Here is a 112,816-nt window from a genome sequence, read left to right on the forward strand (position 1 = left end):
CAACGTCTCCTCCCCCAACACTCCGGGGCTGCGGGATCTGCAGGCCGTCGAATCGTTGCGCCCGATCCTGCGTTCGGTGCTCGATGTGGTGCGGGTACCGGTGCTGGTGAAGATCGCCCCGGACCTGTCCGACGAGGACATCGACGCCGTGGCCGATCTGGCCGTGGAGCTCGGGCTGGCGGGCATCGTCGCCACCAACACCACCATTCGCCGCACCGGGCTGGCGACGCCTGCGGCCGAGGTCGAGGCGATGGGAGCGGGCGGCCTGTCCGGCCCGCCGGTCGCGGACCGGTCCCTGGAAGTGCTGCGCCGCCTCTACCGGCGGGTCGGTGACCGGCTGGTGCTGGTGTCGGTCGGCGGTATCGAGACCGCCGACCAGGCCTGGGAACGGGTGCTGGCCGGTGCGAGCCTGCTGCAGGGGTTCACCGGTTTCATCTACGGCGGACCGTTCTGGGCCCGCCGGATCCATCGGGGCCTGGCCGATCGGTTGCGGGCCGGCGGCTATCGAACGCTGGCCGACGCGGTCGGCGCGGAACATCGGACCGCAGCCCGCTGAGCCGACTCGCCCTCGGTGCCGCTACCCCGAGACGCGGGGCACGCGGCGCATCCCGAAACCTGCGCTCCGCCGGTACCCCGGCCCGGGTTGTCGGGGCGGGGTTTCGGAGCCGGCCCGGTCCCCCTGCCGAGACAGTCGCTCCGCCATCCGCCGGGCGATCCGGATGAGGGCCTGCTGCCAGAGCATCCCGAGCCGATCGGCGCAGAGATCGATCCGAGCGTGCGTGAATCGATCGTGGATCAGGGCCGGATCGCTGAGCAGATCGTCGATCTCCACGCCGGCGCGGGCTTGTTCATGAGTGAGGACCCGGTCGGGTAGCCAGGTCAGTCGCCAGCTGTGCGGATCTCGGGAATCCCGGTGGGCGAATTCCGGGCTGCGGTCGGTGGTGATCGAGAGGCCGTCGTCAATGATCATGTCGGACTCGATTCGAGACGGTGCCGGATTGCGGCGGGTGCGGGTGGTGCGGGTGGGACCTCCTGATCGGTGACGGGATCGCGTCGGTGGCCGGGCTGTGGACCTCCGGCGCCCCGGCGGTCAGTTGACCCACCCTGAGTGTGGCAGTTGCCTTTTGTAGCGGTCAATTGCCATTGTGATGAGAGAATTGCCGGACCGGGATTCCGCTAAACCCGGCTGACGCATCGAAACCTGGCTGGGAGGCGCACCGTGCCGATGGTTCCGCAGGACGCTCGCATCACCGCGATCCGCAGCATCCTGATGCGGCTCGGAAAATATGCGGGCCTCAGCGCCGACCGCCTGCAACACACCGAGATCGATATCGCGCCGCTGCTGGAACTGCTGCCGGTGCGGCGGTACGCGCGCCGCGCCGCGGTACCCGCCGAGGAGGCGATCCTCCCGGTGGTGCGCGACGTCGCCCAGCGGCTGCCCGCGACCGATCGCCTGGTCGTGGACTCGGTGCTGTCGCTGGGACTACTCCGCAGCGCCGCGCCCGCCGACCTGGACCCGGACCGGCTCTACGCCGAGAACCTCGGTGACCGCCGCGAATACCTGGCGGCCCAGTGGACGGAGTTGCATGCGGCCGTTTCCGCCGACCACACTCCCCCGGCGCCCACCGTCAAACGACTGCGCACCACCGTCGAACAGCAGGCATTCACAGCACTGGCCGGGCTCCTGGCAGGCGACTCCGGGTATCCCGTCGAACACGCGACACACCCGCCGGCCCCGCCACGGCGCCGCGGCACCGTGGTGGTCTTCGGCGATGCGGTCATCGACCACATCTACCGGGTCGAAACCTTCCCGGCTGCTGAAACCGACGCCACCGGGACCTTCATCGGTCATCCCGGCGGCAAAGGCCTCAATCGGGCGGTTGCCGCGGCCCGGCTGGGGCTGGATGTCCACTTGGTCGCCGCCATCGGTGAGGACCACTACGGCAGGCAGATCCTCGAATACCTCGAGCGCGAGCGCGTGCGCACCGATCTGATGAAGGTGGTGCCGTTCGCATCGACCCCCGTCACCGCAGTCGTCATGAACTCGGGTGGCGAATCCCGGCTCATCGCCTGTCGCGACTCCCGGATCCAGCTGCAGAACGAGGATCTGCAGCGCCCCGGCCTGGGCGCCGCGGTGTCCGGAGCGGATGCGGTGGTGCTGACCTTCGAATCGCAATCCGCCGTCGTGGAGCAGGTGCTCGCCACCCTGGCCGATGCGGAACGGGTGGCACCCACGCCCCCGTTGCTGATGTGCCCGACGCCCGCCCTTGCGGTACCGCAACGCCTCTACCAATACCTGGGCACCGTCGACTACCTGATCGGCACCTCCGGCGAGCTGCGAGCCCTGCTGCCGGATGTGATCGATCGCGGCGACGGTACAGAACTCGAACGCATGCTGCACGGCCTCGGCGTGGGCACGGTATGCCTGGTCGAGGACTTCCGGGCCCGGGTATCGCGGGACGGCACGCAGATCGACATCGATCATTTCCCGCAGGTGCTGAAGGCCTCGGTCGGCGCCGCGGCGGCGTTCACCGGGGCGCTCATCGATCGGGTGGTGCGCTCCGAGAGCCCGCTCACCGCAGCCGATTTCACCTGGGCCACCGCCGCGATGCTTCCGACCCAGAACCTGGGCGCGGTGGCCACGTCGATGCCCACGACCGCCGATATCGACCGGATCGTCCGCCTGTACATGCCACGCTGACCCGGGCACCGCGGACACCGGACCGGGCTGCCGCGCGAGACCGGAGCACCGGGGGTAGAGTCGCGGCGAAATGTCGTTCGGACCGATTCGGCAGTGCGGTCGGCTGCCCCGGCAGGCTCGGAGGATCGTTGACCATTCTGGTGCCCCACGACGAGACGATGTCGACGGTGGAAACGGCGCCGACCGGGGCCGAAACGCGGCACCGGTTGAGCCGCAACGGTGCGGAACTGCCGATCCGGGTGCTCGAGATCGCCGACCGGGACAACGGCGGACACCTACTGATCTTCGGTGAACCCACCCAGCACTGTCTGGTGCGCGTGCACTCGCGATGCCTCTACGGCGATGTCCTCGGCTCCGACGACTGCGATTGCGGTGACGAACTGACCCGCTCGATGGACCTCATCCAGGACGAGGGTTGCGGCGTACTGGTGTACCTGGAGCAGGAGGGGCGTGGCGCCGGCCTGGTGGCCAAGGCACGGGGGTACCGGGAGAGCGAACTCCACGGCGCGGACACCTTCACCAGCTACGAGCGGCTCGGCCTGCCGGTGGACTCCCGCGACTACGGCCCGGCGGCGCGTGCGCTGCGCGACCTCGGGCTCCGGCAGATCCGGTTGCTCACCAACAACCCCGACAAGCAGTCGGCCCTGGCCGAGGCCGGGCTGGGCGTGGAGCGGGTGCCGTTGATCGTCGGTGCACGTAGTCAGCGGGGCCGCGACTACCTCGAAGCCAAACGGACCCGCCGACGGCATCTGCTTCCGGCTCCGGAGTAACAACCACCACAATCCCAAATGTCCGGTTACCATGAGTGACACACGCCACATGGCGGCACGCCGCTGCGGCGTGCATCTTGTACGGCAACCGGGACAGGGATATGACAGCAGACATCGGATTCGCGCACGCCTCCGGAACCACGGTGCACACCGTGCCCGCCGCATTCCAGCAGACCGCAGCGCTGCGGCCGGATCAGGTGGCCCTAAGGACGGTGGGTGGCACCACCGAGATCACCTGGCGCGAATACGCCGAACACGTGCGCACCCTCGCGGCCGGGCTGGCCGGGCTCGGTGTCGGGCACGGCGACACGGTCGGGATCATGCTGACCAACCGGCCCGAGTTCAACCTGATCGACACCGCCGTCCTGCACCTGGGCGCGACCCCGTTCTCGGTGTACAACACCAGCTCGCCGGAGCAGATCGCGCACGTCTTCGGCAACGCGGGCAACAAGGTCGTCGTCACCGAACAGGCGTTTCTGGATGCGGTGCGCTCCTCGGGCGCCGAGATCGAGCACCTGATCCTGGTCGACGGCCCGGCCGAAGGCACCCGCACCCTTGCCGACATCGAGGACAATCCGGCCGCGGACTTCGATTTCGATGCCGCCTGGCAGGCGGTGCAGCCGCAGGATCTGGCCACCCTCATCTACACCTCGGGCACCACCGGACCGTCCAAGGGCGTGGAACTGACCCACAGCAATGTGCTCGCCCAGGTCGACGGCCTCGTGCACGGACCGCTGCCGGTCGGTTTCGACGACCGCGCGGTGTCCTACCTGCCGGCGGCCCACGTTGCCGATCGGATCTCCGCGCACGCGATGAGCCTGCTGACCGGGATCCAGATCACCACGGTCCCGGATCCGCGCGAGATCGCGGCGGCCCTGCCCGATGCCCGGCCGACCGCGTTCTTCGGTGTGCCGCGGGTGTGGCAGAAGATCAAGGCGGGTATCGAGAACAAGCTGGCCGAAGAGCCCAGCCCGGTGAAGAAGGCCCTCGCCAACTGGGCGATCGGGGTCGGCGTGGCCCAGGCGCGGGCCCGGTTGTCCGACTCCGGCGGTTCACCGCTACTGGGCATCCAGCACAAGCTGGCCGAGGCTCTCGTGCTGTCCAAGCTGCGGGCGGCGCTCGGGTTCGACGAACTGAAGGTCGCCGCATCCGGCGCGGCACCGATCCCGCCGGAGACCCTGGAGTACTACCTGGGCCTCGGCTTCTCCGTCAGTGAGGTGTGGGGCATGTCGGAGACCTCCGGCGTCGGCACCTACACCGAACTCGACAAGCCCCGGCCCGGGTCGGTCGGCCGGGCCATGACGGGTATGGAGCTGCGGCTCGGCGAGGACGGCGAAGTCCTGGTGCGGGGTCCGATCATCACCCACGGCTACCGCAACATGCCGGAGAAGACCGCCGAGGCGATCGACGACGAGGGCTGGCTGCACACCGGCGACGTCGGCACCCTCGATGCCGACGGCTATCTGCGGATCGTGGACCGCAAGAAGGAACTGATCATCACCGAGGCGGGCAAGAACATCCCGCCGTCCAATATCGAGAACGCCGTGAAGGCGGTGTCCTCGCTGGTGGCGCAGGTGGTCGCGATCGGCGAGGCGAAGCCCTACATCACCGCGCTGATCACCCTCGACCCGGATGTGATCGCGGTGCGGGCCAAGGAACTCGGCGCCACCGACGCCGATATCGCCACCCTGGTGCAGCGCTCGGAGATCGTCGACGAGGTGCAGGCTGCGGTCGCCGCCGGCAACCGCAAGCTGGCCCGGGTGGAGCAGATCAAGCGCTTCCGCATCATCCCCGCGGTATGGGAGCCGGGCGGCGACGAGCTGACCCCGAAACTCTCGCTCAAGCGCGTACCGATCGCGAACAAGTACGCCGACCGGATCGAGGAGCTGTACGCGTCGACACCGCCCGAGGGTGTCATCGACGTGAAATAAGCCGAACGGCGCGGTACACAGCACTGTGGGTGGCTCCCGGACAGGTCCGGGAGCCACCCACAGGCGTCTGCGGTTACTTCACCTCGTAGGTGCCGACCAGGGTGGCGCGCCCCAGCGTGTGCGAGAAGAGGTTGAAACCGAGGAATGCGGGCGTTGCGTCCGGGCCGACCTCGAGGATGTCCACGTCGACGGCGTGCACCACGACGAAGTAGCGGTGCGGGCCGTGCCCGGCCGGCGGGGCGCAGCCGACGTATCCGGCGAAGCCGCCGTCGTTGCGCAGCATCACTGCCCCCTCGGGCAGCGTGCCGCCTTCACTACCGGCACCGGAATCGAGTTCGGTGACCGAGGCCGGGATGTTCGCGACCGCCCAGTGCCAGAATCCCGAGGCGGTCGGTGCGTCCGGGTCGTACACGGTGACCGCGAAGCTGCGGGTGCCCTCCGGGAACCCGGACCAGGACAACTGCGGCGAGATGTCCTTGCCACCGGCGCCGAACACGCCGGAGACCTGGTCGTTGTGCACCGGCTGGCCGTCGGTGATGTCGGCCGAGGTGACCGTGAAGGACGGCACCTCCGGGAGCGCGTCGTAGGGGTTGTAGCTCATCTGTGCTCCATCGGTTGACGGGTCGGTCGGGCTGTCGTGATCAGCTGTTCAGCAGGAAGTGTTCCATCACCCGGGTGCCGAACTCGAGCGAGGTCACCGGCACCCGCTCGTCGACTCCGTGGAACAGGGCGGTGAAGTCCAACTCCGGCGGCAGCTGCAGCGGTGCGAAACCGAAGCAGCGAATCCCCAAGCGGGCGAACGCCTTCGCATCGGTTCCGCCGGAGAGCATATAGGGGACCGTCCGCCCGTCGGGGTCGTGGGCGAGTACGGCGGCGTTCATCGCGTCGACGAGGTCGCCGTCGAAGGTGGTCTCGTAGGAATCCAGCTTGGTGATCCATTCCCGTTCGACATCGGGGCCGATGAGGGCATCGACCTCGCGTTCGAACTCCGCCTGCCGGCCGGGCACGATCCGGCAGTCCACCACGGCCTCCGCGGTCTGCGGGATGACATTGGCTTTGTAACCGGCCTGCAGCATCGTGGGATTGGCGGTATCGCGGAGGGTGGCACCGATGATCCGCGAGATCGTGCCCAGTTTGGCCAGCTGACCCTCGATATCGGGACCGTCCGGATCGAACTGCAGGCCGCTCTCCTCGGTGACGGCGGCCAGGAACTCGGCCACCGAATCGGACAGCACCAGGGGAAAGGTGTGCCGCCCCAGCCGCGCTACCGCCTCCGCGAGAATGGTCACGGCATTGTCCTCGTGCAGGAAGGAGCCGTGCCCGGCGCGGGCCTTGGCACGCAACCGCATCCAGCCCAGCCCCTTCTCCGCCGTTTCGACCAGGTAGAGGCGGCGTTCACCGCCGTCGGGCCGCGGCACCGTCAGCGAGAAGCCGCCCACCTCCCCGACCGCCTCGGTGACACCGTCGAACAGGTCGGGCCGGTTGTCCACCAGCCAGTGCGAGCCCCATTTGCCGCCGTTCTCCTCGTCGGCGAGGAAGGCGAAGACCAGATCGCGGGGCGGCACGATGCCCTCGGCCTTGAACTGCCGGGCGACGGCCAGGGTCATGCCGACCATGTCCTTCATGTCCACGGCGCCACGCCCCCAGACGTAGCCGTCGCGCACCGCACCGGAGAACGGATGCACACTCCAGTCGGCGGCCTCGGCCGGGACCACATCCAGGTGCCCGTGGATCATCAGGGCTCCACGGCTGCGGTCGGCCCCCGGCAGGCGGGCGAAGACGTTACCCCGGCCGTCCATCCCGGATTCGACGTACTCGGTGTGGTACCCGACTTCCTGCAGCTGGTCGGCTACCCATTGCGCACATTCGCGCTCACCGCAGGTGGTCGCCGGATCACCGGTATTGGACGTGTCGAACCGGATCAGTCTGCTGACCAGATCCACCACCTCGTCCACCGCACGTGACCGAGTATTCGAAGTTCCCGCACCGGATGTCGTCACGGTCTCTTTCCTACCACTCGCGGTGGTCCCGGTCCCACGGCCGACATGCGGCGGCTTGTCGACGCCTGCCGCTGCGCCGGTCGGGTACCGGAGGTCGGCGACCGGGTCACGAACCCGGCAGCAAATGTTGCCCATCGAATGCTATGTGCGGCACGGCGTGCGTCATCGCACCGTGTGCAGCACCGGTTCCGGTGTCGATTGTGTCGGAAAACAGCCGGACAACAGAGCTGACTCGCCGGAGAATCCGGCCGCAGTCCGACTCGCCACACCGCGAAATCCCAGATAACTGAGCAGTGGCGGGCTACTACTGAGAAGGACTCTCCACCTTCGAGGAGGCACGGTATGCACCTGTCGACCCGGCGGAAGGCCTCGATGGTCGTGGCGATGCTGGTCGCCTGCATCGCGGCGAGCAGCGGTTCGGCCGGATCCGCTCCCCCACCACCGCCGGCGCCGGTCGCAGATTCCGTCCCCGCCGCCCACTCGTTGCGGGTCGACTACGGCACGGATCCGGATCAGTACGGGCTGTTGCACCTCCCGGCCGCACCGGCACCGCATCCTGTGGTCGTGCTGGTGCACGGCGGCGGCTGGCGGCAGGCGCACGATCTGCACGAACTCGAGCCGATCGCCGAATCCCTCACCGCACGGGGTGTGGCGGTATGGAATATCGAATACCGGCGCGTCGGCGGCGCCGGCGGCTGGCCGGCCACACCCGAGGACGTGGCCGCCGCCACCGACGCCCTCGCCGGCGCCGTCCAGGCCGCTGCCGATGATCGCCTGGACCTGAACCGGGTACACATCGCCGGCCACTCCGCCGGTGGCCAGCTGGCGGCCTGGGCGGCGAGCCGGCACACCCTGCCGCCGGGCACGCCGGGCGCCGCGCCGGTGGTCGCCGTCCGCAGTGCGACGATCATGGCCGGCGTGCTCGACATGGCGCTTGCCGCCTCCGTCGGCGACCACTTCGTACGCGACTTCCTCGGTGGCCTCCCGATGGAACGCCCCGACCGCTACGCCCTCGCCTCCCCCACCGAGCGGCTCCCGATCGACATCCCCGTCACCGCGGTCCACGGCAGCAACGACCACGTCGTCGCCCCCGCCCAGGCGCACCTGTACACCACCGCCGCCACACTCGCCGGCGACCCGGCCACCGTCCGGATCCTGGACGGTGTCGGCCACAACGAATTCCGCGACCCCGCTTCCCCCGCCTGGCAGGCCACCCAGCAGATCATCCTCGACCACATCGCGGACGAACGCTGACCCTGCCGCAGTGCAACCGGGTCGGTCGGTGTCGGATACGACCGACCGCCGAGGGCCTGTCGCGACGCCGACAGTCCGTACCACGTTCGGCCCACCGGAGTCAGTCGTCGACGTCGACGCCGTAGCCGCGAGCCAGTTGGGCAAGCCCGGTCTCGTAACCCTGGCCGACGGCACGGATCCGCCAGGTATCGCCACGGAGATACATCTCCGCCAGCAGCATGGTGCGTTCTGCGGTAGCCGCGTCGAGCGTGGCACGCAGTGCGGTAGCGGCCTGCACACCCGGTGCGATCTCGATTTCGATGGCTCCGACGTCACCGAACGTCACTCCGGTTCCGTCGAGTGATGCAGCGAAGACGACCTTCCGGCAGTGCTCCGGCAGGTCGTCGAGAGCTGCTTCGATCGTCTGCTCGTTCGGCCCGTCCAGCGACAGCCGGATGCCGGACGCATCCGGCTGGTTGTAGAACACGAAGTCCGCACTGTCGGCGACCTGCTCACGTTCGTCCACCAGGAAAGCGACGACGTCGATCTCCCACTGTCCGGACTGAACCCAGGACGCACGCATCGCCCATGTCGCGCCTTCCGCCGTTTCGGGCAGGTCGACCACTTGGCCACGGGACAGCACGGTCGGATCGTCCGCGGGGATCGCATCGCCGCCGGGGACATCGGGGGCGGCGCTCCGGGCCTGGTCCAGCAGCTCCGGTCCGTGGATCGGCAGCCCGAGATCTCGTGCCTTGGCGACGCGGCGATCGTCGAGCGCCTCCGGGAACACAAGCAGGTCGCTCACCCGTGCCGACATGTTGATCGCAGCAGACCCGCCGAGGGCGGCGACCCGCTCGCGGGCACCGGCGGCTCGGTCGTGGTCGGTCGAGATCACCAGCACGCGACGCCCGGACAAGGGGCCCTGCAGTTGCTGACGCCGAGTACGCCGTACAGCCGCGGCTCCGGTCTTCGGAGCCCCGGACCGGACGGACTGCAACAGGGTGAGATAGCGCTGATGGCCCACGAGCGGCGTTCCGTACTCGGCGGCGTTGCGGGCCTTGTTGCTGCCGGAACCCGGGTCGTCGGTGACGAGCAGGCTGGTGCGCCGGCTGACCGAGCCGGTCACTTCCAGGCCCGCCGCCTCGGTACGGGCAGTCAGGTCGGCGCGGTCGTACCGGGATTCGCCGGTGAACGCGACCTTCATTCCCTGAACGAGAACACCATCCGCGGCGAGGCGCCCGGGATACACGAACGGACACGGCGATTTGTGGGTACGGCGGGCCGTCGGCCACCGGTTGCCGCGCCTGTTGTCGTCTTTCGGCGGGCACGCCAACAACGGTGGTGCGATACCCAGGCGGGCTGCATCCGCGACCAAGGCCGGCAGGACTCGGGCCAGCACGCGCGTGTCGTCCAGCGCATCGTGGGCGCGTACCGATTCCACGCCGTAGTGCCGGGCCAGAGTGGCCAGGCGGCAGTCCGGTGTCGGCGGTGCGACGCGGCGCGCCAACGCCAGTGTGCACATCCGCTGTGGAACCGGTAGAACGCCGCCATGGCGGTCGAACTCGCGGGCCAGGAACCCGTAGTCGAATCGCGCGTTGTGCGCGACCATCACCTGTCCGTCCAGCAGATCTGCCAGTTCTGCTCGGACATCTTCGAACCGCGGAGCGCCGCGAAGCCGGTCGGCGGTCAGGCCGTGGATGTGGACCGGACCGGGATCGCATCCGGGGTCGACCAAGGTGTGGAACTCACGTTCCACGTGCCCCGCGACGTCCAGGCGGAGTGCCGCGACGGACACGACACGATCGGTCGCGGCCTGTAGTCCCGTCGTCTCCACATCCACCACGGTGAACGCCCCGAAACCGATCCCATGGACTTCGTCGTCGACAGTTGGAGTGCTGTGCATGGTGATGCCATCGCTGAAATTGCCGATAGCGTTGCACGCGTGCCGAACTCGGGCGAAAAGTCGGGTTCTCGATGCTGTCCGACGGTCCGTGCCCCGGGGCGTATCAACGCCGGCTGCTGATCCGGGTGATCGTCGGTGGCATGTTCCGCAGGACCGGGGCGCGGTCGAACAGCGGCTTCAGGCGCGCCAGGGGGCCGCGTGGTGGGCCGTAGTGGCAGACCTGGACCGAGGCGATCCGGGGACTCCAGCTGTGGGTCGCCTTCGGCAGATCGTCGAAGGTGGCACCCCACGGCATCGGGGGCGCGGTGTAGTGGTCGGTTTTGCGGAAACCGGCGAGCGTCTTGCGGGAGAACCAGGGCGGGATCGCGTCGAACATCAGCTCGACCTCGTCGAATCGGTCGAATACGGCGGCCACCAGGGTGCGGACCTGTTCGGCGGCGAAGTACATGAACAGGCCCTGCGCGGTGACGAAGACCGGGCCGGCCGGGATTTCGTCCAGCCAGGCCGGGTCCAGGGCACTGCAGGCGAGGTGGCGGCACCGGCCGGTGGCGGGCAGCAGCCGGTCCCGGACCGCGATGGATTCGGGCACGTCGACACACACCCACTGCACGGTGCCGTTGTCGCAGCGCTGGAATTGGGTCTCCAGTCCGGCGCCGAGTTCCACGACGGTGCCCTGAGCATGATCGGCCAGCCACGGCCGCAGCGCATCGTCGAACAGCCGTGATCGCATGGCGTGGGTCCCGTCGGGTGGGCCGAAGCTGCGTTCGTAGTCGTAGTCGATCGCCTCGTAGAGGCGGATCGCGGCCGGGTCGTGCAGGATCGCGTCGGGGCGTTTCGCCTCGGTGGCGCGATTGTGCAGGGTCCACAGCATGGTTTCGGGGACGTCTGTCAGATGCACCGACTCGGCCATGCGGTAAGGCTACCCTGATAACGCGGTCGGGTGGCTGTTACGTCGAGCACCCACGACCTCCGGCCCGCGGGGGCGCGCCGGTGCGAATCGCGAGGTGCCGATCTACGGGTGCGGTGCGGGCTCGATCACCGTATCGGGGCCGGGAAACATCAGCGATTCGTGGCCGTCGTCGAACCGCACGAGGTAGGGCGGGTGCCCCTCCGGTCCGTGCACCTCGATGATCCGGCCGTGCTGATCCCCCTGCCCCACCACGTGTCCGTGCACGAGCAGTCGGTCTCCGACATGGGCCATCATGCCCTCATTATCGTCGGCCCGTCCGGTCCGCGACAAGACATCGACCCGACACCCGCCGGTCCACTCACCGTCCGGGGGCCAGTACCGCCGCGGCATGTGCGGCCATCGCCCGGCCGGCCGAATGCAGTGGCTCCGCCGAGCGCAGGGTGCGCCCCAGGATGAATGCGCCCTCCAGGGCGCAGAGCACGGCCGTGAACAGGTCGGCGCGGTGCTGCTCGGGCACTCCCCGGCGGGCGAGGTAGTCGCTGCCCTGCCGGATCCAGTCGGCGATCACCTCGGCGGCCACCTCGCGCAGGGCGGGCTCGCTGTCGGCGATCTCACCGGCCACGGTGCCGACCGGGCACATGTTCATCCAGCCGGTCTGCTCCAGGGTTTCGGCCGCCTCGGCGAACGCGGCGGCAATCGCTGTCGGCAGGTCCTGGTGCGGATCCATCAGCAACGGCAGCAGCTGGATGTAGGCCGCCCCGCTCCGGCGTAGTGCCTCGGCCGCCAGTTGCGGCTTCCCGCCGGGAAAGTGGTGGTAGAGCGAGCCCATCGGGGCGTCGGCGGCCACGGTGATCTCTTTGACGGTGACGGCGCTGTACCCGCGGGTGCGCATCAGCTCGGCGACCGCGGTCACCAGGCGGTCGCGGGTGGGTGTTGACAGTCGGTCGGCCACCACTCGATACTAGAGCAAACGCACTAGAGCAAACGCTCTAACGGAGGGATGGTGCCGTGCCGACCGTCGAATTGCCCGCCGGGCGCATCCACTACGCCGAACGCGGACACGGGCCGGCAGTGGTGCTGCTGCACGGCCTGTTCATGAACCACACCGTCTGGGATCGGGTGCTGGACCGGCTACCCGACGGCTTTCACTACGTGCTGCCCGATCTGCCGCTCGGTTCCCACCCCGAACCGATGCGGCCGGGCACCGACCTGAGCCTGGCGGGCCTGAACCGGCTCGTTGCCGACTTCCTGACGGCCCTGGATCTGGAGAATGTGACACTGGTGCATTCCGATTGGGGTGGCGCCCTGTTTCTCACCTCGTACGGTCTGGACGAGCGCATCGCCCGGCTGATCGTGCTGCCGAGCGAAGCGTTCGACAATTTCCCACCGGGCCTGCCCGGCCGGATGGCGAAACTCGCGACCCGGCTGCCGGGCGGTATCGCCCTCGCTCTGCGCCAGCTGCGCATCGGATGGCTGCGCCGCACGCCGTTGCTGTTCGGCTGGATGGCCCGCCGTCCGCTCCCGGGCGATCTGGTCCGCGGCTGGACCGAACCCGGACTGCGCGACCCTGCGATCCGTGCCGACGTGCGCGCCTACGGTCGATCCCGATTCGATGCCGGCGAGTTGATCGCGCGCACCGAGCGGCTCGCCGACTTCCCCGGCCCCGCCCTGATCCTGTGGTCCTCGGACGGCAAGGTGATGCCGCGGGCACATGGACGCCGACTTGCCGATCTGCTCCCGGCCGGGCGGCTGGTGGAGATCGACGACGCGTATGTGCTGTCGATGCTGGACCGGCCCGACGCCGTCGCGGCCGCGATGACACGGTTCCTCACCGGACACCACGCCTGTGAATCATCTTCGCGCCACGGGTGACGCGGTCGGACAGCGCATTTCGAACGTGGCTGCGATCTGCCCGGTACCCTCGCGAGGGTATACCGCACGCCGAACCGAGGGGGAACGATGGGTGAGGACGCCGTATCGCCGGCCGACCGGGCCATGCTGGCACTGTCCGAGCCGGCCGCACGAATCGACCCGTACCCCGTCTACGAACAGTTGCGTGCCGCGGGTCCGGCTGTTCCCGCCTCCGACGGCACGATGCTGGTCACCGGTTATCACCAGGTTTCGGCGCTGGCCCGGGACAACCGGCTGCGGAAGCGACCGGAGAAATCCCTTGCCGCGGCCGGCCACCAGCGGTGGCGGGAACGCCCGAGCCTGCGGTTGATCTTCGGCAGCATGCTGGTCGCCAATCCGCCCCGGCACACCCGGTTGCGCCGTCCGGTTGCGGGTGCCTTCAACAGTCGCCGGGTGGCGCAGCTGAAACCGGCGATCGAACGGATCGTCGACCGGCTGCTCGACGAGATGGCGGCAGCAGGCGACACCGACTTCGTCGATGCGTTCGCCTTCCCGCTCCCGGTGACCGTCATCGGTGAACTGCTCGGCATCCCCGAACCGGACCGTAAACAGTTCCAGCCGCTGGTCCGGGACTGGACGATGGTGCTGGACCGGCTGGACGAAAACCACCGTCTCCGCGGCCGACGCGGCCGCGGAGACGATCACCGCCTACCTCGCCGATCTGCTCGAGCGGCGGCGCCGGGATCCACGCACCGACCTGCTGTCCGCGCTGGCCACCGGGGACGACGAACTGACCGACGACGAACTGGTCACCACAGCTGCGCTGCTGTTCGCCGCCGGCTTCGAAACCACCACCGGCCTGCTGTCGAACGGCCTCGTCGCACTGCTCGATCACCCCGAACAGGCGGACCGCCTCCGGGATCGGCCTGAGCTCGCCCGATCCGCCGTCGAGGAACTGCTGCGCTTCGACTCCCCTGTCCAGATCCTCACCTCCCGTACCGCACCAGAAGCGATGGAGGTCGCCGGCCTGCGGCTCGCCGCCGACCAACGGGTGATCATGCTGTTGGGCGCCGCCAACCGCGACCCCGAGGCGTTCACCGACCCCGACCATCTGAATCTCGACCGCAACGAAGCCGCCCCGCTGTCGTTCGGCGGCGGAATCCACTACTGCCTCGGCGCCGCCCTGGCCCGCCTCGAAGCCCAAGTCGCCTTCCCGGCACTGCTGCGCCGATTCCCCGACCTCACCCGAACGGCACCACCGACACCCCGCGACGGCCTCGCCCTACACGGCCTGGCCTCCCTCCCGGTCGTGATCGAACCCGCCGCCCCGCGACCGGCCTAACCGCGCAAGCGCCGGACGTACAGCGTCTGCTCGGCTCGGGCGACCACCGTGCCGTCCGCAGCACGGATCTCGGTGGCATGTTCGGTGATCGACTTCTGCCCGGCGTCCGCGACCGCGCGGATGGCAGCGGCCCGTTCTCGCGGCAGTTCCAGCACGGCGCCGAGGGCACCTCGTCCCGGAGCGAGGAACTCGATACTCGCGGTGGTGTTCCACACCCGGTACCCGGGTCCCAGCTGCCCCATCGCCATGATCCCGAAGAACGGGTCGGTCATCGACGACAGCGTGCCACCGAACGCGGCTCGGTTCGGATTGCTGTTCCACCAACGGACTCGATGCACCACCCGCACCGACGTCCAGTCCGCCGCGATATGCCGTACGCGCACCCCGGCGAAGAGGTAGGGCGGAAACACGTTGAACAGGTATCGGTAGCCGCGAGGTGACCTGCCCGGAGAGGTGATCGCACGCGGTGGCCGGTCGTCCGTGGTCCGTTTCGGTGCGGGAACAATTTCGTCGTTCAACCTGCGAATCCTCCTGTGCGGCACCAGCCCGGCCGACATTACCCGTGCCGGTCGAAGCGAGCCGCTCGCGGATACCTCCGACGGGGTTCCGGCGGGAGGCGGTGGCGGCGGATGCGCTGCTGCTGTGCAGCGTCTGCTTTCCCGGGCCAGGGGCCGGCCGGGCAGCGGCGGTTCCCGGGCGATCGCGCTCGGCCTGATCGATCCCCCCGCTGACCCGCCGGCCGGTGCGAGGAGGGTATGACCGGCTGGTCACTACAGCTCGAGCACCTGGTCGACGGGCAGACGCGGGGCCACCGGCGCATCGTCACCGGGACCGCCGGGCGCGGTACCGACTCGGACGACGACCTGCGGCACCGCCGGGTACCCGAGCAGCCCGGCGAGGAGGGTCCGGCAGCTGGGCAGTTCGGTGATGTGGGTGAGCGGGCAGGTGGCGAGTCCGGCCGCGGTCCACGCGAGCAGCGCCTCCGACAGCGCTTCCCCGGTGCGCAACCAGTCGAGCACGGTGTCGCCGACGCTGGACAGGGCGTACAGCTGCGCCCGGTCGGTGAGATCCCCCCGCTGCGGTGCGTGCGTGACGGCCGGGAAGTCCCGGGCGACCGATACCCGCGCGCTCTCCGATTCCGAGACCAGCGCCGCGCGGGGCACACCCGAGGCCGGCCGGTCGTGGCCGGTCCACCAGTGCAGTTCGGTCTGATACTCCATGTCGTACCGGCGCAGCGCGGTGGCCCGCTCGGAGGCGGCGGCCAGGCGCGGCGCGGTCTCGGCGGGCAGCAGATCGATCCCGATCCCGGCGGGAGCCACGGCGGCCCGTAGCGCCTCGAGTACTCCGGGGGTGGCCGGCGGCGCGAGCATCGGCAGCCGATCGGTGCGCCGATGTTCGATCGCGTCCGCATACCGCAGCAACCGGTTCGGCGGGTCCGGCCAGGGCCGGAAGCTCAGTTCCGCCAGCAGGTCGGCGTGCTGCCGGTCCGGTAGCCGGGTGATGTCGGCACGCCACCGGCGCGCCGCGAAGGCCACGTACAGGTGATGGATCAGCGTGCCGCAGCTGACCACCAGTTGCCGGCCGGTCGGGTCGGTGGTCGGCAGTTCCCGGCGATCGTCCCGGCGGACCTGCATCCGCTGCCCGTCGAACACCAGCCGCCACGGCTGGGTGTTGTGGATCGAGGGCGCCCGCGTCGCCTGCCCTACTGCCGACCGGACGAGTGGGCGGGCCGGGCCGTCGCTGTCGAAGCTGCTCATGGCTCCGAGTGTGGATTCCGCGGTGACCCCGCGATACGTCCGGACGTCGCAGGCGTTCGGGCCGAAGGTCCCGTCACACCCGGGTGAGCAGCGCCTCGGTAGCGAGATGGGCGGGCGCCTGCAGTATCGTCGCGGTGGTGCCGGATTCCACGATGCGGCCGCCGTCGAGCACCATCAGGTAGGGGCAGTACTCGGCAACGAGATCCATATCGTGGGTGATGAACACGATGGCGGTGCCCTGTTCGGCGCGGATCCGCGCCAGCAGGTGCATGATCGTGGCGGCGGTGGCCCGGTCGAGGGCCGAGGTGATCTCGTCGCAGACGAGAACGGCAGGTTCGGCTGCCAGGGCTCGCGCCAGTGCAACCCGCTGCCGCTGTCCGCCGGACAGTTCCCCGGGACGTTTCCCGGCCGTCTCCGGTGCGAGCTCCACCGCGGTCAGCAGCGCAGCCGTCCGGGCGGGCACCTCGCGAGGAGGAACACGGCCGATCCGCCGCAACGGGCGTCCCAGCGTCCGGGCCACTGTGTGCCGGGGGTTGAGTGCCGATGCCGGGTTCTGGGTCACCAGCTGGATATCGGTGCAGTCGCGCCGGCGACGCCGCCGGGCGAGGTCCACGGCCACCCCCGCCACATCCAGTGTGCCCCCGGCCGGATGCAATCCGGCGAGGATTCGCGCGAGAGTCGTCTTCCCGGCTCCCGATTCGCCGGCGACGGCGACGATCGCACCCGAGCGGACGGTGAGGTCGACCCCGGCCAGCACCGGTCGGTCGCCTATCGACGCTTCGACAGCACGCGCCTGCAACGCGATGCGACCGGCCGGAGGCGGTGCGGCGTCGGTTGCCGCACGATCCGGTCCCGACGCAGGGCCGGTTTCAGTGGCGATTCGGGGTATCAGAGGGCGAAGGCTGTGCCGAACGTCCAGAACTCGCTTCCGCGGCCGGTCCGGTGGTCCTGCCGGACCCGCGCCGCCGCCGGCCATGCTGTTGTTGTCGAGCGAGGCAACCCCGGGTGCGCTGCCTGCCTCGGCACCGGTCGGCGGATGCGGCGGCAACTCGATGAGGTCGTCGGCGACCGCCCGGACGGTGGCGATATCGTGCCCGGACAGCAGAACCGCGCACTGTCGACGGTCGGCGATCTCGGCGAGCAACTCGGCGATACCGGACCGGAGGCTGCCGTGCAGTCCCGCCAACGGCTCGTCCAGCACGAGAACCCCGGTGTGCCGCACCAATGCTCGTGCCAGCGCGACTCTGCGTTGCTGGCCGCCCGAAAGTTCGCCGGGACGCCGGCGCAGGTATTCCGGTCCCAGACCGACCAGGTCCAGGGTGGCCACCAGCTCCGGCTCGGTGGGGTCCGGGGCCACCTCGGAAAGCACTGTCCGTACCCGCATCATGGGGTTCAGCGCCGCCCCGGGATCCTGGCCGACGAAGGCGATTTCGGACCGGCGCAAGGTCCGCAACCGCGCCGCCGGCAAGGCGAAGACATCGCGACCCGCCACGGTCACCGAACCGGTAGAACTCGTACCGGGTGGCAGGTGGCCGAGCAGGGCGCGCATCACGGTGGTCTTGCCGGAGCCGGACGCCCCGATCAGTCCGGTGACGCGGCCCGGACGCAGCTCGAAATCGACCGGTCCGGCCAGCACCCGGCCGGATCCGGCCACGACGACCAGGTTTCGTACCTGCACACTCACCGTGGCTCCTCTCGGCCGAACTCGGTCACCGCCACGTTCACGCAGACCGCGACGACCGCGAGGGCGATGCTGGGTGCCAGCACCGACCACGGGTTGAGCAGCACCCCGGATCCGTTCTCCCGCACCATCACCGCCCAATCGGTGGTCCCGAGCGGGCCCGGCAACTGCAGGAACGATGCGGTGCCGACCAGGTACAGGCCCACCACGAACCGCAGGCCCAGTTGCGTGGTGAAGACACCGCGCAGATTCGGCAGCACCTCGCACCACACCAGGTACCAGAGGTTCTCGCCACTCGCCCGGGCCGCCTCGACATAGCCGTGCGTCGCCACCTCGCTCGCCGCAGCGGCGAACACCCGCGCGCAGTACGGTGTCCCGAACAGCAGCGCCACCACGATCAGCCCCACCGGCCCGGCTTCCGGCCACGAGGTGAGCACCAGCAGGATCCCGAGTACCGCGGGCAGCAGGATCGCCAGGTCGGCAACCGTCTCGAGGAACCGCCCGATCCGCGGCCGCAGAGCCGCGACCGTCCCCAGCAGGGCCGCCGACAGGGTGACCGCGACCGCGATCACCGTCGCCGACATCAGCAGGCCCCAGCCACCGGCCAGTACCCGGCTGCCGACGTCGCGGCCCAGCCGGTCGGTGCCGAGCCAGTGGTCGGCATCTGGCGTGGCGAACGGGATCCCGACGGGTTCCTCGACCGGGAACGGGGCCAGGGCGGGACCGGCCGCGGCGAGCGCCACCACCAGCAGGGCGGGCGCGACCACCCACCAGCGGCGCCACCGCATGCCGGGCATTCTCGCGGTCATCGGCCCTGCACCGCCCAGCTGCGGATCCCGTCGGCAACGGCGAGCAGGACCATGATCACCGCGCCGGTGCAGGCGACGACCGCGGCGATCACTGCGGTGTCGCGGTCGGCCACCGAGCCGGCCAGCAGGGCCCCGAGGCCCGGGTAGTTGAAGATCGTCTCCACCACCAGCGCACCGCCGAGCACCATACCGACCGAGGTGGCGAATCCGGCCACGATCGTCGGCAATGCGAACGGCAGGATATGCCGGAGCAGGAGACGCGTTCCGGACAGTCCGTCCAGTTCGGCGGCAGCCACATGTGGTGCGCGACCCGCATCGGACAGCGCCGACCAGACGACCCGGGTGTTCCAGCCGATCTGCGGAATCGCCAGGGCCAGGACCGGAAGCACCAGCATGTCGGCGCGGACCGGGAACCCGGAGGCTCCGGTCAGGGTGACGGCGGGCAGCCAGCCCAGCAGCAAGGCGAACAGGGTGATCAACCCGGTCGCGACAACGAACTCGGGTATCGCCGTGGCCGCGGTGGTGACCGGCTGCAGGATCCGGGCCGGCGGCCCACCGGGCCGCATCGCCCACCAGCCGCCCAGGACGACCGAGGTGAGCACCGTCAGCAGTACCGCAAGCCCGCCCAGCAGCAGCGTGGGTCCCACGGTGCCGGACAGCAGATCGCCGACCGGCTGACCGCGTGCCGTCCGGCCGAAATCGCCGGACAGCACCTCCCCGATCCAGGTGCCGAACCGGAGCAGCACCGGCCGGTCCAGTCCGAGTTCCCGTTCCTTCGCCGCGATCTGTTCCGGCCCGGCCGACCGGCCCAGCGCCGCCCGGGCCGCATTGCCGGGTAACAGGTCGACGGCGACGAACACCACGGCCAGCAGCGCGAACAGCAGGGCGATGCGGCGGACCAGCATCCGCAGGAAGCCACTCACCCCGCCAGCCAGGCCCGTTCCAGCTGGACGCGGGCGAAGCCACCGAGTTCCGGCAGGTCCCGCAGCCGTGTGGTGGCGACATCGATCCCGTCGGCCATCCCCCACACCAGGTAGCCGCCCCGTTCGTACTCGATGCGCTGCAACTCCCGGCCGGCCGCGGCCCGTTCGGCCGGATCCGCCGCGCCCAGGGCCCGGGCGGTGGCCGCATCGAATTCGGCGTCGTCGAAGGCGGTTTCGTTGCGATCGGATCCGCTCGACATCAGATTGTTGGCGTAGAACAGTGTGGAATCGTTGGTTCCCCAGGAGACGGTGTAGCAGGAGGCCTGCAGCCAGGTCTCGTCGTAGAACGTGCCCGAATCCTGCTCGACCACCTCGAATCGGACGCCGATCTCGGCAACCTGGCCGGCGATCAGCCGGGCGGACTCCACTTCACCGGGCGCCTCGGCCTTGGTGGCCAGCCGGTAGCTGCGGCCGGTATCGAATCCGGCCTCGCGCAGCAGTTTCCGGGCGCGGTCCCGATCGCGGGTACGTTGCGGCAGGCTCGTATCGTAGGCCGGGTCCGCGGTGCCCAGGACGTCGTTGGCGACGCTGCCGTACCCGGAGTGCACCTGGTCCACCAGTTCCTGCCGGTCCACCCCGAGCCGGATCGCGGTGCGGACCCGCGGGTCGGCGAACGGGCCGTCGGAGGTCCGCATCGCCAGGCCCAGCATGGTGTCGTCCGGCCGCCGGATCACCTGCAGATCGTCGCGCCCCGCCGCACTGCGCCCGGCGATCGCCCCCACATCGGAGGCCAGATCGATCTGCCCGCTGAGCACTGCGTTGCTCAAGGCGGTGGTGCTTTCGAACATGGTGACCTCGATGGCCTCCAGCAGCGGCGGGCCGCCGAACCACTGCTCGTTGCGGATCAGCCGCGCATCGCCGTTGCGGTAGGATTCCAGCCGGAACGGGCCGGTGCCGTTACCGGCAGCGAAATCGGTTGTCCCCTCCGGCACCGTGAAGGTCATCAGGCGGACCAGCAGTGGCAGTTGCGAATTCGGTTCGTCGGTGGTGAGCACCACCCGGCCGGGCCCGTCGGTGGCGACGGCCTCCGCCGGGACCGGCATCTTGGAGGGCCCGCCTACGTCACGCAGCCGCCGCAGCGACCAGGCGACATCGTCCGCCGTGACCGGCCGGCCGTCGTGGAACTGTGCCCCGTCGGCCAGGGTGAACGTCCAGCTCCGCCGGTCGGCGGACGGCTCCCAGGACTGTGCCAGCCGGGGAACGACATTCGGATCCCCGCCCGGCACGGTCAGGGCGTCGTGGATCAGCGCGGTGATCAGGAAGTCGCTGGCATTGCTGAGGTTCGCGTGCGGGTCGCGTTCGGTTCGCGACGGTGTTCCGAGAGCGCCGACCCGGAGCGTGCCACCCGGCCGCGCCGGGCCGCCGAGGTCCGGACCGTTGCTGCAGGCCGCGACGAGTAGTAGCGACCCCACGCCGATTCCGGACCGGAACAGCTGTCGGCGGCTCATTTCCATGGTGCGCTCCTCATCCTGCCGGTCCCCACGTGTGTGCGAACCCCCGACCATCCAGACTAGGGCAGCCTAGCCTTATTCAATGGGGATCGGCTCGCGGAGCCGTGAGACTCTCCCACACCGGCCCGGCAACCCGCCTGCTACGTTCGACGCCGTTCGAACTGGTTGTGGAGGATGTGTCGTGGTTGGTGTCGAGAAGTCGCACGGCGTGCGGGGTGCGTTCTCCGCCCGGGATCTGGCCCAGATCGCGGTGTTCGCGGCGCTGATCGCCGCGCTCGGCCTGCCCGGCGCCATCACGGTCGGTTTCAGCGGTGTACCGATCACGGTGCAGACCCTGGGCGTCGTTCTCGCCGGCGCGGTGCTGGGCGCCCGGAAGGGCGTGGCCGCGGTCGCGGTATTCATTACGCTGACGATGATCGGACTGCCGCTGCTGTCGGGCGGACGCACCGGTCTCACCGCACTCGCCGGGCCCACAGCCGGCTATTTGATCGGCTGGCTGCCCGCGACACTGGTCATCGGCATGCTCACCGCCCGAATTCTGCCCAGGTACCCGCTGGTTCCGGCGCTGCTGATCAACGCACTCGGCGGGCTCGTGATCATCTACTCCTGCGGCGTCCTGGGCCTGCTGGTGCGCACCGACCTCGGGGTATGGGCAGCGGTCAGCACGAACTTCGCGTTCGTGCCCGGCGATCTGCTGAAGGTCGTGGTCGCGACGGTGGTCGCCAAGGGTGTGCACCGCGCCTATCCGGGGTTGATTCGTGAGTGAGATCGTCTTCGACGCGGTCCGGCACTCATTCGGGCAGCGGCAAGTCCTGACCGGCATCGACCTCGTACTGCGGGAACGCCGGATCGGTATCGTCGGCGGCAACGGCTCCGGGAAATCGACGCTCGCGCGCATGATCAACGGGCTGTCGGTCCCGGACTCGGGCACGGTGACGGTCGATGGTCTCGATGTGGCGCGCAAGGGTGCCCGGGTGCGACGCAAGGTCGGCTTCGTCTTCACCGACCCGGACACCCAGATCGTGATGCCCACCGTCGCCGAGGACCTCGCATTCTCGCTGCGCCGCACCGGCCTGGCCAAACCGGAGATCACTGCCCGGGTCGAGGAGATGCTGCAACGTTTCGGGCTCGACGGGCACGCCGACCATCCGGCGCATCTGCTCTCCGGCGGGCAGAAGCAGCTGCTTGCTCTGGGTGCGGTGTTGATCCGCCGCCCCGAGGTGATCGTCGCCGACGAACCGACCACCCTGCTGGACCTGCGCAACGCCCGAATGGTCGGCGAGGCCCTGGCCGCGATGGACCAGCAGGTGATCGTGGTGACCCATCAACTCGGCCTGCTGGACGACTTCGACCGGGTCGTCGTGCTGGACGACGGCGCGGTCGTCTTCGACGGCGGCCCGGCGGAGGCCATCGCGGCCTACCGGCGCCTGGCCGGATGATCGGGCTGTACCGCCCGGGCAACTCCGCCGTCCACCGGTTGCCCCCCGGGCCGAAGTTGCTGCTGCTCGTCGCCGGAATCGTCGCCGTGACGATGGCCGGCACTCCCCTGCGCATCGCCGGCGCCGGCGCAGCGGTGACCGGCCTGTTCGCCCTGGCCGTGATTCCGTGGCGGGTGGTCCTCGCGCAGCTTCGGCCGGTGGCCCCGATGGTGCTGGTCATCGGCGCGTTCCAACTGCTCATCACCACCCCGGCCCGGGCCTTCGTGGTGTGCGGTGCGCTGCTGATATCGGTGGCGCTGGCAGCATTGGTCACCCTCACCACCCGGGTAGTCGACCTCCTGGACGTCCTGACCCGCGTCCTCACCCCACTGCGACGGCTCGGCGTCGACCCGGAACGCGTGGCCCTGCTGCTGGCCCTGACCATCCGCTGCATCCCGCTGATCACCGGCATCGTGCGCGAGGTCGCCGAGGCCCGCCGCGCCCGCGGCCTGTCCTGGTCCCTCACCGCCCTCGTCACCCCGGTCCTGGTCCGCACCCTGCGCACCGCCGACGCCCTCGGCGACGCCCTGGCCGCCCGCGGCTTCGACGACCCGGCGCCGACCGACGAGTCGGCCTAGCAGACCTGGCCACCACCACCCGACAGTGCAATGACCAGGCCGTATCCGACCATCACGGTAAGTATCCCGGCGCAGCTCAGGACCGACCAGGGTCCCCCTCGGGTGAACGCGTAACCGCCCACGAAGATCGCTGGACCGAGGAATATCGAGACCACGATATAGCTCGCGGCCAGCATTACCGGCCCCTGAGCACTCCGGCGATCGCCGGCTCGTCGCCGTGTCTCACCGCCATGCGCACACTCCCTTGTCGGCCGCGGGGCTACTGCCTGGAGAGCGTATCGAAGCGACGCGCGAGCATTCGTCGCCGAATCACCCCCGGGCGAAAGTGGCCCAGGCGCGGACGGCGATCCGACCGTCCGGCGCGGTACCGGTCAGCGTGATGTCGATGCACCGCTCACCGTCCTGCCGGTACTCCTGCACGAAGTGCCCGGTGCAGGTGAGGATCTCGCCCGGCCAGAGCGGGCGCAGTGACCGGGTGCGGAACCGCCGCAGTCGGGTGGGGCCCAGCAGGTCGGTGGCGTAGGAGGCCAGGACGGTTGCCGACAGCGGGGTGCCGAGCGGATCGGGTGTGTTCGCCGCATCCGGCTGCCCACGGTGGAAGTCTGCTTCCGTGACCGGTCCCAGTGCCGCCGCCGGGCCGACCGCCACGCGATCGGGGGCCGGTCGCGGTGCGCCGGCGGTCCCGGTCGTGGCCGGGCAGTCGGCACTGCTCGCCCAGGCCTCGGCGACCAGCCGGCCGGTCCGGTCGAAATAGCGGGTTGCCGCGGTCACTGCGGTACCCCGGCGTTCGATCCGTGCCAGGGCGGTCAGCGGGTCTCCGGCCCGGGGTGGGCTGCCGAAGAAGCGGTGGTCGGTCTCGGTGGCCGGACCGGGATCGGTCTGCGACTCCGAATCCGGCAGCCACGCCGGCAGGAAGGTCGCAGGCAGTACCGGGTCGGTCGCCAGGTGGTCCGGGTGCCGGGTGTGTGCCGCCGCGGCGAACTTTCGCACCGCCGCCGGCGCCGGACCGAATTCGACCGGCGTGCCCAGCAGGCCGGTCGCCGCAGTGTTCACCATGGTCACTCCCTGACGTCGTCGGCGATGAGTGGAACGTGTTCGCCCACGGTATGCCGAGGCCGGTCACCGGGCCGGAAACGTGTCCACTGACCGGGACGGCAGCGCCGGTATCTCCGTGACCGGAGTCACCATCGGTGACAGTCACACAACTCCGTTGGGACATGGAGGTTCCGATGCCGGGTCATTCACCGAACGGCCACGCACCGCACGGTGCAGACGAGTACCGCACAATCGAGGCTGCCGCCGCGCCGGCCAGGTTCGCCCGGGGCTGGCACTGCCTCGGGCTGCTGAAGTCCTTCCAGGACGGCAAGCCGCACGAGGTCAAGGCCTTCGGGACCACCCTGGTGGTTTTCCAGTCGGAGACCGACGGCTCGATCAATGTGCTGGACGCCTACTGCCGGCACATGGGTGGCAACCTCGCGCACGGCACGGTCAAGGGCGATTCGATCGCCTGCCCGTTCCACGACTGGCGCTGGGGCGGCAACGGCCGATGCACCGGCATCCCCTACGCGCGCCGGGTCCCGCCGCTGGCCAAGACCCGGGCCTGGCCGACGCTGGAACGCAACGGCCAGCTCTACATCTGGCACGACCCGCAGGGCAAGAAGCCGACCGATGACGTCACCATTCCCGAGATCGAGGGTTACGGCAGCCCGGAATGGACCGACTGGACCTGGAATTCGATGCTGATCGAAGGGTCGCACTGCCGCGAGATCGTCGACAACGTCGTCGATATGGCGCACTTCTTCTACGTGCACTACTCGTTCCCGCGCTATTTCAAGAACGTATTCGAAGGCCACGTCGCCACCCAGTACATGCGGTCCACCCCGCGCGGTGACATCGAAGTGGGGACCAGCTACGACGACCCGAATTCGACGCTGCGTTCGGATGCGTCGTATTTCGGCCCGTCCTACATGATCGATTGGCTGTGGAGCGAGGCCAACGGCATGACCATCGAGACGGTGCTGATCAACTGCCACTACCCGGTCAGCGAGAACTCGTTCGTCCTGCAGTACGGCGCGATGGTCAAGAAGCCCGAGGGCATGTCCGATGCCGACGCCGAGGCGATGGCGGCCCAGTTCGCCCACGGCGTCGAGATCGGTTTCGAACAGGACGTCGAGATCTGGAAGAACAAGGCGCCCATCGACAATCCGCTGCTCTCGGAGGAGGACGGGCCGGTCTACCAGCTGCGCCGCTGGTACAAGCAGTTCTACGTCGACGTCGAAGACGTCACCGAGGACATGACCAAACGCTTCGAATTCGAGATCGACACCGAACGCGCCGTCACCAGCTGGGAAGCCGAAGTCGCCGACAACATCGCCAAGGGCCGCGTCGTCGACACCAGTGCGTGACCACCTCCCCATCCACCCTCGTAGAGAAAGCATCCCCACGATGACCAGTGTTCCCGACAACATCGCGGCGATCGCCGACCGGCTGCGCGAGCAGTCGCCGGAGGCGGACCGGCTCGGGCAGCTGCCCGACGACACCGCCAAGCTGCTGAAGAAGGCCGGCCCGATCAAACTCCTGCAGCCGAAGAAGTACGGCGGTTTCGAGGCGCACCCCCGCGAGTTCGCCGAGACCGTGATGCAGGCCGCCTCGCTGGATCCGGCGACGGGCTGGATCTGCGGCATCGTGGGCGTGCATCCGTGGCAGCTGGCCTTCGCGGACCCGAAGGTGCAGGAAGAGGTGTGGGGCACCGACACCGACACCTGGATCGCCTCGCCGTACGCCCCGACCGGTATCGCCCGCCCGGTCGACGGCGGCTACATCTTCAACGGCCGCTGGCAGTTCAGCTCCGGCACCGACCACTGCGACTGGATCTTCCTCGGCGCCATGCTCGGCGACGCGGACGGCAACATGGCGACCCCGCCGACCATGCTGCACATGATCCTGCCCCGCTCGGACTACGAGATCGTCGAGGACTCCTGGAATGTCGTCGGGCTCAAGGGCACCGGCTCCAAGGACATCATCGTCAAGGATGCGTTCGTGCCCTCCTACCGGGTGATGAACGGCGACCACGTCATCGACGGCACCGCGCAGCGGGAGTACGGCGCGACCGAGACGCTGTACCGGATGCCCTGGTCGACGATGTTCCCGCTGGGCATCAGCTCCGCGGTGGTCGGCATCGCCGAGGGCGCCCTGGCCGCGCATCTGGACTATCAACGCGACCGGGTCGGCGCCCAGGGCACCGCGATCAAGGACGACCCGTATGTGCTGTTCGCGATCGGTGAGGCCGCCGCGGATATCAATGCGGCCCGGCAGGAACTGCTGGCCAATGTCGACCGTATCTGGGACATGGTCGATGCGGGCAAGGAGATCACTTTCGCCGATCGGGCGATGGGCCGGCGCACCCAGGTGCGGGCGGCCTGGCGCGCCGTGATGGCGGTGGACCAGATCTTCGCCCGCTCCGGCGGCAACGCACTGCGGATGGACAAGCCGCTGCAGCGGTTCTGGCGGGATGCGCACGCCGGACTCAACCATGCCATCCACGTGCCGAGCACCGTGTTCCACGCCTCGGCGCTGAGCTCGCTGGACATCGATCCGCCGCAGCATCTGCGCTCGATGATCTGACCTTTTCGGACAAGGATTAGAGAAAGACCATGACTGACATCAAGAGCCTCGGCTACGTCAAGGTTCAGACCACCGATATGGACCGCTGGCGGACGTTCGCCTTCGACGTCCTCGGCTTCGCCGAAGGTTCCGGTCCGGATGAGAACGCCCTCTACCTGCGGATGGACGAGCGTGCCGCCCGCCTGGTGGTGGTGCCCGGCGACACCGACCGGGTGGTGACCATCGGCTGGGAGGTTCGTGATCACGCCGCCCTGCAACGTGTCCAGGAGAAGGTGACGGCGGCCGGGATCGCGGTCAAGCCGCTGTCGGTCGAGGAGGCCGACGCCCGCCGAGTCGAGGAGGTCATCACCTTCGAGGACCCGACCGGAGCCACCCTGGAAGTGTTCCACGGCGCGGTGCTCGACCACAGCCCCGTGGTGACCCCGTTCGGTGCCCGGTTCGTGACCGGCGCGCAGGGCCTGGGCCATGTGGTGCTGCCCGCCATGGATCTGAACGGCGCGTTCGAGTTCTACACCGAGGTGCTCGGCTTCCTGCCCCGCGGCGCGTTCCGGGTGCCGGCCCCGCCGGAGTTCGGTCCGCTGCGGGTCCGCTTCATGGGGGTCAACGAGCGGCATCACAGCCTCGCCCTGTGCCCGGCGCCGCACGGCGGCGCCCCCGGCCTGGTGCACATCATGGTGGAGGTGGACAGCCTCGACGCGGTCGGCCAGGCCCTGGACCGTGTGACGAAGGACGGTTTCTCGGTGTCGTCGACATTGGGCCGGCACACCAACGACAAGATGGTGTCGTTCTACGTCCGCGCCCCCGGCGGCTGGGACATCGAGTTCGGCACCGAGGGCATGCGGGTCGACGAAAAGTACTACACCGCAGAGGAAATCACCGCGGACAGCTACTGGGGTCACGACTGGTCCGGTAGCGAGCCGCTCGCGGCGATGTAGCCACCACCGGCTTCCGGGAAACGACGGCCCCCGGTCCGAGCCCAACGCTCGGACCGGGGGCCGTCGGCGGTTTTCAGACGTAGTGACGGGTTCATGTGACAGCGCACACATGGGTGTGATACAAATAGGCATATACCTAATCGGCATATGGATTAGGTGCTCAGCTCTCAGACCTGCGGAGGTCCCCCATGACAATCCAGGCCGACGCCACCACCCCGAGCGCCGTCATCGACCGCGTCTCCCTCGTCCTCGATGCCTTCGACGGGCCCGGACGACTGACCCTCGCGCAGATCGTCCGGCGCACCGGGCTGCCGCGGTCCTCGGCACACCGCATGCTGGAACGCCTGGTCAAGCTGCGCTGGCTGCGCCGCGACGGCCGCGACTACGAACTCGGCCTGCGCCTGATGGAGCTGGGCTCGCTCGCCGTGCACCAGGACCGCGTGCACCGGGCCGCCGTCCCGTTCCTGCACGAACTGCACCGGGCCACCGGCTACGTCGTGCACCTCGCCGTACTCGACGGACCCGACGTGGTCTACCTGGAGAAGATCGGTGGCCGGCTGGCCGCCGCCGTCCCGACCCGGGTCGGCGGCCGCCACCCTGCGCACTGCACCGCTGTCGGCAAGGCCATCCTCGCCTACAGCGGCGACGATGCCGCCGAGACCTTCGAACCCGGCACCGCCGGAGCCAAGACCCGCTACTCGATCGCCAGCCGCAACCAGCTGCGCAACGAACTGGCCAAGGTCTGCGCCCACGGCATCGCGTTCGAACGCGAAGAATCACTGCCCGGATTCGGCTGCGTCGCCGCGCCCGTCGGCAACATCGGCGAAGCGGTCGCCGCCGTCTCCATCTGCGGCCCGGTCGACCGGATGAGCTTCGACCAGCGCCTCGCCGCCCCCGTCCGAATGACCGCGCTGGGCATCTGGCGCAATGTCGAGGACGGCCAGGTGCGGGTGCACCCGACCCTGCAGCAGGCCCGACCCCTGCAGGCCGCCGGACCCCGGCGGACGCCCGCCGCCCGGCCGGTCACCGAGGCGCAATACGCCTGAACGGTCGTCCCTGCACCACCTCACGTGGCCGTCGGACAGTGCCAGCAGGCACGAGCCATGCGCGTGCCACCCGGCGCCCCGAAAGACCGTGCATCGAAACGCGCGGCCGTGCATCGCCGACAGTGCAAGACTGCACATGTCGATGCACGGCCGCAGCAGTGAAGGCCTTACGACTCCTGCACCTAATCGTCGTACAGGCCCGCTTCCTGGACGCGCTTCTCGATTTCTCGCCAGTGCCCCGGCGTCGGGTGCGGGTACTCGGACCGGTCGTCGTGTTCGGCCTTGCTCAGCATGATTTCGGCGGCGTCGATCTCTTCGATCAGTTCCTGGGCGAGCTGCTGTTCCATCGCGTAGTACCGTTCGGCCCAGCGCAGCACTATCTGCGAATAGGCCCAGCCCGGTTCGTCCTTCGCCGCTTCCGAGTCGACTGCCGCATGCCGCTCCAGATACCGGGTGTCGGAGATGTGGTTGCGCAGAATCTCTTTCAGACGTTCCGGCGAACTCAGGTGCCCGAACATCACGCGCAGCATCACATGGTGTTTCAGCATCGGGCGATCCACCGGTGCGCCCACGGCCCACTCGGTCACTGCCGCCCGGCCGGCATCGGTGATCCGGTACAGGCGGCGGCCCCGCATGGCGTTGTCGCTGTCCACCCGCGATTCCGCGAAACCGTGCCGTTCCAGCTTCTTCAGTTCCGAGTAGATCTGACTGTAGGACGGGCTCCAATAGAAGTAACGCAGACTCCAGTCGGCCCACTTCTTCAGGTCGTAGCCGGAGACTTCCTCCTCGTAGGAGAGCATCGCGAGTACGGCCCAGCTGGTCGGCGGCAGGTTGATCGCACCGGGGTCGGATTCGCTCGCAGTCACCGCCGAATGTTACCAACCAGGAACATAGCCTTTCCGGACCGGCTGCCGCTGACCGGGAGAACGCATTGAGCGCCGCCACCCGGCGTCGGATGCTGGGGATCGACAGTACTTTCGGGAGGATTCATATGAGTGCAGACCACACCACCGTCGCCCCGGGCATCCCCGGCCCCGCCGATCTGCGCAAGGTGCTCGGACACTTCGCCACCGGCGTCGCCGTGATCGCCGCGCACGACGGCACCCGGCCCCTGGGTTTCGCCTGCCAGTCGGTGGTGTCGGTATCGCTACAACCGCCCTACGTGTCGTTCTGCCCGGCCAAGACCTCCACCAGCTGGCCCCTGCTGCGCGACACCGGCAGCCTGTGCATCAACATCCTCGCCCAGCACCAGAGCGCCCTGTGCCGCCAGTTCGCCGTCAGCGGCGGCGACAAGTTCGCCGGTGTCGACTGGACCCCTGCCGGCAACGGCGCCCCGGCCCTGTCCGGCGCCCTCGCCCGGATCGAGGCCACCACCGAACTCGAACACGAGGCCGGCGACCACACCATCGTCCTGGCCCGGATCACCGACCTGCACGCCGACGAGAACGGTCGGCCGCTGCTGTTCTACAAGGGGGGTTTCGGCGGTTTCGCCGGCTGATCGCGTACCCGGACGGGGCCGGACCGCCCTGTGCTTCCTCACGTAGCCCGGGCCAGCCTCCGCATGATGGTCGAGAGGTCCTCCGGAGGGGCGATAGCCATCGTCCGGCTCTCCGGATCCAGCTCCGTAATCGAGGTCAAGGTGCCGGCTCGCCACCAGAACACTCGCGGAGAGAGGCGGCCCGGTCCGTCCTCGTACGCGCCCAGTCCGAACTGCGCGAGGGCGTTGACCGCCTCGACCACGTGGCTGTCGCCGAGCGGGTAGAGCACGAGGTTGTGGCGGTTCGGGACCGTGAGCAGTGCTCCGTCGTCAGGAAGTTCGGGGCCACCGGCGGCGCGCAGTGTCTCCTCGAGAACGAGGACCTTAGCTCTCGACTCGCTCCCTCCACGATCCCGGGTGCGGGAACGCTGGAACCGGAAACCGTTTGACCTGAATCGAATTGAGACCGATTCAACGGATACGATGCCTCCCTGGGCCACCACGCCGCAGGCTGCTCGTCGCGGGCCGCGGGTGTTCACCTCACCGGCCTGACGAACCCGATCGTCGACGCCGAACGGGACCCCTCCTCGGTCCGGAACGACGACCACGGCCGACGACGCCATGCCGCGTGGACCGGTCCGACGCGGTCGGCTCGGGACGTCATGGGGCCGGCCACGCCCGGTGGACTACCGTGATCTCCGAGGAGGACACCCCATGAACGCACGCACCCCCAGCAAATGGGAAGAGATCGTCGCCGCCGACCCGGATCACTCCACCTGGTATGTCGAGCGGTTCCGGAAGCTGCAGGCCGAGGGCCAGGACATCTTCGGGGAGGCGCGGCTGATCGACGCCATGCTGGGGCGCGGTGGGCGGGTGCTGGATGCCGGATGCGGGGCCGGGCGTCTCGGCGGGTATCTGCACCGGGCCGGGCATGCGGTGGTGGGGGTCGATGTCGATCCGGTGCTGATCGCGGCGGCGGAGGAGGATCATCCGGGGCCCACCTGGCTGGTCGGTGATCTGGCCGAGCTCGATCTGCCGGCGCGCGGCGTCGAGGCCGGTTTCGACATCATCGTGTGCGCCGGGAATGTGATGACTTTCCTCGCTCCGACGACCCGGCGCACGGTGCTGGCCGGGTTCGCCCGCCATCTGGCACCGGCGGGCCGGGTCGTCATCGGGTTCGGTGCCGGCCGCGATTACGAGTTCGCGGACTTCTTCACCGACGCGGCCGCGGCGGGCCTGAATCCGGAGCTGCGTCTGTCGACCTGGGACCTGCGCCCGTTCACCGACGACTCCGATTTCCTGGTCGGTGTGCTGTCGGTGGCGCGGTAGTCGACCACGACACCGCCGCATCCAGGACTCGGCGCCCACCGGGTCCGCGCCGGAATCGGCAGGCATCTGCCGCACACCCGAACCTCGACAGTGCGGCTACCGGGCAGCGGTTCTCGGGCCCGGTGCTGCCTGCCGTATCCGGCGACGACGCCGCGCCGGAATGGGACGACCCGGCCGGAACTGTCGCCACTCTCCTGGCCGCGGGCCGCTCGCGTTCCTGTCGACAGCACTACACGGTGATCACGTCGAACCCCTTGTACCCGGCTGCCGCAACGTCGGCGATGATCTCGCCGTACACCCCGAATCCGCCGAGGAACGGCATGAACACCCGAGGCCGGCCGGGGATGTTCGCCCCCAGATACCAGGAATTCGCTTGCGGCATCAGCGTTCCCGCGGCCCGTTCGGCGCATTCGGCGACCCAATCCGCGACGGCATCGGGCCGCGCTTCCAGTGCGGTCGCCTCAGCGCGGTCGAGGTAGGTGATCGCGTCGGCGACCCAGTCGACGTGCAGTTCCGAATGCAGCACCATGTTCGCCAGAACCGAGGGGCTGCCGGGCCCGGTCAGGTTGAACAGGTTGGGGAAGCCGTCGACACCGAGGCCCAGGTAGGTCTTGGGGCCCTCGCTCCAGGCTTCGTTGAGCGTCCGCCCGCCGCGGCCGGCGATGTTCATCTTGGCGACCGAACCGGTCATGGCGTCGAATCCGGTGGCGAGCACCAGGGTGTCGAGGGGGTAGTGCGCGTCGGTGGTGTGCACGCCCTCGGCGTCGATCCGTTCGATCGGGGTGGCGCGCAGGTTCACCAGGTCGACGTTGTCGCGGTTGTAGGTCTGGAAGTAGTTGCTGTCGGTGCAGATTCGCTTCGCACCGATCGGATGGTCCTGCGGGATGAGCAGGTCGGCGACGGCCGGGTCGTCGATGACCGCACGCACCTTCTCCTCCCAGAACAGCCGGGCGGTGTCGTTGGCTTCGCGGGTGACCATCTGGTCCGGGAACGTCTTGCTGAACAGCACCCCGCCCAGCTGCCAGCGCTCCTCGTAGGCGGCGCGCCGCTCCTGCTCGGACACCTCGAGGGCCGACTTCGGATGGGCGCGGTGCGGTGACCCGCCGCCGCTGGTCCAGGACAGCCGCCGCCGCTCGGCGTAGTTCTGCTTCTGCTGCCGGCGGGTCTCCTCGTCCAGGGGCTTGTTGCCGGCGGGGACGCTGTAGTTGGGGGTGCGCTGGAACACCTGCAGGTGTGCCGCCTGCTTCGCGATCTCCGGAATGGCCTGGATACCGGACGATCCGGTGCCGATCACGCCGACCCGCTGCCCGGTGAAATCCACACCTTCGTGCGGCCAGGAGGATGTGTGCAGAATCCGGCCGGCGAAGCTGTCCAGTCCGTCGATCGCGGGAACGTTCGCGTTCGACAGCGGGCCGGTGGCCAGGACCACGAACCGGGCCGAGACCTCGCGGCCGGTGTCGGTGCGGACCTGCCAGCGCAGTGTGTCCTCGTCGAGGACGATATCGGTCACCCGGGTGCCGAACGCGATATCGCGGCGCAGGTCGTAGCGCTCGGCTACATGCTCGAGGTAGGCGAGGATCTCCGGCTGGGTGGCGTACTTCTCGCTCCAGTCCCACTCCTGCTGCAACGCGTCGTCGAACGAGTACGAGTAGTCGATGCTCTCGACATCGCAGCGGGCCCCGGGGTAGCGGTTCCAGTACCACACGCCACCCACCCCGTCGGCGGCCTCGAACGCCTGCACGGTCAGCCCGTTGCTGCGGAACCGGTGGATCGCGTAGAGACCGGCGATACCCGCACCGACGACCACCACGTCGACGCCGGATCGGTGGTTCCCTGCTGACGATGGCGTCTCGGGGTTCACAGTGCCTCCCATTTCGATGGAGTCGGAAGTCTTTCCCGCGACGGTAGGAACACCGGGTCGATGCGGGCAGGGGCCCATCCCGCTGACCGGCACGTTCCCGCCGGTACCGGGCGCCCGAACCCGGCTCCCGGTCACCGGGACAGCTCCCGGCGCGGGCCGACCGGCGGGCTTAGCGTCGAGCCCACCACGACCCGGCGGTGATAAGGAGCACAGTGGTGGACTGGAACGACGAGGTGGATGTATTGGTGGCCGGCTCCGGCGGCGGCCTGGCCGGTGCGTACACCGCGGCCCGAGAGGGCCTGTCCGTCGCGGTCGTCGAGGCGACCGACAAGTTCGGCGGCACGACCGCCTATTCCGGTGGCGGCGGGGTGTGGTTCCCGTGCAACCCGGTACTGGAACGGGCGGGCACCGACGACACCATCGACGATGCGCTCACCTACTACCACGCCGTCGTCGGCGATCGCACGCCGCGCGAACTCCAGGACACCTACGTGCGCCGGGGACGGGACCTGATCGAGTACCTCGAAGCCGACGACAATTTCGAGTTCGTCATGTACCCGTGGCCGGACTATTTCGGCGCCGCGCCGAAGGCCCGCCTGGACGGGCAGCGGCACACCGTCCCGATGCCGCTGCCCGCCGAGGCGCTCGGCGAGCTGCGTGAGCAACTGCGCGGCCCGCTCGACACCGACCGGCTCGGCGCCCCGCTGCCGGACACCCTGATCGGCGGCCAGGCCCTGATCGGCCGGTTCCTGCGAGCCCTGTCCGGGTATCCGCACGTCCAGCTGCTGCGGAATGCAGCACTGGTCGAGCTGGTCGTCGAGGACGGCGCGGTCACCGGAGCGGTGATCGAACGCCCGGACGGCCGCATCGCGATCCGGGCCCGCCGCGGCGTGATCCTGGCGGCGGGCGGCTTCGAGCGCAACGACGGGATGCGGCAGCGGTACGGGGTGCCGGGCGAGGCGCGCGACACCATGGGACCGTCGGGCAACCTGGGACGCGCCCACGAGGCAGGCATCGCCGCGGGTGCCGACACCGACCTGATGGATCAGGCCTGGTGGTCGCCGGGCCTGATCCATCCGGACGGGCGCGCCGCGTTCGCGCTGTGGTTCACCGGCGGCATCTTCGTCGACCAGGACGGACAGCGTTTCGTCAACGAATCCGGCCCCTACGACCGGCTCGGCCGGGCCGCGATCGACCGGCTCCGCGACGGGTCGATGACCCTGCCGTTCTGGATGATCTACGACGACAGTCAAGGCGAGGTGCCGCCGGTCCAGGCCACCAACGTGTCGCTGGTCGAGACGGAGAAGTACGTCGCCGCCGGACTGTGGCACACCGCCGACACCCTGCCCGAGCTGGCCGAGAAGATCGGGGTGCCGGCCGACCGGCTGGTCGCCACCGTCGAACGGTTCAACGCGATGGCCGCCGCAGGCGCCGATACCGATTTCGGGCGCGGCGACGAAGCCTACGACCGATCCTTCACCGAAGGTGCCTCGCCGCTGGTGCCGATCGAACGCGGCCCGTTCCATGCGGCCGCATTCGGCGTCTCCGATCTGGGCACCAAGGGCGGGCTGCGCACCGACGCCGCCGCGCGGGTGCTGAACAGCGGCGGCGAGCCGATCCCGGGACTGTACGCCGCCGGCAACACCATGGCCGCCGTCAGCGGCACCGTCTACCCGGGTGGCGGCAATCCGATCGGCGCCTCGATGCTGTTCAGCCATCTCGCCGTCCGCGACATCCTCGGCAACTAGCCGCACCACGACACACCCCGCACAGGAGAAACCATGCCCACCGCAGACGCCATCCGGGCGACCGTCCAGCGCTACATCGACACGGTTGCCGACGGCACGTCCACCGAGATCGCCGCGTTGTACACCGAGGACGCCAGTGTGGAGGATCCGGTCGGCACCGAGCCACATGTAGGCCGCGCCGCGATCGAGAAGTTCTATTCGGCACTCGACGGTGTACGAACCCGCACCGAACTGCTCACCGTCCGGGTGGCGGGCAACAGTGCCGCCTTCCTGTTCCGGGTGGTCACCGAGGCGGGCGAACAGAATTTCACCATCGAACCCATCGACGTGATGACATTCGACGAGGATGCTCGAATCACGAGCATGCGCGCATTCTGGTCGCCCGCCGACATGCTCGCCGAATAGGCCGCACACATCGACGTCGATCGGCTGCGCCGACGCCCGCCACGCCGCGGCGTCGGGTGACGACAGGAGTAGGAATGCGGGATATACAGTGCAATACGTGCGGTAACCGAGTCCTGGTGGAGAAGTTCAGCCCGAGCCACACCAGCGTGCAGTGGCTCGACGACGCCGAATCCGCGTGTCCCGAATTCGCCCGCCGGGCGGCGCTCGGTGAACACAGCAATTGGATTCCGACCTGCCCCGCACTGCGCGACTCCATCGAGCGCGCCGTCGCCGAGGGCATCTTGAACACCGACGAGCTCCGGCACGAACCCGTTCCGGGCCGCATCGGTTGAGCCACGAATCAGGAGAAACGATATGCCAGACAATTCGGCCGCGCTGGCCGGGAAGGTCGTCCTCGTCACCGGTGGTGCTCGCGGGCTCGGTGCCGCGTTCGCCCGGCTGATCGTCGAACGCGGCGGCCGGGTGGTCGTCGCCGATGTACTCGACGACGACGGCAAGACCACGGTGGACGAGCTGGGCTCGGCGGCCCGCTATGTGCACCTCGACGTGACCTCCCCGCAGGAGTGGGCGGCAGCCGTCGAGTACACCACCCGGGAATTCGGGTCGCTGACCGGATTGGTCAACAATGCCGGAATCTCGACCGGACAGTTCATCGAGAAGGAACCGGTCGACCATTTCCGCACCGTGCTCGAAGTGAATTTGGTCGGCGTGTTCGCCGGTATGCAGGCGGTGATCGCTCCGATGCGGGCGGCCGGTGGCGGCTCGATTGTCAATATTTCCTCGGCCGCGGGTTTGATGGGGCTGCCCCTCACGGCGGGCTACGGCGCCTCGAAATGGGGTGTGCGCGGCCTGTCCAAGATCGCCGCCGTCGAATTGGGCACCGAACGTATCCGGGTCAATTCGGTGCATCCCGGCATGACCTACACCCCGATGACCGCCTCCATCGGCATCGAAAAGGGTGAGGGCAACTATCCGAACACCCCGATGGGCCGGGTCGGCGAGGCGGACGAGATCGCCGGTGCGGTCGGCTACCTGCTCTCCGACGACGCGAGCTATGTCACGGGCGCCGAAATCGCCGTGGACGGCGGGTGGACCGCCGGCCCCACCGTCAAATACGCCATGGGCCAGTAAGGAGCGACACGCAAATGAACCGTTTGGATGGACACCGCACCCTCGTCACCGGCGCGGCGTCGGGTATCGGTCAGGCCACCGCACTGCGGCTGCTCGACGAAGGCGCGCACGTCGTGGCGGCGGATGTCTCGGCGGACGGCCTGGAGAAGACCCGCAGCCAGGCGCAGGAGCGCGGTGCGGCCGACCGCTTCACCACCCTGGTACTGAACATCGGCGAGGAACAGTCCGTCGTCGACGGCGTGAAGTCTGCCGTCGACACGCTCGGCGGCCTGGATTCGGTGGTGAACGCCGCCGGTATCCTGCGTGCTTCGCATACCGAGCAGACCAGCCTGGAGCTGTGGAATCAGATCGTCTCGATCAACCTCACCGGCACCTTCCTGGTCGTCCGCGAGGCCCTGCCCGCGTTGCTCGCCAACCCGCGCTCCACCGTGGTGAACTTCAGCTCCACCTCCGCGGCCTTCGCCCACCCGTACATGGCGGCGTATTCGGCCAGCAAGGGCGGCATCCAGTCGTTCACCCACACCCTCGCCCTCGAGTTCGGTGGCAAGGGCCTGCGTGCCGTCAGCGTCGCCCCCGGCAGCATCAAATCCGGCATCACCGACGCCACCCCCGGTTACGTCCCGGCCGACGCCGACTGGGCCCTGTTCGCGAAGCTCTCGCCCGTGCTGCCCACCGACCTCGAGTCCGGTGGTGCCGGTATGGGCTCCCCCGCCGACGTCGCCGGCGTCATCGCGATGCTGGTCTCCGAGGACGGTGCGTTCATCACCGGCACCGAGATCCGCATCGACGGCGGTACGCACGCCTGAGTCCGGCGACCTCGCCGCTCGCGGTGCCGCTGCCGGATCGAAGGTATCCGCAGCGGCACCGCGGCGGCGTTCCGGAGCTCCGCAGCAACCGTGCCGGTATAGTTGTGTCATGAACGTCGGGGAGTATGCAGCGGCGGCCGGTGTATCTCCGCGACGGGTGCGTGCCATGGCCCGTCAAGGAGTCATCCGGGCGCACCGATCCGGCGCCCGCTGGGTGATCGACGAGCATCCCGGCCACCGACGGACGCGGCGGCCGTTGTCGGCCACCTCCCGGCGAGCGCTCGTTCGGGCCCTGCACACCAAGAGCCTCGACGGGTTGACCGGTCAGGTACGAGCCCGCACCGCCGAACGAATCCGGCTGCTGCGTACCGCCGACGAGCCGGCGGACCTGCTGGCCGACTGGTGGGGTGGGGTCGCACCCACGCACCTCAACGGCGGGTCGAACCTCGTGATGCACGCCATCGAGGGCGACCGGCGCCGGGTGCGCGAAGTTCTGCACCGCCCACGCTACGAATACTTGCGCGACCCCACGGCACTCGCCCGGGTGGTCCGCGACGAACGGACGATACAAGGCTTCAGCCGAAGCGAACTCGCCGAACGGGCCGGCGTCGACCGCCAGGTGGTCGACGCCATCGAACGCGGCACGCCACTCCCCGACATCGTCGGGCTCCGCAAGGTTCTGCGGGAGATCGCCGTCGAACCCGCCGCCCTGCCCGCATTGGACTTGCGATGACGCGGGTACTCCATGCTTGGCTCGCGGGTCGGTACGCGGGCCGGTTCACTCGCGACAGCTGTGGCCTCGTCGAATTCCAGTACGACGCCGAGGCACCCGCCGTGCCGATCTCCCTGTCGCTACCGCGGCACGGCGGGGCGACCCGACGTGCGGCCGCGAACTTCCTCGAGAACCTGCTTCCCGACCTCGCGCCGGTCCGGAAACAGATGGCTGCCGCCTACCGTGCGGCCTCGACGGACACCTTCGACCTCCTGGAATGCGCCGGCGGTGATGTCGCCGGCGGTCTCGTGCTGTCCTCTCGGGACGACTGGTCTCGGCACCGGCCCCTCGTCCTCGACCCGGCCGGTAGCAGTGATGTGGCGGCGCGGATGTCGTCCCGGTCGGCCTGTTCCCACAGTTCGATCAGCAGCTGGCCATGCCGATCGGCGGTGCGAAACGCGCCGCCGAGGTGGGGCCGAGCCACTGGCGAAAGTTCGCCCGCACCTCCGGACTCGACGAAACACGTGTCGAACGAGCTGTCACCGATCTCGCCGAAGCGCTCAGTGGCGCCGCGGACACGGTCGCAACCGATGCCGACCCCGGTCTCATGCGGCCACTACGGGAGCTGGTGCGCCGAAACCTCGGCAAGTTCGAATAAGCCGCAGCCGCGGTACGGGGCAGGCGACATCGGCCCGCCGGATGACCCGGACAACTGGACGCCTGGGCGATCCACCATCCCTCGGCCGCTCGTTCGTCGGACCGAGACCTCGTCGCCGCCCGGATCTCCGAGGTTTCACCGGCCTGGCAACGCCTGGTCGAGGCACTGGTTCATCGCGCCGGGCGGCGCCGGTCCGCTGCGGCGCCGGTCGACCTACCGTGATGTGCGGTTACGCCTTCACATCAATCAGCGCTTGGGCCGACATCGTTGAAACCTACCGAGACAGGAGGCGCCGCAGCCCGTAGGCGAGCCGCACCACCGCAAGCGAAAGCCCAGTCACGACCACGGAAGCCTGCAACCAGCCGAGATCGGGAGCATAGAGCCGGACGAGCCGAGGGTCGGCCCCCAGCATGTCCGACGCAGTGAACCAGGCGCCGTAGGCCGGTCCGAGACCGAGAAGCATCCAGGCGGCTGTCGTCAGCACGATGCGGCGCCGCCCTACCGTCGGCACGGCGGGGCGGATGAGGCGGAAGCCGGCCCAGCCGGTGGCGGCAGCCGAAGTGGCGACGACGGCGGTCAGTGAGGCCAGCAGGGTCGGGTACATGGGATCGGCCGGCGGGTCATCCGGGCGGCCGCCGGCCAGAATCCGGGCGGCGCCGAGGCCGGTGCCGACGAGCTCGGCATCCTGGAAATAGCCGTAGATGTTCTGCATCACGACGATGGCGCGGTCCGCGTCGGGCAGCAACACGACCGTCGTCTGGAAACCGGGGGCCGCGCCGCCGTGCCAGATGGTTCGGGTGCCGAGGTCGGCATTGCGGTCGTCATCGCGCCATCCGAGGCCGTATCGGTGGGTGTCGCCGATGCGGGCCGTGCCGGTGTGCATGGCCTGCACAGAATCGGGTCGGAGCAACCCGGTACCGCGGTAGCTGCCGTTGTTCAGATGGGCGATGGCGAAGTGGGCGAGGTCTTCGACGGTGCCACCGAGATAGCCGTAGCTCGGGCCGGTCTGGTCGAAACGCGTCGGCATGGCGACCGGTCGGCCGTAGAAGTAGCCGTGCCCGTCAGGGATCCGGGCGGCCTGGGCCGGGGTGGTGATGGCGCCGGCCATCTGCAGCGGGCCGAGTACCGAGGCGCGCAGATAAGTAGCGAAGAACTGATCGGTGACCGCCTCCACGATCGCGCCGAGCAGTAGGTAGTTGGCGCTGGAGTAGACATGCTTCGCTCCCGGCTCGGTGCGCGGGACGATATCGGCCAGCTGAGCGACCGCGGTGCGGTACGGGTCCCGGCGGTACCCGAAGCGGTCGGTGGCGTCCGTGACCTCCGGGAGCCCGCTGGTCTGCAGGAGCAGATGCCGAACTTTGAGCTGGGCGACAGCCGACCGATCCCCGAGGGTGAAGTCGGGCAGGTACGTCCGTACCGGCTCGTCGAGGTCGATCCTGCCGTCCTCGACCAGGGTCATCACCGCGGTCGCGGTCACCGGCTTGGCCACCGATCCCCACAGGAATGGCGTACGGGCGGTGATGGGCTCGCCGGCGCCGTCGTGGCCCATGATCCCGATGTGTTCGACCTGCCCACGGTCGACGATCGCGTACGCCAGGCCGGGGGTCTTGCACTCGGCCATCCGCTGACGCAGGTAGGCATCCACCTCCGGGACCGCTCCCGTGGCCTGAGCCGCGGGAGCGGGCGCCACCAGGGCACACAGGGCGACGACGACCGCGAGCAATACGGCGCCGCATCGGCGAGATCTCATCTCGTCTCCAAGTCCGGCGCCGCAGCGCCCACGCACCATAACCATATTCACATACGGTTAAGATTTAACCATATGCTGATACGGTTAAGCCATGGCTCGTACCGCAGACCACGACGCTCGCCGCCGCGAGATCGCCGCGGCGGTGCACCAACTCATCACGGAAGGCGGACTGGACGCTGCGACGGTGGCCCGGGTGGCGCGAACGGCAGGCTTCTCGGTCGGGCTGGTGCAGCACTACTTCCCGAGCAAGGACGCCCTGCTGCTGCACACGTGCCGTCAGGTCATGGCCGAAGTCAACACCCGGGTGGCCGACCGGATCGCCGAAGGCATCACCGGCAGACAGCCCATTTCGGTAGTTGCCCTCGCCGCGCTGAAGGAACTGCTCCCCCTCGACCCCGCCCGCCGGGGCGAATACCGGGTCACTCGCGCCTTCCGCGGCCGCGCCTTGGACAATCCCGCACTGGCCGAGGTTGCCCGTACAACCGCCGCGGACCTGCGCGCACAACTCGCACAGGCGGTCACCAACGGCAAGGAATGCGGTGAGGTCGAACCCGACACCGACACCGAACTGGCCGCCACCCGCATCGCCGCACTGACCGAAGGCCTCGCCGACCAGCTCTACGAGGACCCGACACGCAAGGTCGGCCGCCACAATCTCGATACCTCAGCCGAACTGATTCTGCGTGCCGCGCTGGACGAGGTCTTCACCGGGGAATGCCGGCAGTACCGGCGCTGAATACTGTTCCGACCGCGGCAGCCACGGAAAGCAGCTGAATCGGATTGCCGCGATGTGCGGTTACGTCAATCATCTGCTAGCAAAGCAAATGCCTCGTAGATGCGCATTTGCAGAACAGGAACACGTTCTATCCAGGGATGAATCTCCCGATGAACGGAACAGCAGGCACCGCGGTATGCCCAGGCGGCGTGTGATGTCGGTTACGCATTCCCTTCACCACTATGAATGCGCCGACCCACCCGAAAGGACCTCCGATGGTCGCTTCAACCCCATCGAATGACACCGCACAGCGGTGGACTCCGCGGCTGATCTTCTCCCTCGCCTCGATCGTGCTGCTCCTGGAGATGCTCGCGGTCAGCTACCTGATGATCTCGATGGCATTGCCGTCCATCTCCGCGCACTACCAGACCGCCCAGGGCGCCTGGTTGATGACCGCGTTCCTGCTGGTCGGTGCCGTGACCGCGCCGCTGATCGGCAAACTCGCGGACATGTACGGCAAACGGAAGGCACTGATCGGCTGCGTGAGTATCTCCGCGGTGGGTTCGTTGATCTCGGCGGTGGCGGGCAGCTACGCCGTGATGATCGTCGGGCGTTCGCTGAGTGGCCTGCTGGTGCCCTGCCTGTTCCTCAGCTACTCGTTGATTCGGGATGTGTTCCCCGCGAAGACCGTTGCGCTGGCGGTCAGCATCGCGACCAGCGGCATGGGGCTCATCGCGGTCCCGGCACCGTTCCTGACCGGCTGGCTGATCGACAATCACGGTTTCCGCAGCATCTTCTGGTTCTTCGTGATCGGGCTCGCCGTCCTCGCCGTGCTGATCCTGGTCACCACCGACGAGACCACCGTGCGGTTGCGGTCCCGGCTGGACCTCGTCGGTGCGGTATTGCTGGGCGCCGGCATCGCCGGCGTGCTCGTCGCGGTGAGCTTCGGCCCGGAATGGGGTTGGCGCGACGGGGCCACCATCGCCTACCTCGCCGGTGGCGTGGTACTGCTGCTGGCCTGGCTCGCTTCGGCCCGGGTGGTGCGTGAGCCGCTGATCAAGCTCGATGTGCTGGGGAAGCGCCCGGTGCTGCTCACCACGATCGGCGCCGGCCTGACCTACGGCTGCAGCGGCCTGTATGTGATCCTGCTGCCGATGCTGGCGATGACTCCGGCGATGCTCGGGCTGGGTTACGGATTCGGGGTCGACGCCGAAGGATTCGCGATCTTCCAGGCCCCGATCGGGCTCATGGTGGTCATCGGCGGCGTGCTGGTGGGGATCCTGGTCGGCCGTCAGGTCCGGCCGCGGCCGCTGCTCAGCGTCGGGATGCTGTTCATGGCCGCCGGGTTCACCCTCACGGCTTTCGTCCACGACAACAAGGCGGCACTGATCGTGTTCGCCGGGGTACTCGGCATCGGCCAGGGTATGGCGTATGCGTCGATCCCCAACCTGCTCATCGAGGCCGTCCCACCGCAGCTGCAGGCGAGCACCGCGAGCATCGTCGGGGTGTCGCAGAGCGTGTTCCCCGCTGTGCTGCCGGTGATCGCGTTCACCGTACTCAACAACTCCTATGTGGCGCCGATCCCGCCCGAGATGACCCAGGGTGCGGTGTTCTACCTGGAGAACGGCTTCACCGTCGCATTCCTGATCGGCGCCGGGGCCGCGGTGCTGGGCGCGGTGGTTGCGATGGCGCTGCCCCGCCGCATCGTCCGGGTTGCTGCTGCCGAGTCGGCACCTGCCGAGGGCGCGGTGGCGTTCGCGCACTGACTGTACCGTCGCATCCGCCGGACCGGCCGTGCCCTGCGCGGCCGGTCCGGCGGATGCGTGCCCGGCAAACGGCACAAGCCGGTGACGCCACTACAACGCCGCCCGGACCCGCTGCGCTTCCCGGTCTGCGGTGCCGCGCGGAGCGACTCCCGACTTCATTCCGGCCAGCTTCGCGTTGATGTTGTCGGCGATCGTGATGGGCGGATAGCCGGGGCGATCCGTACGGGAGCAACCGGGCAGGGTTTCGATGACGGCGTCGTGATTGCCGTCGAAGAAGAACGCCGCCGACCGTCGTCGCAGGATGCGGCCGTCGACCACCGGCGGGTCGACGCGGTGCACGGTGGAACGCCAGCGATCGTTGGTCCAGCGCGCCATCGCGTCCCCGAGGTTGACCAGCAGCGCACCGTCGGCGGGCCGGACATCGTGCCAGGCACCGTACTGATCGAGAACCTGCAGTCCCGGCACCTGGTCGGCCCACAGCACCGTGAGGATGCCGAAGTCGGTGTGGGCCCCCATTCCGGTCGACTTCCCGATCGGGTCGGCGTCGCCTTCCGGAAGGGCGTAGTTGTTCATCTTCAGCGCGTCGATCGAGTGGTCGATCAGGGTGTCGAAGTAGCCCGCGGGCAGGCCCAGGGCATCACTGCAGGCATCGAGCAGCGTGCGCGATACCGAGCGGGCGGCTGCGAACCAGGATTCCACGGCCACCCGGAACTCGGGCATCGCATCGGGCCAGGTGTTTTCGGGGTAACTCTGCTCGGGCAGGTCATGCCCGGGGAACCAGGACCGCTCGGAGCCGATGGTGAACGCCTCGTAGTAATCGTTCATCCGGTTGGCAGCCGGCACTCCGAGGCTCATACTCAACGATTCGCTCTTCGGCGGACTGTAGCCTCGGTTCTCCCCGGGCCTGGCATAGGTCTTCTTCACCTCGATCGGCAACGCGAAGAACGCGTCGAGGGCGTCGGTCAAACCGGCGACGACGGCAGGGTCGATGCCGTGCCCGACGACCTGGACGAACCCCACACTGCTGCAGGCCACGTCGAGCGCCCGGGCGACCTCTGCGCGTTCGGCAGCCGATCCTCCTGGTGTGCGGTAGCTGGATATGTCGACAACGGGTACCGCGAACATGATGGCCTCCTTCCGGTTGCGTCCGGACGCAACCTGCGTGCGCGCTTCCAGACCTGTCCGCCACGGGGCCCCACCGCGAATCGCCGCTCAGCGGTGGCGAATGCTTCGTACCCCGGCGTCCGCTCACCGGAACACCGGCCAAGCCGGCCGGTGCGAACCTGGCAACGTGACCCGCGACACGACAGCCGATGGAGGTGGCAGATGACAGCGGACCCGAGCTACGAGGGAACTCTGCGCGAACTTCGGACCGACGCCGGTGTGCTCCGGTATCACGAAGCCGGCGACGGACCGCCGTTGCTGTTGCTGCACGGTTCCGGGCCGGGGGTGACCGGCTGGCGCAACTATCGCGGCAACCTGGCGGTGTTCGCCGAACAGTTCCGTTGCCTGGTCCTGGAATTCCCCGGTTTCGGGGTCAGCGACGATTTCGGTGGCCATCCGATGGTCACCGCCCTGGAGGCGGTCGCCCGGTTCGTCGACGGCATGGGTCTGGACCGGGTCGACATCATCGGCAATTCGATGGGCGGAGGTGTGGCCCTCAACTACGCGATCGCCCATCCCGACCGGGTCGGCAAGATCGTGACCATCGGCGGCATCGGCAAGAACCTCTTCAGCCCCGGCCCCGGCGAAGGCATCAAGCTGCTGCAGGAGTTCACCGAGAATCCCACCCGGGAACGGCTGGTCGAATGGCTGCACTCGATGGTGTACGACCCGGCACTCGTCACCGAGGAACTCGTCGAGGAACGCTGGGCCCAGGCGACCGACCCGGACACGCTGGACAGCGCTCGCCGCATGTACAGCAAGGCCGCATTCGCTGCCATGGTGCAGGCCATGGAGGCCGCCGATACCCCGCCGCCGTGGGCGATGCTGCACAAGGTGCAGTCCCCCACCCTGGTCACCTGGGGCCGGGACGACCGCGTGAGCCCCCTGGACATGGCGCTGATCCCGATGCGCACCATTCCGCAGGCAGAACTGCACGTGTTCCCGAACTGCGGGCACTGGGCGATGATCGAGCAGAAGACGGCATTCGAGTCCGCGGTGCTGGCCTTCCTCACCCGCAAGGACGCCTGACCCGGTCCGCTACATCGGCGGGAGCCGGAACACTCCGGTCCTGACCGGGCCGCTCGCCAACCGGCCGGTCGGGGCCGGGAGCTGTTCGCCGGGTTCGAGGTTAACCGCGCTTTCGAAGTGGTGGCCTCCGGGCGCCGGCTCGCCGATCCTGATCCTCGGTGCGGTCACCGCTCTCCGGATTCCGGGCGGTGGTCGGTGCCGCCGGCGCCGGTACCGTCGCGATTCCGGTCCGGCGCCGCGCATCGTCTCCTCGAACGGCGGCTGTTCCTCCTCGAACCGCAGCTGTTCGGCGCGCACTCGGTCCCCACCGACCGGAGCCGCTGCGCGGGCTCCGCCTACCGCTGCGTGCTGCCCGCATCCACCGGCAGGGTCACCGCGGTGATGTAGCGCGCCTCGTCCGAGGCGAGGAACAGGGTGGCGTTGGCGATATCGACCGGTTCCACCCAGGGAATCGGCAGCATGTTCATCGAGCTCGCCGCCTCGGCGAATTCTTCCCGGGTGGGGTGTTCGCGATCCGGCCGGAACACTGTGCGCACCATGTCGTTCTGGATCATCGGTGTGTCCACGTTGGTGGGGTGCACCGAGTTGACCCGCACGTGGTGCGGTGCGAGTTCCTTGGCGAGCGACCGCATCAGCCCGACGACGCCGTGTTTGGCGGCGGTGTAGTGCGCGACGCCGACCAGCCCGCGCAGTCCCGCGATCGAACTGGTGAGGATCATCGCGCCGCTTCCCCGGTCGATCAGATGCGGGGTGGCCGCCTTGCAGGTCTGCCAGACGCCGGTGAGGTTCACATCCAGCATCGTCTGCCACTGCTGTTCGGTCAGTTCCAGGGCCGGTGCACTGGAGGTGATACCGGCAGTGGCGCACACGATGTCGAGGCCGCCGAGTTCGGCCACCCCGGCCCGGGTGGCCTCCTGCAGGGCCGCGCCGTCGCGCACGTCGACCGTCCCGGTCACGATCCGGACCCCGGTCTCGCCGACCAGCCGGGCGGTCTCGGCGAGATCGTCGGCGGTGGCCGGTGGAATGATCACGGTGTCCACCGCAGCGCAGACGTCCAGCGCGATGATGTCGGCGCCTTCCTCGGCGAGCCGCAGCGCCTGGGCCCGGCCGATTCCGCGTGCTGCGCCGGTGACCAGCGCTACCTTGTTCGCTACCCGTCCCATGTTCACACTTTCTGAGTCAGTCCGGCATCGACGACGATCTGGGTTCCGGTGATGTACCGGGACTCGTCGGATGCGAGGAACAGCACGGCATTGCTGACATCCACGGGATCGACCCACGGCACCGGCAGCAGATTGCGGGACGCCAGCGCCTCGGCGGCGTCCTGCTGTGTCGGATTCGCCAGATCGGGCCGCAGTTTCGCGTAGACGGTGGCGTTGAGGATCATCGGCGTGGCGACCGAGCCCGGATGCACGGTGTTCACCCGGACCCCCTGTGGTCCCAGCTCGTTGGCCAGGGTGCGGGCCAACCCCACGACGGCGTGCTTGCTGGTCGAATAGTGGGCGACCGAGGCGCCGCCCTTGATTCCGTTGGTGGAGCTGATGAGCACGATCGATCCGCCGGACCGCAGATGCGGTGCACCGGCGCGCACCGTATGCCAGGCTCCGGTGAGATTGATGTCGAGGGTGCGCTGCCAGGCCTCGTCCGACAGTTCCCAGGACGGCGCCATATCGGCGTAGATGCCGGCGTTGGCGACGATCACGTCCAGACCGCCCAGCCGGTCCACGCCCAGGGCCACCGCGCGATCCAGTTCCTCCTGGTCCCGGATATCGGCGGTGCCGGTGATGCAGCGGCTGCCCACGGCTTCGACCTCGGTCGCGGTGGCTGCCAACTCGTCGGCCGCCCCGGCGAGGTCCAGTGCGATGATGTCGGCGCCCTGTTCGGCGAGCCGGCGGCAGTGCGCGCGGCCCATCCCCCGCGCCGCGCCGGTCACCACGGCGACTCTGTCCTGCATGCGCTTCATCGGGCACCCCCGGAGAATCCTGTGACCATGCCGCGACGGTAGGGGCCCGGCCCCCGCCGCTACCGCTGTTGTCCCGGTGAGCGGGTGGTCGGCGCGGACGCTCCCGGCAGCCGGGAACGGGTGCTGCCGGTTGCCCGGTGAACCGGTGAGTATTCGGCGGATCGGAAACGCGACCGCAGGAGGAAGACAGTGACGACGGCGACTGTGGGTGTGCCGGGCAGCTCGCGCGTGGTGACGCTGCGGGTGGCGGCCGTGATCGAGGAGACCGCCGAGGCGCGCTCCCTGGTGTTCGATGTCCCCGACGACGCACGGGAACGTTTCCGCTACCGTCCCGGACAGTTCCTCACCGTGCGCATTCCCAGCGACCGGACCGGTTCGGTGGCACGCTGCTATTCCCTGGCCGGTTCGCCGTTCACCGGCGACCGGCCGAAGGTGACCGTCAAGCGCACCCCCGGTGGGTACGGCTCGAATTGGTTGTGCGACAACATCGCCGTCGGCGACACCCTGGATGTGCTGCCGCCGGCCGGCACCTTCACCCCGCCCTCGCTCGACGACGACTTCCTGCTGTGGGCGGGCGGCAGCGGTATCACCCCGGTCATGTCGATCCTGGATTCGGTACTGGCCGAAGGGACCGGCCGGGTGGTGCTGATCTACGCCAACCGGGACCAGGAGTCGGTCATCTTCGCGGCCGCCCTGCGCGAACTGGCCGCGCGATACCCGGACCGGCTCACCGTGCTGCATTGGCTGGAATCCGTGCAGGGCCTGCCCGGTCGCGATCAGCTCGCCCGGCTCGCCGCCCCCTTCGAGGACTACCGATCGTTCATCTGCGGGCCCGGACCTTTCATGGCGGCCGTCACCGAGGCGTTGTCGGCGGTGGGGTGGCCGCGCGATCGAGTGCACACCGAGGTGTTCACCTCACTGTCGGGCGACCCGTTCGCCGACCCCGAACCCGCGGACGCCGTGGAACCCGATGACGGTCCGGTCGCCCGTGTCGAGGTCGAACTGGACGGCACCACCCACGACCTCGCCTGGTCCCGGAACCGCACCCTGGTCGATGTGCTGCTCACCGCCGGTCTCGACGTGCCGTACTCCTGCCGGGAAGGCGAATGCGGTTCCTGCGCATGCACGGTGCAGGACGGTGCGGTCGACATGGATTCGACCGGGATGCTCGACGAGGACGATATCGCCGACGGGTACGCACTGGCCTGTCAGGCGCGGCCGCGGACCGACACGGTGCGCATCCGATTCTGATTGCTGCGCGGGCTGTCGCGGACCCGTTCGCCGGACCTGCGGCGTCCGGCCCGGGTCGTCGGAGGCCTGCCGCCGCTCCGTGTGCCGAGTGCCCGGCGGTAGTCGGTTCATCTCGGCGTCGGTGAGCTTACGCCACCGATGGCCGGTGGGGAGGAAAACGTTGACCAGCAGGTTCACCCACCGGACGAAGAGCCGGACATCTCGGCCGTCCCCCGGCGGAGCGGGCGCTCGGTCAGCTGTCTCGAATCAGTGTCTCGACCCACTGTTGTAGACGCCGCCCCTCGACCGCCATCAGCTCCGGATCCCGGAAGGTGTTGGTGAGCAGTGAGACCCCCTGATAGGCGGATACGAGCGCAATCGCCAACTCCCGGGCATCCTTCCGGCCCGCCTCGACGAACTGCCGCTCGACCCAGTCGACCAGGCCGCCCATCACCACGGCGACCGACGCATCCGGCCCGTCGCCACGTTTGTCCAGCTCGGCAGCGAGTGTTCCGGTCGGGCAGCCGAAACGCGCGGCGACGTCGCGCTGGTCGACCCAGCCCGCAATGAGCGACTTCAGCCGATCGGCCGGGTCCGGGATCGCTTCGAGGGTCTCGAGCGTGCGGGCCAGTTGCCGTGCATGTGTATCGATCGCCGCTTCGACCAGGTCGTTCTTGGTCTTGTAGTAGTAGTACACGTTTCCGACGGGAACGTCGGCCACGCGGGCGATATCGGCCAACGTGGTCTTCTCGACCCCTTGTTCGTGCAGGACCTCGGCCGCCGCGACGGCGAGCCGTTCCCGTTTGGTCGGGGCCTGCGGTTCTGGGTCAGTCACCTGACTAACTGTAGACGAGGGCGCCTCGATGCACTACTGTCCTGAGTTAGTTAGCCAACTAACTCAGGGAGAGTTCATGATTGTCGTGACCGGAGCCGGCGGTAACGTCGGCCGCGAACTGGTCCGCATCCTCGGCGACGCCGGCGAATCGGTGACCGCGGTATCCCGCGGTGCGATTCCCGATCTGCCCGGCGGGGTGCGCCATATCCGAGCCGATCTCGCCGAACCGGCCGGCCTGCGCCCCGCATTCGACGGTGCGGACGCGCTGCTGCTGCTGGTGGCCGGCAACGACCCGGCCGGGGTTCTCCGAGAGGCACGGGCTGCCGGTATCCGGCGGGTTGTACTGATCTCCTCGCTCGGGGTAGCCACCCGCCCGGATTCCTATCGGCACCCGGCTGCCTTCGAAGCGGCCTTGCGTGACTCGGGCCTCGAATGGACCGTCCTGCGGTGCGGAGGCCTCGCTTCGAACGCCTTCGCCTGGGCCGAATCGATCCGTACCGAGCGGACCGCGGCCGCTCCGTACGGCGACGTCGCCCTGCCGATGGTCGACCCGGCAGATGTCGCGGAGGTGGCCGCCGTGCTGCTGACTCGTGCCGGCCATACCGGCCGGGTGTTGCAGCTGACCGGGCCTGCTGCCATCACCCCGCGCGAGCGGGCGGCGGCGATCGGATCCGCCATCGGCGCACCGGTCCGGTTCGTCGAGCAGTCGCCCGGGCAGGCCCGCGACCGGATGCTGGAGTTCATGCCGGAGCCGGTCGTGACCGGCACTCTCGCCATTCTCGGCGACCCGCTACCCGCCGAACGGCAGGTGAGCCCGGACGTCGAACGCGTCCTGGGCCGGCCCGCTCGTCCTTTCACCGCCTGGGCGACACGCCACGCCGCCGCCTTCCGCTGATCCGCCCTTCCCATCAGGAGTTCCCATGCCCAGCACCGCAGTACTCGACTCGACGATCACCCACCGCGAACAGGGATCAGGCGCTCCGATCGTCTTCCTGCACGGCAACCCCACCTCGTCACACCTGTGGCGCAAGGTGTTACCGGAGGTAGGGCCGGGCCGACTGCTCGCGCCGGACCTGATCGGCATGGGCGATTCCGGGAAACCGGACATCGACTACACCTTCGACGACCACGCGCGCTATCTGGCGGCCTGGTTCGATGCGCTCGAGCTGACGAATGTCGTTCTGGTCGGCCACGACTGGGGCGGCGCCCTGGCCTTCGATTTCGCTGCCCGCCATCCCGGCCGGGTGCGGGGGCTCGCGTTCACCGAGACCATCGTCAAACCGATGGCGTGGGCCGAGTTCCCGCCGGCCGGCCGTGACCTGTTCCAGGCCGTCAAGACTGCGGGGACGGGCGAGACCATGATCCTCGACGACAACCTGATGCTGGAGCAGGGCCTGCCGGGGACCGTGGCGACGCCGATACTCGCCGACGATCTCGCCGTGTATCTGGCGCCCTACCCCACCCCGGACAGCCGGCGGCCGCTGCTGCAATGGCCACGCGCGATGCCGTTGGGTGGTGAGCCCGCCGATGTGGTGGCCCGGGTCGAGGCCTACGATCGGTGGCTCGCCACCAGTGTCGATGTGCCGAAACTGCTCATCGATTTCGCGCCCGGCCCGGGTTCGATGATGAGCGCCGAGCTCGTCGTTTGGTGCACCGAGCACATGGCGGCCCTCGAGGTCGTCCACCACGAGGTTGCGGCAGGCCATCACACACCGGAGGACCGGCCCACCGAGATCGCCGCTGCACTCGCGGCGTGGCTGGACCGCCACGGGCTGCGGTGATCACCGGTCCGCTGGTGCCGCCGAGTGGAAACTCCGGCCGGCGAGGTCGACCTCGTGGCACCAGACACTGTCGGCAGCAGCTGCGGCGCCCGACCGCGGGAGCTCCGGCCCGCCCACTCGACGCCGGTGAGCCGCCGCTCGATTTCGCGGACCCCGGCCACCGCGCGTTGCTGCGCCTGCCGCCGCCCGCTGGCAACGACCGCCCGATGTTGGGTCCGTTCGGAGGTTCCGGAGCGGGGCCTGACCTCTGCGGCGCAAAGCCACGAGACGATCGTTGCGCCGATCCTGCCCAGGCGAGCCGGCATCGCGGCTCGCTCACCGCCGAGGGCTCCGGCCCGCTGCGCGACCGGTGACGATCCGTCCACTGGACGGGATGTCACGGAGGTTTGCGTAGCACCATCGGCCGGTGAATGCAGGTGATTCGGGTTTCCCGGTCCATCCAGCGGGACGGCGCCCCGTCGCCGGGCTCCCGGCACACGATGCTGGGCGTCGTTGCGCGGTGAGCAGCTCCGGCCGCGCCGACCCGGAGAAAGGAACTGAGCGTGCTGTCCGATCCGCAACGTCTCGAGCTCGCCGAAGAACTCGATCGCGCCGAACGCGACCGTGTCGCGATCGACCCGCTCACGGCCCGGTGCCCGGAAATCGATGTCGTCGATGCCTACGAGATCCAGCTGCACAATATTCGCCGCCGGGTGGCGGCAGGTGCGAGGGTCGTCGGTCACAAGGTGGGGCTGTCGTCGAAGGCGATGCAGGAGATGATGGGTGTCGACGAGCCCGATTACGGGCATTTGCTGGCGGATATGGAGGTCCGGGAGGACGTTCCGGTCGATACGTCGCGGTATCTGTTGCCTCGGGTGGAGGTGGAGGTGGGTTTCGTGTTGGGTGCGGATCTGCCGGGTGCCGGATGTACCGAGGCCGATGTGCTGGCGGCGACGGTGGCGTATGCGCCGGCGATCGAGTTGATCGATTCGCGGATCGAGGATTGGCGGATCGGGTTGTGCGACACGATTGCCGATAATGCGTCGTCGGCGGGGTTCGTGTTGGGGGCCGGGCGGGTGGCGCCGGGGGATGTGGATGTCACGGGTATCGATGCGGTGTTGACTCGTAATGGTGCGGTGATCGCGGAGGGGCGTAGTGATGCGGTGTTGGGGGATCCGTTGATTGCGGTGGCGTGGTTGGCGCGCAAGGTGGCGGGTTTCGGGGTTCGGTTGAAGGCCGGTGACATCGTGTTGCCGGGTTCGTGTACTCGGGCGATCGATGCGCGTCCGGGTGATGACTTCTGTGCCGAGTTCACCGGGCTCGGCTCCGTCCGTTTGCAATTCGATTAGGAGGCCTGTCGTGTCGACTGGGACCGTTACCGCCGCGATCGTCGGATCCGGCAATATCAGCACCGACCTGCTGTACAAGCTGCTGCGGTCGGAAACGATCGAACCACGCTGGATGATCGGGATCGATCCCGAGAGCGAAGGATTGAAGCGGGCCCGCGGACTCGGCCTGGAGACCTCGCACGAAGGCGTCGACTGGCTGCTGAACCAGTCGGAGAAGCCGGATCTGGTGTTCGAGGCGACTTCGGCCTATGTGCACCGGGACGCTGCGCCCAAGTACGAGGAAGCCGGGATCCGGGCCGTCGATCTCACCCCGGCCGCCGTCGGCCCGGCGGTGGTGCCGCCGGTGAATCTGAACGCGAATGTGGACGCGATGAACGTCAACATGATCACCTGTGGTGGGCAGGCCACCATTCCGATGGTGGCGGCGGTGTCGCGGGTGGTGCCGGTGTCGTATGCCGAGATCGTGGCGTCGGTGGCGTCGGTGTCGGCGGGGCCGGGGACGCGGGCGAATATCGATGAGTTCACGAAGACGACGAGTCGGGGTGTGGAGACGATCGGTGGGGCGGATCGGGGTAAGGCGATCATCATTCTGAATCCGGCGGAGCCGCCGATGATTATGCGGGACACGATTTTCTGTGCGATTCCCGAGGATGCGGATCGGGACGCGATCGTCGATTCGGTGCATCGGATGGTGGCCGATATTCAGCAGTATGTGCCGGGGTATCGGTTGTTGAACGAGCCGCAGTTCGATGATCCGTCGGTGGTGTCCGGTGGTCTGGCGAAGGTGTCGATCTTCGTCGAGGTCGAAGGTGCGGGTGACTTCCTGCCGCCGTATGCGGGCAACCTCGACATCATGACCGCCGCTGCAACCCGGGTCGGGGAGACCCTGGCCGGTCAGATCCTCGCCGCCCGCGTATAGGGCTCCGGTCCGAGGACGCCCCTCATACCTCTTGCCGATCAGGAGTTTTCGATCATGAGTTATTCAGCCGATCTCGATATTCGTGTCACCGATACCTGTCTGCGGGACGGGTCGCATCATAAGCGTCATCAGTTCACCGGGGCCGAGGTGCGTGACATCGTGTCTGCGCTCGATGGGGCCGGGGTGCCGGTCATCGAGGTCACCCATGGTGATGGTTTGGGTGGGTCGTCGTTCAATTACGGGTTTTCCAGGACTCCGGAGCAGGAGTTGGTCACCATTGCCGCGGAGACGGCGAAGAACGCGAAGATCGCGGTGTTGATGTTGCCCGGTGTCGGGGTGAAGGAAGACATCGTGGTGTCCCGGGACAATGGTGCGTCGATCTGCCGGATCGCGACGCATTGCACCGAGGCCGATGTGTCGATTCAGCATTTCGGTCTGGCTCGGGAGCTGGGGTTGGAGACGGTCGGGTTCTTGATGATGTCGCATACTCAGCCGCCGGAGGTGCTGGCGAAGCAGGCCCGGATCATGGCGGATGCGGGGTGTCAGTGTGTGTATATCGTGGATTCGGCGGGTGCGTTGGTGCTCGAGCAGGTGTCGGATCGGGTGGCGGCGGTGGTCGCCGAGCTCGGTGAGGACGCGCAGGTCGGGTTCCACGGTCACGAGAATTTGGATCTGGCGGTGGCGAATTCGGTGTATGCGATCCGGGCGGGTGCGACCCAGATCGATGGTTCGGCTCGTCGTTTCGGTGCCGGTGCGGGGAACACTCCGGTCGAGGCGCTGGTCGGGGTGTGTGACAAGCTCGGGGTCAGGACCGGTATCGATTTCTTCGCGATCGCTGATGCCGCCGAGGACGTGGTCCGCCCCGCGATGCCGCAGGAGTGCCTGCTGGACCGCCAGTCGATGATGATGGGTTATGCGGGCGTGTATTCGAGTTTCCTCAAACACGCCGAACGCCAGGCGGCTCGCTACAACGTTTCCGCCGCGGAGATGCTGGTCGAGGCAGGCCGCCGCAACCTGGTCGGCGGTCAAGAAGACCAACTCATCGACATCGCCCTCCACCTCCAGAAGCGGTAGGGCGAGAAAAGGGCCTGCTCCGGTGGGGCCGGCGACATCGAACGCTGTCAACGGGCGGTCGCCGGCCGGGTCCGGATCTGTACGCACAGTGCGATTTGCGGCCGGGATTCACCACGACGCCCCGGCAGGCGACGCAGCGGCGCCGACCCGGTAGTGGAAGCCTCGGCGGCGGGTCAGAGGGCGGTCGGCGGGCGATTCGCGGCCAGGTCCACCTGGCGGCGGGCGTTGGAGACGCCGGTCGCCACACATGTGCCGAGGGGGCCGGTGCGGTCATAGAGGGTGGCGGTGGCGACGGCGATTCCGGCGGTGGCGATGTGGCTGTCCGCTTGCAGGCCCAGTTCCGGGCCGATCGGCAGGCGGGACAGGGTGAGGGTCATATCGCTGTTGATGTAGCCGATTCCGGCGTCACCCCAGTTGCAGACCAGGTTGGTGGCATCGCCGGTGAATGCGGCGCGCTGGAACGGGGTGAGCGGCTCGTCGGCCACCAGTGCGGGCACGTTCTGCCAGATCGCTTTGCGTTCGGAGTTCTGGGCGGCCGCGAAGTCACCGGACCATTCGGCGTCGCCGCATTTGAACCAGGGCGGCGAGCCCGCGGGGTCGTCGAGGCGCTGTTCCGGTACCGGCAGCGGCGCCATTTCCTGCCACACCGTGCCGGGCGGCTGCTCCCCGACGGCCAGATACAGCACCGAGGCCCGGACCCGGATCCGGCCCTCCTGCACGATCCAGGCGTCCGCGACGTGCACCCGATTTCCGGCCCGCACCACCTCACTCTTCAACGAGATCGGCTCGGTCAGTACCGGCTGGAACAGCTCCACCGACAGTCGCGCCGGCACGAATCCGTCGTTCGGCCGGTGACCTTCCAGTTCACGGGCCAGCAATCCGCAGACTGCGGTGCCGGCCAACTGCGTCGGCGACCACCGGCTGACCGCGATCTCGGTGGCCGTGAAACAGTCGCCCTGCCTGGTGAAGAACGAAACCACGGCGCCCGCACCCTTCTCTTCGTCGACCAAGGGAACGTTACCCACGCTAACAGGACGGTGGGCAAGGCCCGTGACCGGCCAGTGGACACACCGAACATGGTCGCCCGATCGAGCCCCGCCAGTGGGTACAACTGACAGGTGACCGTCCCGAAGCTGCTGACCGCACTCGTCTGCGCCCTCGGCGTGCTCCCGCTGTCCGCCGGTTCGGCGGCGGCCGCGCCCCCGGGTACCGAGATCGTCGCGGCGACACCGATCGGCGACCGGGCCGAGCGCGTCGACGTCTACTCCCCCGCCATGGACCGCGTCATCTCGCACCGCGTTCTCCGGGCAGCCGGTGGATCCGCTCCCACCCTCTACCTGCTGACCGGTGCCGGGGGCGGGGAAGACGGGATCTCCTGGTGGGACAGCACCGGAATCCGCCGGTTCTTCGCCGACAAGAACGTCAACGTCGTGATGCCGATCGGCGGTGCGTTCAGCCTGTACACCGATTGGATCGCCGACGACCCGATCCAGGGCCGCCAGCGGTGGGCGACCCACCTCACCGAGGAGCTGCCACCGGTGCTCGACGCGAGGTTCGGCGGCACCGGGAGCAATGCGATCGCCGGTGTCTCGATGAGCGCTGGGGCGGCCATCGATCTGGCCATCCGAGCACCCCACCGGTACAGCGCGGTCGCGGCCTACAGCGGCTGTCCGTGGTCGTCCGACCCGGCCGGGATCGCACTGGTCAGTGCCCAGGTGCTGCGTGGCGGCGGCAACCCCGGCAATATGTGGGGCGCCCCCGGCGGCGAGGTGTGGCGGTCCCACGACCCGTATCTGCACACCGGCCGGCTCGCCGGTAAGACGATCTTCCTCTCCGCCGCCACCGGCATTCCCGGACCCATCGACCGCGGTGGCCTGCCGATGCCGCCGGTCGAGGCGATCGCGGGGGTGTGCACCTCCGCCTTCGCCCACCATCTCACCGCCGCAGGTCTCGCCCCGATCCACATCGCCCGCCCCACCGGCGCACACACCTGGGGCCAATTCGAAACCGACCTGCGGGAGTCCTGGCCACATCTCGCGGCAGCAATCGGCGCCTGAACCCGCGCGGCGGGGCCGACTTGCCGAGGCCGTGTGCGGCAGCCGAGCAGACTTCCCGACCTGCGCTGCCGGGCGCGACGGCACCCGACCGGCCGACAGACGAGGTCGAGCAGCGGAGTCAGGTCAGTGGCCGGAACGTTCACCACCCAGCGCGGCGCGCACCAGCAGGGGCAGTTGGGTGGCGCGCTCCACGGCGAAGGCGCGCCGCGCGGAAGACTGCCAGGTGCGGTCGAACAGTCGTTTCACGCCGGCGACGGCGTGCGGCGAACGAGCCGCAATGCGGGCGGCGAGGTCTTCGGCAGCGGCGACCGGGTCGTCGCTGATCTCGGTGACCAGGCCGAACCGTTCCGCCTGGGCGGCAGCCACGGTCTCGGCCGTCATGGCCAGCAGCATGGCCCGGTCCGCACCGATCAACCGCGACAGGGTGGCGGTGCCGGTCATATCCGGCACCAGTCCGTGGCGTGCCTCCATCACCGAGAACTCGGCATCCGGGGTGGCGAAGCGGATATCGGCGGCGAGCGCGAGTTGCAGTCCGGCGCCGAAACAGTTCCCGTGTACCGCGGCGATCACCGGCACCTCGAGACGGCGCCACGCCCAGCACGCCTCCTGGAAAGTGTTGGTGCCGCGCCACGGGATCGGGAGGAAGTTCCGGACGACGGTCAGCGGATTCCCGGTGGCCGCGGCGATATCGAGCCCGCTGCTGAAACTGGGGCCGTTCCCGGACAGGATCACCGCCCGGACATCCCGGTGCCGGGCGACCCGATGCGCTGCGTCGATCAACTCGCGCAGCATCCCGATGGTGAGGCCGTTGTGCTTGTCCGGCCGGTTCAGCGTCACATACGCGCGATCATCGTCGAACCGCACCGTCACCTGCGAAGTCATCCACCGATATTACTTCACAGTAAGTTCTGCCGGCGCGCGCCGCCTCAGCGGATCAGATTGCCCATATCGACCGGGATCCGGGCACCTGTGAGGTGCCGGGCCTCGTCCGAGCACAGCCAGGCCACGGCGGCGGCGATGTCCTCGGCCTGAGTGATCACCTCGGGCAGGGTGTTCATGTAGATCGGGGCCACGGTCGTCGCCCCCTCGGCGAGCAGCGACCCGATGGCGCTCATGTCCATTCCGGTCGCCACTCCCGCGGGATGTACGGTATTGACCCGGATCCGATACTCACCCAGTTCGTTCGCCATGGTCGCGGCGAGGCCGGTGACACCGTGTTTGCTCGCGACGTAGTGCCCGACGAACGGCATGCCCTTCAGGCCGGCGATCGAGCTGGTGAACACCATGGCGCCACCCTCGCCCTGCTCGATCAGGTACGGGATCGCGGCCTTCGCGGTGTGGAACGTGCCGGTGAGGTTCACATCCAGGGTTTCACGCCACTGTTCCGCGGTGATCTCCCAGGACCGGGCCGGTGAACAGATGCCGGCATTGGCGACCACCACATCGAGGCGGCCGAGCCGGTCGATACCGGCGGTCAAGGCGGCATGCACTGCGTCGAAGTCCCGGGTGTCGGCGGTGCCGGCGACGATCTGCTGCCCGGTCTTCTCCACCAGCCGGACGGTTTCGGCGAGGTCGTCCTCGGTGGCGCCGGGATACGGAGTACTTGCGAAGTCGGTACAGACGTCCACGCCGATGATGTCCGCGCCCTCCTGGGCGAACCGCACGGCCTCGGCGCGGCCCTGACCACGCGCCACCCCGGTGATGAACGCGACCTTGCCGTCGAATCTGCGCATCGATCCCCTGCCCTGCTTCCCGACTGAAAGTGATACGTGTTCCAGTTGGAAGGCTGCCATGGTTCGACCGCTTCGGTGATCGCATTGCCGGAATCGATGTCGGCGACACCGGCTACTCCCCCGGCCCGGTGGGGACTCAGATACAGATACTGATGCCCAGCGGCCCCAGCGGGAGGTGCAGACAGACCGAAACCGAGCCGTATACCGGGGTGACCTCCGGTGTGGCGGGGGCTGCCGACGCGGCGCCGGCCCCGACTGCACCGACGGACAGCGCCACCGCGCCTGCGGCGGCGACCTGAGCAAGCTTGCTGACCATGAGAACTCCTCGAGCAGATGTGTTGCGCAATCCGGGCGATACCGGCCCACCGGTGATGATCCGCCGCTGTGACCGCGACCACAAGGCCGTGAAACTGCGGGCAGCCGTCGCTGCGACGCTCCCACCCGCAGATGTGGGACGATCTAGCAGGTGAGCAGCAAACCCGAGGACCAGCATCTGCGCGACCTCGCACTGTTGCGTAAGGTCCGCGACCGAATCGATCGCGAATATGCGCAACCCCTCGATGTCGAGGCCCTCGCCCGTGGCGTGCACATGTCCGCCGGCCACCTCAGCCGGCAATTCCGGGCCGCCTACGGCGAATCCCCGTACAGCTATCTGATGACCCGGCGCATCGAACGCGCCAAGGCGTTGCTGCAGCGCGGCGACCTCGGCGTCACCGAGGTGTGTTTCGCGGTCGGCTGCTCCTCGCTCGGCACGTTCAGCACCCGGTTCAGCGAACTGGTCGGCATGTCGCCCAGCGCCTACCGCAACCAGGAATCCCATCCCGAAGAGGGCATGCCCCCATGCGTGGCGAAGCGGGTGGCCAGACCGGTCAGGAATCGAGAAGCGCGGCCGAGCAGCGGGCAATTAGCGTGATCGGCATGGAACTCACCATTCATTCGACATTCCTCCCGCACACGGACCCGGACGCGTCCCTGGCCTTCTACCGCGACGCGCTGGGCTTCGAGGTCCGCAAGGACGTCGGCGACGGCACCATGCGCTGGATCACCGTCGGCCCGCCCGGTCAGCCCGGTACATCCATCGTGCTGACGCCGCCGTTCGCCGACCCGGGCATCACCGAGGACGAACGGCGCACGATCGCCGAGATGATGGCCAAGGGCACCTACGGAATGATCATCCTGTCCACCCCCGACCTGGCCGGTACCTTCGACAAGGTGCAGGCCTCCGGCGCCGAGGTCGTCCAGGAACCGACCGATCAGCCCTGGGGGGTGCGCGACTGCGCATTCCGCGACCCGGCCGGCAATATGGTCCGGATCGACCAGCTCTGACCTGCACCGACAGTACTGCGACGGGGTCGCGAGAAGGAGAGAAGACACGATGCCGACGGCCACGGTGACGGACGGACAGCCCACGACCCGGCAGGTCGCCGACAGTCACGATCTGATCCGCGTACACGGCGCACGAGAGAACAACCTCCGTGATGTCAGTGTGCAGATCCCGAAACGCCGATTGACGGTGTTCACCGGCGTTTCGGGATCCGGGAAGAGCTCGCTGGTGTTCGCCACGATCGCGGCGGAATCGCAGCGGATGATCAACGAGACCTACAGCGCATTCGTCCAGGGGTTCATGCCCAGCATGTCCCGTCCCGACGTCGACGTGCTGGAAGGGCTGACCACCGCGATCCTCGTCGACCAGGAGCGGATGGGCGCCAATGTCCGCTCCACCGTCGGCACCGCCACCGACGCCAACACCCTGCTGCGCATCCTGTTCAGCCGGCTCGGGCAGCCGCATATCGGTTCGCCGCAGGCGTATTCGTTCAATGTCGCGTCGCTCAGCGGGGCGGGCGCGGTCACCGTCGAGAAGGACGGCCGCAAGGTGAAGGAGCGGCGTACCTTCAACATCACCGGCGGCATGTGCCCGCGCTGTGAAGGCCGGGGTTCGGTCTCCGATTTCGACCTGACCCAGCTGTACGACGACAGCAAATCGCTTCGCGAGGGCGCGCTGACCATCCCCGGCTACAGCATGGACGGCTGGTACGGGCGGATCTTCATGGGTTCCGGTTTCCTCGACCCGGACAAGCCGATCCGCAAGTACACGAAGAAGGAACTCGACGCCCTCCTGTACAAGGAGGCGACCCGGATCAAGGTGGAAGGCGTCAACGTCACCTACGAGGGTCTGATCCCGAAGATCCAGAAGTCGATGCTGGCCAAGGACCGGGAGGCGATGCAGCCGCACATCCGGGCCTTCGTGGACCGCGCGATCACCTTCGCCCCCTGCCCGGAATGCGACGGCACCCGGCTCAGCGAGGCCGCCCGGTCGTCGAAGATCGACGGCGTCAGCATCGCCGATGCCTGCGCGATGCAGATCACCGACCTCGCCGACTGGGTCGGCGGCCTCGACGAGCCGTCGGTGGCGCCGCTGCTGGACAATCTGCGGCATCTGCTGGACTCGTTCGTGGAGATCGGGCTCGGCTACCTCTCGCTGGACCGGCCGGCCGGCACGCTGTCCGGTGGTGAAGCCCAGCGCACCAAGATGATCCGACACCTCGGGTCCGCACTCACCGACGTCACGTATGTGTTCGACGAACCGACTATCGGCTTGCACCCGCACGACATCCAGCGGATGAACAACCTGCTGCTCCGGTTGCGGGACAAGGGCAACACCGTGCTGGTGGTCGAACACAAACCCGAGGCCATCGCGATCGCCGACCACATCGTCGATCTCGGACCCGGAGCGGGCACCGAGGGCGGGACGGTGTGTTTCGAGGGCACCGTCGACGGGCTGCGGAACAGCGACACCGTGACCGGGCGGCATCTCGACGACCGCGCCGCGTTGAAGGATACGGTCCGAACCCCCACCGGGGCGCTGGAGATCCGCGGCGCCCGGCAGAACAACCTCCGGGGTGTCGACGTCGATATTCCGACCGGTGTACTGACCGTGATCACCGGTGTCGCCGGATCCGGGAAGAGTTCACTGATCCACGGCAATCTGGCCCGGCGCGACGAGGTGATCGTCGTCGACCAGACCGCGATCAAGGGGTCCCGCCGCTCCAACCCGGCCACTTACACCGGCCTGCTCGACCCGATCCGCAAGGCGTTCGCGAAGGCGAACGGGGTGAAGCCGGCGTTGTTCAGCGCCAACTCCGAAGGCGCCTGCCCGGCGTGCAACGGTGCGGGCGTGGTGTACACCGACCTCGGCGTGATGGATACCGTCGCCACCGTCTGCGAGGAGTGCGAGGGCAAGCGCTACCAGGCGGCGGTGCTGGAGTACAAGCTCGGCGGCCGCGACATCAGCGAGGTGCTGGCCATGTCGGTGGCCGAGGCCGAGGACTTCTTCGGCAACGGTGCGGCACGTACTCCGGCGGCGCACAAGATCCTGGACCGGCTCGCCGATGTGGGCCTCGGCTATCTCACCCTCGGCCAGCCGCTGACCACCCTGTCCGGCGGTGAACGCCAGCGGCTCAAGCTGGCGACCCGGATGGCCGAGAAGGGCGGGGTCTACATCCTCGACGAGCCGACCACCGGCTTGCATCTCGCCGATGTCGAGCAGCTGCTGGCCCTGCTCGACCGGCTCGTCGAGTCCGGCAAGTCGGTGATCGTCATCGAACACCATCAGGCGGTGATGGCACACGCGGACTGGATCATCGACCTGGGGCCCGGTGCCGGGCACGACGGCGGCCGGGTCGTCTTCGAGGGCACCCCGGCCGATCTGGTCGCCGATGGGTCGACACTCACCGGGGAGCACCTGGCACAGTACGTCGGCGGCTGAGCCGCAACCGCGCCTACCGGCACCCGCTCACGGCGCATCCACCGGATCTCGCGGGATGAGTCCGGTGAGCGCGATCTCGATGAATCGGTGCCGGTCCCCCAGTTCGGCCCGGGTGACCGTCGCGAGCGCCCCGACGACCATGTACAGGTCCCCGTAGGTGATGTCGGGGCGCAGCGACCCGTCGCTGCGGCCCTGCTCGAGCAATGTGTCGACCACGTCCGCGAGGTCCTGGGCCAGGGGGTCGCGGGGGGCGGTGTCCCCCAGGGTCGATTCGATGAGGCCGGACAGTGCACGCCCGGTTTCGTGGACCCGGCCGATGTGGTCGAGGAGTCGCCGCACCCCTGCCAGGCCGGTCGGGGCGTTCGTGCACTCCGTACGCGCGAACTCGAGTATGCCAGCGAAGCGCGCTTCGGCGACGGCTTCGACCAGGGCCCGCCGGGTCGCGAAATGCCGGTAGACCGTCCCGACCCCGACCCCGGCCCGGGCCGCGATGTCGGCCATCTGCACCGCACCGCCGCGTTCGTCGAACAATGCACCGGCGGCCGCCAGCACCCGGGCACGATTGCGGCCGGCATCGGCACGGAGCGGGCGCGATGACGTCGGCACTACGGCTCCTGGGTCGGCTGGGGTCGGGCAGGTCCGGATGTTACCGCAGCACCCGGCACCCCCCTGAACCTCGACCCGGCCGTCGATCACCGTCCCGATCCCCATTGACTTCCGTCTGGCGAGCCGGGCAGACTATCGGAACCGGAATCCGCTTCCGTTTGGAGGATGTCATGTCGAAGGACCGCTTCTACCTGCTCGACCCGGGAGCCACCCGCCCGACCCGCGTTCCACTACCCGGGTGGACCTCGGTCAAGGCCGGTGCCGAGGACACGCAAGGCCGATTCACCCTCATGGAGAACCGCAGCGCAGGCTCCATCCCCGCGCATGTCCACGACACGTTCGACGAATTCGTCTACGTCGTCGACGGTGCACTGGACCTCGACTTCCAGGACCGGACGTACCGCGTCACCCGCGGCATGTGTTTTCTGGTGCCGCGCGGCGTGACCCATGCCATGCGCAGTCCCGGTGGCGCCGGGTCACCGGTTCATGCGCTGCAACTGTCGGCACCGGGTGGCTGGGAGCGCTATCTGGAAGATGTCGCCGCCGCCGGCGAGGGCGGCGAGTGGTCCGCCAACCGCAATTGGGAACGAGCCAACCGGATCGGCGCCCCACACGGGATGCGGTACCACCTGGGCGACGGCGGGCCCGACGACTGGGGTGACCCCGATCGCTTCTACCTTCTCACGGCGGGCGGGGCCCGGCCCGGCCGGGTTCCGGTACCGCCGGCGTTCGGCATCAAAGCCCGCAGCGAGGACACCGACGGGCTGTTCTCGGCCCTGGAAGTCGGGGTCGCCCAGCCGATCCCGCGACATATTCACCATGTCGCCGACGAAGGGGTCTACGTCCTCGAGGGTGCACTGGACGTCGACTTCGACGACCGGGTCCACACCGTCGGGCCCGGGCAGTTCGTCTTGCTACCGCACGGGGTTCCGCATGCCTTGCGCCCCGCGTCGGCACCGCCGCCGCGCGTGGTTCAGATCTCGTCGCCTGGCGGCTGGGAATGCGTGGTGGAAGCCATCGTCGAACATCGCGCCGAGGTGAGTTCGGGCGGACGACTACAGCCGGCTGCCCTGAACAGGTACACGCGGCGGTATCACGTGGTCTACGACGAGGCCTGAAACACCCGATCGACATCCGGAGGGATGACCCATGAATACACTCGACACCCTGCACAGACGACTGCAGGCCGCGGGCGAAGGCGCTCGACTGTGGACCGCCGTGGCACTGTTCGCCCGATTCGCACTCGGCATCGGATTCCTGTCGGCTGTCGCCGACCGGTTCGGCCTGTGGGGTGAGCCCGGGACGGGCCAGGTGGCCTGGGGCGAGTTCGATGCCTTTCTCGGCTATGTGCACGACCTTGCGCCCTACCTCTCGGGCGGCTTCGTCGATGCTGCCGGCTGGACCGCGACCGTGTGCGAGGTCGTCCTCGGCCTCGCCCTGCTCCTGGGACTCGGAAGTCGCATTGCTGCCGTACTGAGTGCCGGAATGCTGCTGGTTTTCGGCGTGTCCATGCTTTTCGCCACCGGCCCCGAGGCGCCGCTCAACGCGTCGGTGTTCAGTGCCGCATCCCTCGCCATGGTGCTGGCCCTTGCGCCGGTGCGCGCCTATGGGCTCAGCGTCGACCGCGCCCTCGGATGGGAAAGGACCCGTGCGGCGTCGTCCAGCCGCGCACCGCACCCCGCGTCCCAGTGACCCGGTTGCCGGATGGACCGCCCGACATTGTAGTGCGCTGCTGAATCACGGTACAGCCCAAGGAAATAGCGGATCCCTGCCCTCTTAACACAACCACCGGCGCGCACCGACAATCGGGGCGTCACGGAACGTCGATCCGAGGAAGGAGGGTACCGCCATGCCGGGTGTGATCGAGTCGCTACTGCAGTGGATCAACGATGTCATCCAGACGCTCAGCGCCGCATGACATGCACGCGACCGGGCGCGGCGGACCTCACCGACAGTGCTCGCCGCGCCTGCCCGTCACCGCGGCACCCGACCCGGTGCGCGTCGCACCGCCGGGGCGGCCGCGACCAGGTCGGCGATCCCGGTCATTCGACAGATCCGCGGAAACGGCCGCAGATCTACGTTTCGGATATGACAACTTCGACGCAACATCCTCCGACCGTGATGATCACCGGGGCATCGAGCGGGATCGGCCGCGCCGCCGCACTGGCCCTCTCAGACCGCGGATATCGGGTCTTCGCCGGCGTCCGCCGCACCACCGACGCGCCGGCACACGCCGGCATCACTCCGGTGCCGATCGATGTCACCGATCCGGACCTGATCCGGGACGCAGCCGACCGGGTCGCCACCGCCACCGGTGGGACACTCACCGGGCTGGTGAACAATGCCGGCATCGGGGCGCCCTGGCCGATGGAGCTGGTTCCGCTCGACGAGTTCCGTCGCCACCTCGAGGTCAATCTGGTCGGCCAGCTCGCCGTCACGCAGGCGTTCCTGCCGCTGCTCAAGCGCAGCCGCGGCCGCTTGGTGAACGTCGGCTCCGAGGGCGGCCGGATCACCCTCCCCTTCCTGGGCCCGATCACGGCGAGCAAACACGGCCTGGTCTCGGTCACCGACGCCCTGCGCATGGAGTTGCGGCCGTGGGGTATTCGGGTGTCCATTGTCGAACCGGGCGCCACCAAGAGCAACGCACCGGGCAAACTCGTCGCCAACGGCCGTGCCGCCGTGGCGGAGTCGTTCGGCCCGGCCGGCCGCGCCGACTACGAGGCGGCGTTCACCGGGGTGATCGACCGCATCGCCGCCGGCCACGAACGCCAGGGCAGCGAACCGGAAGTCGTCGCCCGGGCCGTGGTCCGAGCGATCACGGCTGCACATCCGAAGACCCGGTACCCGGCCGGTGGCCGGGCGAAACTCCTCACCACCCTGGTACGGATACTGCCCGACCGCGCCATGGACGCCATGTTCATCCGCATGCTGGAACTGCCGACCACCGCGCCCGCCGGCGCCGGGCGGTGATCACGATGACACCGGAACTTCCGACCGAACGCGTGGCCGCACTCGACGCCGACTTCGGGCCGATGGCCGTCGCCGCCGGCGAATACGCCATGGCACTGCCCGGCCTGTCGATGCGGGAGAAGGCGTTCGTCTGGATCGTGAACGACGTCTGCCACGGCCATCTCGGCCTGCCGTTCGAGTTGCATGTACTCGTCGCCCGCCGCAACGGCGCCGCCTGGCCCGAACTGCGCGAGGTGCTGCGCCATATCGCACCGTTCGCCGGCTATCCGGCGGTCGTTCAGGCCTTCGTCCGGCTCTCGGAACTGCCGTCCGCCGACAACGAGACCGCCGACGCAACGGCGGCCGTCACACCGGCCGCAACACCACCCGCACCGACCGGTGTGGATGCCGAGTTCTCCCGATGGCTGGCCGGACAGGAATCTGCCCGGTCCTCCCGGCCGCTGCTCACCGCCCGCGAGCGTGCCCTGCTGAACCTCGCGGTCGATGTGCTGCAGCAAACGCTGGGGCCCCCGTTCCGGGCCCACCTCGACAGTGCGCGCACGGTGGGTGTCGGACCGGAGACCGTGCGGGCACTGTTGCGGTTGATGAGCGAACTCGGCGCGGGAAAGGTGTGGCAGGCGTTCGAGGCACTCGAGCAGCATCCGGGCTGACCGGCCCCGGCGGGCCCGCCGGGAAATCAGTACGGTGCGGTCATGCTGTACGGCCGCGACGAGGAACTACACACCATCGAACAGCTCTTGGCCGCCGGAGCGGCCGGTACGAGCGGTGCGCTGGTGCTGTGCGGCGCCGCCGGGGCCGGGAAATCGGTGCTGCTGCAACGAGCCGAGTCCCTGGCCGGCGACGCGACGGTGCTGCGCTGTCACGGCGTGCACAGCCACGCCGAGTTCCCCTATGCCGGACTGCATCACCTGCTGCGCCCGATCCTCGATCGCATCGAGGCGCTGCCGGCGCCGCAGGCCGAGGCGTTGCAGGGCGCGTTCGGCCTCGCCCACGCCGGCGCCGTGGACCGGCTGCTGGTCGCACTCGCGACGCTGACCCTGCTCGCCGACGCGGCAGAGGACCGTCCGATCGTCTGCCTGGCCGACGATGCGCAATGGCTGGACCGGGCAACGATCGATGCCCTCCGGTTCGTCGCCGTGCGGGTCATGGCCGAACCGATAGTGCTGCTGATCGCGGTCCGCGACGACGATCACAGCTTCATCGACCTCCCCACGCTGCGGATCGACGGTGTGGCGGCTCCGGCCGCGGCGGCCCTGCTCGCCGAACACCACCCCGAACTGTCCGCGGAGGTCCGGCAACGCGTGCTGGCCGCCGCAGCCGGAAATCCGTTGGCACTCACCGCACTGCCCGACGCACTGTCCCCGGCCCAGCGCACCGGGCGAGAACCGCTGTTCGGTCCGCTCCCACTGCCGCAACGGCTGCACCGCACCTACACCGAACAGATCCACGATCTGCCGGAACACACCCGCCGCCTCCTGCTGATCGCCGCCGCGGACGATGACGGCGAACTACACGTCGTGTTGCGGGCGGCCGCGGACCTGGGCGTGCCGAGCACCGCGCTGGGTCCCGCTGAGGCCGCCGGCATCGTCGATGTCACCGACGGGCCCGCCGGGCCACGCGTGCAATTCCGTCATCCGCTCGCCCGGGCGGCGGTGTATCGGCAGGCGTTCACCGAACGCCGCACCGTACATGCCGCATTGGCACAGGCACACCGCTCCGACCCGGATCGCGCAGTGTGGCATCGGGCCGCATGCGCGATCGGGCCCGATCCCGATATCGCGGCCGAGCTCGCCGGCAGCGCGGAACGGGCACTGCGCCGTGGGGCGCCGGCCACCGCGGCAGTCGTCTTCGAACGGGCCGCATGGTTGACCGAATCCGCCGAGGACCGAGCCCACCGGTTCGTTCACGCCGCCGGAGCAGCGGCCGCCGCAGGCACTACCGGACATGCCGAGTCGCTACTGGACAAAGCAGATGCCGGCGACATCGGACCGGTGTTGCGGGCCAGGATCCGGCACCTGCGGGCGCGGACGGTGTTCGACAGCGGCGCACCGGCATCCATGCACCGCCACCTGATGGACGGTGCCGCGACGATTGCTGCCGACCATCCCGAGATCGCCGCCGACCTGCTCGTCGACGCTGTTCGGAATGCGTGGTTCGCCAATCACCTCACACATGTTTCGGAAGCCACTGCTGCCCTGGCGACCCTCCGGATTCCCGCGGACAGTGCGGTCCGCTCGCGCGCTGACACCGTGCTCGCGCTCGGCGACATCGTGGGCGGGAACCGGTCGGCACGGGAACGGGTCCACCGGTCGCGACAATCGTTCGATGCCTATCGGGCATCGGCGGATCCGTTCGATGCCGTCCTCGCCGCAGTGGCGGCCACCATGCTCGGAGCGCATGCGCTCGCCGAGGAATCGGCCACGGCTGCGGTCGAACTGTGCCGGGCAACCGGCCGGGCCGGGTGGCTTCCGCTGGCGCTGCAGCTGCTCGTCTCGGTCGAATTCCTCGACGACCGTCACCATTTCGCGAGGGCGAACGCGACCGAAGGGCTCGAACTGGCCACCGTGCTCGGCCAGGACAACCGTGCCTGCCATTTCCGCGCGGTGCTCGCCTGGCTCGATGCCGTGGCCGGGAACGCCGATTCCTGCCGGGAAAACGTGGCCCGCTGTATCGGCCACGCCGAGCCACGCGGAATCGCCCCGTCCGCATCGGTCGCGCACTGGGCGCTCGGGCTCCTGGAACTCGGCAATGGCCGGCCCACCGAAGCGCTCCCCCACCTGCTCGGTCCCGGTGCCACCGCAGCTGTGCATCCGCTGGTCGCCATCGTGCGGACACCGGATCTGGTGGAGGCGGCCGACCGCGCGGGCCGGCCCGAACTCGCAGAAGCACAGTTCCGGCGGTTCACCCACTGGGCCGCCGAGCACGACCCGCTCTGGGCGCGGCCGGTGGTAGCTCGATGCCGTGCCCTACTCGCCACCGACGCCGGCGAACGCAGCACACATTTCGCCACCGCGCTGCACCTGCACGAGGAAGAAAGCCGGGCCGGGCGGCCACGTCCGTTCGCCCGCGCCCGCACCCAACTGCTCCACGGTGAATGGCTGCGCCGGGATCGCCGGCGGGCCGAATCCCGCGAACCGCTACTCGCCGCGGCACAGACCTTCGGGCGGCTCGGCGCGACGCCATGGGCCGACCGGGCGAACGCGGAGCTACGGGCGGCCGGCCGGACACCCGAACAATCGGCGCGACCGGCGCTGGTCCGCCTGACACCACAGGAATTGCAGGTGGTGCGCCTGGCCGCCACCGGCGCCACCAACCGCGATATCGGCGCGCAATTGTTCCTGAGCCCGAGAACCGTGGGCTACCACCTGCACAACGCCTTCCCGAAGCTGGGCATCCGATCCCGCACGCAAATCGCCCACATCCTGCACGAGCGCGACACAAGCACCTGATCCGCCGACATGGTGCGGAAATGCGCCTACGTGGCGCCTTTCGACGTCAGAGCTTCCCGAGCACCCCCGGACGTCCACGCCGTCCTCGAGCTCCGGGACAGGTACCGGCCGCGGCGTAACCCCTTCTCGGGGATCCGCCGGGGCGTCTTCGCCTACTCCTTCCATCACACGCCCGGTGTCTCGTTCGAGACGACTGTGCGTGCATCCCATTCGCACATCGCCCACACCCGCGATGTGCTGCGAAGAGGTGCTCCCGTGCTCGATTTCGTATATTTTCCCGTGTCCGCGGTCCTGTGGTTCTGGCACAAGGTGTTCGGGGCCGCGTTCGGACCCGACAACGGGCTCGCGTGGGTCCTGGCCGTTGTCTTCCTCGTCTTCACCGTCCGAGTGCTCCTGGTGCAACCGGCGATTTCCCAGGCGAGAACCACCCGTCGAATGCAGGCACTCCGACCACAGATCGAGGCTGTCCGGCGTCGATACCCCGACGACCGCCGCCGGCAGGCCCTCGAGATACGGAAGCTGCAGACCGAACACGATTTCAACCCACTCATGGGCTGCTTGCCGATGCTGATCCAGGCGCCGGTGTTCCTCGGGCTCTTCCACGTCCTGCGATCGTTCGACCGAACCGGTACCGGATTCGGCCGACTCGGGATGACCGCCGAGGCCAACGCGAATACGCCGAACTACATATTCGGGGTCGGCGAGGTGCAGTCGTTTCTCGACGCCAGAATGTTCGGCGCCCCGATCTCTGCTGCGATCACTACCCCGGAGAGCGCACTGTCGTCCTTCACAGCCTACGGCGGTACCCCCAGTGTGACTGCGATCGGAGCGGTCGCCGTTCCGCTGATGGTGATCGCAGCCTTGGCCACCCATCAGGCCGCACCGGCGGCCGCCCGCACCGCTGCGGGCCCCGCACCCGGCGCCCGACCGGTCGGGAGCTCGGCAGCGGCCCGGGCACGGCGACGTCGGAGGAGACGATGGTGAACGACGGGCGCCGGACATTCTGGGCGGCCGGGTGTGGGACGCCGAGGATGCAGCGGTGCGACAATGCCTGCTATGGCCAAACCCGTCCTGCTGTTGCAGCTGCGGCCGGAACAGGCGGCTGCCGATCAGGAGTATCGGGCCGTTCTGCAGGCCGGTGATCTCGCGCCCGGCGAGGTCGTGCGGATCGAGATGAACCGGGAGCTGCCGGTCGTCGATCTCGACGATTACGCCGCGGTGCTGGTGGGCGGCGGTCCGAGCAACGTCAGCAGCCCGTTCGAGCGGAAGTACCCGTATCAGCAGCTGTTCGAACCCGAGTTGAAGAAGCTGCTGATCGAGATCGTGGACCGGGACTTCCCCTATCTGGGTGCCTGCTACGGGCTGGGGATTCTGGGTGATGCGCTCGGCGGTCACGTCGGTACGGAGCATTACGGGGAACCGGTCGGCGCCCAGACCATCGAGCTGACCGAACATGCCCACCACGATCCTCTGGTGCAGGGTCTGCCGGGCACCTTCCGTGCCTTCGTCGGGCACAAGGAGGCCTGCCAGGCGGTCCCGCCAGGGGCCACCCTGCTGGCGACCTCGGTGCTGTGCCCGGTCCAGATGATCCGGACCGGCACGAACGTGTACGCCACCCAGTTCCATCCCGAGCTGGACAGTCACGGCCTGGCACTGCGCATCGAGATCTACAAGAACGCCGGCTACTTCCATCCCGACGAGGCCGCCGGCCTCATCGCCAGCGGACATCGGGAAGCGATCACCGCACCGCAGCTCATTCTGCGCCGGTTCATCGATCGCTACCTATTGCGGACACAATCTGACCGCTGACGATGACACGGTGGCTGCGTCACCGATGAACGGAGGAACCGCACGATGAGCCGCACAGTCCAGATCACCGTCGACGCCCACGATCCACGCGCCCTGTCCATCTTCTGGCGTGATGTCCTGGGCTATATCCATCCCGCGCCACCCGGGGTGGAACTGCCCGCAGGCGCCGATCCGCTCCCCGCCTGGGACGAGTTCCTCGCGCGACTGGGCGTGCCGCCGGAGCAGCGCAACACCCGGTCGGCGATCGAGGACCCGGAAGGCTACGGTCCGCGGCTGTTCTTCCAGCAGGTCCCCGAGGACAAGGTCGCCAAGAACCGTATCCATCTCGACATCCGCGCCGCTCCCGGCCTGCAGGGCGCCGAACGCATGGCCGCACTGGAAGCCGAATGCGATCGCCTGGTCGCGCTGGGCGCCACGCGGGTCGAGCGGCACGAGCCGCAGCCCCCGATGAGCTTCGGTCACATCGTGCTGACCGACCCCGAAGGCAACGAATTCTGCCTGGACTGAACCGCGCGTGGTTCGGCACTGTTCCACCGACCATAAGGTTTCGGTAAGGGGTTTCGCCGACCATGGCAGCCGACGTTGTCAGCCGATGAGGGATCAGACTATGGAGTTCGCGGGGAGTCCGGGGTATGCACTTGTCGACCGGGTCGATTCGGCGGGGGCTCAGCGCGGAAGGTGGTGGCGGTCGCTCTCGGTGGTACCGCTCGCGCTCGCGCTGGGTGTGGGAACGCTGACCGGCTGCGACAGCGGCGGTGACACCCCCGGCGGTCGGGAATCGGCGGTGGACGAGTACTGGTTGACCGTCCCGTCCACCGATGCCGAACAGGCGGAAGTGGTGCGCCGGGTGCTGGCGATCGACCCCTGCGCATTGCTGCCGCAGCCGGCGCTCGACGAATACGACACGGAGGCCGAACTGACGTTCGTGCGGAACAGTCAGTGTGGCGCCGACTGGCCCGGCGGGGACACCGGGGAGGATGTGATGGTCTTCGCCCGCCTCGAAATGGCCGAGCCCGGTCAACAGCCGACCGATGGCCATGGCGCAATCGAGGAGCGCGATGGGATCCTTCTCGTCGAGGACTACGACGAAATGCTGGGATCACCCTCCTGCGGGGTGGAGGCATGGTATCCCGCGTCGGTGAAACTTGTCCTGGAAGTGACCACGCCGGCCGGCCATGATCCGTGCGAGATCGGGCAGGACCTGCTCTCCGCGGCGCGCACCGAATTCGTGAAGGAGCCACCGCACGGAACCTCCGAGGCGACCCCGGTGACCGTGTTGAGCGGTGCGGATCCGTGCGCCGTGACGCACGCGCTGGGTGACCTGGCAGAACCCGACTTCCAGGGACAACTCGTCAACTGCGGGTTCGATTACCAAGATGTCAGTGTCTACGTCGAGTACGGATACACGGCAGACGATACGCGTGGAGACGGGGGCGAGCAGGCCCTCGAAGACACCGGCCACGAAGTGTATCGGCACGGACAATCGGCCGGGGCGGATGTCCGCTACTTCGCGCTGCTGGGGGAACCGATCGACCCGGTCAACGAGGCAATGGCCGAACGGATGCCGACCATCGAGGTCAGGGCCGAGAATCCCGAGGTGGCAGAAGAAGTGATGCGTAAGGTTCTCGAACAGTTCTGACCGCGGTCCCGCCGGACCCGGAACGACAGCCGGGCGACCTGCTGCCTCCCGAGAACCGACGGAGGGAGCAGCCGACCGGGTCGATAGGCTGGCACGCGGCGGCCACCCGGCTGCCCGGACGAGAGGAGCGGGCAGCATGGCCGCGCAGCAACGGATCGAATGGAAGCGGGCGAGCAGCCGACTGCCGTCCGATGCCGAGCGCGCCGCCCTCCGCTCCGAGCTCGTCGAGCAGGCCCGCGCCGTCCGCCGCGACGGCTGGGACAACCACCGCCCGAAGCTCACCGCCGGGCGCATCGCCGTCCTGGCGTACCTGCTCGGCGACGACGAGGTCCTGACCGAGCTCGACGAGAACGAGGGCACGGTCCTGACCCGCACCGCCGCCGACCTCTTCGGCTTCACCGCGGGCCGCAAGGATGTGGCCAAGGGGCTCGTCCGCACCCAGGAATGGTTCGACGCCACCCGTCGGGCCCTGGGCCGCGCCTGACCACCCCGCCACCCAGACCAAGCTGTCTGCCCCCATTTCTGGTGGCTGCCACCGCTTCCGGGTCTCCCTAGAATAGACGGCACCCGGTCCGCGCCACCAGGAATGTCCGTGCGCCACGATCAGGAGTTGAGTCGTGTCCACACCGCAACTCGACATCCGGCTGCTCGGGCGGGTGCAGCTGCTGGCCGACGGTGACCCGCTCCCGATCCGAGGACGAAAACCACAGGCACTGCTCGCCGCCCTCACCGTCCATCGGCGCCACGCCGTATCGATGGCCAATCTGGCCGAGGCAGTCTGGGGAGACACACCGCCCACCCGGCCGGCCGCCGGCCTGCACGGCTACCTGTCACTGCTACGCACCCGACTACGGGCCGCCGGGATCGACGACGGGATGACACTCCGCACCCTCGGCGGGACCACGTATCTTCTCGACATCGACGACCCGCAGTGCGATATCGGCCGTTTCGAACTGGCCCGGGTCGCAGGTTGCGCCGCGGCCGCCGCAGGCGACCCCCGCACCGCGGCATCGGCATTCGATACGGCACTCACCGAATGGCGCGGCGATGTCGTCGCCGGCCTGCGCGGGACCCGGTTCGCCGACCGATTGGCTGCCGAGCTCGACGAACGCCGACTGCAGGTCGTCCTGGGGCGAATCGACGCCTACGTCATGTGCGGGCATGCCGAATCCACCATCGCCGAGCTCCGCGGCCTGGCCGATGACCAGCCGCTGCACGACGGCGTATGGCAGCGGCTCATCCGCGCACTGTATGCCACCGGCCGGCAGATCGAGGCGCTGAAAGCCTACCGCCGATTCGAAATCCACCTGGTCGACACCCACGGCCTCGATCCCGATCCGGCGACCACCGCACTCCGCGATGCCGTCCTGCGCCGGGACCTGCCGGATTCACTGCCGGCGGCTCAGAACGTCGCGTGGTAGTCGCAGTCCCCACGCTTCTTGCATTCGGTGCGGATCGCGGCCCACGTTTCCGGTCCGACCGAGCCGTCGACGCCGATTCCCATCCGCTGCTGGAACAGCTTCACATGCTCGTGCGTCTGTGGACCGAAGATACCGTCGATGCCGGTTCGGTAGTACGCGTGCAGGAACGACTGCAGCGCGGCAACGCACAGGTGCTGGTTCTGCACTCCCTGGAACAGATGTGGCTGGAAGTACAGGCACTGGTTGATCGAGGGCGCCGTCTCTGCCAACGCCGGTGCTGCCACACCGGCCACCATCCCCATCGCTGTCGACGCAGTCAACGCAACAGCGCCGGCCAGCCGAGTGAGACGGTAGGACCTCGAAGAGCTTCGCATCATGGCATTCTCCTGAAATCGTTTCCTCGGCAGCGACTCCCGCCGAGCAGCCCGACCGTAGAATCCGGCTCTCGGGCTCTTCTCCGACATTCCTCGAAGTGCCTGCACTCAGATAGTTTCCGTTCACGTGCGGGGGAAGGTCTCCCGAAACCCGTGCAACACCAGATCGGCACGGGTCCGGGTACCGGCGATGAGGCGGGCGTTGGGCAGGTCGCTGTCGGCGATCTTGCTCCGGATCTGTTCTTCGGCGCGGCCGCCGCGCCGATAGCGTTCGGTCAGCCGCTGTACGATCGCCGACCGCTCCGCATCGAGATACCAGATCTCGTCGAGACAAGGGGCGATGTCGGTCCAGCCGGGCCGGTCCAGCAGCAGATAGTTTCCTTCCACCACCACGATGCGCTGATCGTCGATGGTGATCGCGTCCGAGATCGGATCGTCGAGCTCCCGGTCGAAGGCCGGCCAATCGACTCGCTGACCGGCCGCCGCGATACGCAACCGGCGCAACCGGGAGACGAAACCGGCCACATCGAAGGTGTCGGGCTCACCCTTGCGGTGGCGCGCACCCACCGCATCCAGGTCGGCCGATGTCCGGTGGAACCCGTCCATCGGCGCAACCGCCGCCGGAATCCCGTACGTGGCGGTGATCGCCTCGGCCAACTGCTCCGACAACGTCGACTTACCTGCCGCCGGTGGGCCGGCTATGCCCAGCAGAAACCGGCCGCCGACCGGCAATCGCGAGCACACCCGCGCCGCGAGATCGGCCACCGACATTTCTCCACCAGATCCCATGATTCCTCCGCCCATCCGCCGATCACCACGCTACCGGCGCCGTGTTCCTCGGCGCCGCACCGCCCGGAACGGCATCGGAGTTGCCCGGCCTGCCATGCTTGGCAGGATCTAACCGGATCTGCGCTACTCCGATGCCACAGCTGCCACAGCACCTTCCAGCCGAAATCGTTTCTTCCTGTTACTATTCCGGTGGGCCGGGGATCGACGAGGGGGAATCGCATTGCGAATCGGAATCGCGGCCGCAGGTCTGGCTGTCGCTGCTGCACTCACGACCGCACCCGCTCCGGTGGCCGCCGACGTCGGCGTATCCGTCCTGCCGGCCACCACCGGACCGCACGAGGTGGGTCGCGTCGTGCTCCGGCTCGAGGACTCACAACGACCGGATCCGTTCGTCCCGGACCGGGGGCGGGAACTGATGGTTTCGGTGTTCTACCCGGCAACCGGCACCGACCACCTGCACCGCGCCCACCTGGCGTCGACAACGTTCGCCGGTGAGCTGGAGGACCGATTCGGTCTCGATCTTCCGGGGCTGCTGACCAGGTCCTATCGGCAGGCCCCGGCCGCCGACGACACGCAGTACCCGGTGGTGCTGTACACGCCGGGCGCCGGGGTGAGCCGGATCCTCGGCACCGGCCTCGCCGAGGACCTCGCCAGCCGCGGATACGTCGTGGTCACCATCGACCACACCTACGAAACCGGACCGGCCGTGGAATTCCCCGGCGGCCGCCTCGAACAACCGGCTCCGATGCCGGAAGGATTCACCCCGCGAGTGCGCAAGCTCTATATCGATACCCGGCTCGACGACGTCGACATGGTGCTCGACGCATTGGAATCCCTCGCCGCCGACGACAATCCGGATGCGGACGGGCGCAACCTCCCGGTCGGCCTGTCCGGCATCCTCGATCTCGAGCAGATCGGCATGGTCGGGCACTCCTCGGGCGGCTATACCGCGGTGGAAGCCATGCACGGCGATCGCCGCATCGACGCCGCAGTGGACATGGACGGTCAGCTCGGCGTCGACGCCGAATTCGGCGAATCCGTCCGCGACGGAGTCGACCGACCTGTGCTCGTACTGACCAGCGAACAGGTCGAGCAGGTCGGCGATGCGGACCCGTCGCTGACGGCATTCTGGGCCGCCGGCACCGGCTGGAAGCAGCACCTCACGATCGCCGGTGCACACCACTACGACTTCACCGATATGCCGGTCCTGGTCCCCGGCCCCGCCCGCCCGGCCATGGGACGCGATATCGGCCCCATCGGCGGGCAGCGGGCCGCCGAACTGGTGCGCACCTATGTGGCCGCCATGTTCGACAAGTTCCTCCGCGACCGCACCGGAACCGTCCTCGACACGGCGCCCACCGAACCCGAAGTCCACCGCATCCGATGATCCCGTCCGAACCGCTACACCGCCTTCCCCGGGCGGCAACTCCCGAGCAACATCGTCCACCGCAACCGCGGTGCCGTCCGGCAGCGGGAACACGGTTCTCGTCAGCACGCGACGCGCGCGAGGGTTCGACGGCGCGACCGGATCGGCGACGCGGTCAGCGTTGGGCGGGCAATCCACGCAGGAAGATCTCGAAAGCCTCCGGCCGGACCGCGATTGCACCCACGAAGGGTTGATCCAGCATCGACACCAGGGCCAGCGCCAATACGACCACCACCGTCAGCGACACCGCCAGCAGCAGATGCAGCCGATAACCGGACACCCCGAACAGGAAGGTGAATGCCACCGTCGCAGCGGCACCGAATGCCAACGCGAGCCACAGCACACTGGGCACATTGTGGCCGGTCTGGCTCAGCCGCTCCCGTCGCGCCGCAGCCAGATCGTTGACGGTCGCCAGCGAATGATCGAAAACGGCCCGGGCACGCGGCGTCTCGGAAGGGATGGCGTTGATCTCGTCCCGCATCCGATAGACCAGCGCGGTCGCGGCCGGACTGTAACCGCCCGCGCCGAGCAACGGCCACTCGTCGTCGATGACCGTCCGCGCATACTCCTTGGTCGTCCGCTCCAGATCGCGCCCCATCTCCGGCGGCAACGCCCGCGCATCCCAGTACAGCGCGCCGAGCATGTTCGCCTCGTCGAAGGTGTTCGCCTTGGCCGCCTGCAGCGAGTTCCATTCGTTGACGACGATGAACGCCAGCAGCACCGCGTACAGCGCACCGACCGTCTGGAACACCAGCCCCGCGACGTCGTTGTGGTCACCCGGCCTGCCGCGCGGCGCGGCACGCCGGAGTAGGACGATCCCGGTGACCAACGCAACCACCGGAACCAGCATTGCAACCCACGCCCACACCATCGATGGCCTCCTGCATCGAATGAACACGCGCCTGCCGACAGCGGAGCGTACCCGGGTGACGGGGAGAAGAATGCGGGACTCGCGGCGAGGCGACCGGTGTCAGGCCAGGCGCCGGGTCAATGCCAGTGGCAGATGCTCGAGCGCGAAGCCGATCGGCAGCCACGGCCAGGACGGGACGAACGCCTTCGCCCGGCGCTTCTCGATCGCCGCCACCATCGCACGCACCCCCGGCTCGGTGTCGACCAGGAAAGCCGGTGCACGACTACTGCGATCGTTCATCTCCGACCGAATGTATCCGGGGTGGATCACCGAAACCGCCACGCCCGGCACCTGCTCGGCACGGATCCCCTCGGCCAGCGCCGCGATCCCGGCCTTGCTCGCCGAATAGGCGGTCACCGTCTTCGGCATACCACGCAACCCCGCGATCGACGAGATCACCACCAGATGCCCACCACCCTGAGCACGGAACTGCTGCATGGCGGCTTCGCACTGCGCCAGCGCGGAAACGAAGTTCACCTGCGCGGTCGCCCGGTTCGCCGCGTATCCGCCGGTACCGATCGGGGCGCCCTTACCCAGCCCCGCATTGACGATCACCCGATCCAGCCGCCCGAATTCGGCGACGAACTTCTCGAACACGGCGAACACCGCGGCGTCGTCGGTGACATCGAGCCGCTCCACCACGACCCGCCGGTCCGGATACGCCGTCCGAATCTCGTCCCGCAACGTGTCCAGACGATCCGTTCGGCGGGCACAGATGCCCAGGTCATAGCCGAGTTCCGCGAACTGCCGCGCCATCTCGGCGCCCAACCCGGAACTCGCCCCGGTGATCACGATCGTGCCTGCACTCATGTCCCGATGGTAGGCGCCCGCACCGCACCACGGCAGCCCCGGATATCCCGTTCGGACGATACGCTGTAGCCGGCACCACCGAGAGGGAACGAAACACCGTGCGACAGCCCGACTCCGACGCACCGGCACAGATCGGCGAATACCGCATCCTCGGCGTACTCGGCTCCGGCGGCATGGGACACGTGTACCTGGGCCGCAACCACGGCGGGCGGACCGTCGCCGTGAAGGTCATCCGCTCCGGCCTCACCGGCGACCCCGAGTTCCGGCGCCGTTTCCGGCGTGAAGTCGACGCCGCCCGCCGTATCGACGGCCGCTACACCGCGCCTGTGCTCGCCGCCGACGTCGATGCCGATCCCCCCTGGCTGGCCACCGCCTACGTCGCCGGCCTGCCACTCGGTCAAGCGGTCGACCAGTACGGCCCCCTCCCGCAGCGCACCCTGGTGACGCTGGCCCGGGGGCTTCTCGAAGCGCTGGCCGCCGTGCACGCCGCCGGTGTGGTGCACCGCGACCTCAAACCCGCCAACGTGATCCTCGCGGCCGACGGCCCCCGCGTCATCGATTTCGGCATTGCCCGCGCTACCGACGACAGCGTGCTCACCGTTACCGGCGAGGTCATCGGCTCCCCCGGATTCCTGTGTCCGGAACAGGTGCTGGGCGTACCCGCGGGCCCGGCCTGCGACGTCTTCGCTTTCGGCGCCACCCTCGGCTATGCCGCCACCGGGCACGGGCCGTTCGGCACCGGCCCGATGATGTCGATGATGTGGCGGGTCGTCCACGAGACGCCGCAATTCACCGACGCGCCTGCCTGGCTCATCCCGATCCTCACCGACTGCCTCGACAAGGAGCCCGCCCGCCGGCCCACCGTGCCGCAACTGCAGGCCCGGTTCGCCGATCTCGACGCGGCGCCGCCCGACGACTGGCTACCCGCTCCCCTGCCGGCCGAGGTGACCCGCCTTACGACACAACTGCTCGACCTGGACGGAGCGGATGAATCCCCGCGCCCGGCGACCGTGCCCCCGGCGACCGTTCCGCAGTTCGACGCCCGCTACGCGCGGACGACTCCCGCGCGGCCTGCCACGCCCGTCCCGCCGGCCCCTGACACCACCCGTCGCATCAACCGGCCGATTCTGCTCGGGGCCCTCGCCGCAGTCGTCATCGCCACCGTGGCCGTGGCAGTCGGCGCCTACTTCGTCGCGACCCGCACCGCAGGCGAACCCACAGCACCCGCGCCGCCGACCGCCGTCGCAGCAGATGAACTGCCCGCCGGATATGCAGGCACCTGGACCGGGACCGCAACCGACGGACCGGTCGGTTTCCGTATCGAGCTCAGTCTCGAGAACGGCCCGGTCGGCCGACAGATCGGCACCTCCGCCAATACCGGCCTCGTCACCGGTGGGCGTTGTGAGCGCACCGAAACGCTCACCGGTGTCACCGATACCGAAGTCACCTTGGTCGCCACCCTCACCGGGGACAGCGGAGGCTGCCTCGACGACGGCTCGCCGACCACCCTCTCGCTGCAGCCGGACGGCACGCTCTCCTACGCCACCGAAGGCCTACTCGGCGATATCACCGGCACCCTGCGGAGGTCCTGACCGCGCCCGACCGGTTCACACCGGGGTGGTGCGCCCCGACCGCAACAGGGTGAGCGCCTCATCGGACACCAGACCCCGCGGCACCACCACCCGGCGCCGGTTGCGCAACGACAACACCACACCACCCGCACGCCGATCCACATCGGTCACATCCGTGTACCGATACCGGTCGGAATCCTCACAGCAACCGGGACCGGCCACCGACCCCAGCTCGAAGCACTCCCCGAAATACCGTGCCCGCAGCAGGCACCCCGGGGTCGCGCGGATCGTGGTGTTGCGCAGTGCGGGCCCCAGGGGCAGCGCAATCGTCGCCACGAACATCACCACAGTGAGGAAAATCGGCAGGTACAGACCACCCACCGGCGCCACCACCAACCAGATCACCAGCCATTCGAAGACCAGTGCCGCCATGATCGGCCACCCCCAGACCGAACGCAGAAATACCCGGACCACCTGCCGGTAGGTCGCCCGATTCCCGGGGGTCTCACAAACCACCCGGATGGCGTCCTCCTGCTGCTGCCGAAGCTCGTCCACCGCATTGCCTTCCGACTACTCGCCCGAGCCACCATAAGGCAGCCGCGAGAGCTCTGCCGATCGGGTCCCCGGAACCGCCGCCCGGCGGGCCGGCCGCCGCGGATCCACGCACCGCGCCGGACCCGGCACACCGAATCCCGCACGGCCGAGAAAACGGCTATGAGCACCCGTTATGCCAGGTGAACACATCTGCGCAGCGATGCGCCGACATGTCCCATCCATCGGACCGGTAGCTGCGACGATCACCGATCGGACACACCATCGCCGCTGCCGGACCGCACCCTGGATACCCGCACGCACCGCCGACAAACCCGATCTCCTCGACTTCTTCCATCCGCAGGTTCCCCCCGCGCCGGCCACCTGTCGACACCGCCTACCTCACACCCGGGCCACCGGATCGCACAGGTCACACTAGGCTCGGATCGCACAAGATCGACGAACCACACAGGAGCAGCAGTGCAGCACGGTGAAATCGTCGTCGCCGTACCCGAATCCGTGCACACCCAGCTGCGCCGCGGAGTCCGCAGCGTCCTGGTCGACGCCGCCGCACTCCAGCAGGTGCGGGACCGGTTCGATGCGGATCAAGCCACGGCGCTCGGCCGATATCTGGAAGCCTCCCAATCACCGAATACGCTGCGTGCATACCGATCGGATTGGGTCGCCTGGGCCGGCTGGTGTGCCGCGGAGGCCCGGCAGGCCCTTCCCGCCGACCCACTCGATATCGCCGTCTACCTCGCGGCCGCCGCAGATGCCCGGCGCGCCGACGGTACCCCCGCGTTCAGCCCGGCAACACTGGATCGCAAAGCTGCCGCCATCGCCGCCGTCCACGCCGCCAACGGACTCGCCGCGCCCACTCGTGCCGATGTGGTCCGCCTAACGCTCCGGGGCATCCGCCGCTCCCGCCGGGCGCAGCCGCGCCGCAAACGGCCGGTACTGCTGCACACTCTCGATCAGCTGCTGGCCGAACTCCCGGCCACCGGCTGGCCGACCGAACCCGCCCGGCGCCGGGATGCGCTGATCCTGCTCGTCGGTTTCGCCGGGGCACTGCGCCGCAGCGAGATCGCCGGCCTCCGTATCGACGATGTGCACACCGACCTGGACCCGCGCACCGGCGAACCGGTGTTGCTCGTCCGGCTTCCCGCCACCAAGACCGACCCCACCGGCATTCACGGCCAGCAGGTCGCCCTCCCCCGCGGACAGCGCCCACACACCTGTCCGGTCTGTGCTTTCGCCGATTGGATCCGGCTACGTGAAATACACCGCGCCGAGGGCAGCGCCGGACTCCGCACCCGCCTCGGCACCGCCCCGACGGCCCACGACCTCCACCGATGCCACAGTTACACCGGTACGGCGCTGCACGGCGCCGGACTACCGCTGTTTCCCACCATCAGCCGACACGGCGCTCTCGGTGACGCCGCCATGTCCGGACGGGCGGTCGCCGAGCTGGTGAAGCGTTACGCCGCCCGCGCCGGACTCGATCCCGCTCTGTTCTCCGGCCACTCGCTGCGTGCCGGATTCGCCACCCAGGCCGCACTGGGCGGTGCCAGCGACCGCGAGATCATGCGCCAGGGCCGCTGGTCGAATCCGCGCACTGTGCACGGCTACATCCGTACCGCCAACCCGCTCGACGACAACGCGGTCACCAAACTCGGCCTGTGAACCGCCGGCATACCGATCAGGCCGGGCAAAGCGCGAAGATCCGGAACTCCCGCCGGCCGGACAGTTCGTACTCCATCTCGTAACCCGGCCAGTACTCCACCACCTGGTCCCAGGCCGCCTTGCGGTCCATTCCGGTGATCTCGGTGACCGTGACTTCGTGCCGCTGCCCACCGACCCGCACCGTCGCCCGCTCGGCGGCGCGCAGGTTCGCCGACCACACCGGATGTTGCGGCCGACCCCAGTTCGACCCGACGACCAAGAAGTCCGCACCGTCCGGTACATACAGCAGTGACGTGGTCCGGGGCAGACCGGTCCGCCGGCCCGGCACGGTGATCTCGATCGACGGCAACCCGGCCAGATCCAGCACTCCGCGCCGCCCGCCGGTCAGCCGCCGCACCACCCGCTCCGCAGGCAGTACCACCGGCGCCGCACGCATCACCCAGCGTTGCGCAGCGATTCGACGAGCGATCCCGGGTACCGGATTCCACACCATGCCCGAATCCTCACCCAGTACGCCCCGCCACCGCTGCTCCGGATCGCCGATTGAGAGCGACCTCACCCCGGGAGACCGAGGGTTCCGCATCGGCCGCCCCTCTCCGCTCCGAAGCGGTTTTTCGAAATGCTCGGAAAGTGAGTTCTCGTCGGGATTTGGAGAGAGTTACATATTTAGATGCGCATATCTACGTATCATAGTACGTTATGCCACTTGCGACCCCGGTCGGCCGATGCATCCGATTCCGTTGACGGCGAGACGAATTCGACTCTGCTGCAACTCCCCTACCGAGTGGATCTGCCGCGATCCATCGAAGCGCCCCCTCCCCTGTGCTCTACACTTCGTCCCGTGTCGAGCGCACCCGCACCCCAGCCCGCGGTCACCGGCCGCCAGACCCGGTGGCAACCGCACAACGACAGCCGGCGGGAGCGGATCGTCGCAGCGGCGATCGAACTGCTCGAGCAGTCCCCCGCCGGTGTCGAAGTGCCGATCGTGCAGGTGGCCGAACGTGCCGGACTGGCGAAGTCGGTGGTCTACCGGCAGTTCGCCGGTCGGGACGAACTCGACCGGCGGATCCGTTCGGAGATCTGCGATCGTTTCATCGGCGATGTCGAGAACGCCCTCGATATCCAGGAGGGCTCGATCCGGGAAATCCTGATCCGCACCGTCGACGCGGTGGTGTCCTGGATCCTCGAGCACCCCCGCCTGCGCGACTTCCTCCGCACCGGCCCGAGCGATGCGGACACCGATATCGACGCAATGAGCGGCCTCATCGCCGATATCGCCGCCTCCGCTCGCGCGCTGGTCTCCGGCCTGGCCGGCGCGGTCGGCGTGGCCGATGAGCCGACCGCGGATACGATGACCTTCGCCATCGTGTCGATGACGGAGGCCACCGTCACCCGATGGGCCGCCGATCCGGACCCCGCTCTGTCCCGCGATCAGCTCGTCGAACAGGTCGCGGCCTACGCCTGGCACGTCGTCGACGGTGTGGCCCGGGAACACGATGTCGTGCTCGACCCGGACCAGCCGCTGCTCACCGTGATCGCCGGGCTCACCGAACCCGCTTGATCCGGTTCCGGAACGTCAGGCCACGCGGCGGATGCCGCGTTCGGGCTCACTGCGGTAGCGCGCCTCCGGCCCATCGATGCCGAGGGCGCGCCACAACCGCCGGGTCACCGGATTCATCAGCCCCAACTCGCCGGCCAGCTTCCGCATGTCGGCGAAATAGCCCGCCAGGATCCGCCGAGAATGCGGGGAATCCCAGAACGCTTCGTCGATCACCTCACGTGGGATGTCGAACTGTTTCGCGAAGGAACGCGGCGGTGCCATGATCTCGCCGGCGAGCCACCGCATCGCGATCGGAAATGCCACACCGCACACCCCACGACCCAGCGGCCCCATTCGGCCGATATGAGCCTTGAGGAATTCGTTGGCGAACGAGATGTGCCGGGCCTCCTCGGCGATGTGGATCTGCATCGTCCGCAAGACCATCGGCGGCATCTTCTCGCCCTCGCGGATCACCGCCTTCTGGTAGTGATCGATCGGCTCCTCGCCGCCGAGGATGCCGATGAACAGAACGACGTATGCATAGCCACCGGCCACCCCGATGAACGGTGAGAGCGCACGGAACACCGGGCGCATCCCGGGCACGTCGACGCCGATCCGGTTCACCAGTTCCTGGAACATCTGGATGTGGTTGCACTCTTCGGTCATCTCGTGCAAGCAGTACCGGAACTCGGGCGAACCGTTGGGCAGCTTCATGATGTACTGCATCATGCCGCGGATCAGGATGCTCTCGAAGGCCGCGCCGACCTTCACGGCATTCGCCACCCGCCATTTGCCGATCTCGATCTGCCGGTCCAAGGGCTGATCCCGGTACCACCGGGTGGCGCCGAGCGGATCCACTTCGGGTGCGAGCACCCAGCGCGCATCGTTCGGGTCGAGCGCCAGCTCAGGCGAATCCCAGTCGATGTCCAGATAGGGATCGAAGTTCCGATCGACCGACCCCTGCGACAGGGTGGCCAGGATGTCACGGTACTCCGCAGTGATCGGACCGGACTTCGTCGATTCGGTCAGCGTCATCGGTGCCTCCTCGGTTCACTCGGCGCGCAGCGACTGTTGCCGCTGTCACACCAACACCCCGAGAATAAGTGGGACTAAGGGTCTCACACAACCCCCCACGCCGAGGGGCAGCAACCCGAATCACTCAGCTGCCGGACACCAGCAGCACCGCGAGCCGGCGCGCGTCGTCTCCCGCGTCCGCGCCGGCGCGGGCCGGCCCGGCCGACCAGGCAGGCGTCGCGGTGCCCTCGATCAGTTCCAGGGCCTCCGGAGCGGTGCCCCGGACCTGTTCCTCGGTCACCACGCAGACGTGCGCCGCTGCGGGACGCCGACGCAACGACTCCCCCGCCACCAGGACGACGGCACCCGATTCGGCCACTGCGGCGACACAGCCGGTCACCACCGCATCGATCGATCCGCTCTCGGCGGTATCGGCCTCGGTGGCATCGAATACGACGTCCCGCGCCGCGTGTGCGGCCCACCGATTGAGCCAGCCCTGCGGGATCCCGTCCGCGGCCACACCACCTGCGCCCAGTTCGGTCAGCACGGCATCGAGCTGTTCCGGCAGCCCGGAGGCGTCGGTCCGGAACAACTGCCCGCCGTCTCGACGCAACTGCTCGGCGAATTGCGCGACCAGCCGCGATCGCTCGGCGCGGTCCGGGACGGCCGCACCGGCCGCGGTCGCCCGGGTGGGCGAGACGTGATCGTCGTCGGGCAACTCCAGCAGTCCGTCGCGGACCCTGCGCAGGATCTCCGCATTCGAGTTCATTCGGATACTCCTGTTCTCACCCGACATCCCCATGCCACCGCGGCACTGTCCGGAACCACCGTACCGATCGCCGCCGCCGGATGCAGCCGACCCACCATCGTCGACGCTACGGCCCGCCCGGATCAGCGAAATCCGAGCAACATCAGCTGCGCATCGAGTTGCCGCTCGAAGATCTCCGCGCGATCACCGAAGGTGTCGGCACCGTACATGTCGAAGATGTCGGCGCTCACTGCACCGAGCAGCCCGGTCCACGCCGACACACTCCGCAGCAACAGCCCGTCCGGCATATCCACCCCGAATTCCGCCCGCACCGCCACGAGATCACCGGCCAGCCGGCCCGAGACCGCCACCGCGCCCGCCGGCTCGGCGAGCCGACCGGCCCGATGCGCGGTATCGACGATCCCGAGCAGGGTGCCGATCACCCGAGTTCCCGGCGCAACCGTCTCCGCCGCGGGCGCCGCGTAGCCGGGCACCGGCGTACCGAACAGCAATCCGTACCAGGCCGGTTCGGCCAGCGCCCAGGCCCGGAGCGACCGCCCCACGGCCCGGAAGCGATCCACCGGATCGGCACCGGCCTGCGCGACCGACGCGTCGACCGCGTCGGCCAGGGCGTTGTATCCATCCACCACCAGCAGCGTCAGCAGCTCGTCGCGACTCCGGACATACCGGTACACCGCCGAGGAGACCATGCCGAGCTCGCGGGCCACCGCCCGCAGCGACAGCGCGGCCGCACCGTGCTCGGCCAGCTGCGCACGGCCCAGCCGCTTGATCTCGGCCAGGGTCTGCGCGCGCACCGCGGCGCGCGGCAGACCCGCGGTCCGGTCACGACTCATCCGGCGCCTCCCGCAGGTCCCGGGCGGCCCGCTCGACCTCGGCGGCCAGTGCGCTCCCGCCGACCTCCCAGGCCACCGCCCGAAACCGATCCCGGAATCGATCCAGATCGGTGGCCACCCCTTCACCGCCGTACCCGCCGGCGGCTCCTTCCCGGAACGCGGCGACGATCTCGTCGGCGAGCGCGCCGATCCGGGTCTGGACCATGGCACGCAATCTGGCACTCAGTGCGACATCGGTCCCGACGTCGTACAGCACCAGCGCTGCCTTCAGCATCGCCTGGTCCGGCACCTGCCAGCCCTCCCGGCGACGCCGGAGGTAGTCGGCAGCGACCAGTTCGTCGAGCAGGTCCGGACCACGTTCACCGAGCAGGGCAGCGAGGGCGGCATCGTCGAGTACGGCTCCGCCACCGTCGGCCGATTCGCCGCGTGGTGCGAACAAGGTCCGCCAGTCACCCGATGCCGTGCCCTGTGGTTCGGCGGCGAGCACCTCCCGGATCGCATCCAGGCGGAGCCCGCGGGCCTGCATCTCGCCGATCGCGCGCAACCGGTCCACATGCTCGTCGGAGTACACCACTTCCTTTCCCGACCGCCCGGGCTTCGGGAGCACCCCGAGGGAGTGGTAGTAGCGGATGGTCCGCGCCGCAACGCCGCTGACTTCGGCGAGCTGGGTACGGGAATATCGCGACACGCGAAACAGCATAGGCGGCGCGGCCGGGATTACGTTGACAGCTGCCACTGTCGCCATTTAGCGTAACCCGCGTCACCGTCGACGTCCGACCGAGGAGCCCGTATGCCCGAACCCAGCACCGACTTCGACGTCCTCATCGTCGGCTCCGGATTCGGTGGCAGCGTCACCGCACTGCGATTGGCCGAGAAGGGCTACCGGGTCGGGATCATCGAGGCCGGCCGCCGATTCGCCGATGACGAACTGCCCAGGACCAGCTGGGACCTGCGCAAGTTCCTCTGGGCACCGAAGCTCGGCTGCTACGGGATCCAGCGGATCCACCCGCTGCGCGACGTCCTGATCCTCGGTGGCGCCGGGGTCGGCGGCGGATCGCTCAACTACGCCAACACCCTGTATGTCCCGCCGGAGCCGTTCTTCCGGGATCCGCAGTGGCGCGACATCACCGACTGGCGCGACGAGCTCACCCCCTATTACGAGCGCGCGAAGAAGATGCTCGGCGTCGTGCAGAACCCGCATATGACGCCGGCGGACGAGGTGTTCAAGGCGGTCGCCGAGGACATGGGTGTCGGCGACACGTTCACCCAGACCCCGGTCGGCGTGTTCTTCGGCGAGCCGGGCAAGACCGTCGACGATCCGTACTTCGGCGGGGTGGGTCCGGCGCGCACCGGATGCCTGGAATGCGGCGACTGCATGGTCGGCTGCAAGTACGGCGCCAAGAACACCCTGGTCAAGAACTACCTGTACCTCGCGGAGCAGGCCGGGGCGCAGGTGATCCCGATGACCACGGTGACCGCGCTGCGGCCGCTGCCGGACGGCAGCTGGGATGTCGACACCCAGCGGACCGGTGCGTGGCTGCGCAAGGCGCCCCGCACCTACACCGCCGGGCAGGTCGTGCTCGCCGCCGGCACCCTGGGCACCCAGAAACTGCTGCATGCGATGCGCGATCAGGGGACGCTGCCGAACCTGTCCGACCGGCTCGGGGTCCTGACCCGCACCAACTCCGAATCCATCGTCGGCGCGGCGACGAAGACGGTCACGCCGGGGCTGGATTTCACCAAGGGCGTGGCGATCACGTCGTCGATCCACCCGACCCCCGATACGCATGTCGAGCCGGTCCGGTACGGCAAGGGCTCCAACTCGATGGGCCTGCTGCAGACGCTGATGGTGGACGGTGGCGGAAAGATGCCGCGGTGGCTGCGGTTCCTCGGCATCGCGCTGCTGCACCCGCTGCTGCTGCTGCGGTTCCTGTCCGTGCGCAACTGGAGTGAGCGCACCATCATCTCCCTGGTCATGCAGCACCTGGACAACTCGATCACCACCTACACCAAGCGCGGCCTGTTCGGGCGGCGGCTCACCTCGAAACAGGGCCACGGCGAACCGAACCCGACCTGGATCCCGGCCGGCAACGACGTGACCCGCCGGGTGGCGGACAAGATCGGTGGCGTACCGGGCGGCACCTGGGGTGAGGTCTTCAACATCCCACTGACCGCCCACTTCCTCGGTGGCGCGGCCATCGGCGCCGATCCCGAGCACGGCGTCATCGACGCCTACCATCGGGTGTACGGCTACCCGACGCTCAGTGTCGTGGACGGTGCCGCGGTCTCGGCGAACCTGGGCGTCAATCCGTCCCTGACGATCACCGCACAGGCCGAACGGGCCGCCGCCTACTGGCCGAACAAGGGTGAGCAGGACACCCGGCCGCGGCAGGAGGACGGCTATCGGCGGATCCAGCCGGTGGCGCCGCACTCCCCCGCCGTGCCCGCCGACGCCCCGGCCGCGCTGGTCCTGCCGATCGTCGAGATCACCGGCAGCGACCGGTCCGCGAGCTGAACCACCTGCACCGGTCAGTCCGGCAGGCGCAACGCCTGCCGGACGGTCAGCCGCCCGGCCGTCTGCAACAGCGACCGACGGTAGATCCGCTCGGCGATCAGCACGATGCCGTATCCCGCGGCCAGCGTGACCGCCAGGGCGATCAGCGGCTCCCACCATGCGGCCGTACCGGCTACCACCCGGGCCGGCATCGCCACGATGGAGACGATCGGCACGTAGGAACCGATCACCTGGGCGGTCCCGTCCAGGAAGATACCGGCGAGCACCACGGTCATGATCATGATCGACAACGGTGTCGACGTCGATTGCAGATCCTCGCTGCGGGTGGCGAGCGCGCCCGCCACCGCCCACAGACAGGCCAGGGCCACGAATCCGGCCACGAAGAACACGATGAACCAGCCGGCGGCGCCCGCGATCGGCCCGATCGGCACCGCCACATCGAGCACGACCAGGCCCGCCAGGCCGGCGGCGGCGAACAACACCAGCTGCCCCAGCGCCATTGCGGTGTTGCCGGCAACCTTGCCGATCAGCAGCTGCCGGAGCGGAATGGCGCTGGCCAGCAGTTCGACGATGCGGTTCTGCTTCTCCTCCACCACGCTCTGCGCGATCGCCATCCCGAACAGCAGGGCCGCGAAGTAGAACATGAAGGCGAACACCAGCGAGGTCACTGCGACCAGGCCCGGTTCCACCGCGGCGGGTTCGAGCACCTCGGTGCGGACATCACCGCCACGGCCCAGATCGGCCATCGACAATCCGGCTGCGGCCGCATTGTGTGCGACCGCCATCTGCCCGGCCGCGGCCGAGAGATAGGTGGTGGCCTCGTCGTCGGTCCCGGTGCGGGTCACCAACAGCCACCCGGCGTCCGGATCGGGTAGCAGGCCGGCATCGACCGCGTCGCTGCGGACCCGGTCCCGGACCGTCGCAGAATCCGCCACCGATCCGGGGACGAAGGCGATATCGGCCGATTCGGCGTCGGCGAGAATGCCCGCCGCCGCGACCACTTCCTCGGCCCCCGGCCCGGTGACCGCGATCCGGATCTCCTCCGTGCGGTTGTTGACGAACGCGCTCACCACCAGCGCGATGGCGATCGCCACCACAGTGAGCGCGGTGGAGACGAGAAAATTGCGGTCGCGCGACTTCACCGCCATCTCGCGGCGGGCCACGATGGACCATGCCGCGCCGGTCCGATCACTCATGCGGTCACCTCCCGGTAGATCTCCGCCACCGAGGGCCGGATCTCGGCGAGTTCGTGTACCGACCCTCGATCCAGGGCGGCGTGCAGCAGCCGGTCGGTGGTCGTATCGCCGGACAGTTCCAGCAGGGCGCGGGACCCCTCGATCTCGACGACCGAGACGCCGGGTTCGGACCGGAGCCACTCCAGTTCGCCACCGGTGACCAGCCGGTAGCGCAGCGGGCTCGCACTCCGCAGCTGCGGCACGGTGCCCTCCACCACCACGCGCCCGGCCGCCAGCACCACCAGCCGGTCGCACAGGCGCTCCACCAGATCGAGTTGATGGGACGAGAACAGCACCGGCAGACCGGCCGCGGCGTACTCACGCAACAGCTGGGCCATGGCGTCGACCGCATCGGGGTCCAGGCCGGAGAACGGCTCGTCGAGGATGAGGGCTGCCGGGTCGGCGATCACCGCGGCCGCGATCTGCACCCGCTGCTGATTTCCGAGCGACAACGATTCGAGCGGATCGTGCCGGCGTGGCGCCAGATCGAAACGGTCCAGTAGTTCCTCGGTCCGCTGCCGGGCCCGGGCCGGGGCCATACCGCGCAGCCGAGCCAGGTAGACGAGCTGATCGGCCACCCGTTGCTTGGGGTAGAGGCCGCGTTCTTCCGGCATGTAGCCGAACCGCCGCCGGTCCGCGGCATCGACTTCCCGGTGCTGCCAGCGGATCGCACCGCCATCGGCTGCCAGTACCCCCATGATCATCCGCATGGTGGTCGTCTTGCCGGCCCCGTTGCCACCGACGAACCCGGTGAGCGCACCCGCCGGGACGCTGAACGTGACGTCGTCGACGGCAGTCACCTGGCCGAATCGGCGAACCAGCCGCTCCACTGCCAGCATCACAACCCCCTGTGTCTCCGGGCTCCCCGAGCCACGGTACCCGGAGAACCGGCCGACTGCGGGGAATGGACCCCGATACCCGACGGGGCGCAGAAGCCTCGGGCTGCGCCCCGTCGGGATCCCCACCTGTGGTGGGTCAGAAGAGTGCGACGGAGCAGACGGCCATGGCGCCGCTGCCCCGCGCGGTCTTCTCGTCGACGACCTCGCCGTCCACCTTGATCCGGCAGGTGACCTCACTGCCCGTGGTCATCGCCGACACCGTTGCCGAGATCGACGATTCGTCGGCCTCGAAACTCTCCCGCCACGGAGCATCGACGTTCTCCTCGGAAACGACCTCCGACTGTTCGTCGGAATAAGCCACCGAGGCGAGCGGACCGTCGGACTCGACCTCGTACTCGACCGAGCCACCGGCGCCAGCCGAAGGCACGTCGGGGATCGACGGCATGCCGGTCAGCGGCGGCAAGGTCGGATCCGGAATCTCCGGAATCTCGGGGATTTCCGGAGCACCGGGCGGAACCGCACTGGTGGCCGACACCGAAGTCCCGGCCGCCGGCTCGCTGCCGTCGTCCTCGTCGTCACCCGCCAGGACGACGGCAGCGACGATACCGCCGACGGCTGCCACCACCAGCAGGACCACCAGGACCCACACCCACGCCTTGCTCTTCGGCGGCGGCGGTGGCGGATACCCGGGACCACCCTGCGGCGGATACCCGGGCGGTCCGGGCGGATACCCGGGACCACCCGGCGGACCCCCCGGGGCACCGGGCGGGAAGCCCGGGCCGCCCTGCGGATACCCCGGGCCGCCGGGCGGCGGGACGGGGGCGCCCTGCGGATACCCCGGCGGCGGCATGGGCTGTCCCGGCGGCATCGGCTGGGGTTGCGGGAACCCGGGTCCGGTGCCCGGCGGCGGCCCGCCCGGTGCGCCCGGCTGTGGCGGATAGGTCATCGGTCGTGCTCCTGTCGGCAGTCGTCGATCCATTCGGTGCCGCGGCCCATCGAAACCCCCTGATCCGATGCGCCCGACGGCCGTGCAGAATCTACGGTCCGGGACCCTGCCGCGCAACGCTACGTGAACAGCCGTTCGCCGTCGCGGACACGATTCGGGGACGTACCGCGATATCCGGCGGTACGTCCCCGATTGCCGAAATCAGCTGTGGGATACGTTCTTCAGGACTTGCGGCCGATTCCGGCGACGATGCAGTTGCGCACATCGGTGAGCGGCGCCAGCCGCGGTCCGTCCGGCCACCAGTCGTCGCACAGCACCAGACCGGGCTCGATCATCTCCAGGCCACCGAACATGGCCCGGATCTCCGCCCGGGTGCGGAACCTGCCGCTACCCATCGGGCTGTGCACGAACTTCTCTTCCATCTTCCGGGCGAGTTCGCTGTGCTCGGGCGTCTCCGGGTCACAGAAGTGCGCGATCGCCACGAACGAACCCGACGGCAGCGCGTCGATATAGGTCTGCAGCAGGGCCGGGCCGTCCTCACCGAGGTAATGGTGCATGGTCCCGATATGGAACAGTGCGATCGGCCGGGTGAAGTCGAGCTCCTCGCGAACCACCGGGTTTCCCAGCACCTCCAGCGGCCGGAAGATATCGGCCTCGGCGATCCGGGTGCGGCTGTTGTTCGCCAGCAACGCCTCCGCATGCGTGAGCACCGAGGGGTCGTTGTCGACGTAGACCACCCGGGAGTCCGGGTTGATCCGCTGCACCACCTGGTGGGTGTTCTCGGCCGTCGGCAGCCCCGAACCCAGGTCCAGGTACTGGTCGATACCGCCCTGGCGGGCCAGGAACCGGCAGGCGCGGATCAGGAAGTCGCGATTCGCCCAGGCCAGGTCGTTCACCTGCGGGGCCACCGACCGGACCTGTTCGAGTACGGCGCGGTCGACTTCGTAGTTGTCCTTGCCGTTCAGCGCAGCGTCGTACACTCGCGCGATACTCGCACGGGTGGTATCGACTCCGACCGGCACCGCACTCGGGTATGCGGCGGAGGGTTGCGACATCTTCTCCGAGCCTCCTGGCCTCGACGACCTTCCGGATTCCACCGGTTTCCGTATGCAGCGTAACGGATCTCGACCGGATCCAGGGGACGACTGCCGTACCTGCACCCGGCCCTGCCGGCGGCGCCGGAATCGGCCGCCCGCTCAGCGGAACATGCGCCGGCCGCCCCGGCGTGTCCGGTGCACCATCGCGGCACCGCGCCGACCAGGCGCCACAGCGGAAGGACCGAAACCGTGGCCGAACCAGAACTCGCCGCCGATACCGTCGCCGCCCTCCCCGTGACGGCCGTCGACCACTGGGACCACAGCGCCGACGTCGTGGTCGCCGGATACGGCATCGCAGGGGTGTGCGCCGCCATCGAGGCCGCCCGGGCCGGTGCCCGGGTACTCGTCGTCGAACGCACCGCCGGTTGGGGTGGTGCGGCGGCACTCGCCGGTGGTTTCGTATACCTCGGTGGCGGTACGGCATTGCAGCAGGAACTCGGCTTCCCGGATTCGCCGGAGAACATGGCCACCTTCCTCGGCGCCGCACTGGGGCCCGGCGCCGATCCGGAAGTCGTCGACGACTACTGCCACGGCAGCGCCGAGCACTACGACTGGCTGGTCGGCTGCGGAGTACCGTTCCGCGCTGCGTTCTGGGGTGAACCGGGCTGGGAGCCGCCGCACGACGAGGGCCTGATGTACTCCGGTGGCGAGAACGCGGCGCCGTACCACGACATGGCCACCCCCGCGCCCCGCGGTCACGTTCCCCAGCTCGCCGACAAGCGGTCCGGTGAACGCAGCGGTGGCTACGTGCTGATGAAGTCTCTGGTGCAGACCGCCGAAGCATTGGGTGTCGAGGTCGTCTACGACACCCGGATCCGCCGGCTGATCACCGACGAGGGTCGGGTCCGGGGGTTCCTGGCCACCCGGTACGGCGCCCCGGTCACCGTCCGGGCCGAGCGCGGGGTCGTCCTGGCCACCGGCAGTTTCGCCTACGACGGCACCATGGTCGAACGACACGCACCGCGGATCAGTGGCCGGCCCGGAGCGGCGGTCGAGGAGCACGACGGCATCGGGATCCGGATCGCGCAGGCACTCGGTGCCCAGGTGGCCCATATGGATGCCACCGAGGTCGCTGTGCTGGCCGACCCACAGCTGATGGCGCGCGGGATCCTGGTCAACGCCCGCGGACAGCGCTACATCGCCGAGGACACCTACCCGGGCCACATCGGCCAGGCAACACTGTTCCATCAAGACAACGCGGCCTACCTGGTGATCGACGAAGCATCGCTGACAGCCGCGCTGGCCACCGAGACGGCCACCCCCTTCCTCCGGGTGCCACCGGACTGGGCGGCGGAATCGGTGGCCGAACTCGAATCCGATATCGGGCTCCCCACCGGAGTCCTGCAGGCCACCGTCGACACCTACAACCGGCATGCGGCCGCCGGAACGGACCCGGTGCTCGGCAAGAAACCGGAATGGGTGCGCCCGATCGGCACCCCGCTGGCCGGCTTCGACCTGCGTGGCCGCACCGCCGGATTCCCGCTCGGCGGTCTGCGTACCGACCTGGACGGCCGAGTGCTGCACGTCGGCGGCACCCCGATTCCCGGCCTGTTCGCCGCCGGCCGGTGCACCGCCGGACTCTGCGCCGGCGGCTACGTCAGCGGCGCATCGCTCGGCGACGGCAGCTTCTACGGACGCCGGGCGGGCCGGGCCGCCGCATCCTGACCGCTCCGGGCGACGATGCCCCGAAACCGGCGCCGGGTCAGTAGGCTGAGCGCGCCTGTCGCTCGGCGACTCCGGCTGGCACAGCAGGACATCCGGGCCGACGGGCGACCCAGAATCGACCGGGCAGCAGATCGGAGACGGTGCAGTGCAAGCAGGTGGGATGTCCGCGGATTATGTGATCGTCGGCGCCGGATCGACGGGGGCCGTGGTCGCGAACCGGCTCAGCGCCGATTCCGGCACCACGGTGCTGCTGCTGGAAGCCGGTCCACCGGACGACGACAAGTTCACCCATATCCCCGCCGCCTTCGCCAAATTGTTCCGCAGCGAACTGGACTGGGATTACCTCACCGAGCCGCAGCCGGAACTGGCCGGGCGGCAGATCTACTTCCCGCGCGGGAAGGTGTACGGCGGTTCCTCGTCGATGAACGCGATGATGTGGGTCCGCGGCTTCCGAGCCGACTACGACGAATGGGCGCTGCTGGCCGGGGAGCAATGGGGGTTCGGCGCCGCGGTGGAGCAGTTCCGCCGGATCGAACGGGTGCAGGATGCCCAGTACTCGGACGAGGGCACCGACGGGCCGCTGCACGTGCAGCGGCAGCGCAGCCCCCGCTCCAGCACGCACGCCTACCTGGAGGCGGCGCGGCAGGCCGGCTACCCCTTGGAACCGGCGAACCGGCCGGCGCCGGAGGGGTTCAGCCAGACGATGGTCACCCAGCGCGACGGCCGGCGCTGGAGCACCTCCGACGCCTATCTGCGCCCGGCCCTGCGTCGTGCGAACCTGACCGTCGAATCCGGGGCGCTCGCCACCCGGGTGCTGTTCGACGGGACCCGGGCCACCGGTGTCGAGTTCCGCCGGGACGGGCGGACCTACACTGCCGCTGCGAAGCAGGAGGTGATCGTCTGCGGCGGCGCGATCAACACACCGCAACTGCTGCAGCTGTCCGGTATCGGTGACCGGGACGAGCTGGCCGGGCACGGCATCGACGTGGTGGCCCATGCGCCGGAGGTCGGCGCCAACCTCATGGACCACCTGACCTCCGGCATCGGTTACGGCGTCGAGAAGGATTCGCTGTTCGCCGCCGAGAAGCCCCTGGAACTGCTGAACTACCTGATCCGGCACCGTGGCATGCTGACCTCGAACGTCGGCGAGGCGTACGGCTTCGTGCGCAGCCGGACCGATCTGGAGCATCCGGACCTGGAGCTGATCTACGCCCCCGCGCCGTTCTACTACGAAGGGCTGCCCGATCCGACGGAACACGGGGTGATCCTGGTGACGGTGCTGCTGCGTCCGCAGAGTCGCGGCCGGGTCGCCCTCCGATCGGCCGATCCCGCGGACAAGCCCCTGATCGACCCGCGGTATCTGTCCGACCCGGAAGGGGCCGACCGGGCCGCCATGCTGGCCGGTCTGCGGATGTGTGCGGATATCGCCGCTCAGCCGGCGATGCGGGCCACGCTCGGCCCGGTGATCTACCCGCCGAAGGCGCCGGACGATCTGGAGGCCACGTTGCGACTCACGCTCGACGAGTACTCGCACACCCTCTACCACCCGGCAGGCACCTGCCGGATGGGCACCGATCCCGCTTCCGTCGTCGATCCCGAGCTGAAGGTCCGTGGCGTCGACGGACTCCGGGTCGCGGACGCATCCGTCATGCCCACCATCATTCGTGGCCACACCCACGCGCCCTGTGTGTTCATCGGGGAACAAGCCGCCGAGTTCATCCGGGCCGAGCGCGGTTGACCGGAGCCCCGCGGCGGCCGACCGGCCGACGCGGGCCCGACCGGTGCGGTAGGACCGCTGCCGGTCAGGCACCCACCCGGGCGAATCCCATCGGCGGGGTGGGCAACTGCCGGCCGCTCCCCGAGCCGTGGAACTCCGGCAACCCCTGCAACACGTCGATATTGCGGGCGGGATAGCAGCGGACGGGCGGCAACGCGCGCGACACCTCGGCCCGCTCCACCGGTTCCGGGTCGACGAAGGCCACCGATTCCAGGCCTATCCCCAGGGTGCGGGCGATGCGCACCACCGACGCCGACTTCCGGCCCCAGCCGATCTCGACCGCGGAGAACATCTCGAACAATCGGTGCCGGTACAGCTTCTGCAGCGTCCAGTCGCGGTGGCCGCGGGCCGCGACCGCATGCAGGACGCCCCGCTGGGCGAGCGTCTCCAGGGTCCGCACGGCCTCCGGTCGTGGGGCCGCACCGGTCCGGTCGTGCACCACGCCGTCCCACAGAGTGTTGTCCAGTTCCCAGACCAGACATCGCACAGCCGGTCGCATCGCGGGTGCCCCTAACGCATCGTCGGTGTCCGTACACTGCGGCGTGCGCGGTCGATGGGTACAGCACCGTCCGGGCACGGCACGCGCCGTCCGGCCACGGTCGTGACCGGATTCGGCTCCGGTGAACTCTACAACCCGGCACCACCCCGGGCCAGCCTTGTCCCGCCCCACAATTCCGCGGACCGGCATTGTGATCGCCGACAGGATGCAGCAAACCCGCACCCATCTCATTACCGGCCGGTAGGGTGACGTTGCCGGACTCGACATTCCGGGGGTGGAAGGATCACAGATGTCCGTCGAGAGTTCACCACGCCCGACGCTCACCGTATCGGGCCGCCCGATGTCGACCCCACTGCAAGATGTCGGCACCCTGTCCCGCACCATGGTGGGCCATTTCGTCGCCAACGTCGCCCCCTGCGGCACCCTGCCCGGTGATGCGATCTCGGGCGACATCACCACCGTCACCCGGCTGTGCCTGGAGTTCGCGGTCAGTACCCTGGACGGCAAGGACATTCCGGGCAAGCTCGCCCGGCTGCAGGATGCGGCCGCCGGATGGGCTCGTGAAGGCGTTCCCATCGACACGATCCACCATTCGATCGCCGAGGGCTTCAAGATGGGGCTGGATCTGATCGTCGCCGACGCCACCGTGTCCGACCACGACGATCTGCTCAACGGCGCCAAGATGGTGATGGGCATGCTCGACACCATCACCGCCGAGGTCTCCCGGGCCTATGTCCGCGAACTGCGTTCGGTGGTGAGCGAGCACCACACGGCCGTGCACACCCTGACCTCGGCACTGCTCGGCGGCCAGAGCAGTTCCACGATGGCCCGGGAGTGCGGGATCGCCATCGCCGAACGCTACTGCGTGCTCGCACTCACCATTCCGCCGCACCGCGACGAACACAATCCGGCGGTGGACGGCAAGGTGGTGGCGCGCCGCAAGCTCCGTCGGGTGCAGGCCGAACTCGCGAAACGGTGCGAGGACACCGCGCTGTCGCTGCTCAGCGTCGACGGCGGGACCATCCTGCTACCGGTCGACACCCTGAGCCGGGAACAGCTCACCGACCTGGTCACCCGGCTCTCCCGGGCCGCCCAGGTCGGCATCACCGCCGCCCACGTCGAGGCGAGCACCGCAGATCTGCCCGGCGCCGCCGACCAGGCCCATGAGCTGCTCGATATGGTGCACCGGCTCAATGCCGTCGCCGGTCTGTACCGGTTCGACGAGCTGGCCCTGGAATACCAGCTGACCCGGCCGGGACCGGGACGTGAGTACCTGGGTTCCCTGCTGGATCCGCTCGATCGGCATCCGGAGCTGCTGGAGACCCTGCAGCGGCATATCGCCAACAATCTGAACCGCCAGCGCACCGCCCGGGTCCTGCACGTGCACACAAACACCGTCGACTACCGCCTCAAGCGGATCGGCCAGCTCACCGGATTCGACCCCGGTCAGCCCTCGGGCCTGTGGTACCTGCGTTCCGCGCTGGTCGCGCGCAGCTACCGGTCCGGCTGATCGCCGAATCCGGGTGACGGATCTGCAGGGGTGACACCGAGGGCCGGTGCCAGTGCCGCCCAGGCGGCGGGCAGCTGGTCCCGGAAGTCCGGCCAGGTGTGCATTCCGGCGGCGGTGTAGTCGACCGTCGCCGGAATCCCCAGCGCCGCGAGCCGGTCGGCGAAGCGTTCGGTGCATGCCCGGGCGCCCAGCTCCAGCGGCCCGCCGCCACCGATCAGCCGCAGTGCCGCCACCGGATCCGGTGCCGCGGCCACGGCCGCCAGGTCGGCGGGGGTCGCGATGCCGTTACCGGCCGCCAGGTACAGCGCCGTGCCACGCAACTGTTCCGCGCCGAGCAGGCTGTCGTGTGCCGCCCATTCCGAGGTGCCCGGCGGACCCCACAGATTGCGGACGTCGCCGCCGCGGGATGCCACGGTCATGGTGGTCACCGCCCGGCCGAGATCGTCGACGGTCGAGTAGCATCCGCTCAATCCGGCGCCGGCGGTGTAGAGACCGGGGTGGCGCTGGATCAGCATCATCGCCGCCTGTGCCCCCATCGAGACTCCGGCGATCGCCCGCGGCCCGGCACCGCCGAGATAGCCCTCCACGAGCGGCGGCAGCTCCTCGGTCAGGAACGTTTCCCAGCGATTGTGTCCCAGCGCCGAATCGTGTTGTGCCCAATCGCTGTACATGCTGCCGGCACCACCACTGGTCAGGACCACGTCCACCGGCTCGTCCGCGAAGAAGTCGGCGGCACCGCCCTTGGTGAGCCAGCCCGACACCGGTTCCCCGTCCACCCCGTCGAGCAGATACAGCACCGGCCGCGGCCCCGGGCCGGCCCCGCGCAAAATGTCCACCGTCACCGTCCGCCGCATGGCCGCCGACGCGATGTGCAGCCGTTCCCGCTGCGCCCCCGCGGGTTCCACGGTGTGCAGCCGGGTGGTCCGGATCGTCGGGTCGACCGGTGGCGGTTCGGCCTGCACCGGCCGCAGCGGCAGGCCCAGCACGGCGACCACGGCGAGCCCCGCAATCCACGTCCTGCGCACCTGCATCTCCTCGACCACCGCGAGCCGGAAACCGACGACGGCGTGGGCGGCTCGCTCAGCGAGACGCCCACGCCGCGCAATCGAACTGCGGGCCAGGATAGTGCGATCTCCGATGCACTTCCGCTATGGCGCGCCGGTCGATGTGCCTCCGCCTACAGCGATCCGCCGCCGCCGATCACCCACGGGTTGAAGGTGCAGGCGAGATTCGGATGCTGCACCGGGTCGAGCGCATTGAGCACGATGGACAGCGAACGCGGCGAGTACATCATGGTCAGATGGTCGGACAGATCCTGTTCGCACCCCTCCTGCAGCGTGATGTTGCGGACGGTGGCCCCCGGCCCCGCGTCCAGGAACGTCAGCTGGTACGGGTTGGTGATCTCGTCGTAGCGGGTGCCGACGATGGTGTAGTCGACACCGGGGACGGTGTCCCCGTTCTTGTTGAGATCGAGTACGAACTGCGAACCCACGGTCTGCTGGATGCCGGCGTGGCCGACGAAGATCTCCACCAGACCCAGCACGTCGATGCCGAAGTTGTTCACCGCGCGCCCGAGCGCGCCGATCCCGTCCAAGCTGGTGCCGTGGTGCGTGGCACCGAAGGTGATCAGGTTCTTCACCTTGTCGGCGCCGCCCTCGTACTTGGTGTACCAGTTCGCCATCGAGCCGCCCTGCGAGTGCGCCACGATGTCGACTTCCTCGGCGCCGGTGGCGGCGAGGACGCGGTCCACGAACGCCGCCGTCTGCTTGGCCGAGTCCTGGATGTAGCCGGTGCCCATCACGCCGGGCAGTACCGACCCCAGGCCGCCGCCCTCGACCAGGTTGGAACGCCCGTAGTTGAACGCGAAGGTGCAGAACCCCGCATCCTTGATCGGCTGGCCCATATAGGCATAACCGTTGTAAGCGTTCATCCAGGTGCCGTGCAGCAGCACGACTGGGCGGGGATGTTCGGCGGTCGGCTTGCAGTTCCAGTCGTTGCTTCCGGGAGGTGCTGCGTCACCGTTGGTGAGGCCGTAGGCGAAGGCCGCCAGCCACGAAGTCTGGCTGGGCCCCCACCCCTGGGTGTCGGAGCTGTACCCGCCGGCGGAGCCCGAACTCGAGCCCGAGCCCGCATAGCAGTCGCCCGACCCGTTGCCCGAGCCCGCGCCACTGCCGGAGGTACACGCCGACCCGGTGCCGCCGAGCCCGCCGTCGTCGCCGTAGGCGATGGCGGAGCGGCCCACACCGATGAGGTCGGCAAGCGCTTGCTCCACGGGTGACTCCGCCGGTCGGGCCTGGGCGCCTGCGGCACCCAGCCCCACCGTCAGCGCGGCGACACCCAGCAGCACCGCGGACCGCAGCCCGCGTCGATGCCTGGTTCGATTCATCGTCAGTGATCTTCCTGTGTTGTAGTTTCGGCCTCCGCAACGAATTTCGCTTCGCTGCATTGCCGGGAACCGCACAGGAAACTACGCCCGCAATTCCGGGACGGGCCCGTGCCCGGTCCACCACTGGGCAATTCACCGGCGCCTTTCGATACGCCAGTGATCACACACAGCAATTTCGGAACGACCGAAAATATTTCACCGACTTTCGATTACTCCAGGAAATGTGGAGACCTCGGACAGTCGGCACCGGCGGTGATGTTTCCGGACTACCGATCGAAAGCCGCCGACAATGTCCGCCAGGCACGCGGCAACTGCTCCCGGAAGTCGATCCAGGCGTGCGTGCCGGCCTCGAAGTACTCGACGGTCGCCGGGACGCCGACGTCGGCCAGCCGGCGCGCGAAGGTCTCGGTGCACGCCCGTGCGCCCAGTTCGAGGAGTGCGCCGCCGCCGACCACGTCCAATATCCGCCGGACGTCGCCGGACTCGGCGAGGACCCGCATTTCGGACCACTCCGGGCGGCCGGAGGCCGCGGACAGGTAGACCGTCGTACCGGCGAGCCGTCCCGCGCCCAGCGAGGCGTCATGGGAGAGCCAGTCCAGCGAGGTCGGCGGCCCCCAGAGGTTGCGCACATCGCCGCCCGCCGACGCCACCGTCAGCGTCGTGACCGCACGCCCCACCGGATCCGCTGTCGAATAGCAGCCGCTCATCCCCGCCACGGCCCGGTAGAAGCCCGGATGCCGGGTGGCCAGCGTCATTGCCGCCTGGGCGCCCATCGACACTCCCGCGATCGCCCGCTGCCCCCGGGCCGTCCGCAGGTAGGACTCGACGATCGGCGGCAACTCCTCGGTCAGGAAGGTTTCCCAGCGCTGCAGTCCCAGCCGGTGGTCGTAGCGCGCCCAGTCGCTGTACATGCTGCCGGCACCACCACTGGTGAGGACCACATCGACCGGTTTGTCGGCGAAGAACTCACCCGCCCTGCCCTTGGACAACCAGCCGGAGGTCGCTTCGCCCTCCACGCCGTCGAGAAGGTACAGCACCGGCCGCGGTGCCGCACCGGAGCCGCGCAGCACGTCGACCGCCACGGTCCGCCGCATCGCCGACGAGATGATGTACAGCCGTTCCCGTTGCTGCGAGATCACCTCGATCTCGGTCAACCCGGTCCGCGTGAACGCGTCGTTGACCGGCGGCGGCGCGGGAGCTCCCCCGGGCAGCGGAGCGGCCGCTGCCGGGCTCGCCGCCAATACGGCCGCACATGCCGCCGCCGCGATCGACCAGCCCGAATTCACCGCGACCACCTACCCGGATCGCCGCCGCGGGCGATTCCGCGCCACGGATTCCGCGCGTCCCCGGCTCCGGTGACGGAATATTCGCCACTCGAATCGGTTCGACCGGCACCCGGTGCGACCACGTCCACTCCTCGAAACCTGTATCCAATTCCGGTGAGAATCCACAATAGGTACGAATGTGCCACCGAGAAACAATTTTCCGATCATTTGGCACGGGCGACCATCGGCCTACGGCGGCACTGGGGGCGATCACAACCGGCCCGACGACCACACAGGCGACGGCCGCACATCATCCGCCCGACCGGAAATAGTTGAAGCAGTCACGCTTCACACCAGCCTTCGTTACGATCGCGGAGCCTCGTCACCGGCAACGTTGCCGGGTCTGCGGCGCGGCGAGTTCGAAGGGCAATGGCGAGTGAGCACGACACAGGACAAGCTGGACCAGCTGTACGATCTCCAGGAACTGGCCGAGGAGCCGGCCGGCGAGGCGGGGATCGCCAAACGCAAGGCCAAGGACATCCCCAGCGCCCGGCAACGGGTACGTGCACTCCTGGATCCGGGCAGTTTCGTCGAGATGGGCAAGCTGGTCCGCCAACCCGGTAACGGTGCCGCGATGTACGGCGACGGGGTCGTGACCGGCCGGGGCCGGATCGACGGCCGCCCGGTCGTGGTGATCGCGCACGACCAGACCGTCTTCGGCGGCTCGGTCGGCGAGATGTTCGGCCGCAAGGTCGCCGCCGCACTCGATTTCGCCGTGCACAACGCGTGCCCCGTAGTGGCGATCAACGATTCCGGTGGTGCGCGGATCCAGGATGCGGTCACCTCGCTCGCCTGGTACGCACTGATGAGCCGGCGGCAGGAGCAGCTGTCCGGATTCGTGCCGCAGGTATCGATCATGCTGGGCAAATGCGCCGCCGGATCGGTGTACGCTCCGGTCAACACCGATGTGCTGATCGCCACCGAGAAGTCGTACATGTTCGTCACCGGCCCCGAGGTGATCAGGGAGGTCACCGGAGAAGCGGTGACCATGGCGGAACTCGGCGGGGCACGGGTGCAGGCCGACAACGGCACGATCCACCACGTCGCCGCCGACGAGCAGGCCGCATTCGACTGGGCGCGCAACTATCTCGCCTTCCTGCCGTCCAGCTGCGCCGAACCGGGGCCGATCGTGAATCCGGGGCTGGAACCGCAGATCACTGCGACCGATCGGGAACTCGATGCGATCATCCCCGACTCCGACCGCAGCGGCTACGACATGTACGACATTCTGCTGCGCATCTTCGACGACGGCGACTTCCACGAGATCGGCCCCACCACAGCCACCAACCTGATCACCGGATTCGCCCGGGTCGACGGCCGCACCGTGGGGGTACTGGCCAACCAGCCGATGGTGCTCGGCGGCGCGATCGATGCCAGATGCTCGGACAAGGCCACTCATTTCATCCGGCTGTGCAACGCCTTCCACATCCCCCTGGTCTTCGTCGTCGACACTCCCGGAGTACTGCCCGGCGTCGAGGAGGAACGCAACGGCGTGATCAAACGTGGTGGCCGCTTCTTCCGGGCGGTCATCGAGGCAACCGTCCCGATCGTCACCGTCGTGGTACGCAAGGCCTACGGCGGCGGCTATGCCGTGATGGGCTGCAAGCAGCTCGGGGCCGATATCAGCCTCGCCTGGCCGACCGCCCGGATCGCAGTGATGGGCGCGGAGAGCGCGGTCGGCATAGTCGGCCGCAAACAGCTGCAGCAGGTGCCGCCCGCCGATCGGGCAGCGGCCCGCGAATATCTGATCGACCAGTACAACGCCACCGTCGCCACCCCGTGGATCGCGGCCGAACGCGGCTATATCGATGCGGTCATCGAACCGTCGCAGACCCGGCTGGAGATCCGCCGGGCCCTGCGGCTGCTGCGGGAGAAGGAGGCCGTCGAGCGACCCAACCCCCGCAAACACGGCCTGTTCCCGGTCTAGCCACCGCATTCCGAGCGGGCCGGCAGGCCCCGGAGCCGCCGATCGAGCCAGGCCAGCGATTCCGGGTAGCCGGTTGCGGCGCCGATGATGTGTTCACCGGGCACACTCCGGTACACCGCCACGGCCCCGAGCGCGCACTGCTCCCGGAACAGCTGCCGGGCTCCTTCCGCGGGGATCCAGAACTCCTGTTCGCCGTTGTAGATGTAGAGCGGGACCGGCGATCGTAGCCCCGACATCCGGGTGATCTCGTAGATCTGCTCGGCCAGGGCGGAGTTCAGCGGATCCGGGAAGTCGGCGGCGATATCGATCGGCAGGTGCAGTACGCCGGGCACGGCGAACACGCTCGCGCACTGGTCCTTCATCGGCGAGGTCGCCACCCAGCGAGCCAGCGAGTTCATCCGGGCCAGGATCTCGGGGCGTTCCCGGCCGATCGCGAAGGTCGCCGCCATGAACACCCCCGAGGCCAGGTTCGCGTCCATGCTGTCGGCGAGCAGTTCGAAATCGGCCGGCACTCCGCCCAGCGCGGCCCCCGTGACGAACGGCACCAGTTCCGGTGCGTACCCGCCGATCAGCTTCACCGCGCCGTGCGTCGCAATCGCCCCGCCGGAGTAGCCGGTCATCGCGAACCGGCTGGTCCCGTAGCGCTGCGGATCCGCCGCACGGACCGCGCGGATCGCATCGAGGACGGCGTGCCCGGCGACATACGGTTCCGCATAGGCCATCCAGGGCCCCTCGTGGTCCGGTAGCAGTACAGCGTATCCGCGCAGCGCAGCAAGTTGAGTCGTCGGCGGCAGGAAGTCGGTCATGCTGGTCTTCGCCGAGATGCCGTGGGCCAGTGTATGGCTCGGTGTGCATTCGCGCCCCAGCGCATCGATCGGCAGGTTGTTCACCAGTACCGGCCGGTCCCCGGGGCCCGGCCAGGGTGCCGCCGGTTCGAGCAGGGTGGCCGTAGCGAACGAGGGCTGTCCGTGGGCTCCCGACGTCCGGAATTTCAGAAGTGTCGCGCGGGCCAGCGGAACCATCGCCACCGGTGCCGCTGTCGCGAGCACCTCGCGCCGCGCGAGCACCTCGCCGGGGCTGCGGTTTCCGAGGTCCGGCGGCCAGCTGTCGAACATCGGATCGCCGACCGGCGCCGGCAGCACCGCGGCGCGCAGATCCTGGAGATCCGCAGGGACATTCGCAGTGTTCAGGCCCGGCGTCGGAGCGGTTCCGGACGGCACAGGGGGTGGCGGCAGCACCTCGTCGATCCACTGCTGCACCTGCGGCAGCAGCTCGCCGGGCGGGGGCAAGGGCGGTGGGCCGGGCGCTGCCGGCAGCGGTGGCGGGGCCGCCTGGGCGAGGGCGCCGGTCGCACCGGCGAGGGCGACGACCAGGGACAGTACGAGAATGCCGGCAGATCTCATGGCACACGCCTTCGGGTGAGGTATTCGACGAATCCGACCGGCCCCGGATGCCCTCGGCCGACACCCCCGACCCCTCCGCTCCTCCCCCTCTGTCGTGGACCGGTGGACTCAGGCTAAGGTCTGCCGCCCCAGCCGATGCCGGAGCGTGCTCGACTCGTGCGCACCCTGCGCCCGGATCGCAATACAGTGCGGCCGGGCGGGCGGTCGTGGCGATGCACGGCAGCGCCACCGCCGGTCTGTGACATATCCGGTAGCTATCAGAGAACATGTTCTTCTGTATGCTGCGCGGCCTACCGTTGAGGCCCGTCGGCACCGCCGGTGCCGGGTCGAAAGGAAACGGTTATGTACCCCGCCGATCCCTGCGACGCCATCCCCACCCGCCGCATCACCATTTCGTTCGACGGCCCCCGGCCGGAGGACACACTGATACTCGAATACGCCGCGACACCCGCCGAAGCGTGGGAGTTCACCGCCGCCGCCGTGCACGCCGGCATCCCGGTGACCGTGGACGGCAAACTCCGCCCCGGCTTGCGGCCGCTGCCCTGCCGGACGCTGTGGCGGTGACCGGCACCCACTAGGCTCGTCGACTGTGCCGCGCACCCGCGGCGATCCGAGCCAGGAGGACCCGGTGAGTTCGTCGGCACCGCGATATTCCACCCGGGACCCGGCACGCCTGCTCGATGCCCGCCGACGCGGCTGGTTCCCTGTCGTCACCGCGGTACTCGCGGTGGCCCTGCTCGCCGGCTGCGGTGGCGCGGGGGACGACGCCCGGGCTGCGCGCAGCAGCACCACCGCACCCCCAGCCACCACCGCACCGGTCACCACCTTCGCGCCGCCACCGGACCCCTATGCCGATTTGCCACTGGTGGAATCGGTCACCTGGGTCGACGCCGTGGACGGACCCCGGCTGCTGGTGTTCCCCACCGAGGCCGGGCGGCGCACCACCACGGAATCGAACGGCGAACGGGCCTGGCAGGAGGTCCTGGCCGCGGCGCCGGACGCCGCCACCCCCGGGATGCGCGACCAGTTCATCTGCCATTGGGTGTGGGCCCGCCTGGTCCGTCCCGACAAACCGAGCTGGAATCTCGAACCCTGGCGTCCCGCCGTCGGATACGCCGAGACCGTGTCCGCCACCTGCAACCCCGGCGGGCCCGAACGTTGAAAGGATCGTCCATGCGCATCGTGATCGCCGGCGGACACGGCCGGATCGCCCGGCAGCTCGCCCGGATCCTCACCGGATCCGGCGACCAGGTCCATGCCCTGATCCGCAACCCCGACCATGCGGCGGAAGTACGGGCGGCAGGTGCCGTCCCGGTACTGCACGACCTCGAGCAGGGATCGGCGGCCGAACTCACCGAGGTCCTCGACGGTGCCGACGCCGTGGTGTTCGCTGCCGGCGCCGGGCCCGGTAGCAGTGCCGACCGCAAATACACCGTCGACCGGGACGGGTCGATCCGCCTGGCAACAGCCGCCCAGCAGCTGCGGATCCCACGGTTCGTGCAGATCTCCACCATGGGCGTGGATCGACCGGTCGATCCCGACCGGGGCGCGGTCTGGGCCGCCTATATCGACGCCAAGGCCCAGGCCGAGGTTGACCTCCGGGCCCGCCCGCTGGCCTGGACGATCGTTCGGCCCGGACGCTTGACGGATGCCGACGGCACCGGAGATGTCACACTGGCCGCCCCGCCGATCGAGTACGGCACCGTGCCCCGGGCCGATGTGGCAGCCACCGTCGCGGCAGTTGTTCCTGCACACAACACTTTCGGCCGATGCCTGGAGCTGGTTTCCGGGAGCACCAAGATACCCGTGGCGGTCGGCAACATCCGGTAGCCAACCGGTTGCCCGATGCTCGAACCAGGCGAAATCCCTACCGGCGACGCGAAATTGATCATGCAGATGTGCTTGCATCTGAAAGGCGCACCGTCCTAAACTCGGTGCCGCAACACAATTCAGGGGACAGTCAGGGGAGGCCGCGAGCGGCGGACCCAGGCCCAGGTTGCCATGGGTTTGCTACTGCCTACAGTCAGGGGCATCCGAATGAATCACAGCATCGGGCATATCGAAGTCGCCGACGCGGCGAACCGTAGTCACTCCCGGGAGAGCGCCGTCGCCTTTGTGATCGACGCCGTCGAATCCACCGGCGCCGCCACCCGGAACGACTTCGACATCGACCGGATCGTCAACACCGCACACGCCTTCACCGACGACTGGGACGTGCAACTGCTGGCCGCCGACACCTTCTGGTCGATCGCCGCAGGCTGTCTGCGGGTCTGATCGAATCCGACCCCGGACGGCCGGGCAGCCGTCCGGGTTCCGCCGTGGGTCAGCCGGCGGCTGCCTCGCGCAGCAGCTGGAACGACCGGTCCGGCCGCGCGGCCTGCACGCTGAGCCGGTCCATCACCGAAAGGTACAGCGCCAGGTCCTGACGGCGCTCCAGATACGATGCGCTGGTCAGTTGCTCCAGGTAGACGATATCGGTGAGCTCGGGTTCGGCGAACCGCAGAATGCTGAACGAGCTTCCTGCGGCGGCGTGGCCACCGGCATCGAACGGCACTACCTGAATCGTCACGTTCGGCAGGGCCGCGAGTTCGAGCAGCCGCTGCAGCTGTGCCCGGTGCACCTCGGCGCCGCCGATCGGCCGCCGCAGTACCGCCTCGTCGAGGACCGCCCACACCACCGGCGGGTCGGCCCGGAACAGGATCTCCTGCCGGCGGGCACGCACCTCCACCCGGCGGTCGGTCTCCGGATCGTCGTAGCCCAGCGACACCACGGCACGCGTGTATTCCGGAGTCTGCAGCAGACCCGGCACCAGCTGCGCCTCGTAGGTACGGATCTGCGTGGCCGCCTGCTCCAAGCCGAGATAGGTACTGAACCACGAGGGCAGCAGATCGCTGTAACCGCTCCACCAGCCCGGTTCACTCGCCCGCCGGGCGAGCTCGAAGAACTTCTCCCGCTCGGCCGGATCCGCGACGCCGTACAGCGTCAGCAGGTCACGGATATCGCGTTCTTTGAACCCGGTGCGCCCCAGCTCCAGACGGCTGATCTTCGCATGCGACCCACGGATCGCCTCCCCGGCGTCCTCGCGGGTGATCCCCTTGGCTTCCCGCAACTTACGTAGCTGCCCGCCGAGTGCAATACGCAGGACGGTCGGACCACGTTCGGCAACCGGTTGGATACGACCCAGGTCGTGGGATTCAGCGGTCATGAACTTTTCGACTCCGATACTCGGGGTTGGCGTGGCCACGCCCCGGCCCGGAGGCCCAGAGCGCCGCACCGATCGCCCATGCTACCCGTCAACGGGTCAAATAGTCGAACTCTCCGGCTTTCGCGCCGCGGATGAACGCATCCATCTCCGGCCGGGTGTAGAACAACACCGATCCGTGCGGGTCGCGTGAGTTCCGCATCGCCACAAGACCACCCGTCGCCTCGGCCAGCTCGACACAGTTTCCGCTGGGGTTGCTGAAGGTGCTCTTCCGCCACGCCTCCGCGGCGGGCCGCTCGCACGTTTCGGCGGCGGTCCGCTCGATCGCTCCGCGCACAGTTCCCGACATGTTCGCGCTCCCACAGTTGGCCGACATCGACACAGTAAACGACTCTTGACACTGCGGATGCACTCACAAACGTTCTTGCATCTGCAATGCCGGACGAGACCCTAGCACGGTCCGACACTCCGGCGCCGAGTGTGCAGATGTACTTGCATCTGCAAAGACTCACTGCCTACACTCCCTCGCAACGGGGAGGTACCGGGCAGGTCCCGATATCCCATCGGCCTCCCCCGTCGCCGAAACGCGAGGGGCGGTCGAGAGATGAGCACACCTTTTCGGACACCCCGCCGGATCGGGGCCACTTCCGGCCTGCCGACCCTGCGGCAACCCGCTGCGGCGCCGCTCGGTCCGGCCGACTGCGCCCACGAACCCGGCGGTATGACCTACCGCCAGGCCCGGGAGATCCTGCGGGTACACGAGGTCCACGGACCCCGATGCCGGCAGTGGCTCGCGGCCGCAGCCTATTTGTCCGCCGGTCTCGACGACGAGTGAGCGCACGGGGCAAATGTAACGATTTCGTGCTGGTCCGCACCGACGGCGCCGGGGCATGCTGATAGATCCGACATACCGTCATGACCCCGACCACGAAACGGCTCGGCAACACCATGCGCATCGCGGACATCCTGCGCACCAAAGGCGCGACGGTCACGACCGTCACGCCGGACACCGACGTGCGCCGGCTCCTCGCCGTTCTCTCCGAGGCCAACATCGGTGCGGTCGTGGTCTCCCCCGACGGTCGGCGGATCGCCGGAATCGTTTCCGAACGCGATGTCGTGCGCAGCCTGCACCGGCACGGCGCAGACCTGCTGGATCACCCGGTCACCACCATCATGACCACGGCGGTGCAGACCTGCACGCCCGAGGACCGGGTGGATGCATTGCGCCGGGTGATGACCGAGCACCGGGTACGCCACGTACCGGTGCTCGTGGACGACGAACTGGCCGGTCTGGTGAGCATCGGGGATGTCGTGAAGAGTGCGATCGCCGAACTGGCCACCGAGCGCAGTCACCTGGTCGACTACCTGCAGGGACGCTACTGATCGACGAAACCTGTTGCCCGCGTGACGTATCCTGACACGGAACCGATCCGAGCTGGGCAGGCGTTGGGAGGGCGGCATTGCAGGCGATCCGCGAGCTGTTCCCGGCCCTGGCCGACCCGGCGACGGTGTACCTGGACAGTGCCGCCACCACCCAGAAACCGCGGACGGTGATCGACGAAATCACCCGCTACCACAGCGAACGGACCGCCAACGCCGGGCGCGGCACCTACCCGTGGGCCACCGGGCTGGCCGACCGCATCGCCCGGATCCGGAAACGGACCGCCGCCTTCGTCGGCGCCGACCGCGCCGAGGAGATCGTGTTCACCGCCGGCGCCACCGCCGCGCTCAACGCCGTCGCCTACAGCTGGGGACTGGCCGAGCTGTCCGACGGCGACGAAATCCTCTACAGCCCTGCCGATCACGCGGCGAACGTGCTGCCGTGGCACAATCTGCGCGATCTCCTGGCCCGTTCCGGATGCCGGATCACGCTGGTGCCGTATCGCACCACCCGGACGGGCGCCGCCGACGTCGCCGACATCGCGGCCCGGATCACCCCGCGCACCCGGCTGATCACTGTCAGCCACCTGCACCACGTCTACGGTGCGGTCAGCACCCTCGACGGGTTGTTCGATCGGCTCGATCCCCATGTACTGCTCTGTTACGACTGCAGCCAGAGCGGCGGCCACCTACCGGTGGACGTCACCGCACTGCGGGCGGATTTCGCCGTGTTCGCCGCGCACAAGATGTTCGGAGCGCCGGGCACCGGGATCCTCTACTGCCGCGCCCGCGTCCACGACCGGCTGCGGCCGTTCCTACCGGGCGGGCACAGCGGCATCCGGATCGGCGCCGAGGGCCTGATCGGGACCGGCATGCCGCAGCTGCTGGAGGGCGGCACGCACAATCTGCCCGGCGTGCTCGCCCTGGCACCGGCTCTGCAATTGCTCGACGAGATCGGCCTGTCCGCGGTCGCCGCCCACAACCGCGACCTCACCCGTCGGGTGATCGACGGCCTCCGGACCGTACCGGGATGTGAATTCCTGCCCGGCCCGGCCTACACCGCCGGCGACACCGGCTGCGGGATCGTCTCGTTCACCCTGGCCGGGATCACCGCTGCCGATCTCGGATTCGTCCTTTCCGAACTCGGCTTCCTGGTCCGCACCGGCAATCACTGCGTGCTGTCGGATCGGGCCGGCCCCGATGCCGGATCCATCCGGGTCAGCACCCACATCTACAACACCGTTGCGGAGATCGACCGGTTCACTGCCGGTGTGGCCGAGATCGCCGGGCAACTGCGCTGAGCGACGACCCCAGGAGGTTCGATGGACTCACCAGACCTACCGCACTACGACCGCCGGGCCACCGCGCGGATCCTGGCCGAACTCGCCCGGCCCGGACTGTTCGCCACGGTGGCCGCTCCGGTCCGGCACCGCATCACCTACCGCAGCACCCCACTGCTCCCGGAACCCGGTGCCGCTCTGACTCTCTCCCAGCGGCTGTATCTGGAACGGTTCATGTACCCGTGCCGGGCCGAGCAGGTGACCAGCGCGACGCACCGGATCACCTGGACCGACAGCGCCGGCGTACCCAATACCGGCCACTACCGCGCGGACGGCCTCGGGCCGCTGCTGCCGATCGCCACCCGCGAGACGGTACTCATGCTGTGGCACGCGCTCGCCGCCGACACCGGATTCGCCCGCCGCGCCGCCGCACTCGGGCCGGTCGACCGGAATGTCCTCGCCGGTACCACCACCGACCACGAACCGCAGGAAATCTTTCGCGTCGGCATCGAAGCCGCTGGGCGCGCCCTCGCGCAGCACGGACTACTCGCCGCGAGTACCCCCTACCGCAATGTCGTCGATTTCGCCCGGGGCATCGCCGACTCGGGCATTTTCACCCAGGTCGCCACCCGCTGGTACTGGGAACTGCAGGCGGCCACCTACCGGCGCGGCATGATCCCGGTCCGGCTGGTCCCCCGGCCCGGCGGCACCGTCCGATACAGCCCGGAGTCGGTGACCTTGCTGCGCGCCATGAAGGACGCCACCATCGCCGACGCCCGATCCGTGATGGCCCGCGCAACCACGCAGGAGGGCATGGACACCGCTACCGCGGCCGCGCACTATCACGACGAACTCGATCTCATCTCCCGCCAGTACGCGCTGCTCCCCACCGGAGAACGACCGGCCTGCCCCTCCGCGACCGTGCACGTATCGGCCGGCCGGCCGTTCAGCGTGCTGGAAGCCGTGACCGAGCAGTTCGTGGCGACCTTCGCCGCGGCCGCCCCGATGATCGAGATCGCCGCGCAGCCGGAGCACACCGCGGACGAGGAGGACGGCCCGGGCGACGCCGTGTTCTACGTCCCGGATATGAGTTGCCGCCACTGTGTCCGCACCATCGACGGACTGCTCACGTCGATGGAGATCCGGGTCGACGAGATCGATCTGCACGAGAAGCGCGTCGTCGCCCGGTTCCGCAGCCCACGCAACCGCCACCGCGCCTTCGAGGCCCTCCGGGACGGGGGCTACAACCCGGTCGACGACCGACCGGAACCCGAGGCGATATGAGGGCGCCGCCGGCTCTGACCCCGGCCCTGGATCCGACTGTCGCCGCGTTCCTGGCCGACCCGCCCGCCGTCGCCGCCGCCCTGAACCGCTTCGGGTCGCCGCTGCACGTGGTGTTCCCGCAGGTCTTCGATACGAATCTGGCAGCGCTGCGGACGGTCCTCGATGCCCGCCTGCACCGCTAT

113 protein-coding genes and 2 pseudogenes (2 of these 115 running past the window's edge) are annotated in these 112,816 nt (G+C 68.8%); 66 read left to right on the top strand and 49 right to left on the bottom strand.

All coding sequences use genetic code 11. The features are described from left to right. Positions 1-556, top strand: partial view of a quinone-dependent dihydroorotate dehydrogenase gene (locus AC1HFH_RS15135; protein WP_480243415.1) — the 3' portion only. Its footprint begins 524 nt before the window's first position; only the last 556 of its 1,080 coding nucleotides appear in the window; its start codon lies off the left edge, out of view; the stop codon is at positions 554-556. Between the two features lie 21 nt (positions 557-577). Here AC1HFH_RS15135 and AC1HFH_RS15140 read toward each other — a convergent pair whose 3' ends face one another. Further along, complete coding sequence (locus tag AC1HFH_RS15140; protein ID WP_480243416.1) at positions 578-970, bottom strand: hypothetical protein; 393 nt, start codon at positions 968-970, stop codon at positions 578-580. A 255-nt stretch (positions 971-1,225) separates the two neighbouring features. Between AC1HFH_RS15140 and AC1HFH_RS15145 the strand changes: the two genes are divergently transcribed. The 3 genes from AC1HFH_RS15145 to AC1HFH_RS15155 all read left to right on the top strand — a co-directional run bounded on the left by AC1HFH_RS15145 (position 1,226) and on the right by AC1HFH_RS15155 (position 5,402). Next, entirely contained in the window at positions 1,226-2,701 is a 1,476-nt protein-coding gene (locus AC1HFH_RS15145) for a PfkB family carbohydrate kinase (RefSeq protein WP_480247862.1), read from the top strand. A gap of 128 nt (positions 2,702-2,829) precedes the next feature. Beyond that, positions 2,830-3,471: a GTP cyclohydrolase II gene (locus AC1HFH_RS15150; RefSeq protein ID WP_480243417.1), complete on the top strand. Its 642-nt coding sequence runs from the start codon at positions 2,830-2,832 to the stop codon at positions 3,469-3,471. 101 nt (positions 3,472-3,572) lie between these two features. After that, a complete protein-coding gene (locus AC1HFH_RS15155; RefSeq protein WP_480243418.1) occupies positions 3,573-5,402 on the top strand; it encodes an AMP-dependent synthetase/ligase in 1,830 nt (609 codons plus the stop codon). 73 nt (positions 5,403-5,475) lie between these two features. On the opposite strand, the gene AC1HFH_RS15160 is transcribed toward AC1HFH_RS15155, so the two are convergent. Both AC1HFH_RS15160 and AC1HFH_RS15165 read right to left on the bottom strand, forming a co-directional pair. Continuing rightward, positions 5,476-6,003, bottom strand: a complete 528-nt coding sequence (locus tag AC1HFH_RS15160; RefSeq protein WP_480243419.1) for a YbhB/YbcL family Raf kinase inhibitor-like protein — start codon at positions 6,001-6,003, stop codon at positions 5,476-5,478. A gap of 40 nt (positions 6,004-6,043) precedes the next feature. Beyond that, positions 6,044-7,357 carry a M20/M25/M40 family metallo-hydrolase gene (locus AC1HFH_RS15165; RefSeq protein WP_480243420.1) on the bottom strand — a complete coding sequence of 438 codons (1,314 nt, stop codon included), beginning with the start codon at positions 7,355-7,357 and terminating at the stop codon, positions 6,044-6,046. Between the two features lie 387 nt (positions 7,358-7,744). On the opposite strand from AC1HFH_RS15165, the gene AC1HFH_RS15170 reads away from it, so the two are divergent. Then, the gene (locus AC1HFH_RS15170) at positions 7,745-8,656 is read left to right on the top strand and encodes an alpha/beta hydrolase family protein (RefSeq protein ID WP_480243421.1); all 912 of its coding nucleotides are present in this window, start codon (positions 7,745-7,747) and stop codon (positions 8,654-8,656) included. Positions 8,657-8,756: 100 nt separating this feature from the next. On the opposite strand, the gene AC1HFH_RS15175 is transcribed toward AC1HFH_RS15170, so the two are convergent. From AC1HFH_RS15175 to AC1HFH_RS15190, 4 genes are all read right to left on the bottom strand, one after another. Next, positions 8,757-10,538: an exonuclease domain-containing protein gene (locus AC1HFH_RS15175; RefSeq protein ID WP_480243422.1), complete on the bottom strand. Its 1,782-nt coding sequence runs from the start codon at positions 10,536-10,538 to the stop codon at positions 8,757-8,759. A 103-nt stretch (positions 10,539-10,641) separates the two neighbouring features. Then, the gene (locus AC1HFH_RS15180) at positions 10,642-11,448 is read right to left on the bottom strand and encodes a class I SAM-dependent methyltransferase (protein WP_480243423.1); all 807 of its coding nucleotides are present in this window, start codon (positions 11,446-11,448) and stop codon (positions 10,642-10,644) included. A 102-nt stretch (positions 11,449-11,550) separates the two neighbouring features. Next, a complete protein-coding gene (locus AC1HFH_RS15185) occupies positions 11,551-11,739 on the bottom strand; it encodes a DUF1918 domain-containing protein (protein WP_480243424.1) in 189 nt (62 codons plus the stop codon). A gap of 67 nt (positions 11,740-11,806) precedes the next feature. Beyond that, positions 11,807-12,400: a TetR/AcrR family transcriptional regulator gene (locus AC1HFH_RS15190; RefSeq protein ID WP_480243425.1), complete on the bottom strand. Its 594-nt coding sequence runs from the start codon at positions 12,398-12,400 to the stop codon at positions 11,807-11,809. A gap of 56 nt (positions 12,401-12,456) precedes the next feature. Between AC1HFH_RS15190 and AC1HFH_RS15195 the strand changes: the two genes are divergently transcribed. After that, positions 12,457-13,320, top strand: a complete 864-nt coding sequence (locus AC1HFH_RS15195; protein WP_480243426.1) for an alpha/beta fold hydrolase — start codon at positions 12,457-12,459, stop codon at positions 13,318-13,320. Positions 13,321-13,559: 239 nt separating this feature from the next. Here AC1HFH_RS15195 and AC1HFH_RS15200 read toward each other — a convergent pair whose 3' ends face one another. Further along, positions 13,560-13,871, bottom strand: coding sequence for a hypothetical protein (locus AC1HFH_RS15200; RefSeq protein ID WP_480243427.1), 312 nt, complete (start codon positions 13,869-13,871; stop codon positions 13,560-13,562). 2 nt (positions 13,872-13,873) lie between these two features. Between AC1HFH_RS15200 and AC1HFH_RS15205 the strand changes: the two genes are divergently transcribed. Beyond that, positions 13,874-14,641 carry a cytochrome P450 gene (locus AC1HFH_RS15205; protein WP_480243428.1) on the top strand — a complete coding sequence of 256 codons (768 nt, stop codon included), beginning with the start codon at positions 13,874-13,876 and terminating at the stop codon, positions 14,639-14,641. Here the strand turns inward: AC1HFH_RS15205 and AC1HFH_RS15210 are convergent. From AC1HFH_RS15210 to AC1HFH_RS15235, 6 genes are all read right to left on the bottom strand, one after another. Beyond that, positions 14,638-15,159 (bottom strand): DUF4442 domain-containing protein, encoded by a 522-nt coding sequence (locus tag AC1HFH_RS15210; RefSeq protein WP_480243429.1) that lies wholly within the window; start codon positions 15,157-15,159, stop codon positions 14,638-14,640. The two genes, AC1HFH_RS15205 and AC1HFH_RS15210, sit on opposite strands and share 4 nt — an antisense overlap. A 252-nt stretch (positions 15,160-15,411) precedes the next feature. Then, complete coding sequence (locus AC1HFH_RS15215) at positions 15,412-16,398, bottom strand: Acg family FMN-binding oxidoreductase (protein WP_480243430.1); 987 nt, start codon at positions 16,396-16,398, stop codon at positions 15,412-15,414. Between the two features lie 73 nt (positions 16,399-16,471). Further along, on the bottom strand, positions 16,472-18,082 hold the full coding sequence (locus tag AC1HFH_RS15220) for an ABC transporter ATP-binding protein (RefSeq protein ID WP_480243431.1): 1,611 nt from the start codon (positions 18,080-18,082) through the stop codon (positions 16,472-16,474). Then, entirely contained in the window at positions 18,079-18,888 is an 810-nt protein-coding gene (locus AC1HFH_RS15225) for an ABC transporter permease (RefSeq protein WP_480243432.1), read from the bottom strand. The genes AC1HFH_RS15220 and AC1HFH_RS15225 overlap by 4 nt, the downstream gene beginning before the upstream one ends. After that, positions 18,885-19,811, bottom strand: a complete 927-nt coding sequence (locus tag AC1HFH_RS15230) for an ABC transporter permease (RefSeq protein WP_480243433.1) — start codon at positions 19,809-19,811, stop codon at positions 18,885-18,887. The genes AC1HFH_RS15225 and AC1HFH_RS15230 overlap by 4 nt, the downstream gene beginning before the upstream one ends. Then, on the bottom strand, positions 19,808-21,325 hold the full coding sequence (locus AC1HFH_RS15235) for an ABC transporter substrate-binding protein (protein ID WP_480243434.1): 1,518 nt from the start codon (positions 21,323-21,325) through the stop codon (positions 19,808-19,810). Before AC1HFH_RS15235 ends, AC1HFH_RS15230 begins: the two co-directional genes overlap by 4 nt. 178 nt (positions 21,326-21,503) lie before the next feature. On the opposite strand from AC1HFH_RS15235, the gene AC1HFH_RS15240 reads away from it, so the two are divergent. The 3 genes from AC1HFH_RS15240 to AC1HFH_RS15250 are packed head-to-tail and all read left to right on the top strand — an operon-like array spanning position 21,504 to position 23,378. Next, on the top strand, positions 21,504-22,088 hold the full coding sequence (locus tag AC1HFH_RS15240; RefSeq protein WP_480243435.1) for a biotin transporter BioY: 585 nt from the start codon (positions 21,504-21,506) through the stop codon (positions 22,086-22,088). Beyond that, on the top strand, positions 22,081-22,761 hold the full coding sequence (locus AC1HFH_RS15245) for an energy-coupling factor ABC transporter ATP-binding protein (protein WP_480243436.1): 681 nt from the start codon (positions 22,081-22,083) through the stop codon (positions 22,759-22,761). The genes AC1HFH_RS15240 and AC1HFH_RS15245 overlap by 8 nt, the downstream gene beginning before the upstream one ends. Continuing rightward, entirely contained in the window at positions 22,758-23,378 is a 621-nt protein-coding gene (locus tag AC1HFH_RS15250) for an energy-coupling factor transporter transmembrane component T family protein (RefSeq protein ID WP_480243437.1), read from the top strand. The genes AC1HFH_RS15245 and AC1HFH_RS15250 overlap by 4 nt, the downstream gene beginning before the upstream one ends. 309 nt (positions 23,379-23,687) lie before the next feature. Here AC1HFH_RS15250 and AC1HFH_RS15255 read toward each other — a convergent pair whose 3' ends face one another. Then, on the bottom strand, positions 23,688-24,434 hold the full coding sequence (locus AC1HFH_RS15255; protein WP_480243438.1) for a hotdog family protein: 747 nt from the start codon (positions 24,432-24,434) through the stop codon (positions 23,688-23,690). 173 nt (positions 24,435-24,607) lie between these two features. On the opposite strand from AC1HFH_RS15255, the gene AC1HFH_RS15260 reads away from it, so the two are divergent. From AC1HFH_RS15260 to AC1HFH_RS15275, 4 genes are all read left to right on the top strand, one after another. Beyond that, positions 24,608-25,783 (top strand): 3-ketosteroid-9-alpha-monooxygenase, oxygenase component, encoded by a 1,176-nt coding sequence (locus AC1HFH_RS15260; RefSeq protein ID WP_480243439.1) that lies wholly within the window; start codon positions 24,608-24,610, stop codon positions 25,781-25,783. Between the two features lie 40 nt (positions 25,784-25,823). Then, positions 25,824-27,002 carry an acyl-CoA dehydrogenase family protein gene (locus tag AC1HFH_RS15265; protein WP_480243440.1) on the top strand — a complete coding sequence of 393 codons (1,179 nt, stop codon included), beginning with the start codon at positions 25,824-25,826 and terminating at the stop codon, positions 27,000-27,002. A gap of 29 nt (positions 27,003-27,031) precedes the next feature. Beyond that, entirely contained in the window at positions 27,032-27,937 is a 906-nt protein-coding gene (gene bphC, locus AC1HFH_RS15270; RefSeq protein ID WP_480243441.1) for a biphenyl-2,3-diol 1,2-dioxygenase, read from the top strand. Between the two features lie 188 nt (positions 27,938-28,125). Beyond that, the gene (locus AC1HFH_RS15275; RefSeq protein WP_480243442.1) at positions 28,126-28,983 is read left to right on the top strand and encodes an IclR family transcriptional regulator; all 858 of its coding nucleotides are present in this window, start codon (positions 28,126-28,128) and stop codon (positions 28,981-28,983) included. 182 nt (positions 28,984-29,165) lie between these two features. Here AC1HFH_RS15275 and AC1HFH_RS15280 read toward each other — a convergent pair whose 3' ends face one another. Further along, positions 29,166-29,783: a helix-turn-helix transcriptional regulator gene (locus AC1HFH_RS15280; RefSeq protein WP_480247863.1), complete on the bottom strand. Its 618-nt coding sequence runs from the start codon at positions 29,781-29,783 to the stop codon at positions 29,166-29,168. Positions 29,784-29,974: 191 nt separating this feature from the next. Here AC1HFH_RS15280 and AC1HFH_RS15285 point away from each other — a divergent pair, with 191 nt between their 5' ends. Continuing rightward, entirely contained in the window at positions 29,975-30,481 is a 507-nt protein-coding gene (locus tag AC1HFH_RS15285; RefSeq protein ID WP_480243443.1) for a flavin reductase family protein, read from the top strand. A gap of 38 nt (positions 30,482-30,519) precedes the next feature. Here the strand turns inward: AC1HFH_RS15285 and AC1HFH_RS15290 are convergent, their stop codons facing one another. Next, positions 30,520-31,083 (bottom strand): hypothetical protein, encoded by a 564-nt coding sequence (locus tag AC1HFH_RS15290; protein ID WP_480243444.1) that lies wholly within the window; start codon positions 31,081-31,083, stop codon positions 30,520-30,522. Positions 31,084-31,174: 91 nt separating this feature from the next. Between AC1HFH_RS15290 and AC1HFH_RS15295 the strand changes: the two genes are divergently transcribed. Further along, positions 31,175-31,789, top strand: a complete 615-nt coding sequence (locus AC1HFH_RS15295; protein ID WP_480243445.1) for a class I SAM-dependent methyltransferase — start codon at positions 31,175-31,177, stop codon at positions 31,787-31,789. 229 nt (positions 31,790-32,018) lie between these two features. On the opposite strand, the gene AC1HFH_RS15300 is transcribed toward AC1HFH_RS15295, so the two are convergent. Then, positions 32,019-33,662 carry a flavin-containing monooxygenase gene (locus AC1HFH_RS15300; protein ID WP_480243446.1) on the bottom strand — a complete coding sequence of 548 codons (1,644 nt, stop codon included), beginning with the start codon at positions 33,660-33,662 and terminating at the stop codon, positions 32,019-32,021. A 200-nt stretch (positions 33,663-33,862) separates the two neighbouring features. Between AC1HFH_RS15300 and AC1HFH_RS15305 the strand changes: the two genes are divergently transcribed. From AC1HFH_RS15305 to AC1HFH_RS15340, 8 genes and pseudogenes are all read left to right on the top strand, one after another. Then, positions 33,863-35,398, top strand: coding sequence for an FAD-binding protein (locus AC1HFH_RS15305; protein WP_480243447.1), 1,536 nt, complete (start codon positions 33,863-33,865; stop codon positions 35,396-35,398). Between the two features lie 33 nt (positions 35,399-35,431). Next, the gene (locus tag AC1HFH_RS15310) at positions 35,432-35,803 is read left to right on the top strand and encodes a nuclear transport factor 2 family protein (protein WP_480243448.1); all 372 of its coding nucleotides are present in this window, start codon (positions 35,432-35,434) and stop codon (positions 35,801-35,803) included. Between the two features lie 74 nt (positions 35,804-35,877). Continuing rightward, positions 35,878-36,135 (top strand): hypothetical protein, encoded by a 258-nt coding sequence (locus AC1HFH_RS15315; protein ID WP_480243449.1) that lies wholly within the window; start codon positions 35,878-35,880, stop codon positions 36,133-36,135. A 22-nt stretch (positions 36,136-36,157) separates the two neighbouring features. After that, positions 36,158-36,934 carry a glucose 1-dehydrogenase gene (locus tag AC1HFH_RS15320; protein WP_480243450.1) on the top strand — a complete coding sequence of 259 codons (777 nt, stop codon included), beginning with the start codon at positions 36,158-36,160 and terminating at the stop codon, positions 36,932-36,934. Between the two features lie 14 nt (positions 36,935-36,948). Then, positions 36,949-37,740 (top strand): SDR family NAD(P)-dependent oxidoreductase, encoded by a 792-nt coding sequence (locus AC1HFH_RS15325; protein ID WP_480243451.1) that lies wholly within the window; start codon positions 36,949-36,951, stop codon positions 37,738-37,740. A gap of 109 nt (positions 37,741-37,849) precedes the next feature. After that, positions 37,850-38,473 (top strand): helix-turn-helix domain-containing protein, encoded by a 624-nt coding sequence (locus tag AC1HFH_RS15330; RefSeq protein WP_480243452.1) that lies wholly within the window; start codon positions 37,850-37,852, stop codon positions 38,471-38,473. Then, positions 38,470-38,703 (top strand): annotated as a pseudogene (locus AC1HFH_RS15335) (HipA N-terminal domain-containing protein); the annotation flags it as partial. The gene AC1HFH_RS15330 and the pseudogene AC1HFH_RS15335, both read left to right, overlap by 4 nt. Before the next feature lie 185 nt (positions 38,704-38,888). Then, positions 38,889-39,110 carry a hypothetical protein gene (locus AC1HFH_RS15340; protein WP_480248023.1) on the top strand — a complete coding sequence of 74 codons (222 nt, stop codon included), beginning with the start codon at positions 38,889-38,891 and terminating at the stop codon, positions 39,108-39,110. A 274-nt stretch (positions 39,111-39,384) separates the two neighbouring features. On the opposite strand, the gene AC1HFH_RS15345 is transcribed toward AC1HFH_RS15340, so the two are convergent. Beyond that, the gene (locus AC1HFH_RS15345) at positions 39,385-40,860 is read right to left on the bottom strand and encodes a serine hydrolase domain-containing protein (RefSeq protein WP_480243453.1); all 1,476 of its coding nucleotides are present in this window, start codon (positions 40,858-40,860) and stop codon (positions 39,385-39,387) included. Positions 40,861-40,951: 91 nt separating this feature from the next. Here AC1HFH_RS15345 and AC1HFH_RS15350 point away from each other — a divergent pair, with 91 nt between their 5' ends. Both AC1HFH_RS15350 and AC1HFH_RS15355 read left to right on the top strand, forming a co-directional pair. Continuing rightward, positions 40,952-41,596 (top strand): TetR/AcrR family transcriptional regulator, encoded by a 645-nt coding sequence (locus AC1HFH_RS15350; protein WP_480243454.1) that lies wholly within the window; start codon positions 40,952-40,954, stop codon positions 41,594-41,596. A 254-nt stretch (positions 41,597-41,850) separates the two neighbouring features. Continuing rightward, a complete protein-coding gene (locus AC1HFH_RS15355) occupies positions 41,851-43,341 on the top strand; it encodes an MFS transporter (RefSeq protein ID WP_480243455.1) in 1,491 nt (496 codons plus the stop codon). Between the two features lie 90 nt (positions 43,342-43,431). On the opposite strand, the gene AC1HFH_RS15360 is transcribed toward AC1HFH_RS15355, so the two are convergent. Then, complete coding sequence (locus tag AC1HFH_RS15360; RefSeq protein WP_480243456.1) at positions 43,432-44,466, bottom strand: isopenicillin N synthase family dioxygenase; 1,035 nt, start codon at positions 44,464-44,466, stop codon at positions 43,432-43,434. A gap of 201 nt (positions 44,467-44,667) precedes the next feature. Between AC1HFH_RS15360 and AC1HFH_RS15365 the strand changes: the two genes are divergently transcribed. Continuing rightward, positions 44,668-45,534 carry an alpha/beta fold hydrolase gene (locus tag AC1HFH_RS15365; protein ID WP_480243457.1) on the top strand — a complete coding sequence of 289 codons (867 nt, stop codon included), beginning with the start codon at positions 44,668-44,670 and terminating at the stop codon, positions 45,532-45,534. Between the two features lie 335 nt (positions 45,535-45,869). On the opposite strand, the gene AC1HFH_RS15370 is transcribed toward AC1HFH_RS15365, so the two are convergent. Next, positions 45,870-46,697 carry a mycofactocin-coupled SDR family oxidoreductase gene (locus tag AC1HFH_RS15370; protein ID WP_480243458.1) on the bottom strand — a complete coding sequence of 276 codons (828 nt, stop codon included), beginning with the start codon at positions 46,695-46,697 and terminating at the stop codon, positions 45,870-45,872. 2 nt (positions 46,698-46,699) lie between these two features. After that, on the bottom strand, positions 46,700-47,497 hold the full coding sequence (locus AC1HFH_RS15375; RefSeq protein WP_480243459.1) for a mycofactocin-coupled SDR family oxidoreductase: 798 nt from the start codon (positions 47,495-47,497) through the stop codon (positions 46,700-46,702). A gap of 189 nt (positions 47,498-47,686) precedes the next feature. Here AC1HFH_RS15375 and AC1HFH_RS15380 point away from each other — a divergent pair, with 189 nt between their 5' ends. Continuing rightward, positions 47,687-48,748, top strand: a complete 1,062-nt coding sequence (locus tag AC1HFH_RS15380) for a 2Fe-2S iron-sulfur cluster-binding protein (RefSeq protein ID WP_480243460.1) — start codon at positions 47,687-47,689, stop codon at positions 48,746-48,748. Between the two features lie 232 nt (positions 48,749-48,980). On the opposite strand, the gene AC1HFH_RS15385 is transcribed toward AC1HFH_RS15380, so the two are convergent. Continuing rightward, the gene (locus AC1HFH_RS15385; protein WP_480243461.1) at positions 48,981-49,562 is read right to left on the bottom strand and encodes a TetR/AcrR family transcriptional regulator; all 582 of its coding nucleotides are present in this window, start codon (positions 49,560-49,562) and stop codon (positions 48,981-48,983) included. Positions 49,563-49,638: 76 nt separating this feature from the next. On the opposite strand from AC1HFH_RS15385, the gene AC1HFH_RS15390 reads away from it, so the two are divergent. From AC1HFH_RS15390 to dmpG, 5 genes are all read left to right on the top strand, one after another. After that, entirely contained in the window at positions 49,639-50,457 is an 819-nt protein-coding gene (locus tag AC1HFH_RS15390) for an SDR family oxidoreductase (protein WP_480243462.1), read from the top strand. Between the two features lie 25 nt (positions 50,458-50,482). After that, a complete protein-coding gene (locus tag AC1HFH_RS15395) occupies positions 50,483-51,343 on the top strand; it encodes a haloalkane dehalogenase (RefSeq protein WP_480243463.1) in 861 nt (286 codons plus the stop codon). 542 nt (positions 51,344-51,885) lie between these two features. Then, a complete protein-coding gene (locus tag AC1HFH_RS15400) occupies positions 51,886-52,671 on the top strand; it encodes a 2-keto-4-pentenoate hydratase (RefSeq protein WP_480243464.1) in 786 nt (261 codons plus the stop codon). Positions 52,672-52,681: 10 nt separating this feature from the next. Further along, positions 52,682-53,590, top strand: coding sequence for an acetaldehyde dehydrogenase (acetylating) (locus tag AC1HFH_RS15405; protein ID WP_480243465.1), 909 nt, complete (start codon positions 52,682-52,684; stop codon positions 53,588-53,590). 54 nt (positions 53,591-53,644) lie between these two features. Further along, complete coding sequence (gene dmpG, locus AC1HFH_RS15410; protein ID WP_480243466.1) at positions 53,645-54,664, top strand: 4-hydroxy-2-oxovalerate aldolase; 1,020 nt, start codon at positions 53,645-53,647, stop codon at positions 54,662-54,664. A gap of 173 nt (positions 54,665-54,837) precedes the next feature. On the opposite strand, the gene AC1HFH_RS15415 is transcribed toward dmpG, so the two are convergent. Then, complete coding sequence (locus AC1HFH_RS15415) at positions 54,838-55,689, bottom strand: acyl-CoA thioesterase domain-containing protein (RefSeq protein ID WP_480243467.1); 852 nt, start codon at positions 55,687-55,689, stop codon at positions 54,838-54,840. A 93-nt stretch (positions 55,690-55,782) separates the two neighbouring features. Between AC1HFH_RS15415 and AC1HFH_RS15420 the strand changes: the two genes are divergently transcribed. Continuing rightward, entirely contained in the window at positions 55,783-56,721 is a 939-nt protein-coding gene (locus AC1HFH_RS15420; RefSeq protein WP_480243468.1) for an alpha/beta hydrolase, read from the top strand. A gap of 123 nt (positions 56,722-56,844) precedes the next feature. Here the strand turns inward: AC1HFH_RS15420 and AC1HFH_RS15425 are convergent, their stop codons facing one another. The 3 genes from AC1HFH_RS15425 to AC1HFH_RS15435 all read right to left on the bottom strand — a co-directional run bounded on the left by AC1HFH_RS15425 (position 56,845) and on the right by AC1HFH_RS15435 (position 58,770). Then, positions 56,845-57,603, bottom strand: coding sequence for a crotonase/enoyl-CoA hydratase family protein (locus AC1HFH_RS15425; protein WP_480243469.1), 759 nt, complete (start codon positions 57,601-57,603; stop codon positions 56,845-56,847). A gap of 44 nt (positions 57,604-57,647) precedes the next feature. Further along, the gene (locus AC1HFH_RS15430; protein WP_480243470.1) at positions 57,648-58,454 is read right to left on the bottom strand and encodes a mycofactocin-coupled SDR family oxidoreductase; all 807 of its coding nucleotides are present in this window, start codon (positions 58,452-58,454) and stop codon (positions 57,648-57,650) included. Positions 58,455-58,590: 136 nt separating this feature from the next. Then, complete coding sequence (locus tag AC1HFH_RS15435) at positions 58,591-58,770, bottom strand: hypothetical protein (RefSeq protein WP_480243471.1); 180 nt, start codon at positions 58,768-58,770, stop codon at positions 58,591-58,593. Positions 58,771-58,920: 150 nt separating this feature from the next. Between AC1HFH_RS15435 and AC1HFH_RS15440 the strand changes: the two genes are divergently transcribed. From AC1HFH_RS15440 to AC1HFH_RS15450, 3 genes are read left to right on the top strand one after another with little or no spacing between them, the layout of a single operon-like run. Then, the gene (locus tag AC1HFH_RS15440; protein WP_480243472.1) at positions 58,921-59,367 is read left to right on the top strand and encodes a helix-turn-helix transcriptional regulator; all 447 of its coding nucleotides are present in this window, start codon (positions 58,921-58,923) and stop codon (positions 59,365-59,367) included. 5 nt (positions 59,368-59,372) lie between these two features. Further along, positions 59,373-59,780, top strand: coding sequence for a VOC family protein (locus AC1HFH_RS15445; RefSeq protein ID WP_480243473.1), 408 nt, complete (start codon positions 59,373-59,375; stop codon positions 59,778-59,780). Positions 59,781-59,829: 49 nt separating this feature from the next. Continuing rightward, positions 59,830-62,220 carry an ATP-binding cassette domain-containing protein gene (locus AC1HFH_RS15450; RefSeq protein WP_480243474.1) on the top strand — a complete coding sequence of 797 codons (2,391 nt, stop codon included), beginning with the start codon at positions 59,830-59,832 and terminating at the stop codon, positions 62,218-62,220. A 27-nt stretch (positions 62,221-62,247) separates the two neighbouring features. Here AC1HFH_RS15450 and AC1HFH_RS15455 read toward each other — a convergent pair whose 3' ends face one another. Beyond that, positions 62,248-62,826 (bottom strand): TetR/AcrR family transcriptional regulator, encoded by a 579-nt coding sequence (locus tag AC1HFH_RS15455; protein ID WP_480243475.1) that lies wholly within the window; start codon positions 62,824-62,826, stop codon positions 62,248-62,250. A gap of 170 nt (positions 62,827-62,996) precedes the next feature. Between AC1HFH_RS15455 and AC1HFH_RS15460 the strand changes: the two genes are divergently transcribed. The 11 genes and pseudogenes from AC1HFH_RS15460 (at position 62,997) to AC1HFH_RS15510 (ending at position 74,114) form a co-directional block, all read left to right on the top strand. Next, complete coding sequence (locus tag AC1HFH_RS15460; RefSeq protein ID WP_480243476.1) at positions 62,997-63,944, top strand: cupin domain-containing protein; 948 nt, start codon at positions 62,997-62,999, stop codon at positions 63,942-63,944. A 31-nt stretch (positions 63,945-63,975) separates the two neighbouring features. After that, on the top strand, positions 63,976-64,518 hold the full coding sequence (locus tag AC1HFH_RS15465; RefSeq protein ID WP_480243477.1) for a hypothetical protein: 543 nt from the start codon (positions 63,976-63,978) through the stop codon (positions 64,516-64,518). Between the two features lie 396 nt (positions 64,519-64,914). Beyond that, entirely contained in the window at positions 64,915-65,796 is an 882-nt protein-coding gene (locus AC1HFH_RS15470; RefSeq protein WP_480243478.1) for an SDR family oxidoreductase, read from the top strand. A gap of 5 nt (positions 65,797-65,801) precedes the next feature. Continuing rightward, positions 65,802-66,446, top strand: a complete 645-nt coding sequence (locus AC1HFH_RS15475) for a carboxymuconolactone decarboxylase family protein (protein WP_480243479.1) — start codon at positions 65,802-65,804, stop codon at positions 66,444-66,446. 42 nt (positions 66,447-66,488) lie between these two features. Beyond that, a complete protein-coding gene (locus AC1HFH_RS15480) occupies positions 66,489-69,245 on the top strand; it encodes a helix-turn-helix transcriptional regulator (RefSeq protein WP_480243480.1) in 2,757 nt (918 codons plus the stop codon). 255 nt (positions 69,246-69,500) lie between these two features. After that, positions 69,501-70,175 (top strand): annotated as a pseudogene (yidC, locus tag AC1HFH_RS15485) (membrane protein insertase YidC); the annotation flags it as partial. Positions 70,176-70,301: 126 nt separating this feature from the next. Then, positions 70,302-71,054, top strand: coding sequence for a glutamine amidotransferase (locus tag AC1HFH_RS15490; RefSeq protein ID WP_480243481.1), 753 nt, complete (start codon positions 70,302-70,304; stop codon positions 71,052-71,054). Between the two features lie 45 nt (positions 71,055-71,099). Further along, positions 71,100-71,561 (top strand): VOC family protein, encoded by a 462-nt coding sequence (locus AC1HFH_RS15495; protein ID WP_480243482.1) that lies wholly within the window; start codon positions 71,100-71,102, stop codon positions 71,559-71,561. A 190-nt stretch (positions 71,562-71,751) separates the two neighbouring features. Beyond that, positions 71,752-72,693 carry a hypothetical protein gene (locus tag AC1HFH_RS15500; RefSeq protein WP_480243483.1) on the top strand — a complete coding sequence of 314 codons (942 nt, stop codon included), beginning with the start codon at positions 71,752-71,754 and terminating at the stop codon, positions 72,691-72,693. Positions 72,694-72,829: 136 nt separating this feature from the next. Next, a complete protein-coding gene (locus tag AC1HFH_RS15505) occupies positions 72,830-73,177 on the top strand; it encodes a hypothetical protein (RefSeq protein WP_480243484.1) in 348 nt (115 codons plus the stop codon). Positions 73,178-73,310: 133 nt separating this feature from the next. After that, positions 73,311-74,114 (top strand): AfsR/SARP family transcriptional regulator, encoded by an 804-nt coding sequence (locus tag AC1HFH_RS15510; RefSeq protein WP_480243485.1) that lies wholly within the window; start codon positions 73,311-73,313, stop codon positions 74,112-74,114. On the opposite strand, the gene AC1HFH_RS15515 is transcribed toward AC1HFH_RS15510, so the two are convergent. Both AC1HFH_RS15515 and AC1HFH_RS15520 read right to left on the bottom strand, forming a co-directional pair. Further along, positions 74,096-74,488, bottom strand: a complete 393-nt coding sequence (locus AC1HFH_RS15515) for a peptidoglycan-binding domain-containing protein (protein WP_480243486.1) — start codon at positions 74,486-74,488, stop codon at positions 74,096-74,098. The genes AC1HFH_RS15510 and AC1HFH_RS15515 overlap by 19 nt on opposite strands. A 123-nt stretch (positions 74,489-74,611) precedes the next feature. Beyond that, the gene (locus tag AC1HFH_RS15520) at positions 74,612-75,277 is read right to left on the bottom strand and encodes a nucleoside/nucleotide kinase family protein (protein WP_480243487.1); all 666 of its coding nucleotides are present in this window, start codon (positions 75,275-75,277) and stop codon (positions 74,612-74,614) included. Between the two features lie 220 nt (positions 75,278-75,497). Here AC1HFH_RS15520 and AC1HFH_RS15525 point away from each other — a divergent pair, with 220 nt between their 5' ends. Continuing rightward, complete coding sequence (locus tag AC1HFH_RS15525) at positions 75,498-76,664, top strand: alpha/beta hydrolase family protein (RefSeq protein ID WP_480243488.1); 1,167 nt, start codon at positions 75,498-75,500, stop codon at positions 76,662-76,664. A gap of 154 nt (positions 76,665-76,818) precedes the next feature. Here the strand turns inward: AC1HFH_RS15525 and AC1HFH_RS15530 are convergent, their stop codons facing one another. Both AC1HFH_RS15530 and AC1HFH_RS15535 read right to left on the bottom strand, forming a co-directional pair. Further along, the gene (locus AC1HFH_RS15530) at positions 76,819-77,574 is read right to left on the bottom strand and encodes a bestrophin-like domain (RefSeq protein WP_480243489.1); all 756 of its coding nucleotides are present in this window, start codon (positions 77,572-77,574) and stop codon (positions 76,819-76,821) included. A 99-nt stretch (positions 77,575-77,673) separates the two neighbouring features. Beyond that, positions 77,674-78,423 carry an SDR family oxidoreductase gene (locus tag AC1HFH_RS15535; protein WP_480243490.1) on the bottom strand — a complete coding sequence of 250 codons (750 nt, stop codon included), beginning with the start codon at positions 78,421-78,423 and terminating at the stop codon, positions 77,674-77,676. A gap of 98 nt (positions 78,424-78,521) precedes the next feature. Between AC1HFH_RS15535 and AC1HFH_RS15540 the strand changes: the two genes are divergently transcribed. Beyond that, positions 78,522-80,015, top strand: a complete 1,494-nt coding sequence (locus tag AC1HFH_RS15540; protein ID WP_480243491.1) for a serine/threonine-protein kinase — start codon at positions 78,522-78,524, stop codon at positions 80,013-80,015. 15 nt (positions 80,016-80,030) lie between these two features. Here the strand turns inward: AC1HFH_RS15540 and AC1HFH_RS15545 are convergent, their stop codons facing one another. Next, entirely contained in the window at positions 80,031-80,549 is a 519-nt protein-coding gene (locus AC1HFH_RS15545; RefSeq protein WP_480243492.1) for a hypothetical protein, read from the bottom strand. 456 nt (positions 80,550-81,005) lie between these two features. Here AC1HFH_RS15545 and AC1HFH_RS15550 point away from each other — a divergent pair, with 456 nt between their 5' ends. Next, the gene (locus AC1HFH_RS15550) at positions 81,006-82,208 is read left to right on the top strand and encodes a site-specific integrase (protein WP_480243493.1); all 1,203 of its coding nucleotides are present in this window, start codon (positions 81,006-81,008) and stop codon (positions 82,206-82,208) included. A 16-nt stretch (positions 82,209-82,224) separates the two neighbouring features. On the opposite strand, the gene AC1HFH_RS15555 is transcribed toward AC1HFH_RS15550, so the two are convergent. Beyond that, complete coding sequence (locus AC1HFH_RS15555; RefSeq protein WP_480243494.1) at positions 82,225-82,701, bottom strand: nitroreductase family deazaflavin-dependent oxidoreductase; 477 nt, start codon at positions 82,699-82,701, stop codon at positions 82,225-82,227. Between the two features lie 348 nt (positions 82,702-83,049). Between AC1HFH_RS15555 and AC1HFH_RS15560 the strand changes: the two genes are divergently transcribed. Next, on the top strand, positions 83,050-83,769 hold the full coding sequence (locus tag AC1HFH_RS15560; protein ID WP_480243495.1) for a TetR/AcrR family transcriptional regulator: 720 nt from the start codon (positions 83,050-83,052) through the stop codon (positions 83,767-83,769). Between the two features lie 15 nt (positions 83,770-83,784). Here AC1HFH_RS15560 and AC1HFH_RS15565 read toward each other — a convergent pair whose 3' ends face one another. The 4 genes from AC1HFH_RS15565 to AC1HFH_RS15580 all read right to left on the bottom strand — a co-directional run bounded on the left by AC1HFH_RS15565 (position 83,785) and on the right by AC1HFH_RS15580 (position 87,052). Then, positions 83,785-84,783, bottom strand: coding sequence for an AurF N-oxygenase family protein (locus AC1HFH_RS15565; RefSeq protein ID WP_480243496.1), 999 nt, complete (start codon positions 84,781-84,783; stop codon positions 83,785-83,787). A gap of 124 nt (positions 84,784-84,907) precedes the next feature. Then, the gene (locus tag AC1HFH_RS15570; protein WP_480243497.1) at positions 84,908-85,531 is read right to left on the bottom strand and encodes an LUD domain-containing protein; all 624 of its coding nucleotides are present in this window, start codon (positions 85,529-85,531) and stop codon (positions 84,908-84,910) included. A 122-nt stretch (positions 85,532-85,653) separates the two neighbouring features. Next, positions 85,654-86,364, bottom strand: coding sequence for a TetR/AcrR family transcriptional regulator (locus tag AC1HFH_RS15575; protein WP_480243498.1), 711 nt, complete (start codon positions 86,362-86,364; stop codon positions 85,654-85,656). Then, the gene (locus AC1HFH_RS15580) at positions 86,354-87,052 is read right to left on the bottom strand and encodes a MerR family transcriptional regulator (protein ID WP_480243499.1); all 699 of its coding nucleotides are present in this window, start codon (positions 87,050-87,052) and stop codon (positions 86,354-86,356) included. Before AC1HFH_RS15580 ends, AC1HFH_RS15575 begins: the two co-directional genes overlap by 11 nt. A 102-nt stretch (positions 87,053-87,154) precedes the next feature. On the opposite strand from AC1HFH_RS15580, the gene AC1HFH_RS15585 reads away from it, so the two are divergent. Next, positions 87,155-88,879, top strand: coding sequence for a GMC oxidoreductase (locus tag AC1HFH_RS15585; RefSeq protein ID WP_480243500.1), 1,725 nt, complete (start codon positions 87,155-87,157; stop codon positions 88,877-88,879). Positions 88,880-88,893: 14 nt separating this feature from the next. Here AC1HFH_RS15585 and AC1HFH_RS15590 read toward each other — a convergent pair whose 3' ends face one another. From AC1HFH_RS15590 to AC1HFH_RS15605, 4 genes are all read right to left on the bottom strand, one after another. Beyond that, a complete protein-coding gene (locus AC1HFH_RS15590) occupies positions 88,894-90,075 on the bottom strand; it encodes an ABC transporter permease (protein ID WP_480243501.1) in 1,182 nt (393 codons plus the stop codon). Further along, positions 90,072-90,953 carry an ABC transporter ATP-binding protein gene (locus tag AC1HFH_RS15595; RefSeq protein ID WP_480243502.1) on the bottom strand — a complete coding sequence of 294 codons (882 nt, stop codon included), beginning with the start codon at positions 90,951-90,953 and terminating at the stop codon, positions 90,072-90,074. Before AC1HFH_RS15595 ends, AC1HFH_RS15590 begins: the two co-directional genes overlap by 4 nt. Positions 90,954-91,089: 136 nt before the next feature. Then, positions 91,090-91,899: an MmpS family transport accessory protein gene (locus AC1HFH_RS15600; RefSeq protein ID WP_480243503.1), complete on the bottom strand. Its 810-nt coding sequence runs from the start codon at positions 91,897-91,899 to the stop codon at positions 91,090-91,092. A 221-nt stretch (positions 91,900-92,120) separates the two neighbouring features. Next, positions 92,121-92,879 (bottom strand): SAM-dependent methyltransferase, encoded by a 759-nt coding sequence (locus AC1HFH_RS15605; RefSeq protein ID WP_480243504.1) that lies wholly within the window; start codon positions 92,877-92,879, stop codon positions 92,121-92,123. Between the two features lie 306 nt (positions 92,880-93,185). Between AC1HFH_RS15605 and AC1HFH_RS15610 the strand changes: the two genes are divergently transcribed. Both AC1HFH_RS15610 and AC1HFH_RS15615 read left to right on the top strand, forming a co-directional pair. Beyond that, positions 93,186-94,661 carry an FAD-dependent oxidoreductase gene (locus tag AC1HFH_RS15610; RefSeq protein ID WP_480243505.1) on the top strand — a complete coding sequence of 492 codons (1,476 nt, stop codon included), beginning with the start codon at positions 93,186-93,188 and terminating at the stop codon, positions 94,659-94,661. Between the two features lie 160 nt (positions 94,662-94,821). Continuing rightward, positions 94,822-96,399, top strand: a complete 1,578-nt coding sequence (locus AC1HFH_RS15615; RefSeq protein WP_480243506.1) for a GMC family oxidoreductase — start codon at positions 94,822-94,824, stop codon at positions 96,397-96,399. A gap of 64 nt (positions 96,400-96,463) precedes the next feature. Here the strand turns inward: AC1HFH_RS15615 and AC1HFH_RS15620 are convergent, their stop codons facing one another. Beyond that, positions 96,464-96,937 (bottom strand): HAD-IIIC family phosphatase, encoded by a 474-nt coding sequence (locus tag AC1HFH_RS15620; protein WP_480243507.1) that lies wholly within the window; start codon positions 96,935-96,937, stop codon positions 96,464-96,466. Between the two features lie 289 nt (positions 96,938-97,226). Between AC1HFH_RS15620 and AC1HFH_RS15625 the strand changes: the two genes are divergently transcribed. Beyond that, on the top strand, positions 97,227-98,447 hold the full coding sequence (locus AC1HFH_RS15625; RefSeq protein ID WP_480243508.1) for a PucR family transcriptional regulator: 1,221 nt from the start codon (positions 97,227-97,229) through the stop codon (positions 98,445-98,447). On the opposite strand, the gene AC1HFH_RS15630 is transcribed toward AC1HFH_RS15625, so the two are convergent. From AC1HFH_RS15630 to AC1HFH_RS15640, 3 genes are all read right to left on the bottom strand, one after another. Beyond that, complete coding sequence (locus AC1HFH_RS15630) at positions 98,432-99,472, bottom strand: alpha/beta hydrolase (RefSeq protein WP_480243509.1); 1,041 nt, start codon at positions 99,470-99,472, stop codon at positions 98,432-98,434. The genes AC1HFH_RS15625 and AC1HFH_RS15630 overlap by 16 nt on opposite strands. A gap of 152 nt (positions 99,473-99,624) precedes the next feature. Continuing rightward, positions 99,625-100,833, bottom strand: coding sequence for an esterase/lipase family protein (locus AC1HFH_RS15635; RefSeq protein WP_480243510.1), 1,209 nt, complete (start codon positions 100,831-100,833; stop codon positions 99,625-99,627). A 266-nt stretch (positions 100,834-101,099) separates the two neighbouring features. Further along, positions 101,100-102,119 carry an alpha/beta hydrolase gene (locus AC1HFH_RS15640; protein ID WP_480243511.1) on the bottom strand — a complete coding sequence of 340 codons (1,020 nt, stop codon included), beginning with the start codon at positions 102,117-102,119 and terminating at the stop codon, positions 101,100-101,102. 415 nt (positions 102,120-102,534) lie between these two features. Here AC1HFH_RS15640 and AC1HFH_RS15645 point away from each other — a divergent pair, with 415 nt between their 5' ends. Beyond that, complete coding sequence (locus tag AC1HFH_RS15645; RefSeq protein WP_480243512.1) at positions 102,535-104,085, top strand: acyl-CoA carboxylase subunit beta; 1,551 nt, start codon at positions 102,535-102,537, stop codon at positions 104,083-104,085. On the opposite strand, the gene AC1HFH_RS15650 is transcribed toward AC1HFH_RS15645, so the two are convergent. Further along, on the bottom strand, positions 104,082-105,488 hold the full coding sequence (locus AC1HFH_RS15650) for a lipase family protein (protein WP_480243513.1): 1,407 nt from the start codon (positions 105,486-105,488) through the stop codon (positions 104,082-104,084). The two genes, AC1HFH_RS15645 and AC1HFH_RS15650, sit on opposite strands and share 4 nt — an antisense overlap. A 342-nt stretch (positions 105,489-105,830) precedes the next feature. Between AC1HFH_RS15650 and AC1HFH_RS15655 the strand changes: the two genes are divergently transcribed. The 4 genes from AC1HFH_RS15655 (at position 105,831) to AC1HFH_RS15670 (ending at position 107,762) form a co-directional block, all read left to right on the top strand. Continuing rightward, positions 105,831-106,052 carry a hypothetical protein gene (locus AC1HFH_RS15655; protein ID WP_480243514.1) on the top strand — a complete coding sequence of 74 codons (222 nt, stop codon included), beginning with the start codon at positions 105,831-105,833 and terminating at the stop codon, positions 106,050-106,052. A 64-nt stretch (positions 106,053-106,116) separates the two neighbouring features. Next, a complete protein-coding gene (locus AC1HFH_RS15660) occupies positions 106,117-106,650 on the top strand; it encodes a DUF2599 domain-containing protein (RefSeq protein ID WP_480243515.1) in 534 nt (177 codons plus the stop codon). Positions 106,651-106,661: 11 nt separating this feature from the next. Then, positions 106,662-107,318, top strand: a complete 657-nt coding sequence (locus AC1HFH_RS15665) for an NAD(P)H-binding protein (RefSeq protein WP_480243516.1) — start codon at positions 106,662-106,664, stop codon at positions 107,316-107,318. A gap of 207 nt (positions 107,319-107,525) precedes the next feature. Further along, the gene (locus tag AC1HFH_RS15670; protein ID WP_480243517.1) at positions 107,526-107,762 is read left to right on the top strand and encodes a hypothetical protein; all 237 of its coding nucleotides are present in this window, start codon (positions 107,526-107,528) and stop codon (positions 107,760-107,762) included. Between the two features lie 49 nt (positions 107,763-107,811). Here AC1HFH_RS15670 and AC1HFH_RS15675 read toward each other — a convergent pair whose 3' ends face one another. Beyond that, a complete protein-coding gene (locus AC1HFH_RS15675; RefSeq protein WP_480243518.1) occupies positions 107,812-108,693 on the bottom strand; it encodes a helix-turn-helix domain-containing protein in 882 nt (293 codons plus the stop codon). A gap of 88 nt (positions 108,694-108,781) precedes the next feature. Next, positions 108,782-109,039 carry a DUF397 domain-containing protein gene (locus AC1HFH_RS15680; protein WP_480243519.1) on the bottom strand — a complete coding sequence of 86 codons (258 nt, stop codon included), beginning with the start codon at positions 109,037-109,039 and terminating at the stop codon, positions 108,782-108,784. Between the two features lie 255 nt (positions 109,040-109,294). Here AC1HFH_RS15680 and AC1HFH_RS15685 point away from each other — a divergent pair, with 255 nt between their 5' ends. From AC1HFH_RS15685 to AC1HFH_RS15705, 5 genes are all read left to right on the top strand, one after another. Next, a complete protein-coding gene (locus AC1HFH_RS15685; RefSeq protein ID WP_480243520.1) occupies positions 109,295-109,525 on the top strand; it encodes a hypothetical protein in 231 nt (76 codons plus the stop codon). Positions 109,526-109,638: 113 nt separating this feature from the next. Then, on the top strand, positions 109,639-110,073 hold the full coding sequence (locus tag AC1HFH_RS15690; protein WP_480247864.1) for a CBS domain-containing protein: 435 nt from the start codon (positions 109,639-109,641) through the stop codon (positions 110,071-110,073). 77 nt (positions 110,074-110,150) lie between these two features. Then, positions 110,151-111,371 (top strand): aminotransferase class V-fold PLP-dependent enzyme, encoded by a 1,221-nt coding sequence (locus AC1HFH_RS15695; protein WP_480243521.1) that lies wholly within the window; start codon positions 110,151-110,153, stop codon positions 111,369-111,371. 21 nt (positions 111,372-111,392) lie between these two features. After that, entirely contained in the window at positions 111,393-112,634 is a 1,242-nt protein-coding gene (locus AC1HFH_RS15700; protein ID WP_480243522.1) for a heavy-metal-associated domain-containing protein, read from the top strand. Then, positions 112,631-112,816, top strand: the beginning of a protein-coding gene (locus tag AC1HFH_RS15705) for a type III PLP-dependent enzyme domain-containing protein (protein ID WP_480243523.1). 1,248 nt of this gene lie beyond the right edge of the window; only the first 186 of its 1,434 coding nucleotides appear in the window; it begins with the start codon at positions 112,631-112,633; the stop codon falls past the right edge of the window. Before AC1HFH_RS15700 ends, AC1HFH_RS15705 begins: the two co-directional genes overlap by 4 nt.

Source organism: Nocardia sp. KT25-26, assembly GCF_056627695.1.

Bases quoted from the DNA above. Each gene is read 5' to 3' on its own strand.
- AC1HFH_RS15140 (WP_480243416.1), bottom strand. From the start codon at position 970: ATGATCATTGACGACGGCCTCTCGATCACCACCGACCGCAGCCCGGAA.
- AC1HFH_RS15145 (WP_480247862.1), top strand. From the start codon at position 1,226: ATGGTTCCGCAGGACGCTCGCATCACCGCGATCCGCAGCATCCTGATG.
- AC1HFH_RS15155 (WP_480243418.1), top strand. From the start codon at position 3,573: ATGACAGCAGACATCGGATTCGCGCACGCCTCCGGAACCACGGTGCAC.
- AC1HFH_RS15160 (WP_480243419.1), bottom strand. From the start codon at position 6,003: ATGAGCTACAACCCCTACGACGCGCTCCCGGAGGTGCCGTCCTTCACG.
- AC1HFH_RS15170 (WP_480243421.1), top strand. From the start codon at position 7,745: ATGCACCTGTCGACCCGGCGGAAGGCCTCGATGGTCGTGGCGATGCTG.
- AC1HFH_RS15175 (WP_480243422.1), bottom strand. From the start codon at position 10,538: ATGCACAGCACTCCAACTGTCGACGACGAAGTCCATGGGATCGGTTTC.
- AC1HFH_RS15180 (WP_480243423.1), bottom strand. From the start codon at position 11,448: ATGGCCGAGTCGGTGCATCTGACAGACGTCCCCGAAACCATGCTGTGG.
- AC1HFH_RS15185 (WP_480243424.1), bottom strand. From the start codon at position 11,739: ATGGCCCATGTCGGAGACCGACTGCTCGTGCACGGACACGTGGTGGGG.
- AC1HFH_RS15200 (WP_480243427.1), bottom strand. From the start codon at position 13,871: ATGACGGTCACCGGGAGCGGGAAGGCGAACGCATCGACGAAGTCGGTG.
- AC1HFH_RS15215 (WP_480243430.1), bottom strand. From the start codon at position 16,398: ATGAGCAGCTTCGACAGCGACGGCCCGGCCCGCCCACTCGTCCGGTCG.
- AC1HFH_RS15225 (WP_480243432.1), bottom strand. From the start codon at position 18,888: ATGACCGCGAGAATGCCCGGCATGCGGTGGCGCCGCTGGTGGGTGGTC.
- AC1HFH_RS15235 (WP_480243434.1), bottom strand. From the start codon at position 21,325: ATGGAAATGAGCCGCCGACAGCTGTTCCGGTCCGGAATCGGCGTGGGG.
- AC1HFH_RS15250 (WP_480243437.1), top strand. From the start codon at position 22,758: ATGATCGGGCTGTACCGCCCGGGCAACTCCGCCGTCCACCGGTTGCCC.
- AC1HFH_RS15255 (WP_480243438.1), bottom strand. From the start codon at position 24,434: ATGGTGAACACTGCGGCGACCGGCCTGCTGGGCACGCCGGTCGAATTC.
- AC1HFH_RS15260 (WP_480243439.1), top strand. From the start codon at position 24,608: ATGCCGGGTCATTCACCGAACGGCCACGCACCGCACGGTGCAGACGAG.
- AC1HFH_RS15265 (WP_480243440.1), top strand. From the start codon at position 25,824: ATGACCAGTGTTCCCGACAACATCGCGGCGATCGCCGACCGGCTGCGC.
- bphC (WP_480243441.1), top strand. From the start codon at position 27,032: ATGACTGACATCAAGAGCCTCGGCTACGTCAAGGTTCAGACCACCGAT.
- AC1HFH_RS15275 (WP_480243442.1), top strand. From the start codon at position 28,126: ATGACAATCCAGGCCGACGCCACCACCCCGAGCGCCGTCATCGACCGC.
- AC1HFH_RS15280 (WP_480247863.1), bottom strand. From the start codon at position 29,783: ATGCTCTCCTACGAGGAGGAAGTCTCCGGCTACGACCTGAAGAAGTGG.
- AC1HFH_RS15285 (WP_480243443.1), top strand. From the start codon at position 29,975: ATGAGTGCAGACCACACCACCGTCGCCCCGGGCATCCCCGGCCCCGCC.
- AC1HFH_RS15290 (WP_480243444.1), bottom strand. From the start codon at position 31,083: ATGGCGTCGTCGGCCGTGGTCGTCGTTCCGGACCGAGGAGGGGTCCCG.
- AC1HFH_RS15295 (WP_480243445.1), top strand. From the start codon at position 31,175: ATGAACGCACGCACCCCCAGCAAATGGGAAGAGATCGTCGCCGCCGAC.
- AC1HFH_RS15300 (WP_480243446.1), bottom strand. From the start codon at position 33,662: ATGGGAGGCACTGTGAACCCCGAGACGCCATCGTCAGCAGGGAACCAC.
- AC1HFH_RS15310 (WP_480243448.1), top strand. From the start codon at position 35,432: ATGCCCACCGCAGACGCCATCCGGGCGACCGTCCAGCGCTACATCGAC.
- AC1HFH_RS15315 (WP_480243449.1), top strand. From the start codon at position 35,878: ATGCGGGATATACAGTGCAATACGTGCGGTAACCGAGTCCTGGTGGAG.
- AC1HFH_RS15320 (WP_480243450.1), top strand. From the start codon at position 36,158: ATGCCAGACAATTCGGCCGCGCTGGCCGGGAAGGTCGTCCTCGTCACC.
- AC1HFH_RS15325 (WP_480243451.1), top strand. From the start codon at position 36,949: ATGAACCGTTTGGATGGACACCGCACCCTCGTCACCGGCGCGGCGTCG.
- AC1HFH_RS15330 (WP_480243452.1), top strand. From the start codon at position 37,850: ATGAACGTCGGGGAGTATGCAGCGGCGGCCGGTGTATCTCCGCGACGG.
- AC1HFH_RS15340 (WP_480248023.1), top strand. From the start codon at position 38,889: ATGCCGATCGGCGGTGCGAAACGCGCCGCCGAGGTGGGGCCGAGCCAC.
- AC1HFH_RS15345 (WP_480243453.1), bottom strand. From the start codon at position 40,860: ATGAGATCTCGCCGATGCGGCGCCGTATTGCTCGCGGTCGTCGTCGCC.
- AC1HFH_RS15350 (WP_480243454.1), top strand. From the start codon at position 40,952: ATGGCTCGTACCGCAGACCACGACGCTCGCCGCCGCGAGATCGCCGCG.
- AC1HFH_RS15355 (WP_480243455.1), top strand. From the start codon at position 41,851: ATGGTCGCTTCAACCCCATCGAATGACACCGCACAGCGGTGGACTCCG.
- AC1HFH_RS15360 (WP_480243456.1), bottom strand. From the start codon at position 44,466: ATGTTCGCGGTACCCGTTGTCGACATATCCAGCTACCGCACACCAGGA.
- AC1HFH_RS15365 (WP_480243457.1), top strand. From the start codon at position 44,668: ATGACAGCGGACCCGAGCTACGAGGGAACTCTGCGCGAACTTCGGACC.
- AC1HFH_RS15370 (WP_480243458.1), bottom strand. From the start codon at position 46,697: ATGGGACGGGTAGCGAACAAGGTAGCGCTGGTCACCGGCGCAGCACGC.
- AC1HFH_RS15375 (WP_480243459.1), bottom strand. From the start codon at position 47,497: ATGAAGCGCATGCAGGACAGAGTCGCCGTGGTGACCGGCGCGGCGCGG.
- AC1HFH_RS15390 (WP_480243462.1), top strand. From the start codon at position 49,639: ATGATTGTCGTGACCGGAGCCGGCGGTAACGTCGGCCGCGAACTGGTC.
- AC1HFH_RS15395 (WP_480243463.1), top strand. From the start codon at position 50,483: ATGCCCAGCACCGCAGTACTCGACTCGACGATCACCCACCGCGAACAG.
- dmpG (WP_480243466.1), top strand. From the start codon at position 53,645: ATGAGTTATTCAGCCGATCTCGATATTCGTGTCACCGATACCTGTCTG.
- AC1HFH_RS15425 (WP_480243469.1), bottom strand. From the start codon at position 57,603: ATGACTTCGCAGGTGACGGTGCGGTTCGACGATGATCGCGCGTATGTG.
- AC1HFH_RS15430 (WP_480243470.1), bottom strand. From the start codon at position 58,454: ATGCGCAGATTCGACGGCAAGGTCGCGTTCATCACCGGGGTGGCGCGT.
- AC1HFH_RS15435 (WP_480243471.1), bottom strand. From the start codon at position 58,770: ATGGTCAGCAAGCTTGCTCAGGTCGCCGCCGCAGGCGCGGTGGCGCTG.
- AC1HFH_RS15445 (WP_480243473.1), top strand. From the start codon at position 59,373: ATGGAACTCACCATTCATTCGACATTCCTCCCGCACACGGACCCGGAC.
- AC1HFH_RS15450 (WP_480243474.1), top strand. From the start codon at position 59,830: ATGCCGACGGCCACGGTGACGGACGGACAGCCCACGACCCGGCAGGTC.
- AC1HFH_RS15460 (WP_480243476.1), top strand. From the start codon at position 62,997: ATGTCGAAGGACCGCTTCTACCTGCTCGACCCGGGAGCCACCCGCCCG.
- AC1HFH_RS15465 (WP_480243477.1), top strand. From the start codon at position 63,976: ATGAATACACTCGACACCCTGCACAGACGACTGCAGGCCGCGGGCGAA.
- AC1HFH_RS15470 (WP_480243478.1), top strand. From the start codon at position 64,915: ATGACAACTTCGACGCAACATCCTCCGACCGTGATGATCACCGGGGCA.
- AC1HFH_RS15475 (WP_480243479.1), top strand. From the start codon at position 65,802: ATGACACCGGAACTTCCGACCGAACGCGTGGCCGCACTCGACGCCGAC.
- AC1HFH_RS15480 (WP_480243480.1), top strand. From the start codon at position 66,489: ATGCTGTACGGCCGCGACGAGGAACTACACACCATCGAACAGCTCTTG.
- AC1HFH_RS15490 (WP_480243481.1), top strand. From the start codon at position 70,302: ATGGCCAAACCCGTCCTGCTGTTGCAGCTGCGGCCGGAACAGGCGGCT.
- AC1HFH_RS15495 (WP_480243482.1), top strand. From the start codon at position 71,100: ATGAGCCGCACAGTCCAGATCACCGTCGACGCCCACGATCCACGCGCC.
- AC1HFH_RS15505 (WP_480243484.1), top strand. From the start codon at position 72,830: ATGGCCGCGCAGCAACGGATCGAATGGAAGCGGGCGAGCAGCCGACTG.
- AC1HFH_RS15515 (WP_480243486.1), bottom strand. From the start codon at position 74,488: ATGCGAAGCTCTTCGAGGTCCTACCGTCTCACTCGGCTGGCCGGCGCT.
- AC1HFH_RS15520 (WP_480243487.1), bottom strand. From the start codon at position 75,277: ATGGGATCTGGTGGAGAAATGTCGGTGGCCGATCTCGCGGCGCGGGTG.
- AC1HFH_RS15530 (WP_480243489.1), bottom strand. From the start codon at position 77,574: ATGGTGTGGGCGTGGGTTGCAATGCTGGTTCCGGTGGTTGCGTTGGTC.
- AC1HFH_RS15535 (WP_480243490.1), bottom strand. From the start codon at position 78,423: ATGAGTGCAGGCACGATCGTGATCACCGGGGCGAGTTCCGGGTTGGGC.
- AC1HFH_RS15555 (WP_480243494.1), bottom strand. From the start codon at position 82,701: ATGGTGTGGAATCCGGTACCCGGGATCGCTCGTCGAATCGCTGCGCAA.
- AC1HFH_RS15565 (WP_480243496.1), bottom strand. From the start codon at position 84,783: ATGACGCTGACCGAATCGACGAAGTCCGGTCCGATCACTGCGGAGTAC.
- AC1HFH_RS15570 (WP_480243497.1), bottom strand. From the start codon at position 85,531: ATGAACTCGAATGCGGAGATCCTGCGCAGGGTCCGCGACGGACTGCTG.
- AC1HFH_RS15575 (WP_480243498.1), bottom strand. From the start codon at position 86,364: ATGAGTCGTGACCGGACCGCGGGTCTGCCGCGCGCCGCGGTGCGCGCG.
- AC1HFH_RS15585 (WP_480243500.1), top strand. From the start codon at position 87,155: ATGCCCGAACCCAGCACCGACTTCGACGTCCTCATCGTCGGCTCCGGA.
- AC1HFH_RS15590 (WP_480243501.1), bottom strand. From the start codon at position 90,075: ATGAGTGATCGGACCGGCGCGGCATGGTCCATCGTGGCCCGCCGCGAG.
- AC1HFH_RS15595 (WP_480243502.1), bottom strand. From the start codon at position 90,953: ATGCTGGCAGTGGAGCGGCTGGTTCGCCGATTCGGCCAGGTGACTGCC.
- AC1HFH_RS15600 (WP_480243503.1), bottom strand. From the start codon at position 91,899: ATGACCTATCCGCCACAGCCGGGCGCACCGGGCGGGCCGCCGCCGGGC.
- AC1HFH_RS15615 (WP_480243506.1), top strand. From the start codon at position 94,822: ATGTCCGCGGATTATGTGATCGTCGGCGCCGGATCGACGGGGGCCGTG.
- AC1HFH_RS15620 (WP_480243507.1), bottom strand. From the start codon at position 96,937: ATGCGACCGGCTGTGCGATGTCTGGTCTGGGAACTGGACAACACTCTG.
- AC1HFH_RS15625 (WP_480243508.1), top strand. From the start codon at position 97,227: ATGTCCGTCGAGAGTTCACCACGCCCGACGCTCACCGTATCGGGCCGC.
- AC1HFH_RS15635 (WP_480243510.1), bottom strand. From the start codon at position 100,833: ATGAATCGAACCAGGCATCGACGCGGGCTGCGGTCCGCGGTGCTGCTG.
- AC1HFH_RS15650 (WP_480243513.1), bottom strand. From the start codon at position 105,488: ATGAGATCTGCCGGCATTCTCGTACTGTCCCTGGTCGTCGCCCTCGCC.
- AC1HFH_RS15655 (WP_480243514.1), top strand. From the start codon at position 105,831: ATGTACCCCGCCGATCCCTGCGACGCCATCCCCACCCGCCGCATCACC.
- AC1HFH_RS15665 (WP_480243516.1), top strand. From the start codon at position 106,662: ATGCGCATCGTGATCGCCGGCGGACACGGCCGGATCGCCCGGCAGCTC.
- AC1HFH_RS15670 (WP_480243517.1), top strand. From the start codon at position 107,526: ATGAATCACAGCATCGGGCATATCGAAGTCGCCGACGCGGCGAACCGT.
- AC1HFH_RS15675 (WP_480243518.1), bottom strand. From the start codon at position 108,693: ATGACCGCTGAATCCCACGACCTGGGTCGTATCCAACCGGTTGCCGAA.
- AC1HFH_RS15680 (WP_480243519.1), bottom strand. From the start codon at position 109,039: ATGTCGGGAACTGTGCGCGGAGCGATCGAGCGGACCGCCGCCGAAACG.
- AC1HFH_RS15685 (WP_480243520.1), top strand. From the start codon at position 109,295: ATGAGCACACCTTTTCGGACACCCCGCCGGATCGGGGCCACTTCCGGC.
- AC1HFH_RS15690 (WP_480247864.1), top strand. From the start codon at position 109,639: ATGCGCATCGCGGACATCCTGCGCACCAAAGGCGCGACGGTCACGACC.
- AC1HFH_RS15700 (WP_480243522.1), top strand. From the start codon at position 111,393: ATGGACTCACCAGACCTACCGCACTACGACCGCCGGGCCACCGCGCGG.